This window comes from Onishia taeanensis, from assembly GCF_003268885.1.
GTDB lineage: Bacteria > Pseudomonadota > Gammaproteobacteria > Pseudomonadales > Halomonadaceae > Onishia > Onishia taeanensis_A.
Window position 1 is genome coordinate 1 of the sequence record NZ_QLSX01000002.1, and the last position, 115,343, is coordinate 115,343.

The following is a 115,343-nucleotide window of genomic DNA, read 5'->3' on the forward strand; positions in this document are numbered from 1 at the left end:
CTGAAGCACCAGGGTGCGCAGCTGACTGGCCAGCGAATGACGGATGCGCAGCGGGTGGCGTCGATCGACCAGGTTGTCCTCCAGCGCCTCGATCACGCCGCTGTTATCGAGGGCTTCACGCAGCAGCAAGGCACCGCTGTCGCTGGTAGCACGCTCGCCGCTGAGCTGGACGTTGACGGAGCCGTTGCAGGACGGCGACCAGGTCGTTAGGGTTTCACCCATGGCGGTTGGTCCTCCTGAATCAGGTTCTGCCAGGAACTTTCTGATTTATCAGCAGGATACCAACCGCCATCTTCATTTTCAGGGCTGCCCGGTGAATATCAGGGGGTGATGCCAGCCAGGCGGTCGTCACGACGACGCCATACGGGATCTTGTGTAGTAGCTGGTTTATTTTCACGTGGAAAAGCGGCCTTAAATTCCGTTTTCAATGTAAAAAATAAACCAAAACGGTTTATCTTCAAGCACATAATCGCCATGAAAGAACTGTTGGTGATGATTGTCAGCGACTTGGATCGAATGAATAACGGCTAGAACTACTAGAAGCTTCAACTTGGCAAGGTAAGGCCGTCATGAGCACTTAGACAGAGTGCACAGACGTCAATTTATCCACATGGCCTTGAAGGAAGGGCCAGACGAACAGGGTGTGGATAAGTGCAACTAGGAACAACGGGGAAGGGAATACAATCAAACGTAACGGCTTGATGTTGGTGGGCCCAGTCAGACTCGAACTGACGACCAAGGGATTATGAGTCCCCTGCTCTAACCAACTGAGCTATAGGCCCTTATCAACGCGGGCGTATGATAGCGAATCCCGCCGGACGAGACCAGCGGGATTCGCTCTACATTAGCTCATTGCAAGGATGGTGAAGGGCGCTTCGCAGGCGTGGCGCTCGTCCCGCTCGTCGACGCTGCCAAGCTCCAGGTTGCGGTCGTTGTCGTAGGCGACGAACAGGCGGTCGTGGTCCAACACGGCCAGGCCTTCGGCCTTGTGCTCGAATTCCAGCGGCAGGTTTTCCGGGTTGGTTACCAGTTCGGGCGCGCGGCGGGCGCGGAAGTCCTCAAGGCTCATCTGCCACAGGTAGCCGCCGATATGCTCTTCGCCATCCACTTCGTTTTCGAAGCTGGTCAGCAGATAGAGCCTGGCGTGGTAGGGGTCGTACTCGAGGCTCGAGAGACCACACTCGAAGCGCACGCCATCGACACTGTCCGGGTCGAAGGCGTAGAACTCACGCATCTCGTCGAGGAACTCGAGGTTACCGTTCGCGGTGATCTGATAATGGGCGCCGATCACCCGGCTGACGTACTCGAAGTCGTCGTGGGCCTGGCCCTGCTCGCGCACGCCAAACAGCAGCAGGCCGTCGCCCCGCTCGCCGGGAATCGCGGCCAGCCCCTCGATCTTGTAGTAAGGAAAGCCGATGGCGCCGTTGAGCTTGCCGCGCAGCTCTAGCGAGCCTTCGACGCCGTCGCGGGGGTCGGGGTCGACCACCTGCACCTCGTCGGGCTTGCCGAGCGGCCAGATCAGCAGGTGGTTGTAGTCGTTGAGGGCGTGACTGTCGGCGTCAAGCCGGTCGAAGCCGGTGGTGGCCAACACATGGCGGCCATCGGCGCTCAGGGCGAAGTCTTCGTACTTCACGGCCTGCTTGATCAGTGGCTGGGTGTAGTAGACAAGCTGGCTGTCATCCGGCCCGGCATCGGTCATCGGCAGGGCGAAGCAGGCCGAGCGCTCCTCGCCAGGAATCGGCTTGTCGCTGGCCATCAAGAGCCGCTCGCCGTCGAAGGCCACCGCCGAGACTTCGGCGTTGACCAGCTCGCCCTTGGCATCGCGCAGGCCGGCGGGGAAGCAATGAATAGTGCCTTGTTGCAGGATACTGGCGCGGGTCATCGCGATGTCCTTTGCAGTGGATTACTCTCAATACCATCACGCTAACACGCCTGCCGGGAGACACCGCCAGTGTTCACACGAGCTTCACATTCCCACCGCCGCGGCCTCTCGGCGGCCGCCGGCGGGCTGTCTCTGCTCGCCTCTCTTGCCCTCGCCGCCCTGCCCGCCCAGGCGGCCTGGCAGCTGGACCCCGCCCGCTCGGCGCTCGAGGCGACGGTGATCGAGATCACGCCCTCGGGCCCGGTGCCGCACCAGCACCGGGTACGAGAGCTCTCGGGCAGCATCGGTGACGATGGCACCCTGCGCCTGCCGCTGCGCCTGAGCCAGACCGATATACCGCAACGGCTGGGCGGCCTGCCGGTGTGGCTCAAGGGCATGGCCGAGCTGCCGCTGGCCACCCTGGTCACCCGGCTGCCGCCGGAGCGGCTAAACAATCTGGCGGTGGGTGATTCCCTCACCGAGACGCTGACCTTCCAGGTCGACGCCGAAGGCGTGAATCAGCAGGAGCCCCTGGCGCTGCGCTTCACCCGCGAGAGCGAATCCCGCGTGCGGATCGCCACCGCCGAGCGGGTCGCGGTGGATGGCCGCGAGCTGATGGCCAACCCTACCCTGCGCACCGTGATCCTGCTGCTCGGCTACGAGCAGATCGGCGATGAGGTGCCGGTCACCCTGGACGCGACCCTGATCGAGCGCTGAGGCGCCTTGGGCTGCTAGAAGGCCTACCAGCAGGCCAGCGAACAGGCCGGCGAGTTGTCCGGAACGCGATAAGGCGAGCCGGCCTACTGCCCGGCTGACAACCCGTCTGCCGGCCGCTCGATGCGGTAATCCTTTCTTTTCTTTACAAAACATCACGATTTTCCGGTTCAGAACCGGCGCGTCGCTGCGTCTTAATGAATGCAAATTGCAAATGATGCTTATTCGCATTCAATAGACAGCCATGCGAGGTGTTGGATGACACACAAGGATCGTGCCGCGGTTGCGGTGCCCGGGCGAGACCAGCTGTTGGCGGCGCGCCATGCATCGGCCTATCGCCAGCAGATGATGGCCTGCGTCGAACGCGTGCAGCACCGCCTGGAAAACGTCGCGCGCCCCTTCGATGGGGTTCGCCCGCAGGAGCTGGCGCCCACGTTCGCCGACATCGACCTGGATGAACACCTCGGCGCCCTGGAACCGACCCTGGATGAGCTGGAGAGGGTCTATCTGGATCATGCCGTCTACTTTCATCACCCGCGCTACGTGGCGCACCTCAACTGCCCGCTGGTGATGCCGGGAGTGCTCGCCGAGGCGATCCTGGCGCCGATCAATTCCTCGCTGGACACCTTCGACCAGAGCGCCGGGGGCACTTTCATCGAACAGGCGCTGATCGACTGGACGGCCAAGCGGCTGGGGCTTGGCGAGCGCGCCGACGGCATCTTCACCAGCGGCGGCACCCAGTCGAACCTGATGGCGCTGATGCTGGCTCGGGATCACCACGGCGCCCGCCTGGATGACCATGGCGGCAACAAGCTTTGCGGGTTGCCCACCGAGGCGCACCGCTATCGCATCCTCGGCTCCGAGGTCAGCCACTTCAGCCTCAAGAAATCCGCCGCGATTCTGGGGCTTGGCTATCAGGCGGTAATGCCGGTGGCCTGCGACGAGGATTTCCGCATGGACCCGGCAGCGCTGTCCGCGCGTCTCGCCGAGTGTCGTGATCAAGGGCTGATTCCCATCGCCGTGGTGGCCACCGCCGGCACCACCGACTTCGGCAGCATCGACCCGCTGCCCCAAATCGGCAGGATCGCCCGCGCCCACGGCTGCTGGTTCCATGTCGATGCCGCCTACGGTGGTGGCCTGATCACCTCAAAGCGCCACGCCCATCGTCTGATCGGTACCGAGCTCGCCGACTCGGTGACTATCGATTACCACAAGACCTTCTTCCAGCCGGTCAGCTGCAGCGCCTTCCTGGTCAACGAGGCCGATCACCTGGGCCACGTCACCCACTACGCCGACTACCTGAACCCGGAGCACCAGGCCCGTGCCGGCACGCCGGATCAGGTCAACAAAAGCCTGCAGACCACCCGGCGCTTCGATGCTCTCAAGCTGTGGCTGACCCTGCGCCTGATGGGGGCGGATGCCCTCGGCGAGCTGTTCGATCAAGTCATCGACCTGGCGCAGGCCGCCTACCGGCGCATGGCCGAGCGGGCAGAGTTCGAGGTGCTGCTCGACCCGCCGCTGAGCACGCTGGTGTTTCGCTATCGCCCGGATATTGCCGCGAACGAGCCCGCGCTGGACGAGGACACCCTGGAGGCCATGAACCGCCATATCCGCGCGGCGCTGTCCCGCGACGGTGAGGCAGTGGTCGCTGCGACCAAGGTTGCCGGGCGCCACTACCTGAAGTTCACGCTGCTGAATCCGGACACCCGGCTCGAAGACATCGAGGCGATTCTCGCCCGCATTTGCCACCACGGCGATGCCTGGCGGGCACGGGAGCCAGGCGGCGCCGCACAGGTCGCGACGGCCTCAGCGCCAAAGGCCGCCAAAGCGCTGCCCTAATCGACACGCCGGCACGGCACGCCATTCGCTTACTGACTCGCGTGCCCGGCCCATGGCCGCGGCGCGCGCCAACCCCGATTCGAGAGCCCCATGAACGACGATTCCTTGAACGACGATTCCATGAACGACAACCGCCAGCCCCTCCACACCCATAACGAGCGGGTACATGACTTCATTGCCATCGGCCTTGGTCCCTTCAACCTGGGGCTGGCGTGCCTGACCGAGCCACTTGATGACCTGGATGGCCTATTCCTCGAACGCCGCGGCGGCTTCGACTGGCACCCGGGCATGATGTTGGAAGACGCTCACCTGCAGACGCCCTTCCTCGCCGATCTGGTGACCCTGGCCGACCCGACCAGCCGCTTCAGCGTGCTCAACTACCTGAAGCAGACCGGTCGGCTTTATCCCTTCTATATTCGCGAGAACTTCTTCCTGCTGCGCCGCGAATACAACCAGTACTGCCAGTGGGCCGCCGCACAGCTCGACAGCATTCGCTTTCACTGCGAGGTCGAGCGGGCCGAGTACGACGCGGCCGCCGGGCACTATCGGCTTGACTGCCGCGACACCCGCAGCGGCCAGGCGATCACCCACCGTGCCAGACGCCTGGTGCTGGGCACCGGCCCGGTGCCCCATGTGCCGAGCTGCTGCGAGGCACTTTCGCCCGCCGCGGTGCACAGCGGCGACTACCTGAGCCGCAAGGCCGAGCTGCAGGCCGGCGACAGCATCACCGTCGTCGGCAGCGGCCAGAGCGCGGCGGAGATCTATCACGACCTGCTCAAGGAAATCGATGCCCACGGCTATCGTCTCGACTGGCTGACCCGCTCGCCGCGCTTCTTCCCGCTGGAGTACGGCAAGCTGACCCTCGAGATGACGTCCCCCGAGTACATCGACTACTTCCACGCCCTGCCCGAGACCACCCGCGACGCCCTGATGCAGGAGCAGAAGGGGCTCTACAAGGGCATCAACCTGGAGCTGATCAATGCCATCCACGAGACCCTCTATACCAAGAGCCTGGCCGGGCCTCCCGCCACCGGGCTGCTGACCAACGCGCGCCTGGACGACGCCCGCCACGATGGCGAGCGCTACCGGCTGACTCTCACCCACACCGAGCAGCAGCGCCGTTTCAGCCACCGCACCCAGGGCCTGGTGCTGGCCACCGGCTATCGCTATCGGCTGCCTGACTTCCTCGCGCCCATCGCCGACCGCCTGGCCTTCGATGCGAAGGGCCGCTTCGCGGTGAGCCGCCGCTATGCCGTCGACCCGTCAGGGGACGAGGTCTTCGTGCAGAACGCCGAGCTGCACACCCATGGCCTGGCGAGCCCGGACCTGGGTATGGCCTGCTACCGCAATGCCACGATCATCGCCGAGATGACCGGCCGCGAGCCTTACCCGATCGAGGAGCGCATCGCCTTTCAGCGCTTCGGGGTGCCGCTGGAAAGCCTCGAGCCCGCTGAGCTCAAGCACCCTGACCCGACGACACAACAGGCCCCGGCATAAACACGTGCCGCTGATGGGTGTGGGCCTTTTATTGCCCGCCCCACCGGCCCTCATCGGCCATTGCAGCCCTAACCGGCTTTTCTATCGCTGCTGCTTCTCGTACCACAAGGACACGACACCCCAATGGACGCCACCACCTCACATCCGCTCTGCGCCGCCGCCACCACTAACCAAGCCACCACCAATACCCAAGCCACCACCACTACCCAAGCTATCGCCGCGCTAAAGGCCCTGGCCCCAGGCTTCCGCCGCCATGTTCAGACGCTCGGTGACTTTCGCCTGCGACCGCTGGACCCAACGGCCGACCTGCCCTCGGTGCAGGCCTGGGTCAGCCAGCCCCGGGCGCGCTTCTGGGGCATGCAGGATCAAGGCCCGCAGCAGACCGAGACCTTCTACGCCGAGATGCAGGCAAGCAACCACGCCAGCGCCTTTCTCGGCCTGTTCGAGGGCGAGCCTGCCTTCCTGGTCGAGGCCTACGACCCGGCGCATGACCCGCTAGGCGAGCACTACCCGATCGCAGAGGGCGATGTCGGCATGCACTTTCTCGTCGCCCCCACCGACACCCCGCGCGCCGGTTTCAGCACCGCGGTGATCGAGACCATCATGGCCTTCCTGTTCGAGGCAGAGTCCACGCGCCGTGTGGTGGTGGAACCCGATGTCGAGAATGCCAATATCCACCCGCTGAATCGCCGCGTGGGGGTCGAGTACCAGAGCGAGATATTCCTTGCCGACAAGACCGCGCGGCTGGGCTTCTGCACCCGGGAAGGCTTCGCCGCGGCCCTGGCTAACACCTCGCCGCGCCAGGCGCAGGCGCTCTCCGGCTATCCTGAACGGGCCGCCGACCACCTGACGCCTGCGCGCTGGGCCATCGCCAACCGCTGGCTGGTGCGCAAGGCGATCGCCGAGTTCAGCCACGAGCAGCTGCTCGCGCCGATTCCCCAGACCGCGGCCACGGATGAGCGCGGCGCGGCAGGCTATGTGCTCACGGCTCCTGAAAGCGAGAGCGTCTATCGCTTCACGGCCCGGCGCCTGGCGCTGGATCACTGGGCGATCGACCAGGACACGCTGACCCGCGAGGTCCATGGCCGCCAGGCACCGCTGGACGCCGCGCAGTTCATCCTCGAGTTCGCCACTGTGCTGGGGCTTGGCGAGGCCATGCTGCCGCTGTATCTCGAGGAGCTCGCCAGCACGCTTTCCGCCTTCGCCTACAAGCTCGACCCCGCCCGCCCCGATGCGAAGGCGCTTGCCCAGGCCGACTTCCAGACCCTGGAAGCGGCGATGAACGAGGGCCACCCGGTGTTCATCGCCAACAGCGGCCGCCAGGGCTTCGATGCCATCGATCACCGGGCCTACGCGCCCGAGGCGGCGGCCCCGGCGCAGCTGATCTGGCTCGCCGTGGCGCGGGAGCGGGCCTGCTTCACGAGCCTGCCGACGCTGTCCTATGGCAGCCTGCTCGAGGAGGAGCTCGGCGCCGGTCAGGTAGCCGAGTTCCACCGCCGCCTGAGCGCGCAGGGTCTCGATCCCGAAGCCTACCTGCTGATGCCGGCGCATCCCTGGCAGTGGTTTCACAAGCTCGCCACCGGCTTCGCGGCCGACGTGGCCGAGCGGCGCATCGTCTGCCTCGGCTATGGCGCGGACCGCTACCAGGCGCAGCAGTCGATCCGCACCTGGTTCAACCAGAGCCGCCCGGAGCGGCGCTACGTCAAGACGGCGCTGTCGATCGTCAACATGGGCTTCATGCGCGGGCTGTCGCCGCACTACATGCAGAGCACACCGGCCATCAACGCCTGGCTCCAGGACCTGGTCGATGATGATCCCTACCTCGGGGCCTGTGGCTTCGATGTGCTGCGCGAGGAAGCCGCCATCGGCTATCGCCGCGACGACCTGGAGGCCGCCTTCGACAAGCACAGCGCCCACAAGAAGATGCTCGCCTGCCTGTGGCGCGAAAGCCCGGTGACACGCCTCGCGACTGGCCAGCGTCTGACCACCATGGCCGCTCTGCTGCATGTCGATGCCAAGGGCCGGGCGCTGCTACCCGAGCTGATCGCGGGGTCAGGACTTTCTGCCGAGGCTTGGCTGGACCGCTACCTGAACGCCTACTTCAAGCCACTGCTGCACGCCTTCTTCGCCCATGACCTGGTGTTCATGCCCCATGGCGAAAACCTGATCCTGATCCTCGAGGACCAGGCACCGGTGGGCGCGCTGATGAAGGACATCGCCGAGGAAATCGCGGTGATGGACCCGGCGGCCAGGGAATGACTGCCCGACGACGTGAAGCGCATCGCAGTCGAGGTGCCCGAGCCGCTCAAGGTGCTGTCGATCTTCACCGACGTCTTCGACTGCCTGCTGCGCTTCATGGCGGCGATTCTCGATAACGCCGGCACCCTTACCGAGCAGCGCTTCTGGGCCCGGGTCGCCGCCGCGGTGCTCGACTATCAGCGCCAGCACCCGCAATTCAGTGACAAGTTCGCCCGCCATGATCTCTTCGCGCCGCGCTTTCGCCGCTCATGCCTGAACCGGCTGCAGCTGAGAAATCATCAGCAGATGGTCGATCTGGCCGACCCGGCGGGGGCGCTGCAGTTCTCAGGCGAGCTCGACAACCCCATCGCCGCTTTCGCTCCCGAGCACCGGGCTTTGACTGATACTCAGCCACAAGCAAAGGCTCAGGAACGCGCTAGTACCGCCCACGATGAGGCCAGCGCATGAGCGCGGCCGCCTCTCCTCACCCGCTTCCCGTCACTCGACTCCCCGCGGCCAGGCCGCGGGGATGGATCGCCGTGTCTGCGCCGAACAGCACGACCAGACCGTCTCCACCGGCCAGCCCCACAAGGCCAGCGGCGCCCTTGAGTGACCACCAGCTGGAGGCGCTCTATCGGCGTCATGCCGGGGCCCTGCGTCAGTACATGGCCCGTCGGCTCGACGATGCAGGTCATGCCGAAGACCTGTGCCAGGACCTGTATCTGCGGCTGCGAGAAGCCCCACCCGATGCGGGGCTTCGCGATCCCCGTGCCTATCTGTTTCGCATGGCAAAGCACCGCCTGATCGATCACTGGCGGCGCCAGAACAGCGCCCCTGAATGGTGTTCTCTGAACCCCGACGATCCGATGCTGGCCTGTCCCCACGCCTGTCCCGAGCATTCGGGTCATCGTGCCGGCTGCGTCAGGGAGCTCGACGAGATCATGGTCCGCTTACCCGAACGTGAGCGACGGGCACTGGCCTGGCATCGGCTGGAAGGCCTGACTCAGGCCGAAATCGGCCGACGGCTGGGCGTGTCCGAACGCATGGCCGGCCGCTACATCGCCAAGGCCCTGACCCGCTGCAAGACACTGATGCTCAACCGCATTTGATAATGATTTTCGTTTAATCTAGTATTTCCCGAATCGCTGGCCCCGCTGATGAGACGACCGCCATGCCTCTGCTGCTCGATGCGCTCTACACTGGTCCAATGGAGGGCCTGACGCCGCCCAAGGTCGGGCCGATACAAGCCCCGGCGCTGCCGATGCGTGACCTGCTGACGCCCGAGCGATTCGAGGCCGAGCTTGTGCGCTTCAGGGCAGGCTATGGCTATCAGTCGGAGCAAGGGGATCGTCGCGCCCTGGTGTCACTTTGGTCGAAATGGCACTTCGGGGCCCTGCTCGCCCCCTACCTGGCCGCCAACCTGCTGCTCGAGCGGGACCTGCCGGTGGGCCTCGATGAGATGGGGGTATGGCTAACGGCCGAGGGGCGCACCGAGCGCCTGCAGCTTGCCCACGCCGGTCGCCCACTGACCTCACTGGATGGCTTTACGCGCTTCTCGACCCTGATCGATGATCACCTGACGCCGCTGATCGGTCGGCTGGCGGCCTTGTCCGGGGCCTCTGCGAAGGTCTTCTGGAGCAATGCCGGCAACACCTTGGAACACTTCCTGAATGCAGTAGAAGCGCATCCAATGGCGACCCCAGGCATCGCCGAGGAAGGCCACCGCCTGCTTGCCAGCCGCACCACCGCCAACGGCCGGCGCAACCCGCTGTACCAGCCGGTACGCTACTTCCAGCCTGAGTGCCAAGGCGAGGCGGACGCTTCTGCCACCCAACGCGTGCGCCGGCTTTGCTGCCTGCGCTACTTGCTGCCCGAGCTTGGCTACTGCGGCAACTGCCCGTTATCGAACAGGGCAACCGGTTAGCCACATGGCCACCACCATCAGCGCAACGCTGCCACGCCAGCTCTCGGCCGGCGATCTTGAACGGCTCGGCGCCCGCTGCGGCATCGCCTACCGCTTCCCGGCCCTTGCCGATCACGAAAAGGCCGCCCAGACCCCGATTCTGCGCGGTCGCGTCGATGAGCTTGAGCTGCGCCGCGGCATCTTCCTGACCCGCTCGGACCTGACGGTGCTCGAGCCCTACGCCTCCAGCTCACTGGCCGCCGCGCCGCTGTTCATCACCGTAATACTGGACGGCAAGGTCCGACTGCGCCTGGGCGAGGAGAGCCTGTGGCTGTCGCCGGGCCAAGCCCTGTGCTCGCGTTTCGATGATCGCCAGGCGCTGGAGGCCTGGCAGGATGCCGGCCAGCGCCTGCGCACCTTGAACCTGGCCTTTCGGACCGATGCCCTCGCCGCGCTCACCCACCAATACCCCACGCTCAAGGCCCTGGAAGAGGGCCCGCCCGCCCTGCGCCGGCAAACACTGCCGAGGCACCTGCTCGAGACCCTTGAGGAAGCGCTGGCGTCAGACGGCGACTGCGGCGATCCGCGACTGCTGCTCGATGCGTTGATGCTGCAACTACTGGCCCGGATGCTGGCCAGCGTGAATGAGGCGACGTCCGACGACACTTATCACCCGCCCACCGCCGCAATCCCCAGCCTCTCCAACGGCGAGCGCGACCGCCTCGCACGAGTGCGTCAGGCCCTCGATACACATCCCGAAGCTGACCACCGGCTGGCCGAGCTGGCTCGCCTGGCGGCGATGAGCCAAAGCAGCCTGCGCGCCAAGTTCGCCACCGCCCATGGCCAGTCGGTGTTCGCCTATCTGCGCCGGCGCCGCCTGGCGAAGGCCGCCGAGCTACTCAGACAGGGCATGGATGTACAGCAGACGGCCCACGCCGTGGGCTACGGCCACGCCAGCAACTTCACCACGGCCTTCCGCCGCCACTTCGGTATGAGTCCTCGCGCGTACCGCAACGCCACCTGATCCCATCTTTCACAAGCCGCCTGCCCCGTTATCCAAAAAGCCGCCTGAGACAAGTCTTTGTAACGCAGGTTCATCGCTTGGGCGCTTTGCACAGGTGTTCTGGCACTGGGCAAAGCAGTGCTGGCGTTTCGCATACATCAGCCGGGGCATGAAATGGAATAATTCTCATTACCGAAAGAGAGTTGATCTCCTATCCAAGGAAAGACTGCCCATGACTGCTCGACATCCCCTCACCCTCGCCGTTGCGCTAGCCAGCGCCGCCGTTCTGTCCCCGGCCTGGGCGCAAGACGCTGCTTCATCCGGTAATACCAGCACTCTCGACACGCTTACCGTCACCAGCGCCGCCACCAAGACCGAGACGCCGTTCAACGAAACGCCCCAGGCGACCACACGAGTCGAACGCGATGAGTGGGAAGAAAAAGGCGCAGAGTCAGTGCAGCGGGCCCTCAACTATTCGGCCGGTGCCTACACCAACCAGGTCGGTGCCTCCAACCGCTATGACTACATCGTGCTGCGCGGCTTCTCGGATGGCAGCCTGAGCAACACCTTCCTCGATGGCCTGAAGCTGATGGGCGATGCCAACTCCTACAGCTCGCTGGTCATCGACCCGTACTTCCTCGAGAGCATCGAGGTGGTCAAGGGCCCGGCCTCGGTGCTCTATGGCCGCGCCTCCCCGGGCGGCCTGGTATCGCTGACCAGCAAGCGTCCAGAGTTCGAGCAGTCGGGTCAGGTCCGCCTCGGTGTCGGCAACAACGCCCAGCGCAGCGCCGCCTTCGATCTGACCGGGCCGCTGGATGACGAACGCCGCGTGGCCTACCGCGTGACTGGCCTGGCTGAGCGCGCCGACACCCAGTTCGGCCCGGTCGAGGACAAGCGTTACGCCTTCGCACCCCAGCTGACCTGGGACATGACAGATGACACCAGCCTGACGCTGCATGCCTATCTGCAGAAGGACCCAGAAGGCGGCTATCACTCAGGCGTTCCTTATGAAGGCGCCGTCGAGCGCCATAATGGCCGCAAAATCGACAACACCTTCTTCGATGGCGAAGAGGACTACGACACATTCGAACGCACTCAGCGCCTGGTCGGCTACGACCTCGAGCATCGCTTCAACGATGCCTGGACGGCACGTCAGAAGCTGCTCTATCTCAACACCGACGTGACCCTCAATCAGGTCTACGGCTTCGGCTGGGCCAACGATACCGAGCTCAAGCGCTACTACTCCGGCGGCGAGGAGTCCATGCAGGCCTGGACCGTCGACAACCAGCTCGAGGCGCAACTGAGCACCGGCAGCGTGGACCATACCCTGCTGTTCGGCGCCGACTATCAGCGCCGCGAGAACGAGGTCAGCTGGCCTTCAGGCGCTTTCCCGAACATCGATGCCTTTGACCCCGAGTATGGCGCCGAGCCGACGGCGATGTACGCGGCTACCGAAGAGCAACACGATATCCACCAGACCGGGGTCTATGCTCAGGACCAGCTGGCACTGGGCAGGTGGCGTCTCTCGCTGGGCGGTCGCTACGACTGGGTCGACATCAAGAACACCAACGAAGGCACCGGCAGCTCAAGCGAGCTGAACGATACCCAGTTCAGCGGTCGCGCCGGCGCGCTCTACCTGTTCGACAACGGCCTGGCACCCTATGTCAGCTACTCCACGGCCTTCACACCGACCAGCTTCGTCGACGCCAACGGCGACCTGCTCGAGCCGATGGAAGGCGAGCAGATCGAGACCGGGCTGAAATACCAGCCAAACGGCACTCAGGATCGCTATAGCCTGTCGCTGTTCCACATCGAGCAGAATAACGTCGCCACCAAGGAGCAGCCCAACGATCCTTACCGTGCGATCGGCGAGATCGAGTCGGAAGGCGTTGAGCTGGAAGCCCGCACCCAACTGACCGACAACCTGCGTCTGCAGGCCAGCTACAGCTTCACGGATATCACCTACGCCAAGAGCGACGACAGCAGCGAAGAAGGCAACCGCGCCATCTATGCGCCACGCCATATGGCGTCCGTGTGGGGCTCCTATGCAGTCAGAGATGGGGCCCTGGCAGGCGTCGGCGCCGGCCTTGGCGTTCGCTACAACGCCGACATCCAGGCAGACCGCGCCAACACCGAACAGGTCCCGGACTACACGCTGGTCGATGCCGGCCTTAGCTATGACTTCGGCCAGCTCGGCATGAACGGCGTCACCGGGCGGCTCAACGTCAACAACCTGCTCGACAAGGAGTACGTGGCGTCCTGCAACTCGTTGCAGTACTGCTACTTCGGCGCCGAGCGCAGCGTGAAGGCCACCGTCAGCTACGATTTCTGATCCAACCTCGCCTCACCCCGGCTGCCTGACAGCCTAACGCCTGCCGATGCCCCAAGGGGTGTCGGCAGGCGTCGTTGCGATGAAAGATATTACGAACAAGAATGATTTGCTTTAATATCCAACCACAACACTCACCTTTGGACCCGTCATGTTTGATGTCAGCGCCGCCACCTTCGAGGTCAATGACACGCCCTTGCTGCACCCCACCGATCTTGCTCTGGCTCCCGGCCAGGTGGTGGGGCTGATCGGCCACAACGGTTCCGGTAAGTCGACCCTGCTCAAGCTGCTGGCTCGCCAGCAGGCGCCGAGCGGAGGCGAGATTCGCCTCGACGGCACGCCGCTAGGCGAATGGAAAAGCCGTGCCTTCGCCCGTCGAGTGGCCTACCTGCCGCAGCAGCTGCCGCCCGCCGATGACCTCACCGGCCGCGAACTGGTGGGCTTCGGGCGCTACCCCTGGCAGGGCCTGCTCGGCCGGCCCGGCCGCGAAGACAAGGCGCAGGTCGCGCGCGCCATGAGCCTGACCGGCACCCAGGCCTTCGCCGATCGCATGGTCGACACCCTGTCAGGCGGCGAGCGCCAGCGGATCTGGCTGGCCATGCTGCTGGCTCAGGGCAGCCAGTACCTGATGCTCGACGAGCCGCTGGCGGCGCTGGACATCGCCCACCAGATAGAGGTGCTGGAGCTGGTGCGCCGGCTGTGCCAAGAGCTAGGACTTGGGGTCGTCATCGTGCTGCATGACATCAATCTCGCCGCCCGCTACTGCGACCGACTAGTAGCGCTGCACGCTGGGCGCCTGCTGGCCGAGGGCACACCGGACGCCATCATGACCGGCGACACCCTCAAGGCCATCTACGGCATCCCCATGCACGTCATCTCACACCCAAGCGGTGAGCATCGCGTCGCCGTCGCTCACTAACCGCAGGACTCTCCATGTTTCATCCAAGCCGCCTGCTTGCCGGGCTCATCGGGCCACTGGCCCTGCTGTTCGCCTTCGCCCTTGTGCCGACAGCGGCGACAGCGGCCCCAACGCGCCTGGCCACCCTCGACTGGACCCTCGCTGAGACCCTCATCGCCCTGGATCATCCGCCGGTGGCGGCCGCTCAGGTCGATGCCTATCACGCTTGGGTGCGTGAGCCCGCGATGCCCAGCTCGGTCAGTGACCTCGGATTGCGCACCCAGCCCAATCTCGAACTGCTGGCGAGCATCGATCCCGACCGCATCCTGATCTCACCGATGTTTGCCAACCTGGTGCCCCGGCTCGAACGTATCGCCCCTGTGGACACCCTGGCGCTGTACAGCCCCGGTCGCGACACCTGGGCCGAGCTGTGCGAATTGACGCGCTCGGTGGCCGCTCTGATCGACCGCCCCCAGGCGGCTACGCGGCTGATCGAGGCAACGGAGAGAGCGCTCGATGCCCAGAAGTCACGGCTGGATGATGACGCTCCGCCACTATTGATCGTGCAATTCATGGATGCCCGCCACGTGCGGGTGTTCGGTGACAATGGCCTTTATCAGGCGGTCCTCGAACGCCTGGGGCTGACCAATGCCTGGACCGGCAACACCAACGCCTGGGGCTTCTCGCTGGCGCCCCTCGAAGCGCTGGTGGGTATCGATGCCCGACTGGTAGTCGTAAAACCCTACCCGGCCGGCGTACGCGCATCGCTTGCCGACAGCGGCCTTTGGCAGGAGCTCGTGCAGCGCCAGGGAGCCCCTTTGATGCTGGAGCCCGTGTGGAGCTTCGGCGCCCTGCCTTCTGCCCGACGCTTCGCCGACCTGCTGGTGACCGCCATGGAGAATGCCGATGCCCGCTGAGTCTTTGTCTCGTCCGCCTCTATCACGGCTTCGCTTGACACCCGGCCACGCCTGCCTGCTGCTTGGCCTGCTGGCAGTCACGCTTTCCGTCATGCACCTGCAGGCAAGCGCAGGCCTGACAGACGGTCTGCTGGCCCTGTTCAGCGTGCCGGACGTCAGTGCGGAAAGCCTGGTGCTGCACGTCGCCTGGTGGCCTCGCCTCGCCATGGCGCTATTGGCCGGTGGCGGCCTGGCGCTGGCCGGGGTGCTGATGCAGCAGGTGCTCAGGAATCCTCTCGCCGCCCCCACCACCCTGGGCGTCACCAGCGGCGCTAACCTGGCGCTGATGGCCACGAGTCTGATGGCTCCAGGCCTGTTGGCGCTGGGTCGCGAATGGGTGGCCCTGGCCGGAGGCGGCCTTGCCATGTGCCTGGTCTTCCTGCTGGCCTGGCGGCGCGGCCTGTCGCCGATCGTGGTGGTACTTGCCGGCCTGGTGATCAACCTCTATCTGGGGGCACTGGGCATGGTGTTGCTGCTTTTCCATCAGGAGGCTCTCAAGGGACTGCTGATCTGGGGTGCCGGGTCGCTTGCACAGAATGGCTGGCAGGACGCCGCCTTTCTGGCCCCGCGCCTGGCACTGGGCGCCGTGTTGGCCGCCTGGCTACTGCGTCCGCTGGCCCTGCTGGAACTGGACGAAGCCGGTGCCCGAAGCCTCGGCATCTCGCTCAAGCATCTGCGCCTGGCGGGGCTTGGCCTGGCGGTCTTCATCACCGGTTGCGTGGTCAGCGTGGTGGGCATCATTGGCTTCATCGGCCTGGCCGCACCCAATATCGTGCGCCTGGCCGGTGCCCGCCGGCTGGGGCCCAGGCTCGTCTGGTCGACGCTGCTCGGCGCGCTACTGCTGGCCGTTACCGATCTGCTGCTACAGCGCTTCTCTGGGATACTACCCACCATGATTCCCACCGGGGCCTTCACCGCTGCGCTGGGCGCACCGCTACTGCTGTGGCTGATTCCACGTCTTCGCTTCGGCGGCAACGCGCCGCCTCGAGAGGCCCGGGCGGTCGGGAGCCGTCATCCGGCCCCTCGCCGACTCGCCACCAAGCTTGCCGTAGCGCTTGCCGCGCTGGCCGTCATCGCGCTGCTGGCCGGCCAGGGCGCTGACGACTGGCAATGGGCCTCGATCGGCGATGGAGAGCTGCTGCAGTGGCGGCTGCCACGGCTGTTGGCCGCCGCCGGCAGCGGCGTGATGCTGGCCATTGCCGGCACGCTGATTCAGCGCCTCACCGCCAACCCGATGGCCAGCCCCGAGATCCTCGGCATCAGCGGTGGCAGCGCCATCGCCCTGATCGGGGCGATATTTCTCTTGCCGGCACCGAGCAACCTGACGCTGGTTGGCATTGGCGTGCTGGGGGCTCTGGTCTCGCTGGCGATACTGGTGCTGGTCAACCGCAAAAGCGGCTTCCAGCCCCAACGGCTGCTGCTTACCGGGGTGGCAATCACCGCGCTGTTCGAGGCGATCAAATCCTTGGTGCTGGCCGGTGGCGACCCTCGAGGCCAGCAAATCATCGCCTGGCTCTCAGGCTCTACCTACTATGTCGACATGACCAGCGCCCTGACGGTAACCGGCGCCGCCCTGCTGCTGGCGCTGGCCGCTGCACCGCTTACCCGCTGGCTGGATATTCTGCCGCTGGGGGCGCCCTCTGCCGCGGCGCTCGGCCTACCGGTGGTCCGGGCCCGGTTCGCCCTGCTGGCGCTGGTCGCCCTGCTGACTGCCACCGCCACGCTGGTGGTCGGGCCGCTCTCGTTTGTCGGCCTGCTGGCGCCCCACATGGCACGGCTGATGGGCTTTAGCCGCGCCGGCGCACACCTTGCCGGCGCGGCCCTCACCGGTGCGCTGCTGATGGTGCTGGCCGACTGGCTGGGCCGGCAGCTGCTGTTCCCGCAGGAAATTCCCGCTGGCCTGGTCGCCTCGCTGCTGGGCGGTGCCTACTTCATGTGGGGGCTTGGGCGCCGCTGACGTTGACGCCATGCCGCCCCCGGGCCAGCCAGACCGGCCAGGCCAGGGCGGCGATGCACGACAAGGCCATCGAAAAGACCTCGCCCCGCCATCAATAAAATCCCGTCCCGCCATCAAAAAGACCGCGCCCGGCATTGCGCCAGACGCGGTCAATGAAGATATCTTCGCAAGGGTTGGTTCAGAAACGGTAGTTCAGGCTGCCGATTACGCTGCGCGACTCGCCGTAGTAGCACCAGTAATTACAGCTAGCGACGTACTCCTTGTCGGTCACGTTGTTGACGTTAACCTGCGCCCGCCAACTGTCGGCGAAGTCGTAGCTGGCCATGGCATCCACCAGGGTATAGTCCGGCACGGTGATCTGCTTGTAGATGCTCTCGCCGACATAGCGCACGCCGCCGCCTAGCTTGAGCCCCGCCATGGCGCCTTCCTGGAAGCGGTAATCCAGCCAGGCCGATGCCTGGTGGCGCGGAATCAAAGTCTTGCGCTCGTCGCCTTCACTCTCGGCATCCGTATAAGTATAAGCGGTGGTGAGCTGCAGCTGGTCGGTGAGGTAGCCAACGCTTTCGAGCTCTAGGCCCCGGGAGCGCTGCTCGCCTACCTGCTCCTGACGCCCACCGCCCGTAGTGACCAGGCTGTTGCGCTGCTCGAGGTCGAAGACCGCTGCGGTGAAATACCCATCCCAACTGCGGGGCGCCACCTTGACGCCGGCTTCCCACTGCTCACCTTCAAGAGGCTCGTAGAGTCGCCCATTGCTATCGGCGCTAGCTTGCGGCTCGAACGACTCGGTGTAGCTGAGGTAAGGATTGATGCCATGATCGCCTAGATACATCACCCCACCGGACCAGGAGATCTGGTCATCATCGGCACGCTGGGTAGTGCCGTCGGTGCGGTTGACGTTGTCGGTTTTCGCCTGGTCGTAGCGCACGCTTCCCAACAGCACCCAGCGGTCGTCGATACGCAGCTGATCCTGCAAATACAGGCCGGTCTGTCGTTTGTCGATCTCACGCTCGGTCAGCTGATCGTCGCCCACCGGCGTGTAATTGCCATACTGGGGGTCGAAGATGTCGATGGGATCGCCGAAGCCGGATATATCGGCCTCCTGACCGTCCAGGCCGAGATCCTGATAGCCAAGGCCGACCATCAGGGTATTTTCGGTACGGTCACCATACCAGGTACCGACCAAGCGGTTGTCCAGCATCCAGCTCTCGATATCGCCATCGCGATACACCAGCCCGCGGTATGCCTTGCGATCGCTGCCAGACTGACGCGCTAAAATGTAGGTGCTGCGTAGCGTCAGATCCAGATGGCTGTAGCGCAGGTTCTGTTCGAAGCGCCAGGTGTCGTTCAGTTGATGACGCAACTCATAGCCTAGAGAGGCCTGGGTACGCTCGTTGGTGTCGTAGTCCGGCTCACCGTAGCTGGTCTGAGGGTCGACCTTGCCAAAGGGCGTGTCCTCGACGGAGCCATAGGTCAGTTTGAAAGGGTTGGTGGGGATAGCATCGTCTTTCTGGACACTGGCCAGGAAGGTAAGACTGGTATCGTCGTTGACATCCACCTCGAGACTCGGTGCGAAGTAATAGCGCTCGTTCTCGGTATTGTCGAGATCGCCATCGCGCTGCTTGGCCATGCCGACCATGCGATAGCGGACATCGCCACTCTCGGTCAGCGGGCCGGAGGTATCGATGCCCAACTGGCGATGATGCCGATTGCCGACCTGGAGATTGACTTCGCCCCGCCGCTCGGCGGTCGGTCGTTTGCTGACGGCATTGACCAGGCCACCGGCCGGCGCCTCGCCGTAGAGAATCGACGCCGGCCCCTTGAATACATCGACGCTCTGCAGGCCATAAGGCTCGGGCAACCACTGATAGTAACCGGTCCGATAAATCCGCAGGCCGTCCTGGTAGGTGGCCTGATCGAAGCCCCGCACCTTGAACCAGTCGGTGTCGTTGTCGGCGCCATAATGGCCGGACAGCACGCCCGAACGGTAGCGGAAGGCCTCGTCAAGACGCTGGACATTGCGCTCGTCGAGCTCTTCGCGCCCTACCGTGGATACCGCCCGCGGTGTCTCGATCGTCGGGGCGTTGACCTTCAGCGCGGTGGCGGTGATGACCAGAGGATCGGCCTCGGTGCTGGCGGCCTGTTCGTCCTGAGCCATCGCCAGCTGTGGCGCACAGAGCAGGGATAACGTCAGACCATAGCGAACGGCGACGGTCAGTGGCGATAGCGGCAGGTCGTGTTGCGAGTCGTGAAGAGGTGAGTGCATGGATCTTGCCTTGATAGTGGGAGGCGGGATGTATCAGGGGATGTCGGGTGCGAAACACCACGAAAATAAATGATAATTTTTTTCATTTAGATTAACAATACCAATCCCCTGATGCCGCTCAATCCTCCGCTTGATCCAATCTCGCCACCGCATCGCGACTGACTCGCTCCCGCTGGTCGCCGGTCAGCTCGCTCAGTTGGCCGCCGTGCATCTCCAATAGCCGATCGGCATGGTCGAAGTAGTGGTCGTCGTGGCTGATGGCAAACACCGTCTTGCCCATCGCCTTCAACTGGGGCAGTAAATCGCGATAGAAGACCCGGCGAAACTGCGGGTCCTGGTCGGCAGCCCACTCGTCCAGCAGCAGCAGGTCGCGCTCCTCGGCGATCGCCATCAGCAGTGCCAGCCGCTTGCGCTGCCCCTGGGAGAGCTCGGGGTTGGTCACTCTCTGCCCCTCGAACACCAGCTTGTCACGCATCGCCAGATAGTCGAGCCACACCTCGACGAGCGCCGGATCGGCCTGGTCCCCCTCGGGGCCGACCAGGTCGGTGAACTGATGAAAGTCGGTAAAAACCGCGGAAAAGCGCTGTCGATAGGCCGGCCTCAGGGCATCGTTCAGCGGCTTACCGTCCAGCAGCAGATCCCCCTCCTGGGGCTGATAGAGGCCCGTCAGCAGCTTGGCCAGGGTCGACTTGCCGCTGCCATTGCCGCCGATCAAAAACACCAGCTCGCCGCGCCTCAGGGTCAGGTCCAGGGGGCCAACCCGGAAGCCTGGGAGGGCGTTGCTGCCGGTATAGGTAAAGGTCACGCCGCGCAGCGTCAGGGTTCGCCAGTCTGCCGGCGCCGGCTCGACCACCGCGAAATCCGCTTTTGGTTCGGCCAGCTCCAGCGCCGCGATCTTGTCGAAAGCCACCTGAGCGCTCAACAGCGTTGGCAACGCCCCCACCGCCTGAATCAGCGGCGTGCGCAGGAAAAGCAGCGTCAGCGAATAAGTCGCGGCCACCGTGGTACTTGCCCAGCCCAAGCCATTGGCCAGATAAAACACCACGCCAATGGCCCCAAGCATCATGATGTTCGACCAGTTAACGGCGCTTAAATGGTAGGTATCAGCACGGATGATATGGCCACGATAGGCGCGCGCGTCCTCGCTATAGCGCCCATCGAAGAGGCGCTGTGCCCGGCTGCGGTTGAGCGCCAGCTCCTTGCACCCCTGGATGACCGCCTCGTAGTCCCGGTAAAGCCTGTCCTCGCTTTCACGCACCTTGGCCAGATGGCGATATACGCGCGCCACCAGCCAGGAACCGCCGGCAATCGTGACCGCCAGCCACACGGCCGTGACCAACAACAGGCTGGGCGACAGCCAGCCCAGATAGGCCGCCGAACCAACGGTCAGCACGACGCCCTGCACCAGCTCGGGCAAGCGCACGAACGCGATGGTGACATTACGCACATCGCTGGACAGGCTCGCCAGCAGCTCAGCGCTGCCCAGCCGCTCGAGCCGCTCAACATCGGTGTCCAGAATCTGCTTGACCAGACGGCCTCGCAGTCCATAGACGAAATGGTGCCCAAGCGTGGTCAACGCCATCTGAGACGCCAGGGTCACCACCAGCAGCGCAACGATAACCCCGAGAAAGGCGGGCAATACATTGGTGGGGTCACCCACCGCCTCGATCAGCCGACGGTTGATAAAGGCAATGGCGCCAATGCCCAACCCAGCGCTGGCCAGGCTAAGCAACATGACGGCAAGAAAGTGCCAGCGATAGTGGCGAAAGATAACGCGAAGCAGTTCCACGGTGGGTCCTTGTCCTGGGTCGGTGGGCCTTCGATCCCGGCGATGACGATGCCACTGACACGAAAATGAAAAGCATTATTAATTGCATTTGCATTTTACCGAAACCTCGCGCCGTCACAATGCTATCGCCCGCTGCCAGCATGACGTCGTTCCCATCGTCTGCTGTCTGCTTCGGGCCCCGACCTCGGCGATACAGGCCCTCGCCAGGCGTAAAGCCCCGGTGATGAAAAAGACGCCCCGGGCACGGCGAAGCGTGGCAAGCCCCATGTAGCGCAAGCGTCACCCCCTTGAAATTCCCTCAACGCCCTCAAGGTATGTGGGTATGGCGCAGCATCCGGCCATGGGAAAAGGATTCTCAATCAGGAGTACTTCTTCATGACAGCACGGAAACCGCTCAGCACTAATCGCCAAGGCAATCGCCAAGACAATCGCAAAGGCAATCTGAAAAGCGCCCTGTTCGGCGCCATGCTCATCGGTGGCATGAGCGTCGCGGGCTCCGCCCTCGCCGCCCCTCAGGGACTTTATTCTGCTAATGAACTCAACGATGCCGACGTCGTTCTGAAGGCGACCCCCAGCCAACACGTCGGCGAAGTCGACGATATCCTGCTCGATGACGACATGAGGGTGCGCGCCCTGGTCATCGAGACCGACGATCAGTTTGGCCTGGCTGAAAAGGCCTATGTGATCAATACCGGTGACTTCACCGTAGAAACGCTCAACGGCGATCGTCTCGATCAGGTCAGCTATGTCGTGCATCTCGACATGACGAGTGACGAAATCAGCCAGCAGCCGGAATACACCAGCACCTGGTGGGCACAGACCAAGGAGGCCACGAGCAAGGCCTGGGCCAACACCAAGGAAGGCGCCAGCAGCGCCTGGGAAACCACCAAGTCCGCGACCGCCGATGCACTGACCAGTGCCGGTAACGCCCTCGAATCGGCCGGCGAGAAGGCTCAGCAGGCCGTCGATAGCAATCAGTAAGCCTCTCCTGAGCTGGCTTGATGCCGGCTCCAGGGCATAGCCCTAAAAAACACGCGGCCCGGTCATCGACCGGGCCGCGCTGTGTCTGGCGGCAGCTTCTTGCACCGCTACTCGGAACGCGACCAATGTCTAAGCGAGGGCGTCACAAAAATCGTTGCGCGAAATGTCAGACATTAATATATTTACGTCAGATATTTTGGAGTTCGCCGTGACCGTATCCTCGCCACCATCACAGCCGTCTCAGCTATCTCGACTTCCGCAGCCGCTCGTGGCCGGGGGCGCCAACGCGCTGGCCACCGTGCTGGCGCATGCCATTCTGTCGGGGCAGTGGGCCAGCGGTGACGCCTTTCCCCGTGAGCTGGACCTTTGCAAGCACTTCTCGGCCAGCCGCAACCGCGTGCGCAACGCCCTGGCCGCCCTCAGCGGCAGCGGGCTGATCGCGCGCACCGCCGGTCGCGGCACCGTGGTCCGCGACATCGCCGAGTGGCATCTGCTCGACCCGCAGATGAGCGAATGGATGGCGGGACTCGAGTCGCCGCATCCGCAGCTGGTGCGCGAGGTCTTCGCCTTCAGGCTCTCCGCCGAGCCCTTCGTCGCGGAACTCGCCGCGCTTGCGGCTACGGCCCAGGATTTGGCGCGCATCGAGACCGCCTTCGACGGCATGTGTGACACCGCCGACGATCCATCCCGCCGCGAGGAGCATATCGAGCACGACGTCGCCTTCCATGACGCCATCTACCGCGCCAGCCACAACCTGGTCTGGCGGCAGATGGGCCTGTTGCTGCGGCCATCGATCGTCACGCTGATCCAGCACTCCCAGCATCAGGCGGCATCGCTTGACGACAGCCTGGCGCTCCATCGCCGAGTGCTCGAGGCCATCCGCCTGCGGCAGCCCGACGCGGCCCGCGAGGCCACTGAGCAGGTGCTGGCCCGCACCGCCGACGATCTGGGCGTCGACGACGGCGGCCGCCAGCTCAGACGTCCGGCCACGCGCTCCGACGATGAAGCCTTGGCGCATGGATAAACGTTTGCCGACGAATACTCCCTTACGCCGTCCGCTTCTGCGCTACACCCGACACCAAGACCGGACGATGGACCGACACTTCGCCCACCTAAAGGATGCATCGCATGAAAATCACCCGACTCAAGACCTGGCAGGTACCGCCGCGCTGGCTGTTTCTCAAGATCGAAACCGATGAAGGCTGCTATGGCTGGGGCGAACCAGTGGTCGAAGGGCGTGCCGCCACCGTAGAGGCTGCCGTCCACGAGCTGTCCGACTACCTGATCGGCCAGGACCCGCGCCACATCGAGCATCTGTGGAACGTCATGTACCGGGCCGGTTTCTATCGCGGCGGCCCGATTTTGATGTCGGCCATCGCCGGCATCGACCAGGCGCTGTGGGACCTCAAGGGCCGTGAGCTGGGCGTGCCAGTGCACCAGCTGCTGGGCGGCCCGGTGCGCGACAAGATGCGCATGTACGCCTGGACCGGCGGCGACCGCCCAAGCGACGTCGGCACGGGCGCCCGCGCCCTGGTCGATCAGGGCTTCACCGCCTTCAAGATGAACGGCACGCCGGAAATGCAGATCGTCGATTCCCACAAGAAGATCGACGACGCCGTGGCCCGTGTCGCCGAGGCCCGCGAGGCGGTGGGCCCGGATGTCGGCATCGGCATCGACTTCCATGGCCGCGTGCACCGGCCAATGGCCAGGGCACTGATGCGCGAGCTCGAGCAGTTCCACCCGATGTTCATCGAGGAGCCGGTCGCCCCCGAGCACCTGCCGGCCCTCAAGCACATCGCCGAAGGCATCGCCACGCCGATCGCCACCGGCGAGCGCCTGCACACTCGCTTCCAGTTCCGCGACCTGCTGGCCGATGGCATGGTCGACATCATCCAGCCGGATATTTCCCACTGCGGCGGCATCAGCGAGGGGCTGAAGATCGCCACCCTGGCCTCCGCCTACGATGTGGCACTGGCCCCGCACTGCCCGCTCGGGCCGCTGACGCTGGCCGCCTCGCTGCAGTTGGATGCCGTCTGTCACAACGCCTTCATCCAGGAACAGAGCATGGGCATCCACTACAACAAGGACAACGACGTGCTCGACTACCTGGTCGACAAGTCGGCCCTCGAGATCAAGGACGGCTTCTGCGCCATCCCTCAGGGGCCGGGGCTGGGCGTCGAGATCGACGAGGCCTTCGTCGAGGAGCGTGCCAAGATCGGCCATCGCTGGCGCAACCCGGTGTGGCAGCACGAGGACGGCTCGGTCGCCGAATGGTAAACGACTAGCCCCGCAGCACTTCCCGATGATGCAGGCGCCCTCACAGGGGGTGCCCAGGAATGGAGAACACCACGATGTCCGCTGATCATGCCGCTCCCCTCGCCGACCGCCTTTCCTGGATCGCTGTCGACTGGGGCTCCAGCAACCTGCGCGCCTGGGCCTTGGACGACGCGGGCACGATCATCGCCGACGCCAGCAGCCCACGCGGCATGCTGGGGCTCGCCCCGGATGAGTTCGAGGGCGTTCTGCTCGAGACGATCAGCGACTGGCTGGCGTCGATGGCACGCGACGAGGTCATCGAGGTGCTGGTGTGCGGCATGGCCGGTGCTCGCCAGGGCTGGGTAGAAGCGGCCTATCTGCCGCTGGCCGATGATAGCGATGCCCTCGCCGAGCTGGGCAGTCGCTTGACGCCAGTACCCACCCGGGACCCGCGTTTACAGGTGCGGATCGTGCCAGGCCTGTGTCAGCGCCCGAGCGTCGAGGCGACACAGCATCTCAATGCAGAAGGTTTCGATGTGATGCGCGGCGAGGAAACCCAGCTCGCCGGGCTGATGAATCGTCACCCGGCATTCGATGGCGCCGTCTGCCTGCCGGGCACTCATGCCAAATGGGCTCGGCTCGAGAACGGGCGCATCACCGGCTTCACGACCTTCATGAGCGGCGAGCTCTTCAAGCTGCTGGGCCAGAACTCTGTGCTCAAACACTCACTGGCAAAGGATGAGGGTGCCGGGAACCTAAGCGACGAAGACCAGCGGACGGCCTACCTGGACGGCATCGATACCGCCATGGCGGCCCCGGAACGCCTCAGCGCCGAGCTGTTTGGCATCCGCGCCCGGGACCTGCTCGACAGTCGACTGCCCGCCGGCGAGGCCCGTGGCACTCGCTTGAGCGCACGCCTGTCAGGCCTGGTGCTGGGTCTGGAACTTGCTGGCGCCACGGCAAACCTGGCACCTGGCAGCCCTGTGGTGCTGATCGGCGATACAGCGCTGTGCCAGCGTTACCGGCTTGCGCTTGAGCACCGAGGCTTCTCGGTCGGGATCGAGGCCAATGCCGACATGATCCTGGCCGGTCTCGGGCGTATCCATCAAGCAAGCCTGGCCGCCAGCGGCTGAATAAGCCCCACCCCATGATACGTCACCGATGACCCAGAAAGCGCGTCGCGGCTGCCCAAACGAGCCGCGTCACGCGAATCACATCACGCTATACAAATCGTGCAACGTAAGGAAAGTCCATGAGCCTGCCACTGGTCGCCATTCTGCGCGGTGTTACCCCCGCCGAAATCATCGATATCGCCGAGTCCATCATCGCCGCAGGCATCACGCGTATCGAGATCCCTCTCAATTCGCCCCAGCCCCTCGAAAGCGTGGAGAAGCTGGCGCGCCACTGCGCCGAGCATCATGGCGACCGCATTCTTGTCGGGGCCGGCACCGTGCTGACGCATGAGCAAGTTCGCGACGTGCATGCCGCGGGGGGCCGGCTGGTCGTCTCGCCCAACTGCAACGTCGAGGTGATTCGCGAAAGTCGCCGGCTGGAGATGGTCTCCATGCCCGGCATCGTCACCCCATCCGAGGCGTTTGCAGCGCTTGAAGCCGGCGCCTCCGGGCTCAAGCTATTCCCCGCCACTCAGGTCGGCATCGCCAACATGAAGGCCATGCAGACCGTGCTGCCTGTGGGCACCGAACTCTATGCCGTCGGCGGCATCGGCACCGACAACTTCGCTCAGTGGCGTGCGGCTGGTGTGCATGGAGCGGGGCTTGGCACCGCCATTTACACGCCGGGACTGAGCGCCGAACAGGTCGGCGAACGAGCCCGCGCACTGGTCGCCGCCTGGCAAGCGGCCGACTGATTCACTCAGCCAACCTGGCGCACCTCGCACCTGGACTCGCACTAGACAAGGAGCCCCCACATGAGTGATGTCCCGACACTGTCATCTCCCTGCCTCGGTGATGCAAGAGTCTGCGTCGCTAGCGGCTGCGAGCTTGGCGAAGGACCGGGCTGGGACGCCGAGCGCGGCGAGCTTCGCTGGCTGAATATCCTGGCCGGCGAGCTGCACCGCGCCGGGCCCGCTGGGCTCGATCACCGTGTCAGCCCGCTCGACCGGCGAACCTCTTACGCGGCGCTGACTCATGACGGCGACTACCTACTGGTCGCGGAAAACCGCTTGTCGCGCTTCGACCCGCAAACCGGCGAGAGCGCCGCCTTCCTGCCCTTCGAGGACGACAATCCCGTCACCCGCAGCAATGATGCCCGGGTTGATACGCATGGCAGCCTGTGGCTATCCACCATGGGCCTTGGTGCCGAGAAAGGCGCTGGCAGCCTCTATCGCCTGCATCGCGGCGAGCTCACCTGTCTGCGTCAGGGGCTCACCATCCCCAATGCGTTGTGCTTCTCGGCGGATGGCAAATACGCCTACTTCAGCGATACCGCGACCGGCTGGGTGATGCGCTGGGCGCTGGATGCCGAGGGCTTCCCTGAGCGCAACCGCGATGGCGCCTTCATCGAGCCCGAGCCCTGGGCCGACCTGCGTCAGTCTGGCGGTGGACCGGATGGCGCGGTGATGGATGCCGAGGGCTGCATGTGGATCGCCCTCTGGGGGGCCGGCCGCGTGGCCAGGCTCGACCAGAACGGAGAGGAAATCGCCCATGTCGCGCTACCGGCAAGCCAGCCTTCCTGTCCCGTCTTCGGCGGTCACGACCTCACCAGCCTCTATGTGACCACGGCCCGCGAGGGCATGGCCGACCCACAGCCCCATGACGGCGCCCTCTTCGTCATCGATCTTCCCGGCTGCCAAGGTGCTGCCGAGCCCGCCCTGCGCCTGGTTTAAGGCCGAGGGCTGAGGCCCGACCACCCGCTAATCAAGCCGGGTTTTAACGCAGCATTACCGGGCGCAGGCAGTTTTGACGCAAAGACTAAAGTTGCATGGCTGTGGACAAAATCATGACAATGCACTGATATCTTCCACCGCCGACAAGGATTGCCGATGTTTGCCCAACTCTTCGCCGTGATGGCCCCTGTATTGATCGGTGCCGGTCTCGGCTTTACTTGGGTCAGGCTCGGCCACGACTTCCCGGTCCCCTTCGTCACCAAGCTGGTCTTCAACATTGGGACGCCGGCGCTGATTCTGGCCTCGCTGGCAGGTGCCGAAGTCGATGCCCAGAGTTTCACCATGACCATGCTCGGCACGCTGTTAGTGCTTGCCGTCATGGCCCTGGCGACCTTTCTGGTGGCCCCGCTGCTCGACAAGCCCTGGCAGGTGATGCTGGCGCCGATGATGTACCCCAACACCGGTAACATGGGCCTGCCTGTGGTGCTCTACGCGTTCGGCCAGTCGGCCTTCGCTTTCGCGATTGCGGTGATGGTCACGGTATCGCTGGTGCAGTTCACCTTCGGCATTGCCATGTCGAGCCGCAGCGGCCGCCCGCTGCGCACCCTGGCCCGCACTCCCGCCCTCTATGCGATCGCCGTCGCACTGACCCTGCTGCTCACCGAAACCGAGCTGCCGCTGTGGCTCGACAACACCCTGGAGCTGATCTCGGGCTTCACCGTGCCGCTGATGCTGATCACCCTGGGTGTATCGCTGGCCAATATCCGCGCCAGGAACCTCTCCGCTGGCGTCGGCTTCAGCGTGATACGCATCCCGCTCGCCGCCCTGTTGGCCTTCATCGTCGGACACCTGCTCGGCCTGCCGCCGCTCGCACAGAGCATTCTGGTCGTGCAGATGAGCATGCCCGTCGCGGTGTTCAACTATCTGTTCGCCCAACGCTCGGGCCGAGAGCCTGAATACGTGGCGAGCCTGGTGTTCTGCTCGACGCTGCTGGCCTTTATCTATCTGCCAATGCTGCTGGCCTTTCTGCTTTAGTAGCATCATGCCGAGGGCTGCAGCCGATGAGGCCTAACGAGGCGCATGCATCCCGGCAATATGCACTCTTCAACAAATGGACATGGTTCGGTCATCATCACTGCGGACAGTGGCTGTTCCCGGCATTCGCCCCGAGCAACGACCCAGGAGCCTGTCCATGTCCACGCGTCTATTCCATTTACTCCGTCGCCACCCCCTTGCAGGCAACGGCCGCTCAACGAGTGAACCTCACCCTGAGCCGGCAGTAAAAGCAGCGTCGGCTTCGCCCTTTAACCTAAGCCGCCGTCAGTTGCTCTCGCGAAGCCTGCAAGGCGCAGGGGCCGGACTGCTTGCGACTAGCGGCCTGCTCGGCGCACCGGCGATCGTCATGGCCGAAGGCCGTCGCCCGGGCATGCCCTCCGGCGTGATGAGCGGCGATGTCACGGCCGACCGGGCCATGCTGTGGAGCCAGACGGATCGTCCATCACGCATGATGATCGAACTGGCCGATAACCCTGAGATGCGCGGCGCTTTCGCCGTGCGCGGCCCGACCGCCTTGCCCACTGATGATCTGACGGCGCGCCTAGACTTGGCCGGCATCGGCCGCCATGCCAACACAGGGGGTGAAGTCTTCTACCGCGTCCGCTTTGCCGATCTAAGCGACCATCGTGCCATCAGCGAGCCGCTGGATGGGCGCTTGGTGCTGCCACCCAGTGCGCAGAAGCCGCGGGCGCTGCGTTTCGTCTGGTCCGGCGATACCGTGGGGCAGGGCTGGGGGATCAACCCGGATTTCGGCGGCCTGCGCCTGTACGACACCATGCGACGGGTGCAGCCGGATTTCTTCCTCCACTCCGGCGACACCATTTATGCCGATGGCCCACTGCAGGAGAGTGTGACCGAACATGACGGCAGTATATGGCGCAACATCGTCACCCCGGCCAAGTCCAAGGTCGCCGAGACCCTCGACGAATACCGTGGTCAGTACGCCTATAACCTGATGGACGACAACCTGCGCCGCTTCAATGCCGAGGTACCGATGTTCGCCCAGTGGGATGACCACGAGACGCTGAACAACTGGTACCCAGGAGAGATTCTCGACGACGCGCGCTATGCCGAGAAAAACGTCGACGTGCTGTCGGCCAATGCCCGCCAGGCCTTCCTCGAGTACATGCCGCTGCGCACCTCTCTTGCAGCACCGGAGCGCATTTATCGCAAGTTCAGCTTCGGGCCGAGCCTGGAGATGTTCATGCTCGACATGCGCAGCTTCCGGGGGCCCAACTCCGCCAACCGCCAGTCACAGCAAGGGCCAGAGACCGACTTTCTCGGCCGCGATCAGCTGACCTGGCTAAAGCAGTCCCTCAAGGCCAGCAATGCCACCTGGAAAGTGATCGCCTCTGATATGCCGTTGGGCATCATGGTGCGCGATGGGGATAACTTCGAGAACTCGTCGAACGGCGTCGGTCCGGTGCTGGGCCGGGAGCAAGATATCGCCGAACTGCTCAAGTACGTACGTGACGAAGGCATCGAGAACCTGGTGTGGCTAACCGCCGATGTGCACTACACCGCAGCGCACCACTACTCGCCGCAGCGCGCCGTGTTCAAGGAATTCACGCCGTTCTGGGAGTTCGTCAGCGGCCCGATTCATGCCGGCACCTATGGGCCGGGCGAGCTAGACAACACCTTTGGTCTCACGCTCGAGTTCGTGAAAGCGCCGCCGGAAGGTCGCGCTAACATGTCTCCCCGAGAAGGCTTCCAGTTCTTCGGTCAGGTAGATCTCGACCCACAGAGCGAGGCGCTTACCGTCACGCTCAAGGATATCCAGGGCGAGGCGCTCTATTCCAAGGTACTGATGCCGGCTTGATCGCTGGCTAGAGCGACCAGCCAGACAGCAAGAGGCCGCGCCTGGGCGCGGCCTCTCCTCTTACTGAACCGATGTTCCGGCTTTTGCACCAGGCGCTGACCCGGCTGCCGCTACCTTGCGCTCCAAGGTGTTGCCGTTATTCTATGAACCTAGGACGCTAAAAGCCGGTTTCGAGATACGTACTCCTTAACATCAGGGATTCCCGTCAAGTTTCGTTGATAACCGCCCTTCTCCGGCGCCGAGCTCAAGCGCCGTCAGGCATAACGGCTTAGTGGCGCAGCGTTGTTTTGATATCCCACAAAAAACGCAGAAAGGCCGACTCATGTGTGGTTGCATGGTGAGTAAGCTCCCAATTCTGCTCATAAAAAATGACATTGACCGCCAGCCCTTCCGATGCGCAAAAACTGGTCAAAAAACGCCAAAAAAACTTATCAATCAACAACTTATTGATATTCACAGCAACTTTACGCATTTCCAGCGTGGGCGCGAATCATGGTATTTTCTGATTCATTCACTCTTTTTGCCGACATTAAAACCACTCAAACAGACGGGAAAACGTAATGAAAGTGTTTATCATCGGGGCGGGCATCATGGGGACCACCTTTGCGACGCTGGCCAAAGAGATCGCTCCCGAGCTGGAAATCACCATCATAGAAAGGCTGGAACGTGCCGGAGCCGGCAACTCCTCCGCGTTCTGGAACGCAGGCACCGGCCATGAGGCGAACTGTGAGCTCAACTACACGCCAGTGGATGGAGAGGTCATTGCCGTTGAGAAAGCACTGAAAATCCACGCGCAGTTCAATGTTGCCAAGCAGTTCTGGGCGTACCTGATCAAGAAAGGCGTCATCAAAGACCCGAAAAGCTTCATTAACCAGACCAAGCATTGCACGATCGTTGCCGAACCATCGATCGAAGAACTGAAGCTTCGATTCCGCGAGATGTCCGCCCACCACTTCTTCGAAAACATGCAGTTTTCGGACGACTTTGACCAGATCAAAAGCTGGATTCCCTACACCATGGAAGGGCGTTCGCGGGATGAAAAAATGGCCGCGACCGTCATTGAAACCGGAACCGACGTCAACTTTGGCGCCTTGACGGAGCAGATGGCCGCTCACGCAGAGAATGATCTGGGTGTGAACATCGAATACGGCACTCATGTAAAACGCGTCCATAAAAGCCCATCGGGCCAATGGATAATTGAAACCGAAAATAAAGAGGGGGCTACTCAGCACCGGGCAGATGTGCTGTTTGTCGGTGCCGGTGGTGGTGCTTTCCCATTACTCAAGAAAAGTCACCTGCCGTTCCGGAGTCGATACGCCGGCTTCCCCGTTGGCGGCCGCTTTCTAAAGGCGTCGATCAGCCCAGAAGAGGCAGAGAATTATCACGCCAAGACCTATGGTAAAGCCAAAGTGGGCGCCCCCCCCATGTCCGTGCCGCACCTGGATTTGCGGGTGGTCAATGGTCAGCACTATCTATTATTCGGGCCATTCGCCTCGTTCAATCCTGTGCTCGAGAGAGGCCGGGGCGTATTCGACTACATCAAGGCGATCCGTCTGCATGATATTCCCAATCTGCTAGACGTCGCGCTTGAGAACTTTCCCCTGGTCAAATATCTGGTCTCAGAAACCTTTACGGGCAAAAAAAGCATGCTGGCACAGCTGGAAGCATTTGCGCCCGGCCTGAGCACAAAATTCGACTGGGAACCCATCCATGCTGGCCAGCGCGTTCAGATCATCAAGGATGGGGACCTGCAGATGGGTACCGAGATTGTCGTGTCTGAGGACAAGACCTACGGCACCTTGTTGGGGGCGTCACCGGGCGCATCGGTCTCCCCTGAAGTCATGTTGAGGTGCCTGGAGCAACTCATTCCGTCGATTTTCACCAAAGGCGATGGCGACAAACGCAAGCAGGAGATCTTTCCGGAAGACAGCCTGGAAACCCTGATCCACGATGCCGACCGCTACCGTGAAATCCGAGATTCGGTGAATGAAGCACTGGGAATCGTAACGTCAGTAGACTAGCGCAAGATTGCATATACCTTCTGTCCAATCAGGGGAGACCCTGAAACGCTTCGGCCAGACAGTAAGAGGCCGCGCCTGAGCGCGGCCTCTTGCCTAACAGATATCCCGGCTTTTATATCAGGCGCTGGCGATCATTCGCCGGCAGCCGACAGATAAGCCGTGCTGCCCTGACGCTTGACCCATACCGGATTGCTCCAGGCTTGGTCGCCATCGGCGTCCTCGACTTCCAGGGCAATCCAGCCGTCGATCTCGCCATCCAGCGGGAACGCCAGACTGGCCTCCTTGCCGTCGAGCTTACGGGTGGCGATGACCTCACCACCGCGGCCGACCAGGCGTGCCTCGGCCAGACCGTCCACCGCCGCGACATCGATATGCCAGGTGGCCGACTCGTCACCTGCCAGGCGCAAGGTATCGCCGAACAGCGCGTTCTGCGGATATAGCAGCGGACCCTGGGTCGCATAGCCGTGACCGTCCTTGAGGGCGCGAGCAAAAGCACGCGGCGACAGCTCGCCGGGAACTCGCGCCATCATGCGAATGCGGCCGGTCAGGTCGTTCCAGGCGTCATGGGTATCGGTACCGGCGGTAAAGTAGATCGCCGTACCGTCATCCCACAGCGCATGAGCGGTCTCGAGGGTCTTGGCGTTATCGACCTCGGCGTTGAGCTCGAGCAGGTCGAAGTTCGGCGTAAAGCCTCCCGGCACCTTGTCGTTGGAAAGATTGTTCAGGTAGCCATAGTCGTTGTACGGATGGTTCATGGGAATCACCTCGGCGCCCAGGCGACGGGCATCCTGGATGATCTCCTGCACCTCGTCGGTGCCCGGATCGACCATCAACTCACCGCCCAGGGCAATGGGGAAGGGATTCATGTGGCCCCAGGACGGCGATATTTCGATCGACGGAATGAAGGGCACGCCGCGGCTATCGGAGAGCGCCTGGAAGCGCTGGTGATTGGCCGTCGAGTCATGGTCGCTGACGAAGGTCAGATCTAGGTCGGTAGCGAGCTGGGCGCTGACTACCGTCTCGGGGGGTGTGGTGCCCTCGAGCACGTTGGCATGGTGGTGCAAGTCGGCGCCATACCAGCCACGGTCGTTGGGCTCGGCCAGGCGATCGATCTCGATGGTACGCGACACCTGCTCACCGGAATCAAGGCTCACGTCGAGGGTCTCGCCCTCGGCCGTGAAGCCCGCACCGGCGTTCACGGCCAGGCGGTACTCGCCCAGCGCCAGCGACAGCTCGGCACTGCCGGCCGGGTCCAGCGAGGTGAAGAAGGTCTGCTTGCCGAGGAACTCCACCGGCGGCTGCTGGCCCTCGAGGATGGTCAGGCGGGCATCCCGTGCCACACCGCTGCCGGTCTCGACGATATCCAACTTCAGGGTGCCCGGGCCCTTTAGCCCCTCGAAGGTCAAGGTCTGCTCGCCGTCGGCGGTCACGCTGATATCGCGGGGCTCGCTGTTGGCATGGCCAAGCCCGGTGGCATAGACCTGGTAGTCACCCGTCGGCAGGTCCATCGCGAACTGGCCGTCTTCAGCCAGGGTCCAGGCATAGGGGTGGCCCTGCTTCTCGACCATCACCAGGCCATCCTGCGGGGCCTCTCCGTCATCGTTGCTCAGGGTGCCGCTGATCCGGCCAGCGTCCTGATCCTTGCGTTCGATCTCGTTGGCCACCACTGGCGCCAAATCGCCTGTAGGCACCACCTGCAGCGCACCTTTGAAGGTGCGGCTTTCGCCCGGCGCCAGACTATGCTCAAGGTACATGTCCTGGCCTTCATAGTTGACGCGGTCGAAATACGGCGCATGCAGCGCGATCACCCAATCCCGGTCATAGGCGACCATGCGATCGGTCAGCGCCTCGTCGGCGACGGTTTCCTTGGCATCGCCAAGGCCCGGCACGCCAAACAGGAAGCCGGTGTCTGGCCACAGGGTGAAGCCGGAACGGATGGCCGTCAGGGCTTCGTCGCCGGCGTTCTCGAGCTCGGTCTCAAGCTCGATGCGGTCGCTGCCGGCCTCGAGCGTGTAGGTGGTGATCACCCAGGCATCGCCCCAGTTACGGCGCACCTGGACCACGGCTCTCTCGGGGCTGTCCTCTAGAACCGTGACCTCCTTCTCGCTGTTCGGCCAGGCCGACCAGTTGTTGGGAATGAAGTCAGCAAAGGCGACGCGATCCAGATCCAACTCACCGTCCTTGACCGCCGCCAAATCCACGAGGGTGCCGCGAGGCACACCCCAAGGCGGGCGGGACTCTACCGCCAGGGCAAAGGCCAGATGTTCGTTGGCGATGGTCAGGTCTTCGTCGGCGGTGGCCTCCCCGTCAGGAATCGAGGTAGCGCCCCGGGTCAGGCTGACGTCGGCCTGGGCGGGACCAGCAAGTCCAAGCGCCAGTCCTGCCGCCAGCCAAGTGCGTCGCGAATGCATCGTCATGGGCATGATCCTTTATTATTCCACAGCGTTATCGAATTCAAGGCAGAGGATTATCATCTATTTTATTTGATCATTCAAATTACCTGATGAGCGCCAGGTTCAACGCGGCATTTGAGCTATTCGGCGCCTATCAAGCATAGGCTGTCGCGCCAATAGCGGAGAGGCCTGCTAGGGTGAAAAAGCTCATACCGAGGAAGGGAGTTCTGCCCATGCAACGACCGATATGGCACGCCGCCTACTCGCGACTATCGACGCGGCTACCCGCAACGCTGCTGGCAGCCGCCTTACTGTCATCGCTATCGACCCAGGGGGCGACGACCATCGCCGAGGAACTGCCCGGCACCCCGCATACGCTCCGACTCGAGCACTTGGCCGAAGGCCTCGAGCGCCCCTGGTCGCTGGCCTTTTTGCCCGATGGCCGTTTTCTGGTCAGTGAGCGACCGGGGCGGTTGGCACTGATCGAGCCCGACGGCACCATCACGCACATCGAGGGGCTACCTCGCGTGGTTGCCCGCGGCCAGGGTGGGCTCTTGGATTTGGCCCTGTACCCGGACTTCGGAAATAGCGTCAACGGCAACGACGGCGAGCATGACTGGCTCTACTTCAGCTACGCCAAGGCCGGCCCCGATGGCAGCGGCACCGCAGTTGCCCGGGCGCGATTGGCCCTGGATGCCCCCGGCGGCCCTCGACTCGAGGGCGTAGAGACGATGTTTGCGCAAAACCGTTTCTCGATGCCTAACCACCACTACAGTGGGCGCCTGGCCTGGCTTGCCGATACCACGCTGCTGTTGAGCATCGGCGACCGGGGCCAGGGCGAACGGGCACAGGACGGCGCCGATCATGCCGGCAGCGTGCTGCGACTGACACCAACCGGCGAGGCGCCTGCCGACAACCCTTTCGTCGATGAGCCGGGAATGGCCGCCGAACTCTATAGCCAGGGCAATCGCAATATCCAGGGCATGACGGTGACGAGCAACGGCACCGTGTGGACAAGCGAGCATGGGCCGCGTACCGGCGATGAGATCAACCGCATCGAGGCGGGGGTGAACTACGGCTGGCCGGAGGTGACGCTGGGGCGGGACTATGCGACCAACCTGCCGATTGGTCGCGATCATGCACCGGGCATGCGCGACCCCGCCTATGTGTTCGACGGGCGCTATGCCCCATCGGGACTCGCCTGGGTGGATAGCCCGCAATTTCCGGGCTGGCAAGGGGACCTGCTGGCAGGGGGCCTTAGCAGCGAAACGCTGACGCGGCTGACGATCGACAACGGCAAGGTGTCTCGCGCCGAGGTGCTGCTCGACGGCCAGATCGGACGCATCCGCGACGTGCGCCAGGGGCCGGACGGGCTGATCTACCTGCTCAATGACCAACCCAATGGCGGGCTTTTCCGCCTGCTGCCTGACACACCCTGAAAGCCCGACCTGAAGGCACCGACCGAGCATTCCGGTGCCAGGCATTCAGTCGTGGGGTAGCGGCAGCCCACCTCAGAAGTCGACGACGACGTTGCCGGTGGGCTTGCTGCAACAGGAGAGAATATAGCCCTCGGCGACGTCCTCGTCGGTGATGCCGCCGTTGTGGTCCATCTCGACCTGCCCTGAGCTAAGCGGCACCCGGCAGGTACCGCAGATGCCCATGCCGCAGGCCTTGGGAATATGCAGGCCAAGCTTGGCGGCAGCCGCATGCACCGTTTCGCCGGGCTGCACTCGCACGCTCTTGCCGGTGGCGCTGAACTCGACGCTGTACATGTCGGCGACGTCGAGCTCTTCGGCCTGCGCCTCGGCCTGCTCGGCCAGTTCCAGCACATCTTCCTGAACGTCCAGCGGCGTGGCGCCGAAGGACTCCTCATGATAGCGGCTCATGTCGAAGCCGTTGTCGCGCAGGATACGCTTGACCGCGTTCATGTAAGGAGTGGGGCCGCAGCAGAAGATCTCACGCTCCATGAAATCCGGCGCCATCAGCTCGAGCATTTCTTGGCTCAGGTAACCGCGAAAGCCCGCCCAGGCCTCGCAGAGTTCGTCGCTGCGCTCACAGACGATATGCAACTTGAATTCGGGAATCCGCGAGAAGATGTGCGCCAACTCGCGGTGGAAGATGATGTCCTTCGGCGAGCGGGCACTGTGCACGAAGGCCAGGTCCACCGAGGCATTGGTATCAAACAGCCAGCGGGTCATCGACATCAGCGGCGTGATTCCGACCCCACCGGAGAGCATCAGCACCTTGTCGGCGGCATGATCGATGATATTGAAGTTACCAACCGGCCCATGCACCGCCAGCTCATCGCCGGCCTTCAGGTTGTCGTGTAACCAGTTGGAGACTACGCCACCCGGCAGCCTCTTGACGCTGATCGAGAAGCTGTAGGGCACCGAGGGGGAGCTCGAGATGGTGTAAGAACGCATCACCTGCTCGCCGTCGATCTCGAGCTCCAGGGTCACGAACTGTCCCGGCTTGAAGAAGTACAGCACCGGCTGCTCGGCCATGAAACAGAAGGTGCGCACGTCCCAGGTCTCCTGGATGACCTTCACGCAGCGCACCTGATGGCGCCCGTTGACCCACGTCTGCGTGGTTACCGGATTGAGAAAGTCTGACATCATAATGGTTTCTCGCTTGGACGTGCCGACAGGCGCCTCGATGGTGCCCCATGCATGAGGATATGAGGCCGTGAAGCCTTGGCTGAATTTTGCGCTACCACCAGGCTTGCCAACTTGTCTGCCGGCGACCCCGACATATCCATGGCATCCAACCGGCATACCGCTGACGGCAGTTCCCGTCGCCCTCGCATCACCAGGTGTCGCCAATGGGATGCCAGGGCTTGTAGTGGCGCCCGGAGATGGTGGTCGATCGCATGATAGGCGAGGATGCCCTTTGGATAAGCACCATCGAGACCCACGCCAGCAAAGGCCCTAGTCAATGAACACGACCGATACTGAACTGCTGAACCTGCTGATCAAGGATGGGCGCATGTCCTATGCCGATATCGCTCGCCAGTTGGGCATCTCCCGAGCGCACGCCCGCACTCGGGTTAACGCCCTGGTCGAGGAAGGTGTCATCGAGCAGTTCACCGCAGTGGTCAATCCAGAGAAGCTCGGCAAGGCCATCTCTACCTTCGTGGACCTGAGGGTGGCGCCCGCCGCGCTTCAGCAGGTGGCAGACGAGCTGTCTGCCTGCCCCGAAGTGGTCAGCCTCTATATCATGAGTGACCTGCAGAGCCTGCATATCCATACCCTGACCGACACCTACACCAGCTTCGATGCCTTCGTCCGCGAGCGTATCTTCAACCGCCCCGAGATCCTCTCGGTGGACTGCAAGAGCCTGATGTCACGGGTCAAGAACCGCCGCGGCGGCGCGCGACTCTAGCGCTTTTCGAGACGCTCCGGCCCTCCACCACTGGGCGCTTTCCCGCCTTACCGGCTTTTTTCAGCGTGCGCCCCCTGCCTATCTCGATCACCGCACATAAAGGGTGCAAGCGCCTCACAAGGGTGCCGACCTTACTTTTGCTATCTATCGCCCCCTTAGAGACAGCCGTTTGACGGATCGCCGCGTTAACGGTGCATACAAATGATCGCTTAACCGCCTAAATCTTACCTTTGTTAACTCTGAGGCGTGGTCGATTGACCCGAAATCGGCCGCCGCCGTCATCATCGAGCGAATCGACAAGCCAATATCTTACAAGATTATCTATCTGATATTTATTGATTAATCCAGAATGACAGCCGACTGGCACATGGCTTGCTGACAACTCCCGTAGAGGATTTACATTCGTCAATCTTCTTTCGCCTCATCGGGAGTTACCATCATGAGCTTCAATCGCCGCAAGTTCCTGAGCACCGCTCTGGTCTCATCCACCGCTGGCCTGGTAATGGGCGCCCCTGCCGTCGTCCGCGCCCAATCCAACCAGACCGTTCAATGGCGAATGACCAACGCCTATGGCCCTGGTTCGCCCTTCTATGTCGAAGGCCCGGGTAGCCCCACCGACTTCTGCAAGAAGGTGGAGGAGATGTCGGGCGGCCGTATGAAAATTCAGCACTTCGCCGCCGGCGAGCTGGTGCCGGCACTGGAAGGCTTCAACGCCGTGTCGGCCGGCATGGTCGAGATGAACGCCGGCAACGCCTACTTCTGGTCCGGTAGCCTGCCCGCCGCCCAGTTCTTCACCACCGTGCCCTTCGGCATGAACACCCAGGGCATGAACGCCTGGCTATATCATGGCGGCGGCCTGGAACTGTGGCACGAGCTCTACGCCAAGGTCGGACTGGTGGCCTTCCCAATGGGCAATACCGGTGTACAGATGAGTGGCTGGTTCCGCGAACCGCTGGAAAGCGTCGAGGACCTGAACGGCCTGAAGATGCGCATCCCGGGGCTCGGCGGCAAGGTCTACAGCGAGCTTGGTGTGGCCGTGCGACTGCTGCCCGGCGGCGAGATCTTCCCAGCCCTGGAGCGAGGCGTCATCGACGCCGCCGAATTCGTCGGGCCTTATCAGGACCGTCGCCTGGGCCTGCAGAAGGCCGCCAAGTACTACTACACCACCGGCTGGAGCGAGCCCACCAACGCCACCGAGCTGATGATCAACAAGCAGGCCTGGGAGGCGCTGCCCTCCGACCTGCAGGCGATCGTCAAGACTGCAGCCATGGCCTGCAACATCGAGAGTCAGGCCTGGTGCGAGTCGGTCAACGCCGAAGCCCTGAACGATCTGGTGGAAAACGAGGGCGTGATCGCCCAGCCGCTGCCCGGCGACATCATCAGCCGGCTGCGCGAAGTCACCGCCGATACCTTATCCGACATGGCGGCGGCGGATGCCGACACCCAGAAGGTCTATGACTCCTTCATGGGCTTTCGTGCCAAGCATCGCGAGTGGGAAGCCATCAGTGAGAAAGCCTTCCTCGACCTGCCGAGCTGATTCTGACTGCATTTCTGACCGGAGGTCTATCCATGGCGTCGCTCATCGAAACCATCGAGCACGGCATCGGCATCCTCGGCGGCTTTGCCCGACTCTGCCTGCTGGCACTGGTCGGGCTGGTCGCCACCGATGTGCTGCTGCGCTACTTCTTTTCCATCAGCCCGGTGGGGCTGCAGGAACTGGAGTGGCACCTGCTCTCACCGATTGCCCTGCTGGGAATTTCCTACGCGCTCAAACACCGCGCCGACGTGCGGGTGGACGTGATCTACGACCGCCTTCCCGACGGCGGCAAGCAGCTGATCGACCTGATCAGCGGCATGTTGACCGTAGTGATCGCGCTGGCGATCGTCTGGCTGTCCTGGCCCTATGTGATGCAATCCTTTCAGTTGGGAGAAGGCTCACCGGACCCGGGCGGACTGCCCTACCGCTATCTGCTCAAGGCCTTCATTCCCCTGGGCTTCGCGGCTCTGGCGCTGCAGGGGCTTGCCGATCTGCTGCGAGCGGCACTGGCCCTGAGCGGCGCCCCGGTGCCGGCCTCGCCAACCGCCCCGGATCAGCCCAGCGCCTGATTAAGGCAGATCCTGAAGACGGTCACGACCGACGTTGCGGACCAAAACCAGGCACCGCCTGCGGGCGCAACGGCCAGGCGGCCGGCTGCCCCGCCCTCCTTGTCGCCGAGCTCACTCGGCCCCGTTTCTCTGTGGAGTATGTTTGCAATGGCAAATGAATGGCTACTGATCGGCATGATCGGCAGCTTCCTGGCCATGATGCTGATTGGCATCCCTGTGGCCATTTCGCTGGCCGTGTCCGGCTTCGTTGCTGGCCTGCTGGGCTTCGGGCCGATGCTCTTCGGCCTGCTGCCCCAGCGCCTCTACGGTGTGGTGTCCAACTACACCCTGATGGCCATACCGCTGTTCGTGTTCATGGGCGTGATGCTCGAGAAGTCCCGGGTCGCCGAGGCCATGCTCGATACCATCGGCTACGCCATGGGGCGCCTCAACGGCGGCATGGGGATCGCCATCGTGCTGGTCGGGGTGCTGATGGGGGCCTCCACCGGCATCGTCGGCGCTACCGTCGTGACCGTGGGCATGCTGACCCTGCCGACCCTGCTTCGCCGGGGCTATGCGCCGAGCGTGGCCTGCGGAGCGATCTGCGCCTCAGGCACCCTGGGCCAGATCATCCCGCCGAGCCTGGTGCTGATTCTCTTGTCGCAGATCGTCGGTGAATCGGTGGGCGCACTGTTCGCGGCTGCCTTCATCCCGGGCCTGGTGATCGCGCTGACCTACATGCTGTATCTCGCCGTCCTCGGCTGGGTGCGGCCGGACTGGGTACCGGCGGTTCCCGCTGCCGAACGCGCCACCATCTCCCGGCGCCAGCTCTATCGCGACCTGATGGCCACGGTACTACCGCCGCTGGGGCTGGTGGTGGCCGTGCTCGGCTCCATCGTCGGCGGCGTGGCAGCCCCTACCGAGGCTGCCGCCATGGGAGCCCTGGGCAGCCTGCTGATCGCGCTGCTGGGCCGCAAGCTGAACCTCGCCACCCTCAAGGCGACCCTGCACGGCACCTTGACCATCACTGCCATGGTCTACTTCATTCTGCTGTTCGCGCAGGTATTCTCACTATCTTTCCGCGGGCTCGGCGGTGAGCAGATGGTGCACGACCTGTTCAACATGCTCCCCGGCGGCGAAATCGGGGCGCTGCTGTTCCTGATGCTGATTCTGTTCGTGCTGGGCTTCTTCCTGGAATGGATCGAGATTTCCTACATCGCCCTGCCGATGTTCCTGCCGGTATTCATCGGTTATGGCACCGATATGGTGTGGCTGGCGATTCTGGTGGCCATGAACCTGCAGATGTCTTTCTTGACCCCGCCCTTCGGCTGGGCGCTGTTCTTCCTCAAGGGGGTGGCGCCGCCGGAGGTCTCGACACGCGATATCTACGTGGGGGTTGTGCCTTTCGTCGGGCTGCAAGTCCTTGCCGTTGCGCTGGTATTCTTGTTCCCAGGCATTGCTACCTGGCTACCCCAGGCAATCGGCTGGTAGCCGTCATCCATCAGCGCGGGGCGCCGTGGCTACCCGCGTCATGACACATCGATAATCACTGAATTAGGAAACCACGCCATGGAACTGCTGGATTCGTCATCGCTGACCGGGATCCTTGGACTGATCGCGGCCCTGCTCGCGACAGGTGCCGTTGCCGGGATAATGGCCGGCCTGCTCGGGGTCGGCGGTGGCATCGTCATCGTGCCGGTGCTCTTCCATCTGTTCAGCCTGCTGGGCGTCGACGAAGGAGTGCGCATGCATCTGGCGGTAGGCACCTCGCTTGCCACTATCATCCCCACCTCGATCATGTCGGCCCGCGCCCACCGCCAGAAGGGCAGCCTCGATGCCAGCGTGATCAAGCGCTTGATCCCCGGCGTGGTGGTCGGCGTGCTGCTGGGCGGCATCGCCAGTCAATTCCTGAGCGGCGAGGCGCTGACTGGCCTCTTTGCCACCATCGCCCTGCTGGTCGCCGCCAACATGTTCCGTCGCAACACCCGCATCATTCGTGACGGCATGCCCGGTCCCCTGGGCAGTAGCCTGATCGGCGCAGTGATCGGCGGCATCTCGACGCTGATGGGCATCGGTGGCGGTACCCTGAGCGTGCCGACCCTGAGTGCGCTCAACACGCCGATCCGTGTCGCGGTGGGCACCGGCGCCGCGCTGGGCCTGGTGATCAGCATTCCTGGCACCCTGAGCTTCATGTTCAGCGGCCTGGGCGCGCCCGACCGGTTGCCGGGCTCGATCGGCTACGTCAATCTGCTGGGCTTCGCGGCCATCGTCCCGATGACCATGCTCTGTGCCCCCCTGGGGGCCAGGCTCGCCCACGCCATTGATCCGGCCCTGCTCAAGCGGCTGTTCGCTGTCTTCCTGCTCGCCACTGCGGTGCGCATGTATATCGACCTTTTCTCCTGAGGCGTCCCATGCAACACACCACCCGTGCTTATGGCGGCATGACCGTCGCCCCCCACCACCTGGCGGCCCAGGCCGGCCGCGACATCCTCCGCGAGGGCGGCAACGCCGTCGAGGCGATGGTCGCCATGGCGTCGACCATCGCCGTTGCCTACCCCCATATGAACGGTATCGGTGGCGACGGCTTCTGGTTGATTCATGAACCCGGCAAACCGCCGCTGGCCATCGATGCCAGTGGCCCGGCGGCAGGCCTTGCCACCCGCACCTTCTACGCCGAGCAGGGCTACGACGCGGCGCAAGGCATACCCACTCGCGGGCCGCTCGCCGCGCTGACCGTGGCCGGCACCCTGGGTGGCTGGCAGGTGGCGCTCGATCAGGCCGCTGCCTGGGGCCCCACCCTGCCGCTGTCACGCCTGCTCGAGGCGGCCATCGGCCATGGTCGGGAAGGCGTCGCGGTGAGCGACAGCCAAACCGCGCTCACCGCCAAGCATCTGGCGGCCCTCGGGGCGGCGCCAGGCTTCGCCGAGACGTATCTCGACGCCGGCCAGGCACCCGCCACCGGCTCTCGGCTGCGTCAGTCACGGCTTGCCGACACCCTCGAGCACCTGACCCGCGCCGGGCTCGACGACGCCTACCGAGGTGAGCTCGCCGCCAGCATGGCCGCAGATCTCGAGGCGCTGGGCAGCCCGCTGCGCCGCGATGATTTCAATCGCTATCATGCCCAGGCCGTTACCCCACTCGAAGTCAGGCTCAAGGATGCCCGTGTCTTCAATCTGCCGCCGCCCACGCAAGGCCTGGCCACGCTGATGACGCTGGGCGTCTTCGAGCGCCTGGGCATCAACGAGGGCGAAGGCTTTGCCCATCTGCACGGTCTGGTAGAAGCCACCAAGCGAGCCTTCATGGCCCGCGACACCACGGTTACCGACCCCGGCCGGCTGCCCAAAGATCCGGCGAGCTGGCTCACGCCCGAGGCCCTGGATCGGGAAGCCGCACAGATCAAGGCGCAGCGCGCCCTGCCCTGGCCCTACGAACCCGCCGAAGGCGATACCATCTGGATGGCCGCCGCCGATCATCAGGGGCGGATGGTCAGCTTCATCCAAAGCGTCTATTGGGAGTTCGGCAGCGGCATAGTCCTGCCGCAAAGCGGGGTGATGTGGCAGAACCGCGGCATCAGCTTTTCGCTGGACCCGCAGGCACTACAGACGCTGGAGCCCTATCGCCAGCCCTTCCATACCCTGAACCCGTCGCTTGCTCGCTTCGACGACGGCCGGGTGATGAGCTTCGGTACCATGGGCGGCGAGGGCCAGCCCCAGACTCAGGCAGCCATCTACAGCCGCTATGCCCACTTCGGTGAGGACCTGCAACAGGCGATCAGCGCCCCGCGCTGGCTGCTGGGCCGCACTTGGGGTGAAGCCAGCACCGGGCTCAAGCTCGAGAACCGCTTCCCGGCACCACTGGTAGAGGCGCTCAAGGCCGCTGGCCACGACGTCACGGTACTGAACGAGGCGTTCAGCGACACCATGGGGCACGCTGGTGCTATCGTTCGCCACCCCGACGGTCTACTGGAAGGTGCCCACGACCCGCGCAGCGACGGTGGCGCAGCCTCGCTATAAGCGCCGGCAGCGGGTGCCTGAAAAGCAGCCACCCGCTAGCCTGTTCAACGACAAGGGCCCGCTCAGGACGAGCGTGGCAGTTCGAATGCCGGCAGCAGGTGGGCTTCGATCGCCCGGCGCACCGAGGGCAACATCACATCGGTGTGTGACATCAGTTCCGAGACCGTATACTCGAGGTCGGGTACATCGGTCTCGAGGTACTTGCGACGGGCCATCCGCGCGCAGGTTTCCGGACAGGCGCCCTCAGGAATCAGCACGCCAAGCCCCACCAGTTTGTTACGGAAATCATCCCCATCGATCAGATCGACGATCATCATGGCGGTTTCCTCCAGTCTCATGTCGTGTCGTTGTTATCAACCCATCCCTGCTACCGCTTGGTCGCCGACTCAAGGCGTCGCTAGCGGTTCCTCAACCGACGCCCCAGTTGGTGCCTCGGCCGCTGTCAGCCGACAGGCAGCGTACTTGAACTCGGGAATCTTGCCGAACGGGTCCAGCGCCGGGTTGGTCAGCATATTGGCGGCGGCCTCGGCGTAGCAGAAAGGCATGAAGACCATGCCTTCGGCCATCAACGGATCGACCCGCACCTTCAAGGTGATGCTGCCTCGCCGAGTGGCGATCTGCATCCACTCGCCGGCTTCGAGACCAAGGCGGCGCAGCTCGCCGGGGGCGACACTAGCTGCCGCTTCAGGCTCGAGGGCATCGAGCACGAGGGAGCGCCGGGTCATCGAACCGGTATGCCAGTGTTCCAGCTGGCGGCCGGTGGTCAGCACCGTCGGGTAGTCACGGTCGATCTGCTCATCCGGCGGCAGCGGCAGCGTCGGCGAGAAACGAGCCCGGCCCGAGGCCGTCGGGAAGGCATCGCCGAATACCACGTCCGCCCCCGGGGCATCGTCCGCCGGGCAGGGATAAGTGACCGAAGCCTCCCGCTCCAGCCGTTCCCAGGAGATGTGGTCGAGTGATGCCATGCCTTCTTTCATCTCGGCGAAGACCTCGCGGGGATGCGCGTAGTCCCAGGGCAGCCCGAAGCGCTTGGCGATCTCCTGAATGATCCACCAGTCGGGCCGGGCATCGCCGGGCAGCGGAACGGCCTGACGGCCCAGCTGCACCTGGCGGTTGGTGTTGGTCACGCTGCCGTCCTTCTCCGGCCAGGCGGAAGCCGGCAGGATGACGTCGGCGAACTGAGCGGTCTCGGTGACGAACAGATCCTGTACAACGAGATGCTCGAGCTTGCCCAGCGCCGCGCGCGCATGGTCGAGGTCCGGGTCGGACATCGCCGGGTTCTCACCCTGGATGTACATGCCCTTGATGGTGCCCGCGGCGATGGCGTCCATGATCTCGACGACGGTGAGACCCGGCTGATCGTCTAGGTCGGTGTTCCACAGTTCCTCGAAGGCGGCCCGCACCTGGGCGTCGCCCACTGGCTGATAGTCGGGCAGCACCATCGGAATCAGGCCGGCGTCCGAGGCGCCCTGGACGTTGTTCTGGCCACGTAGCGGATGCAGACCGGTGCCCGGCCGGCCGGTATGGCCACAGGCCAGGGCCAGCGAGATCAGACAGCGCGCGTTGTCGGTGCCATGCACATGCTGGGAGATCCCCATGCCCCAGAAGATCATCGCTCGCTCGGCGGTGGCGTACTCCCGCGCCACGGCGCGAATCTCGTCGGCGGGCACGCCGCAGCTCTCGGCCATGGCCTCCGGCGTCAGGTGGCGAACGTGTTCCTTGAGCGCTTCGAAGCCCTCGGTATGCTCGCGAATGTAGTCCGCGTCATAGAGCTCTTCGCTGACAATCACGTTGAGCATGGCATTGAACAGCGAGACGTCGCTGCCCGGCGTGAAACGCAGGGTTTGATGCGCATAGGCGCCCAACGCCTGGCCCTTGGGATCGAGAATGATGATCTTGGTGCCGCGCTTGGCCGCCTGCTTGAAGAAGGTCGCGGCCACCGGATGGTTCACGGCCGGGTTGCAGCCGGTGAGGATCACCACATCGGCCTCGGCGGCCTGCATGAACGACGCCGTCACGGCGCCTGAGCCGATGCATTCCATCAGCGCCGCGACAGAGCTTGCATGACACAGACGGGTGCAGTGATCGACGTGGTTGGAACCAAAGCCGGTGCGTACCAGCTTCTGGAACAGCCAGGCCTCTTCATTGGAACACTTGGCGCTGCCGAAGCCGGCCAGAGAGTTGGGGCCGTGGTCGGCCTTGAGGCCCTTGAGGCCTTCAGCGGCAACCTCGAGCGCCTCATCCCAGCTGGCCTCGCGGAAATGGCTGCTCGGGTCAGCCGGATCGAAGCTGGGATCGACGCCCTTGGGCGCGCCGGGCTTGCGGATCAGCGGGCGCGTCAGCCGCGAGGCGTGACGCGGATAGTCGAACCCGAAGCGGCCCTTGACGCACAGCCGGTTATGGTTGGACGGCCCATCGCGGCCTTCGACGAAGAGGATTTCTTCGTCCTTGATGTGATAGGTCAACTGACAGCCAACGCCACAGTAGGGGCACACCGAATCGACTTGGCTATCGGCGGCCGCCGAATCGCCACGGCCCGCCTCGTCGATCAAGGTGGCCGGCATCAGCGCACCGGTCGGACAGGCCTGGACGCATTCGCCGCAGGCCACGCAGGTGCTATCGCCCATGGGGTCGTCGAAGTCGAAGACGATCTTCGCGGCCGCTCCTCGGTTCGCCAAGCCGATGACGTCATTGACCTGGACCTCGCGACAGGCACGCACGCAGAGGTTGCACTCGATGCAGGCATCGAGGTTGACGTTCATGGCACTGTGCGACGCATCGTGATTGCGAGCGCCGTCCTGCCCTACCGCACGCGACTCTACATAACGGGCTTCGACATGATGCACGGTGGGCGCCTCGCGCTCCTCGCGCCGGGGTAGCCAAGCGCGCACGGCAGTGGCATCGACGGCCAGGGCATCAGCCATGTCCCAGAAATGGCTCGAGCGGTCGGGACCGGCGTCGCGGTCCGGCTGGTCGACGGCGAGCAGCTCCAATACGCCTTCACGGGCGATGCGAGCCCGCTCGGAGCCGGCACTATGCACCACCATGCCGGGCCGGGCCTCGCGCAGGCAACTGGCGGCCAGCGCCCGCTCGCCCTCGATCTCGACCATGCAGGCGCGGCAGTTGCCATCGGCGCGATAGCCGGCGGCATCCTTGAAGCACAGGTGGGGAATCGTCTCGCCGGCCCGCTTGGCCACCTGCCACAGGCTTTCGCCGCAATAGGCGGTCACCTCGGTGCCATCGAGGATCAGAGTAAAGGCGTCGGCTGCGGTCTGCGTCTGGTTCTGGCTCTGGTTATGAGTCATCTTCGCTCTCCTGGCCTCAGCCCTTGATGATGATCTGCTGGGCCGCGAGCGGCTCACGGAAGTCCTTGAGCAAACCAAGGACGGGATTGGGCGCGGCCTGGCCGAGCCCGCAAATCGAGGCGTCCATCATCACCGTCGCCAGGCGCTGCAGTGCCTCGGCATCCCAGGCCTCGCGCTCGAGCAGCGTCAGCATCTTTTCGGTGCCGACCCGGCAAGGGGTGCACTGGCCGCAGGACTCGTCGGCGAAGAAGGCCAGTAGGTTGGTGGCCACCGCCCGCAGGTCATCCTGATCCGAGAGCACCACCACCGCCGCAGAGCCAATAAAGCAGCCTTCGGCCTGCAGGGTGTCGAAGTCCAGGGGAATGTCCGCCTTGCTTGCCGGCAGGATACCGCCGGAGGCGCCACCGGGCAGGTAACCGGCCAGGGTGTGGCCCTCCTGCATGCCGTTGCAATACTCCTCGATCAGCTCGGCAAGGGTAATGCCCGCCGGGGCCAGATGGACGCCCGGGCGCTTGACCCGCCCGGACACCGAGAAGCTGCGCAGTCCCTTGCGTCCATGGCGCCCATGACCGGCGAACCAGTCGGCACCGCGCTGGTGGATAAGCGGAATCCAGTAAACGGTCTCGACGTTGTTGACCAGGGTCGGACGATCGAACAGGCCTCGCTGCGCGACGAAGGGCGGGCGATGGCGGGGCTTGCCCGGCTTGCCCTCCAGCGACTCGATCATCGCCGACTCCTCACCACAGATATAGGCCCCGGCGCCGCGCCGCATCACCACATAGCCGGGCTCGACGAGTCCGGCGGCCTCGAGTTCAGCAATCGCCTCGTGCAGTACCCGATGCAGGCCCGGGTATTCGTCGCGCAGATAGATGTAGAGCGCGCTGGCCTCGACCGCCCAGGCACTGATCAGCGCCCCTTCGAGGAAACGGTGCGGAGCATTCTCCAGGTAGTGGCGATCCTTGAAGGTACCGGGCTCACCCTCGTCGGCGTTGATCGCACAGTAGCGCGGTCCCGCTTCCTGGCGCACGAAGTACCATTTCTTGAAGGTCGGGAAGCCCGCACCGCCGAGCCCGCGCAGGTTGGCGCGCTCGAGCTCTTCCGTCAGCGCCTCGACGGTCACCGCACCGGCACGGCACTGGGTAAGCAGTTCATAGCCGCCTTCGCACCGGTAATCTTCGAGCCGCTGCCAGTCGAGCGTTTCGGGGTGGAAATGGCCGGTGTCGATCACCGCTTCGACCGCCTCCTGGGTCGCATGATTGACGTGACGATGACCCACTTCGACCACCGGCGCCATCTCGCAGCGGCCCATGCAGGGCGCGCGCAGCACGCGGACCTCTTCCGGATCCGCGCCGGCCGTAAGCGCCTGCTTCAAGGCATCGGCGCCGGCCAGCTGACAAGACAGGGAGTCGCAGACCCGCACCGTCACCGCCGGGGGTGGCGCTTGATCGTCGTGGATCACATCGAAGTGGGCATAGAAGGTGGCGGTTTCATAAACGGCCGCCATCGGCAGGTTCATGTAGGCCGCCAGAGCGCGCAGCATAGGTAGCGCCAGGTGGCCGTGGGCGTCCTGGAGCACATGCAGGTGCTCGATGAGGAGGTCGCGACGGGCAAGCTCGGGGTGCTTGCGCTCATCGCCGAGGCGCTCGCGGAGCGCTATCAGGAGGTCGGTCTCAAGCTCGCGGCCGCGGGGCTGACCGCGAAAACGGCGAGTGGGCGTCAGGGTCTGAACGGTCATGGCGGGCTCGTTATTGTGATGATCGCGCTCTTGCATATGGCGCTTTGCTGCCATGGTGGCACCGGCCACAAACGCCGACAATAACCACATTCACGCTTGAGAGCACTTAGCTATGTGCGTGTCGCTCTCGGCTACGTGGATCCCGGCAACGAAATACGAATACCTCCATTCCGGTTGCTCTTCTAACGCCACGCCCTACGACACGTCCAGCCAACTGCACAGCCACATGCAGCGCGGCCAGGCCTGTCACGGCCAGAAAGCTAGACAGCGTGGCACGCATCGACATGGCCCTCGATCATCACTTTACCCGCTTATTGCCTTGCGACCATCGGGCGATTGCGTCCGTTTGCAGCCTAGCTAATCTTGAGTCGCGTATCGTCATTCCGGCAGCCGGCCTTGCCTTCTGTCCTGTGGCGGTCCCGGTCCCTCTTCACTTTTTGCCCTTCGAGTTCTGCCTCAGCGTTGACAGGGCAGTTGATGCCGGAGGATGAGCCGGCACTGGCAATTCGCCTGGCAAATCCTCACACTAGCGGTGTCTTTCAGGACAACAGATCGTGACGTAGAGGTACAGCAACTAACAAAACCCTCATGGAGTCTCGAATATGTTCAAGAAAATTATGGTCCCCGTGGACCTGGCACATACAGAACTCTTGAAGCCCTCTCTCGATCTTGCGGCAGATATCGCCAAGCTGTATCAGGCCGATACCTGCTACATCAGCGTAACGGCCAACACGCCAAGTTCGCTGGCCAAGACGCCTGAAGAGTATGCGCAAAAGCTCGAGGCATTCGCCAAGGAGCAGGGCCAATTGCATGGCCAAAAGGTCAGCTCCAAGGTCATTACCTCTCCCGACCCGGTTGCCGACATGGATGACGCCATCCTGCAGGCTATCGATGACACGGACGCAGATCTGGTCATCATGACCACGCATCTGCCTAGGCGGCTGGACATCGTCATGCCGTCCAACGGCAGCAAGGTCGCCTCTCATACCGACGTATCCGTGTTCCTGGTCCGGCATAGCGACTGACGGCCTACACAAGAAGACACCCTTTCGTTTCACCAGACGGAGACTTCCCTGTGGAAAAAAACTCCCCAAACGCTAACAGTGACAAGGACGCCCCTGTCTCTGATGGCGTGCCAGCGCCGGAAGGACCGGCGAACCTGATCGATACCGATTACGTGATCGGTCAGGATAACGTCACCACGCGCAAGTTCGGCCTGGATGTCGACCTGCATGGCAAGGTGTTCACCATCTCGTCATTGTTGGTTCTGTTTTTCGTCTTCATCACCTTGGCCCTTCAGGATGAAGTCGAGCCGATCTTCAATGCGATCTTCTCGTTCCTGACCGGCAACCTCTCCTGGTTCTTCCTGCTGGCGGCTAATATCTTCGTGATTCTGGCCGTGGCCCTGATCTTCACGCCCATGGGCAAGGTCAGGATCGGTGGTGCGCACGCCAAGCCAGACTTCAGCTATCTGGGCTGGTTCGCGATGCTATTCGCCGCCGGCATGGGTATCGGCCTGATGTTCTACGGTGTCTCGGAGCCCCTGACCCACTTCGGTACCGCTCTTGGCGGCACCAGCATGGAGAATGGCGTCAGGACCGACTGGGCACCGCTGGGCGCCGCTGCTGGCAATCAGGATGCCGCCATGTCACTGGCCATGGCAGCCACCATTTTCCACTGGGGCCTGCACCCCTGGGGCATCTACGCGGTCGTGGCCTTGGCACTGGCGCTGTTCTCCTTCAACAAGGGCCTGCCGCTGACCATGCGCTCGATCTTCTACCCGGTTCTGGGTGAGCGGATCTGGGGCTGGCCGGGGCATTTGATCGATATCCTGGCCGTTTTTGCCACCCTGTTCGGTCTGGCAACCTCGTTGGGCCTGGGTGCCTCACAGGCAGCTGCGGGTCTCAGCTATCTGTTCGATATTCCCAACAACAACGTGACCATGGTACTGCTGATCATTGGCATCAGCGCAGTGGCACTGCTGTCGGTCCTTGCCGGCGTCGACAAGGGCGTGCAGCGCCTTTCCCAGCTCAACATGGTGCTGGCCTTCCTGCTGCTGGCGTTCGTGATTGCCGTCGGCCCGACCCTTGCGATCGCCACCGGCTTCTTCAAGAACCTGGGCTCCTACCTGGCGGACTTGCCCGCCCTGTCCATGCCCTTCGGACGTGAAGATGCCAACTTCAGTCAGGGTTGGACCGCCTTCTACTGGGCCTGGTGGATCTCCTGGTCACCGTTCGTGGGTATGTTCATCGCCCGCGTCAGCCGTGGCCGCACCGTACGTGAGTTCCTGATTGCCGTGCTGCTGGTACCCACGCTGGTATCGGTACTGTGGATGACCGCCTTCGGCACCACCGCCATCGATCAGGTGATTAACGACAACTTCCAGGGCGTCAAGGACGCAGCCCTCGAGCTGCAGCTGTTCGTGATGCTGGGCCAACTGCCGCTGACGCAGATCACCTCCTTCGTGGGTATCGTGTTGGTGATGGTGTTCTTCATCACCTCCTCGGACTCCGGCTCGCTGGTCATCGACTCCATTACCGCCGGCGGTAAGGTCGATGCACCCAAGCCCCAGCGCATGTTCTGGGCCATCATCGAGGGCGTGATCGCCATCGCGCTACTGCTGGGTGGCGGCCTGACGGCCCTCCAGACGGCGGTTATCACCACCGGCCTGCCGTTCACGCTGGTACTGCTGGTGGCCTGCTACGCCATCGTCAAGGGGCTGCTCTCCGAACCCCGGAGCTAAGCCATCTGTCATCCGGCCTTGGCCGGATGACGCTATGCACAAAAACGCCACAGGCGGTCCTTCGGATCGTCTGTGGCGTTTTGTTTGGATCATACTAATCGTCGGCTGTTGCCGCCGATGATAGGCAAGTCAGCGTTGCAGACTATCGAGCGGCGCCGCTGCCCGACAGCGAGCCCTTACTCCACTAGCCTTCCCCATCGGCATTTGCCCTGAGCCCCGCGGCATCTCTAGCCCAATAGGTTCTTCTGATAAAGCATTTATTAACTTAGCTTTTTTGCGGCCAAGGGCCGCAAAAAGCCAAGCGTTGAAGAGCCACTGGAAATTCGGTGAGCATATGCCCAGACTATGAGGCGCTTACAGCGACACCAAGGAACTACAACCACTTATAAACCGCTGGAGTCACCAAGATGCTCGATAAGATCATGGTCCCCGTGGATCTCGCCCACCTCGATGTCAGTGAGCCATCACTGCGGGGTCGTTGACCCGCCGCCGCACGACGAGGCAGAGGGCAGTGGGATAGCGTCACCGCCGACACGCCCAGATTCGTGGCGCACACCCCGGAAGCGTTCGCTCAGCAGCGTGAAGCCTTCGCGAAGACGCGGGCCAGACTCCACGGCCAGTCGGCCCCTACACCAGCGTTAGCCCCAATCAAGCACTGATCTTGACGATGCCGGCTGAATGGCGCCCCGCATCAAGGCATCGTTCTTTACTGCTGCGTCCGGTGGCTGGCGCGTGGCCGAATCGAGACAAACCACTTACCGAAAATCGCAAGGGAGACGTCTAGTGTCTAAACAACCCAACGACGGCAAACCCAAGGCGCCGGAAAATGGCGGTACCGAGGGAATACCGGCGCCAGAGGGCCCGGCTAACCTGATCGATACTGACTATGTGATCGGCCAGGACAACATCACCGCCTCCCCCCTGGGAATCGATGTAGATCTGCACGGCAAGGTCTTCCTCTTCTCCTCCCTGGTGATTCTGCTATTCGTGATCGCGACAATGGCCCTCCAGGACCAGATGGAACCGATCTTCAACAGTATGTTCAGTTTCCTTACCACGAAACTGAGCTGGGTCTTCCTGCTGGGGGCCAACGTTTTCGTTATTCTAGCGGTCGTGCTGATATTCACGCCGCTCGCCAAAGTGCGCATCGGTGGGGCGGATGCCAAGCCCGAATTCGGCTATCTGGGCTGGTTTGCGATGCTATTTGCTGCCGGTATGGGCATCGGCCTGATGTTCTATGGCGTATCTGAGCCGTTGACGCACTTCGGCACTGCTATGGGCGGCATCAGCGTCGAAGACGGCATTCGTACCGACTGGGCACCGCTTGGCGCTGCCGCGGGTGACCAGGCCGGTGCCATCGACCTGAGCATGGCGGCCACCATCTTCCATTGGGGCCTGCATCCTTGGGGCGCCTATGCGATTGTGGGTCTCTCGCTGGCCATATTTGCCTATAACAAGGGCTTGCCCCTGACCATGCGCTCGATCTTCTACCCGATCCTGGGTGAGCGCATTTGGGGCTGGCCGGGCCATGTGATCGACATCCTGGCCGTCTTCGCCACCCTGTTCGGCCTGACCACCTCACTCGGCCTTGGGGCCACTCAGGCGTCTGCGGGTCTCCACTACCTGTTCGACGTCCCCGATACCAACACCACACTGATTCTGCTGATCATGGGCATCACCGCGGTCGCCCTAGGTTCGATTCTGCTGGGGGTGGACAAGGGCGTACAGCGTCTCTCCCAGATCAACATGATGCTGGCCTTCTTGCTGCTGGTCTTCGTGATCGCCGTCGGGCCGACACTCATGATCGCCACCGGCATATTCGATAATCTGCTGGGCTATGTGCAGAACCTGCCGGCGCTATCGATGCCCTTCGGCCGCGAAGATGCCAACTTCAGCCAAGGCTGGACCGCCTTTTACTGGGCATGGTGGATTGCCTGGTCGCCGTTCGTCGGCATGTTCATCGCCCGCGTTAGCCGCGGTCGTACCGTGCGGGAATTCCTGATCTCCGTCCTGCTGGTGCCGTCACTGGCCTCGGTAGTGTGGATGACCGCCTTCGGCACCACCGCCATCGATCAGGTGGTGAACCAAGGCATCACCAATGTGCAGGATGCCGCTCTGGAACTGCAGCTGTTTACGATGCTTGAGTACCTGCCGCTGACACAGATCACCTCCTTCATCGGTATCGTGCTGGTCATCGTGTTCTTCGTGACATCCTCCGACTCCGGCTCGCTGGTGATCGACTCCATCACCGCTGGCGGCAAAGTTGATGCGCCGAAGCCACAGCGCATTTTCTGGGCGCTGATCGAAGGTGCTCTCGCCATCGCGCTGTTGCTTGGCGGCGGGCTGAACGCCCTTCAGACGGCTGCCCTGACCACCGGCCTGCCGTTTACTATCGTACTGCTGGTAGGCTGCTATGGAATCGTCAAGGGCTTGATGTCCGAGCCACGAAGCCACTAAGGCGGTGTCATCAGGCGACAAACCTGAAGACGATTAAGCAGAAGCACCAAGGGCGGCCTATTTAGGCCGCCCTTGATCGTTTTGGGTCACCGAATATCGTCCGACCGCTCACCCGCTCAGTGCCAGAGTTGATGAAGCGGCGTTTCGGGATCGAAGTGCGTCGCCAACTGAGCCTGAAAAAGCTCGGCGGTCGCCAGGGCATCGACCAGTGCATGGTGCCCCTGATAGGCCGGCAAGCCATAGCGCAGCCGGCTGTCATGCAGGCGTATCGAGGCCGGCGGCCGGCCCATCCAACGCTTGAAGCGCGCCCACCACGACTGGCGATGCAGCCTGGCCTCCAGCGACATGGTATCGATCACCGGGAAGCGCACGCCCTCTCCGCGACGCGACTTCACGCTCTCATCCAGGAAGGGCCGTTCGATATGCCGGTAGTGCACCACCACCAGGTGTCCAGCCAGGGCGTCGAGCAACTCATCCAGAATCTCATCCAGGTCCGGCGCCTCGGCGATTTCCGAGTGGGTGATGCGGTGAAAGGTGATCGAGCGCTTGCTCAGCGGGCGCCGTGGCTTGACCACCCAGTAACGGCGCTTGGGCAAGAAGATACGCTGCTGAGTGAAGGGAACCAGGCCGATGCTGACAATGGAATGACGCCTTGACTCGAGACCGGTGGTCTCCATGTCCAGCGCTACCAGCGGCACCTGCCCGATCGGCATGTTCGGATCGAGATCATAGGCGGCGAAGAAGCGCCGGAGGGCAGGATCACTGACCTGGCTGGCCCGGCTGGCGAGATACTCGGGCCAGGCATGCTGGTCGACCTTGGCGTGACGAAACGGCAACTTGGACATAGACCTTCGCGACGTTGGTTAACCCCTAGGGCAAGGGGTAGCGGAACTTCAAGAACTTCTGGGCATTGCTCAACACCTGGAAAGCATCCTTGAGGTTGTGCCGCTCGGTATCAGAGACGTTTTCAGGCTCGATATTATTGTCAGGTTCTCGCTCTTCCTCGATATCGATGACCTGGTGGCGAATACGCACGATGGAGATGAACTCCATGGCGTAACGGATGCGTTCGCTGGAACGTCCTACCAGCAGTTGGGTCTGGGCAATGGCATCGAGCCGGTCGAAGGAGTTCTGGGCCCGAGACCCACAGGCCAGCGCATGGACGCGAATCAGATCGACCATCGGCGCCGTCCCACGGCGCTTCAGGTTGATCGAGTTATTCTGCTTGCCGTCCTTTTCCATCACGAAGGTACGGAAAAACCCGAGCGGTGGCGTGCGATTGAGGGCATTGCGCGCCATGGCTGCCAGAAAGCGCGGGCTCTTCGAGGCCTTATCGGCGACCAAGTCCTGAAGCTGCTCGACGAAGTCCTCCTCGCCATAGACATGATCCAGATCGAAGAAGATCGAACTATGCAGCAGACGCTCGGGGTTGGGATCATCGATCCAGTCGTTGAAGTACTTCTTCCAGACCCGCAGCGGCTGCCGCCAGCGCTGGTTGGTGGCCATGATATCGCCCTTGCAGTAGGTATAACCGCAAGCATCCAGCCCGTCGCTGATTCTCTGCGCCAGGGTCAGGAAGTACTCATCATGCTGCTCGGGGTCAAAGCTGTCATCAATGACCAGGGCGTTATCCTGATCGGTCACGATGGCCTGCTCGTTGCGCGCCATCGACCCCATCACCATGAAGCAGTACGGGACCGGCGGTGGACCCAGTTCCTCCTCGGCCAGCTCAATCAGTCGCCGGGTGAAGCTACGGCCGATGGTCGACAGGGCGCTGCCCACCATCTGCGAGCTCGCGCCGTCGGCGACCAGGCCGACGAAGGTGCGCCGCACGTCGGCCCCCAGCCGCGCCAGGCCCTTGTGGCTGGTCTGATTGAAGATATTGTTGACCAGATACAGGCTGCTGTTGGTCTCGTAGCGGATGATATCCGAGAGATGCAGCATCCCGACCGGACGGCGACGATGCAGCACCGGCAGGTGGTGGATGTTGTTGCGCAGCATGCATAGCATCGCTTCATGCACCGACTCGTCGGACTGGATAGCGATCAGATGAGGGCTCACCACCTCGGATACCGCAGTGGCGGCATCAAGCCCGGCGGCCAACACTCGGGTACGCAGATCCTGGTCGGTGAGAATGCCCAGCGTGTGCCACTGTTTGCCATCAGCCAGCACGAAGGACCGCGCTGAGGCCTCGTCCTCGGCTCTCAGCACCAGCACCGAAGACACGTTCTGCTCGCACATCTTCGCGGCCGCCGCCTGGATGGTGGAATCAGCCTCGATCATCACCGGCAGGCGCGAGACCAACTTTCGCACCCGGGTCGTCATCATGGTGTTGTCGTGGTGCTGATGGTCCACCGTCGTCTCGAGGCGCGGGCGGCCTACCTCGACGAAGTCGGCAAACATCTCATCGGCATCGCAGAGACGACGGAACAGCTCACCGGGGATAAAATAGACCAGAGTGTCTTCGATCGCCTTGACCGGGAAGCGAACCTGCTGATTCCTGAGCAGGTCGAAGTAGCCAAAGATATCGCCCTCGCCGAAGCGATTGAACAACTCCCCGTTGCGCCGATAGACCTCCACGGCGCCGCTGCGGATATAGTAAAGATCCTGCGTCGGCTGGCCGTCCTCACAGATCATGGTGCCGGCGCGGAAATACGTGACCTCTACGGCACCGGCCACCTCGTCGAGCAGATCGTCGCTGAGCGTATCGAAGGGCGGATTGCCCGCGATGTGCTGGCGAATTTCCAACAGTTCCACTTCCATGCTCACCGCCTCGCCTTGGGTGTCTAGTCGGGTCTCTAGAATGTAAGGAGAATTTGAATCAGTTCGTCCTGCATCAGGATGCCTTGAGGGCTCAAGTCTCCAACGCCCGCCAGGAACTGTAAAGAGCTACCCCGCGAGGAAACACTCAGGCATGAAAAAGGCCACCCGAAGGTGGCCTCTTTCATGACGCGACCGGCTCAAACATGACCGGGTACAAGCATCATTCGGCTTGCGGTTCGACCATGGCCTGGACCCGCTTCATCAGCTCAGGATCCTGCTGAATGGCCTGGCCGATGGCATTGAAGGTGCCAACCTCGAGACCACTATCCTCGACGATGCTGACCATATCCTTGTTGGCCTCCATGCGAACTTCCTGCTTGGCGGCCTCGTCCTTGGCGTTCTGCAGGCGCTCGGTGTACTCACGAGAAACGCTGGCGATTTCCTTGGAGGCGTCGGCGAACTTCTGAAGCGTCTCGTCGGAGAAGTCAGTGGCCGGTGCGGCCGCCTGGGCTTGTGCAGCCTCGGAAGAAGCGGCGTCTTCTTGCGCCATGGCAGGCGCGGACATTATACCGGCGCTCAGCAGCGCAGCCGTAAACAGGGCAGTCAGGCGTTGCATCTAAAAAATACCTCCAAGGGAAATACAGTGTATGTAACTAGTATGGGACGACACAGAGCCGCTGACGTTCAACTGTGCCATGTAAAAAATTGCAACGACAGGGGCTGTCGCACCGGATTTCGACCACAACAGGGCTGGGTGCAATGCTCGGACCTTAGCGCTATGGGCCGCCAGGCAGACGCCTGGCGGCCTTTGTCGGGCGGCTTACTTAACCAAAGCCCTTAACCAAAGCCCTTAGCCATAGGCCAGGCCAGGCAACCAGGTCACCAGTGCCGGGAAGAGGATGACCAGCAGCAGACCCAGCGCCTGGATGCCCAGGAACGGGAAGGACGCCCTGAATATCTGGCCCATGGTGATATGCGGCGGACACACGCCCTTGATGTAGAACAGCGCGTAGCCAAACGGTGGACTCAGGAAAGACATCTGCATGTTGACCAGATAGATGACGCCGAACCACAGCGAGACATCGGCCGGGTCCACCCCGGGCAGCCCGAAGACGCCATCGAAGTTCAGGCCCTGGATCAACGGCACGAAGATCGGCACCGCCAGCAGCAGAATACCGACCCAGTCGAGGAACATGCCCAGCGCCACCAGCAGCACCATCATCAGAGCCAGGACCGCATAGGGACCGAGGCCGGCGCCGGAGATCAACTCCTGCACGAACTGCTGGCCGCCCTGAAGGATGTAGAAGCCGACGAAGATGCTGGCGCCGAAGATGATCCACATCACCATCGCCGATGCGACCAGCGTCGTCATGCAGGCAGCATGCAGGTTCGGCCAGGTCAGGCGACGGTGCATGGCAGCCACAACCAGGGCGCCGAAGGTGCCGATGCCGGCCGCTTCCACTGGGGTGGCGATACCGGTGAAGATAATGCCGAGCACCAGGACCACCAGAATGATCGGCGCCAGCATATTGCGCAGCAGACGCAACTTCTCCTTCATGTCGACCCGTTCCTCGACCGGCATCGGCGGCGCCATCTTGATGTTCAGCGTGCCGCGCAGCCAGCAGTAGAAGCCGTACATGAAGGCCAGCATCAGGCCGGGAATCAGCGAGCCGAGGTAGAGCTCACCCACCGACTGCTGGGCGATGACGCCATAGATGATCGCGAGTATCGACGGTGGGATCAGGATGCCCAGGGTCCCGCCGGCCATGATCGAGCCGATGGCGATCTCAGGGTCGTAGTTGCGCTTGAGCATCGCCGGCAGAGCGATCAGGCCCATGGTCACCACCGCAGCCCCAATCACGCCCACCATGGCGGCCAGCAGGGTCGAGGCGATGACGGTAGCGATGGCCAGGCCGGCCTTGAGACCGCCCATCCACTTGTAGACGACGTCGAACAGCTCCTCGATGATCCCGGCCTTCTCCAGGACCGAGGCCATGAAGATGAACAGCGGAATGGCCGACAGCTGGTAGTTGGTCATCATCGGGAAGATGCGCGACGGCATCAGGTTCAGCATGGCCTGATCGCCGACCAGGTAGAGAAAGACCACCCCCAGGCCACCGGTAACGAAGGCCAGCGGAAGGCCCGCCACCAGCACCACCATCAAGGCGCCGAACATCACCAGCGTCAGACCACCGATACCGACCGAGCCCAGGCTGTGCTCGATGCTGAACGGGAGACTCTCATAATCGGTGACCGCGACGTTGACCATCTCGAACAGGGTCCAGGCGCCTAGCACAACGGCGATGACCAGCAGCACGCGGGCGAAGGTCCGGCTGCCCTCATGCAGGCGCCAATGATGGCAGCATGCCTGGATGTCACGAATCAGTTGGCCAAAGCCCTGCAGCAGCAGCAGCAGCGCGCCGAAGAAGAGCATGAACTTCACCGGATAGAACTGAATGGCCCATTCGGTAAAGGACGTCTCGTTGGCATAGCTCGAGCCGAAGAAAAGCTCATCGCTCACCGACTGGGAGAAGAACGTCCAGCCGGTCACCATCAGCGCGATGGTGAAGATGAAGAAAAACACCGACGTCAGTACGTCCAGCGCCGCCCTGTTCACCGGTTTGGCACGCTGATAGAGGATATCGACGCGCACATGTCCACCCTCGCGCAGGGCGAAGGCGCCGGCGACCAGGTACTGCATGCCGAACATCAGCGTCATCGACTCGTGGACCCAGTTGGTCGGCGAGTTGAAGGCATAGCGCAACAGCACTTCATAAGCGAAGGCGAAGGGAGCAACCAGTGCCCAATAGGCCACGTAGCGACCGGAAAACCCGGAAATCCGGTCGACGATGGTGGTGAACAGGTTACCGGGGGGCTTGTAGCCGACCTCGGCTTCACCGCTGCTGGGCAACTCGCCAGTGTCTCCGCCATCAACGCTGGCACCGCGGCGGAAGCTGCGATCGACGAAGAACATTACTATCAGCGGCAACAGCAGCAGCACCGCCCAGTAGAGCCAGTGCGGCAGTACAAAATTGATCTCAAGATTCATGGGTACTCCTCCGCGATACCATCAGCTCCCGGCGATGGCAACGGAACATTGAGTCTAGGGGATGCGGGATAGGCAGTGATCACGCCCTATTGCCGGGAGCTGCAGCCCGTAGGCCACAGCCCCCGACAGAGGGGCAGGCAGACTTACAGGTTGAGTTCGTAGTCCTTGATGTCTTCCGGGGTGATCAGTGCCACCGCCGGGTCCATCATGGTATCCAGGTGCGCCTTGAACAGGCGTGCCGCATCCTGGTCCTTGTTGGCCCACTTGAACCACAGCGGGAGAGCCACTTCACGGAACCGTGACGCATCTTCCTCGGTCAGGTGGATGATCTCGACGCCCTTCTCCTTGTACTTCGGCCAGGCCTCGGCGTTGGCCTTCTGGATCGCTGCATAATGCTCGCGGGAGTATGCCGCCACCAGGTCGTGCATCAGGTCCTGAGTCTTGGTCGACATGCGCTCGAACACACGACGGTTGACCGCGATGTCCATCAGGTCGACGGCCTGATGCAGGCAGGGCGTGGAGGGCGGCCCCATGATGATGTAGTCGGCGACCTGCCAGAACCCCAGCTCATAGTTGACCGCTGCCCCCACATAGTCGGCAGCGTCGATGGTGCCTTTCTCCAGCGCCGGGTAGACCTCAGAGCCCGGCAGCAGAGTGGTACGGGCGCCCGCAGCGGCGAAGGTCTCGGCAACGATGCCGCCCGGCATACGCAGCTTGACCCCTTTGAAGTCGTCGAAGCTGCGCAGCGGCTTCTTGGAATGGATCAGGTTCATGTCATGGTGGACATAGCCAAGCAGTTCGAGCCCCTGTTTGCGATACAGGTCCTTGGCGAGTCCGAAGCCGCCATAGGCGCCGAACATGATGTCCCACTGGTGGGGCATCGACAGGCCCATCGGATAGGCGGTCAGGAACACGCCGGCGGGCATCTTGCCGGGCCAGTAAACGGTGAACCAGTTCTGGCCATCCAGCACGCCGTTGCGCACTGCATCGGCTACCTCGAAGTCGCCGGCCACCGCACCCGCCGGAAACGGCTCGATGGTGACTTCACCGCCGGTCTCCTCGGCCACGCGCTTACACCATGTTTCGAAGATGCTGTAGCCTGTGGTGCCCGGCTGCCAGGAAGACTGCATACGGATTCGAATGCTCTCCTGGGCCTGGGCGTTGCCGATCCAGGGGGCCGCCACCGCGGCCGCGGAGCCTAGTGCGGCGGTCTTGAGGAAGCTGCGGCGACTGGCCGGCGCCTTGGTAAGCGTGTCGGTCGATGAAGCGACATCGGTGATCAAGCGAGAGGGATGCTTGTCATCTTGCATGGCATGAACTCCTGGGATGGCATCTCGTATCGGGAGGACGAGATGAGACTTTTTTTGTTCTCCCCGTCGGGGACGGGACTCGCATATCGGCAGATTCAGCACACCTGAGCCACTGATACCGCCGTCGTTCATTCACGACTACAAACTAGCGAAAAACGCCGGTCGCGCCAGACCCTCCCAAAGCAGTACATCAACGCTAACAGTCGAAAAAATTGGTCTTACCATCGCGCCAGGCATTGCCAGCAAAGGGTTTTGGAAATATTTTCCGGTTAATGCCAATCGATGATTTCGCGGCCTTTTACGACCAAAGAACGACGGCAAAAGGGTTTCCGCGACCTGCCATACGTCGATATCTGGCCGCCAGAGACCAGAAACGCCACCCTCTGCATCGCGCAAAACGCCATGAGGGTGATAAAAAAGGTAGGAATGTGAGGTGGGAGATATCGGCCGCACTTAAAGCTTCAGCGAGAGAGGCCGATATATAGCGCAGCAGTGAACCGTGCTGAAAGAGTTGCCGAAAAGGGACTTGACCACATCCTTTTGGATACTGCCTCCTGTGTTGCTATACGCCGAATAATGCCGAAATGGATGACAACATGGCGCGATGTGCTAGACATGCCCACTCCTGTGGCCGCTGTGATGGGCCCCTGCCCTTCGACTTCACGATGGCGTTCCAGCCAATCGTCGATCTTGAGGCGGGTCGCATTCACTCCTACGAGGCCCTGGTTCGCGGCCTTCAGGGGGAGTCGGCGGGTAGCGTAATCGGCCAGGTCTGCGACGACCTCTTGTATCGCTTCGACCAGGCGTGCCGGGTCAAGGCCATCGAGCTGGCCAGTCGGCTGGATATGCGCGAGCCGCTCTCGATCAACTTCATGCCCAATGCTGTTTACGAGCCGGAAGCCTGCATTCAGGCAACGCTGGAGGTCTGCAAGCGAGTGGGATGGCCTACCGAGCGCATCAACTTCGAGATCACCGAGACCGAACTGGTGCAGGACCGCCAGCACCTGCGCAGCATCATCGATGCCTACCGGGCGATGGGGTTCACCACGGCGCTGGACGACTTCGGCAACGGCTATGCCAACCTCGACCTGCTCACCGACCTGCGTCCGGACACCCTCAAGCTCGACCGGGAACTGGTACGGAACTGCGACCAGGACCGCCGCCGTCAGGCACTGGTGCGGGCGGTGCTTGGGCTCGCCAGCGAACTTGAAATCCAGTTGGTGGCCGAGGGCATCGAACGTGAAGAGGAAGCGCTATGGCTTCGCGATCACGGGATCTACCTGCAGCAGGGCTTCTTCTTCGCGCGCCCCGCATTGGAAGCGTTGAGCCCGGGGCTCTCAAGCTCTCTCAAGGCCTTGCGGGGGAAGGCCTTGAATGCCTGACGGCCATTCCGTGGCCGGCATCTGGGCTCGTGATGGCGACAGAATGCCGGCGACGTGATGGAGGTCTACGAGCCTTGCTCAGCACAACTAACTCAGCACAACTAACTCAGCACAACGCCCAAACTAGCGGGTAAACACCACCGTGCGGCGCTTATTCAGGAAGACGCGTCGTTCCACGTGGTAGGACACGGCCCGAGCCAGCGTCAGACACTCGACGTCGCGGCCCTTGGCCACCAGATCCTCGGGATAGTCGGCATGGCTGACCGGATCGACCCCCTGGGTGATGATCGGCCCTTCGTCGAGATCGTCGTTGATATAGTGAGCGGTGGCCCCGACCAGCTTGACGCCCTTTTCATAGGCCTGATGGTAGGGCTTGGCTCCCTTGAACCCGGGCAGCAGTGAGTGGTGGATGTTGATCGCCCGACCGCTGAGCTTCTTGCACATCTCACTGGATAGTACCTGCATGTAGCGGGCGAGTATTACCAGTTCGGCGCCGGTGTCCTGCACCACCTGCCATACCTGGGCTTCCTGTTCGGCCTTGGTCTCTGGCGTGATCGGAAAGTGGTAATACGGCAGGTCATGCCAGGCGGCCAGCGGTTCGAGATCCGGATGGTTGGAAACCACCGCACGGATGTCGATGGACAGCTGGCCGGTACGATAGCGATACAGCAGGTCATTCAGGCAATGGTCGGCCTTGGACACCATGATCACCACCGGCAGCCGCGCGCCGGGGGCGGTCAGCTCGAAGGCCATATCGAACTCCCCGGCCCGCGCAGCGAAGTCGGCTTGAAAAGCCCCGGCGTCAAACTCGGCGTCCATGGGGCGGAACTCGGTTCGAATGAAGAACCGCTCGGCATGGCGGTCGTCAAAGGACTGCTGCTCGGTGATGTAGCAGCGGCTCTCCTTGAGAAGGCGGGTCACCACGTCCACGGTACCCAGGCGACTGGGACACTGGGCGGTGAGGACCCAAGTCCCGTCGCTCTTATCGATACTACGATTCATGTGGCTCATGGGATGTCTCCAGACAAAGCAGGCCGGGACGAACCCGGCCTGGAAAAGCAGTCGAGAAGGAAGCTGGCTCAGCGCTCGACGCCGATGCCGAACTCCTCACCAGCGTCGAGCAGCCAACGATAGGTGTAATCGGCGAAGCTACGACGCACCACCAACTCCCAGCGCTCCTCAGAAGGACGACGCAGAATCACCGTGGCCTTGGCAAATACCGTGGTAACCCCCTTGCCTACCGGGAAATGACGCGGATGCACGTCATAGGCCACCGACTTCATTAACACCTCGCGAGCCGCCTCGCCCTCGAGCTCCAGCAGGGTCTGGCCGCCGCTGACGTTGCTGATGGCGAAATGGGCATCACCCAGCGCCTCGCGCAGACGACGCTCGACGTCGAACTCCTCGCCGCCCGGCACGATCAGCAGCCACTCGTCCGGGGACATCCACTGAATCGAGCGCTCACCGGCCTCGTCCTGGACTAGACCCAGGGGTTCGCCGGGTAGGCCCATGCCGAGCACTTCGCGCAGCGCCTCGTCGAGGACGATGGCGCCACCACGCAGCGTCAGCTGCCCCAGAAAGGCACGCTCGCGCAGCGTTACCGTGGTGTCGGCCTTGGCCTTCGGTGCACCCGAGCGATGCATGCTGTAAGCCAGCGGCGACTCGACGGCGATCTCGCTTGCATGTTCAACGCCGGGGCGCGAATCGAACTGTTGTGCGTTAGACATTCTGACGCTCTCCCTTGGGATCGAGGAAGATGGGGCTGACGATTTCGGCCTCGTGGACCTTGCCGTCGGCCATGGGCAGATAGACGGTCTCGCCCATCCTCTGGTGGCCGCCCTTTACCACGGCCAGGGCGAAGCCTGATGCCAGGGTCGGGCTGTAGTAGCTGGAGGTCACGTGACCCTTCATCGGCATCGGAATCGAGTGGTTGGGGTCAAACACGATCTGCGCGCCTTCTTCCAGCACCACCGAAGGATCCTTGGGCTTGAGGCCCACCATTTGCTTACGGTCGGTGCGCTTGGTGTCAGGACGCGTGAGTGCCCGCTTGCCGATCCAGGAATTAGGTTTGTCGTAGCCAATCGCCCAGTGCATGCCCAGGTCTTCCGGGGTCACCGAGCCGTCGGTGTCCTGACCGGCGATGATGAAGCCCTTCTCGGCACGCAGCACGTGCATGGTTTCGGTGCCGTAAGGCGTCAGGCCATACTTGTCGCCGTGGGCGAACAGCTTTTTCCAGACGTGCATCGCGTAGTTGGCCTGGACGTTGATCTCGTAAGCCAGCTCTCCCGTAAAGGAAATGCGGAAGACACGCGCCGGCACGCCAGCCACCTGACCTTCACGCCAGTCCATGAACTTGAAGCTTTCCTTGTCGAGATCGATGTCGGTGAGCTCGGCCATCAGCTTGCGCGCTTCAGGTCCCGTGACGGTCATGGTCGCCCAGTGATCGGTCACGGAGGTGAAGTAGACGTCCAGCTCCGGCCACTCGGTCTGGTGCCAAATCTCGAGCCATTCCAACACGGTGGCGGCGCCGCCGGTGCTGGTGGTCATCAAGAAGTGGTTTTCTGCCAAGCAACTGGTGGTGCCGTCATCGAACACCATGCCGTCGTCTTTGCACATCAAACCATAGCGAACGCGGCCCGGCGCCAGCTTGGCCCACTTGTTGGTGTAGACGCGACCCAGGAACTCACGCGCATCCGGGCCCTGGATGTCGATCTTGCCAAGCGTCGAGGCATCAAGAATCCCGACCTTCTCGCGCACTGCGCTGCACTCACGGGCAACCGCCTCATGCATGGTCTCAAGGCGCTCGCCGTTCTCTGCGCGGCGCTTTTGTGGAAAGTACCAGGGACGCTTCCACTGGCCCACGTCCTCGAACTCGGCGCCATTCTCGACATGCCACTGGTGCATGGCGGTATAGCGTTCGGGATCGAACAACTCGCCGCAGTGACGACCGACGATCGCGCCAAAGCTGACCGGCGTGTAATTGGGACGGAACACCGTCGTACCGACCTCGGGAATCGTGCGTCCCAGGCAGCGTGCAGCGATGGCCATGCCGTTGATATTGCCAAGCTTGCCCTGATCGGTGCCGAAGCCCATCGCGGTATAGCGCTTGACGTGCTCGATGGACTCGAAGCCCTCGCGGGTCGCAAGCTCAATCGCCGCTGCCGAGACATCGTTCTGCATATCGACGAACTGCTTGGGTCCGCGCAGGGTCGACTTCAGATGCGGCACTTGATAGAGCGCCACTGCAGCGCCTTCCCGCCGGTCATCGACCTTGGGCAGACTCGCGCCTTGGCTCTCGAAACCACAGGCCTCGCCCGCGTCGCTGCCGGCTTTGAAGCCGTCTGCGATCACCTGACCGAGCGCATAGACACCGTGTGCAGCACCGGTAGGCGTCATGCCTTTCACCGGTGACGGCACGAAGCCCAGAAGCTCTTCATTCCAGGTCGGCCGGCTGCCGGTATGAGACGCCAAATGCACCACCGGGCTGAAACCACCGGAACTCGCGATGGTGTCGCAGGCAAGCTCTTCGACCGGCCCTGAGACCTTGAAGCCCTCGATATCGATCTCCGCCACCTTGGCCGCGGCGACGCGCTTATCGCCGCGTGCTTCGATCACGGCGCTACCGGCAATGATCTGAATGCCCTTGGCACGCGCCTGTTCGACCAGTTCACCGTCCGGGCTCTGGCGAGCGTCGGCAATCGCCACCACTTCGCGGCCGGCCTCGGCCCAGTCAAGCGCCGAGCGATAACCATCGTCATTGCTGGTAGAGAGCACCAGACGATTGCCCGGCGCCACGCCATAACGGCGGATATAGGTCGACACCGCTCCGGCCAGCATGTTGCCGGGCACGTCATTGCCGGCATAGACCAGCGGACGCTCATGGGCGCCGCTCGCCAGGACGACCTGGCCGGCACGCACCCGGTGCATGCGCGAACGGACCTGGCGACGACCACCAGCACGCGGTGCGAGATCCGCCAGGTGCTCGGTGCAGCGCTCATGCAGCGTCACGAAGTTATGGTCGTGATAGCCGTTAGCGGTGGTGCGCGGCATCAGGGTCACTTGCTCGAGCTCGGACAGCTCCTTGAGCACTTTCTCGACCCAGGTGGTAGCCGGAGCACCGTCGATGCTTTCGCGGGACGACAGCAGCGATCCACCCATTTCTTCCTGCTCATCGACCAGGATCACGCGGGCACCGGCACGACCGGCTGCCAGCGCGGCAGACAGGCCTGCCGGGCCCGCGCCCACCACCAGCACGTCACAGTGCTGGTGACGATGGTCATAGATGTCGGGGTCATTCTCGGTGGGGCTGCGACCCAGACCCGCGGCCTTGCGAATGTACTTCTCATAGGTCAGCCACATGGAGGCCGGCGCCATGAAGGTCTTGTAGTAGAAGCCCGGCGGCATGAACTGGCCACCCAGCTTGCCGACCAGGCCCATCAGGTCGCGCTGAACGTTGGGCCAGCCGTTAGTGCTGCGAGCCGAGAGGTCTTGATAGAGCGCTTGCTGCGTGGCCCGCACATTGGGGACCTGACCCGCTTCGGTGCCGCCCAACTGGACGATGCCATTCGGCTCTTCGGCACCGGCGGCAACGATGCCGCGGGGGCGCGAGTACTTGAAGCTGCGATTGACGATATCGACACCGTTGGCCAGCAGCGCAGAGGCAAGCGTATCGCCGGGATGGCCCTGGTAGCGCTGGCCATTGAAGGTGAAGGTCAGCTGTCGTGAGCGGTCAACGCGACCGCCGGTCTTGAGTCGGTTCGGCTGGCTCATGCCCGGACTCCTTCTTCATGCTTGACCTGAGACGCATTGCGCTCGTTATCGGCTGCTGCAGCGGCTTGCTGGGCCACATAGTTCTCAGCGGTGATCGACGGCTGCTCGCCCATCTTGTAGACCTCGAGGATCTCGTAACTCACGGTGTGGCGCGTGATATTGAAGAACTTGCGGCATCCCACCGCGTGTACCCACAGCTCATGGTGGACACCACGCGGGTTGTCGCGGAAGAACAGATAATCACCCCATTCATCGTCGCTGGTTGACTCCGGGTCCGCCGGGCGGGCGATATGCGCCTGGCCCTTCGGGTGAAATTCCTCTTCCTCGCGGTGCTCACCGCAGTAGGGACAGAAGATATAGAACATGGCAGGTCTCCTCTGCGGTGGATCAGTGGGCGACGCCGGCAGCGCCGTGCTCGTCGATCAACGCGCCGGTATTGAAACGGTCGATGGAGAAGGGCTTGGCGATCGGGTGCATCTCGCCCTTGGCGAGACTGGCCGCGAATACGTGCCCCGAGCCCGGCGTCGCCTTGAAGCCCCCGGTGCCCCAGCCGCAGTTGAAGTACAGTCCCTTGACCTTGGTCTTCGAGAGGATCGGGCAGGCATCGGGACAGGTATCGACGATACCGCCCCACTGACGGTTCATGCGCACCCGCGAGAAGATCGGGAACATCTCGACGATCGCCTGCAGGGTGTGCTCCACGGTCGGGTAGCTGCCGCGCTGCCCATAGCCGTTGTAGCCGTCGATGCCGGCACCGATCACCAGGTCGCCCTTGTCGGACTGGCTGATATAGCCGTGAACGTGGTTCGACATCACCACGGTATCGAGGACCGGCTTGATCGGTTCGGAGACCAGCGCCTGAAGCGGGTGTGATTCCAGTGGCAGCTTGATGCCGGCCATCTTCGCCATCACCCCGGAGTTGCCGGCAGTGACGCAGCCGACGGTCTTGGCTTCGATGTCACCGCGATTGGTGTGCACCCCGTAGACTTGGCCATCGCGAATCTTGAAGCCGGTGACCTCGGTGTTCTGTAAAAGATCGACCCCCAGGGCATCGGCGGCGCGCGCATAGCCCCAGGCCACCGCGTCATGGCGGGCCACGCCAGCGCGCGGCTGCCAGGAGGCCCCCATCACCGGATAGCGAGCATTCTTGGAGCAGTCCATGATCGGCACCAACTCCTGCACGCCCTTGGCGTCAAGCACCTCGCCATCGATGCCGTTGAGGCGGTTGGCGTTGACCCGACGCTGGATGTCACGCATGTCTTGCAGGGTGTGGCCCACGTTCAACACGCCACGCTGGGAGAACATCACGTTGTAGTTGATGTCCTGGGAAAGCCCCTCCCACAGTTTCATGGCGTGCTCATAGAGCGCCGCCGACTCGTCCCACAGGTAGTTGGAACGCACGATGGTGGTGTTGCGGGCAGTATTTCCGCCCCCCAGCCAGCCTTTCTCGATCACCGCGACGTTGGTGATGCCGTGCTCCTTGGCCAGGTAGTAGGCAGTGGCCAGGCCATGGCCACCGCCGCCGACGATGATGACGTCATACGCTTTCTTGGGCGTGGGGTTTCGCCACTGGCGCTGCCAGTTCTCGTGGTGGCTCAGCGCGTGCTTGACCAACCCGAAGCCTGAATATCGTTGCATGGAATCTTCTCCTCGAAGGGGCCCCGCCGCTAAAGCGGCGGGAATCGGGCTCACGCGTAAGCCGTCTCGGCAGCGTCGACGGCTTGGCCATAGACCGGGTGGCGAGCGCACAGCTCGGCCACCTTGCCACGAACCTCGGACTCGGCCTCGGTGGTATCGCCACCTTCGGCCAGGGTGTCGAGCAGGTCGCAAATCCAACCGGCCAAGGCCTCGCAGTCGGCCTGGTCGAAGCCACGGGTGGTCACCGCCGGGGTGCCAATGCGCAGGCCCGAGGTCACGAAGGGACTCTGGGGGTCATTGGGCACGGCGTTCTTATTGACCGTGATGTGGGCGCGGCCCAGAGCGGCATCCGCATCCTTGCCGGTCACCCCCTGCTTGATCAGCGACACCAGGAAGAGATGGTCGTCGGTGCCGCCGGAGACCACGTCGAAGCCGCGCTCGACGAAGACCTTGGCCATGGCCCGAGCGTTGTCGATCACCTCCGCCTGGTAGCGCACGAAGTCCTGGCTCATGGCCTCGCGGAAGGCCACCGCCTTGGCAGCGATGACGTGCATCAGCGGGCCGCCCTGCTGGCCCGGGAACACCGCGCCGTTGAGCTTCTTGTAGAGCGTCTCGTCACCGCTGGCGGAGAGGATCAGGCCACCACGCGGACCGCGCAGGGTCTTGTGGGTGGTAGTGGTCACCACATGGGCATGCGGCAGCGGGCTCGGGTAGTGGCCAGCGGCCACCAGGCCGGCGACATGGGCCATGTCGACCATCAGCCAGGCACCCACGGCGTCGGCGATGTTGCGGAAACGACGCCAGTTGATCACCCGGGAGTAGGCCGAGAAGCCGGCGATGATCAGTTTGGGCTGATGCTCGTGGGCGAGACGCTCTACCTCGTCGTAATCGATCTCGCCAGTGTCCGGGTTCAAGCCGTACTGGACGGCGTTGTAGTACTTACCGGAGAAGTTCGGCGCCGCACCATGGGTCAGGTGCCCACCGTGGGCCAGACTCATGCCCAGCACGGTGTCGCCAGGCGATACCAGAGCCATGAAAGCCGCCGCATTGGCCTGAGCGCCGGAATGGGGCTGGACGTTGGCATAGTTGGCACTGAACAGCGCGCAGGCACGCTCGATGGCCAGACGCTCGACCACGTCGACGTGCTCGCAGCCGCCATAGTAGCGCTTGCCAGGGTAGCCCTCGGCGTATTTGTTGGTCAGCTGGCTCCCCTGGGCCTCCATGACCTGCGGACTCGCGTAGTTCTCCGAGGCGATCAGCTCGATATGGGCTTCCTGGCGAACCACTTCATCGGCAATGGCGGCGGCGATTTGGGGATCGGTCGTTGTAAGGTTATTGGCGTTCATCTCGTCACCCTGGGGATTGGCTTCACAACGTTAAAAAAAAGGAGAACGCGCGGTATTCTGGAAACGACACCGACATCGTCGCGACAGACAAGCTGCCTGATCGCCGGCCCGTCCTGGGCACTGCGCTCTCACTCTGGCTGTCATTGATAGCCAATCACGTGCCCGAAAGATTGAACGTTTGCGACATCTTTCCCATGATGTTCGCGACATAAGCCAGCAACTACATGTTTATAAACATTTTTTACTTTTCGGCATACTTGTATATTTCTCGGCATGCGCGCATAAAAAAAGCCGACGCCCAGGCGTCGGCTCGTTGCCCTTCGACCTCGTTGCCTAAGGGGTCGTCGTCCGCGACTCGATATGCAGGAAGAAGGGATCAACCACGGCTCCATTACCCTCTCCTGCCGCCTTGCGCGCGGCCGACGGCGTGACACCAAAAGCCTCACGGAAGTGCCGCGAGAAGTGGGCGGTATCGGAGAAGCCGCAGCGTTCGCCGATATCGGTGACGCTCTTCGCCGTGTAGTGCAGCAGCCAAAGGCCGTAGCGCAGGCGCAGATCCCGGGCGAACTTGCGGGGGCCAACGCCCAGCGCCTCACGGAAGCGCCGCTCCAGGTTGCGGCGCGAGGTACCGAGCCGCTCGGCCAGGGCATCCACGCCAAGCGGCTCGCCGAGGTGCTGCTCGAGGATGGCAATGGCGCGACGTACCAGCTGGTCGTCAACCTTGTCGAAGACCACCGGCTGGGGCTGGGGATGTTCGCCGCGACGAGCCTCGTCAATGAGCATGATATGCAGGCTCTTCATGGCCCAGGCCTTGCCCAGGTGACGCTCCACCAGGTAGGCGGCCAGATCAGCGGAGGCGACGCCCCCGGCACAGGTAAGCAGGTGCCCGTCATCGATGAACAGGCGGTCGGCGACCGGCTCGATGTCGGGAAATCGCCTCGTCAGGTCGCCATAGTGATACCAACTGACGCAACAGCGCCGGCCGTTCATCAGCCCGGCCTGGATCAGCGCGAAGACGCCAGTGCAGACCCCCACTAGAGGTACACCCGCCTTGGCCGTGCGTTGCAGGTAGGCAATCGCCGTCTCATCAATGACGTCATGCTCGTCCTGGACACCACCGATGACCACGATGTAGTGGAACTCCGCCGGATCGCGAAAGGCCGTGCAGGGAGTGACGGCCGCCCCGCAGCTGGAGATGGCATCTTGCCCGGCGCTGGTCATGAAAACCCAGTGGCAGCGCAACTGGCGGCTGCGATCACCCTCGTCGGCGGCCAAACGCAGGCAATCTACGAAGGCCGCGAAGGGCAGCATGGTGAATCGGCGCAACAGGACGAAGCCGACGGACAGCGGCTCGCCCTCGTGGGAAGGACTCATGGGACCAGTGCTCTTCACTATCGGTGGCGTTGAGATCAGTGTCCGGCAGCCTGAGCCGAGACGCAAAGCCTCCGGTGCGACGATCCGCATGACCTCTGGATCATACCGACCACCCGAGGAAGCGATGCGCCCCTGGCTAGTGGGCTGGGTCTAAGGTGGTCTGGGTCCAGGCACTGGCGATCAACGCAACTCTTTCGAGGCAGTAGCTAGCCGATGACTTACGGCCTGCGCTGTGGGCGGTCCATCCGGCTCGAGACCGCCCGCTAGCAAGGGGCTCGATGGCGGCCATCATCAGTACTCCACCACCACGTCGCCCAGCGGCTTGCTGCAACAGGAGAGAATGTAACCCTCGGCGACGTCCTCGTCAGTGATGCCGCCGTTGTGGTCCATCTCGACCTCACCAGTACTGAGCGGCACCCGGCAGGTGCCGCAGATGCCCATGCCGCAGGCCTTGGGAATGTGCAGCCCCAGCTTGGCGGCGGCCGAGTGGACCGTCTCGCCGGGCTGAATACGCACGCTCTTGCCAGTAGCGCTGAACTCGACGCTGATCATATCGGCGGCATCGAGCTCCTCGGCCTCGGCTTCGGCCATCTCGACGTTCTCAATCACATCTTCCTGGACGTCCAGCGGCGTAGCACCGAATGACTCCTCATGGTAGTGACTCATGTCGAAGCCGTTTTCCTGCAGCAAGTGCTTCACCGCATTCATGTAGGGCGTCGGGCCGCAGCAGAAGATCTCGCGATCCATGAAGTCCGGAGCCATCAGCTCGAGCATCGGCTGACTCAGGTAGCCACGGAAGCCTGCCCAGGCGTCGCCAAGCTCATCGCTGCGCTCGCAGACGATATGCAGTTTGAACTCGGGTATCCGCGAGAAAATATGCTCGAGCTCACGATGATAGATGACGTCACGAGGTGTGCGGGAACTATGCACAAACTGCAGGTCCACGGCGGCATTGGTGTCAAACAGCCAGCGCACCATGGACATCAGAGGGGTGATGCCCACGCCGCCAGATAGCATCAGCACCTTTTCCGCCGGATAGTCGATGATGTTGAAGTTTCCGACCGGGCCGTGCACCGCCAGTTCGTCATTGACCTTGAGGTTGTCATGCAACCAGTTGGAGACGACGCCCCCTGGCATGCGCTTGACGGTGATGGAGAAACTGTAGGGAACCGACGGTGAACTCGAGATGGTGTAAGAACGCATGACGGGCTGATCATCGATCTCAAGCTCCAGGGTCACGAACTGTCCCGGCTTGAAGAAGAACATCACCGGCTGCTCGGCCATGAAGCAGAATGTTCGAGTATCCCAGGTTTCCTGGATCACCTTGACGCAGCGTACCGCATGGCGGCCGTTGGTCCAGGTCTGGGTAGTGACTGGGTTGAGAAAGGACATCGTCATTGTTGTGTCGCCTAGGCTGCAGCATGAAGGCCTCCGACCGCGGTGCCACCGCCTGCCGTTGCACGAATTCTGCGCAGCGCCGACAAACTCGACTTGCCTGTCTACGACATGGGCATGCTCATGACATCCAGGCCCACCCATTTTCGTTTTGCCCCGCGTCGTCGTCGCATCACATCACGTCGTCGGCAGACAACCGCCCCCCGCAGCACTGATCCACACTCGCTTCAGCCCGCAACAGCCGGCCCGGCCCCTATTCCTAACAATTTCAAAGCCGCCTCAGCGGCCCTGCAAGAGGATGTATAGTCATGGATCCTAGGTTCCCCGCTCGTCTGGACGATCCCCTGGCCCCGGCCCGCGAGGCTGCCGTAGAGATGCTGCAGCAGCGACGCCCACAATTCTCGCTGCCGCAACCGTTCTACAACGACGAGCGACTGTTTCAACTGGACATGCAGGAAATCTTCGAGAAGGAATGGCTCTTTGCGGGCATGACCTGCGAAATTCCCAGCAAGGGTAACTACATGACCCTTGAAGTCGGCGATAACCCGGTCGTGATCGTGCGCGGCAACAACGGTGAAGTGCACGCCTTCCACAACGTCTGCCGTCACCGTGGCTCACGCCTGTGCGTCACCAACAAGGGCAAGGTGGCAAAGCTGGTCTGTCCCTATCATCAGTGGACCTACGAGCTGGATGGCCGCCTGCTGTTCGCCGGCAGCGACATGGGCAAGGACTTTGATCTCGCGTCCCACGGCCTGAAGCCGGTTCACGTTCGCACCGGCGGCGGTTACATCTTCGTCAGCCTGGCCGACGAGGCGCCAGAGATCGACGGGTTCCTCGAGAGTCTCGATCACTACTTGGCTCCCTACGACATAGAAAACCTCAAGGTCGCCGCGGAATCCAACATCATCGAAGAGTGCAATTGGAAGCTGGTGATCGAGAACAACCGCGAGTGCTACCACTGCAATGGCGCGCACCCGGAACTGCTCAACTCCCTGCAAGAGTTCGACGACACCGACGACCCTCGCGCCACACCGGCTTACAAGGACCTGGTCGCGCGCAAGCAGGCCGACTGGGACGCCCAGGGCGTGCCTTACAAGCTCACCCGACTCGGTCGTCGTAACCGCTTGACCCGCACGCCGCTGCTCAATGGTGTGGAATCAATGACCATGAACGGCAAGCGGGCCAGCAAGAAGCTGATGGGTAATCTGCAGAGCGCCGACCTGGGATCGCTGCGCATCCTGCACCTGCCCAACTCCTGGAATCACTTCATGGGGGATCACGCTGTCGTTTTCCGCGTCCTGCCACTGGGCCCGCAGAAAACCCTCGTCACCACCAAATGGCTGGTACACAAGGATGCCGCAGAAGGCGTCGACTACGATCCGGCCGAGATGCGTCGCGTATGGGATGCCACCAACGATCAGGACCGCAGACTCGCCGAAGAGAACCAGCGCGGCATCAACTCCAAGAGCTATGAGCCGGGCCCCTACTCAGAGACGTTCGAGTTTGGTGTGATCGACTTTGTCGATTGGTACAGCGAGCGCATGCTCGAGAACCTGGACCATAGCGCACCTCACCTGCACCTGGCCCAGAACTAAGCTTCCGCCTTTTCCACGCACGTCCTCACAAAGGCCCCACCACAAGCGGGGCCTTTGCATTGCAACGTCAGTTGGCAGCGAACTGTCCGTCAACAACGACATCCTGGTGCATTCCCTGCACTAAGCTGCCAGCACCAGAGCCGCTGGGCCGAAGATCTTGTCCGCTCAGAGGCACGACCTACAAAAGACGACGGCGCCCCGCGGGCCGCCGTCGTTGATCTAGCCAGCTAACGCGTTCAGGCCGGCACGCTGCCATGCGGGTCGATGACGAATTTCTTCGCTGCGCCGCCATCGAAGTCAGCGTAGCCCTTGGGCGCCTCGTCCAGCGTGATCATCTGAACATTGATCGCATCTGCGATGTTGACCTTGCCGAACAGGATCGCCTGCATCAGTGGGCGGTGATACTTCATCACCGGGCACTGGCCGGTGTGGAAACTATGCGACTTGGCCCAACCAAGGCCGAAGCGCATGCTCAAGGCGCCCTGCTTGGCCGCCTCGTCTTCGGCACCCGGATCCTCGGTGACGTACAGGCCCGGAATGCCGATTTCACCGCCGGCACGCGTCAGTGACATGGCCGAGTTAAGCACGGTAGCCGGGGCTTCCTTGCCGTGGTTGCAGCCACAGGCATGAGCCTCGAAGCCGACACAGTCGACGAAGGCATCGACTTCACGCTCTCCCAGAATGACTTCGACCTTGTCGGCCATGTCGCCATCCTGGGTCAGGTCGATCGTCTCGCAGCCAAAGCTGCGTGCCTGGGCCAGGCGATCCTCGATCATGTCGCCGACGATGACGCATGCCGCACCCAGCAGCTGGGCAGACACGGCCGCCGCAAGGCCGACCGGACCTGCACCGGCGATGTAGACGGTAGAGCCGGGCCCAACACCCGCGGTCACGCAACCGTGAAAGCCGGTCGGGAAGATATCGGACAGCAGGGTCAGGTCCTTGATCTTATCCATCGCCTGGTCGGCGTCCGGGAACTTCAGCAGGTTGAAGTCGGCATAGGGGACCATGACGTATTCGGTCTGGCCACCGACCCAACCGCCCATGTCGACGTAGCCATAGGCCGCGCCCGGACGTGCCGGATTGACGTTCAGGCAGATGCCGGTCTTGCCCGATTTGCAGTTACGACAGCGGCCACAGGCAATGTTGAACGGGACCGAGACAAGGTCGCCCTGATTGATGAATTCAACGTCCCGTCCGCACTCGACCACGATGCCGGTGATCTCGTGACCCAGCACCAGGCCCGGCTCGGCGGTGGTGCGGCCCCGCACCATATGCTGGTCACTGCCGCAGATATTGGTGGTAACGACCTTGAGGATAACGCCGTGCTCGCACTTGCGATTGCCAAGAGCAAGCTCCGGGTAGGCGATGGATTCGACGGCGACTTCACCCGGGCCTTTATAGACGACTCCGCGGTTGGCTGCACTCATGGCTGGCTTCCTTCAACGTTATTTTTGATTGAGGCGGCGATACCGCCGCTACTCGACGATAGCCCCTTCACTCGGCCGGAATGTTCCCAGCGAGTCACCGCCATGCCTATTCGAGACATCTTCGCCGCCGAAGTGGCAATGCCATATCCCGAGGTCGTTTTCGCGACAGCTCTCCCTGCGGGTCCTGCCAAGAATGTTCGCCGTCGCCGCTAGGCGATGTGACAACAACAATAGAGGACCTCGCATGACGCATGACGACGACCCCATCCTGACCCCCGGGCAGGACAACAAGCAGATACTTGGGCTGGATTTCCACAACCCTGTCTTTCCGGTTTCTGCCCTGGCCATCCTGGCCTTTATTCTCTATGCCTTGATCTACCCTGATCAGTCCAACAGCCAAATGACAGCGGCCCGTGGCTTTGCCATCGAGCACTTCGACTGGCTATTCATGATCGCCGGCAATGTCTTCGTGATCCTGTGCCTGGCGCTGATCGTCTTGCCCTTAGGGCGTATCCGCCTGGGTGGCCCATCTGCTCGTCCCGAGCATTCCACGATCTCCTGGTTCAGTATGCTGTTCGCCGCGGGCATGGGCATCGGCCTGATGTTCTGGAGCGTGGCCGAACCGGTGGCCTACTACACCGACTGGTATGGCACACCGCTGAACGCCGCCCCGGGCACCCCGGAAGGCGCCAGTGCAGCCATCGGCGCCACCATGTTCCACTGGGGCCTACATCCTTGGGCGATCTATGCGGTGGTCGGCCTGTCGCTGGCTTTCTTCGCCTACAACCGGGGACTGCCACTGACCCTGCGCTCGGCCTTCACCCCCTTGTTGGGCCAACATGTACGTGGATGGGTCGGCCACGTGATCGACATTGTCGCGGTGCTGTCGACCATCTTCGGCCTGGCCACCTCGCTGGGCTTCGGCGCGACCCAAGCCGCTGGCGGCCTTAACTACCTGTTCGACGTACCCAACACGCTAGGGACTCAGCTCGCCATCATCGTCGGTGTCACCACCGTGGCGCTGTACTCGGTGTGGCGCGGGATCGACGGCGGGGTGAAGCTGTTCTCCAACATCAACATGGTAATCGCCCTGGTACTTCTGCTATTCGTGGTCTTCACCGGTTCCACGCTGCTGTTCGTCAACGGCCTGTGGGACACCAGCGTGGCCTACCTGACGCATATCCTGCCGCTGTCCAACTGGATCGGTCGCGAGGACCAGACCTGGTTCCACGGCTGGACGGTGTTCTACTGGGCTTGGTGGATCTCCTGGTCACCCTTCGTCGGCATGTTCATCGCCAGGGTCTCTCGGGGACGCACCGTGCGCGAGTTCCTGATGGCGGTGCTGCTGGTGCCGACACTGGTCACCATCGTTTGGATGACCGCCTTTGGCGGCAACGCTCTTGCCCAGTCAGCGAATGGCGTCGGTGAATTGGCCAACGGCATCGGCGAGGTCTCGCTGGCGATGTTCCAGATGCTCGAGCAGCTGCCGCTGACGACCCTCACCTCGACCATGGCCATCATTCTGGTACTGGTGTTCTTCATCACCTCGTCCGACTCCGGGTCGCTGGTGATCGACAGCATCACCGCCGGGGGCAAAATCGATGCCCCTCGCAGCCAGCGGGTCTTCTGGGCCACCCTGGAGGGTGTAATCGCCGGCATCCTGCTCTACGGCGGTGGTGACAAGGCCCTGGGCGCCCTTCAGGCCGGCGCCGTGACCACCGGCCTTCCCTTTACCTTCATCCTGCTGGTGATGTGCGTGGGCTTGGTCAAGAGCCTGAGGGAAGAGCATCGCAGCCTGTCGCGAGCTGCCACCGCCTGACCTTCGTCTCGCCCAGTGACATGCTGCCCCCGGCCGGTGCCGGGGGCAGCGTCGTTTTCACCACCGTCCCGCCGTGCGACGCCTGTATGTCAGGGAAAATTCATCCGGGACTCGACCTCAAAGGCTCGACTGGGCATGGTAGTAACCACGGCGCCGAGCGCAGCCTTGGTTAGCCGCCGTACACGTCGGACGCAGCTAGCTGCTGAATACTCATCCTCATGATCACCGACACCAAGGAGGTATCCCCAATGTCGTCCTTTTGCACCCGCCTGTGCATGACAGGCCTGCTGTCGCTTCTGGCCCTGGCCCCCAACGCTTTCGCCCAGCAAACGACATCTGGCCAAGCCCCCGCCGATATCACCACCGAGCAATTCAATGACTGGCAGGTGGTCTGTCCTAGCGACAGCAGCCAGGGCAACTGCACCATGAACCAGGTGATCAGTAATGCGGATAGCAGCCAGCCCTTGATGCGCGTCGTGGTCGCTTACCCGCCGCAGCTCGAGGGCAGCCCAGCGATGACCTTTCTGACGCCGCTAGGCGTGCGCCTCGCTCCCGGCCTGCAGTTGAGTGCGGGAAGCGCCCAGCCCGCCAAGTTCCCCTACCAGGTGTGCCTGGAACAGGGGTGTCGCGCCGACCTGCCACTGGAACCGGCGATGTTCCAGGCGCTGCGCTCCGGCAGCAACGCGACGCTGAGCCTGGTCGGCCCACGCGGTAACCGCATGGACCTGGATATTTCCCTGATGGGCTTCACCGATGCCAGCCAGCGCATCGCCCCCTGACGGTTAACTCCCTGTCATCAACGATAAGCACCGGCAACAAGCACCCAAGCAAAAAACCCCGGCACAAAAGGCCGGGGCTTTTTGTTGTCGGGGCTTTGACTCAGTGGCACCTTAACCAAACGACGCTACAGGATGGGACCAGCGCCCGTTCACGCGGCGAACGCGGCACCGGCGGCCGAGTGTCGTCTGCCAGTGCCCATCGCATGAGGTGTCTGCCTAGCGCAGCACACCTTCTTCCTTCAGCAGCTTGAAGACCGCCTCGGCGCCCTGCTCGGCGGTGACGTCGGTAAGCACCTGTCCCCCACCCCCTTCGGCCTTGGCAGCGGCGGCCTTGAAGCGGTCGCGGGCCGAAGCGGCCTTGACGATCTTCAAGCGCTTGGGCCGCTTGCGCGCTGGCTTGAAATGCCACTCAGCCATATCGACGTCGACCGCCACCGGTGCCTCGCTCACCTCCAGTCGACCCCGCTGCGCGGGGCCGAAGGCGCTCTGGCGCGGCGCCGGTGCGGCGGCATCGACGGTCACGATAGCCGGCAGGCGTACCTTGAGCCGCCGTCGCTGGCCTCGCGGCAGCGCCTGCAGCACCGTGGCGACACCCTCGGAGACGCCTTCCACGGCCGCCAGGCCACTGACCAACGGCCAACCCAGGCGTTCGGCCAGCAAGTAAGGCAGCAGACCCGAACCCTCGCCCTGCTCGGCCCGCTCGCCGGTTATCACCAACTGCGGCGGTGCCGCATTCAGGGCGTCGGCCAAGGCAGGAAGTACATCGCTGTTCTCGGGCTGCTCGATCAGGGTCAGGGCATCGAAGCCCATTCCCAGGTAGCCGCGCAGCGCTGCCTCGTTGCCTTCATCCAGCCTGCCGGCATGGAGCAATCCGATCTCGGCAGCGGGCAAGGTACGCGCCAATTCCACCCCACGAGCATCCTGGTCGGCGCGCCGGCTACGGCCGGTTAGCGGATGGCGCCCCACGGAGACCAGCACGGTCACCGCGAGCCCCTCTTTTTCGTGAGTCTCAGGCCGCATTGCGCTTCTCCTCCCTTGCCTGCTCCACCAAGGCGACCAGGGCCTCGAGCACCTTCGCCGAGTCGCCGATGACCGCCAGATCGGCCCGCTTGATCATATCGCAGCCGGGATCCATGTTGATGGCCACCACCTTGTCGCAGCTCTGTATGCCCTGGAGATGCTGAATAGCCCCGCTGATGCCCACCGCCACGTAGACGCGAGCGGTGACCCAGGTGCCGGTGGCGCCGACCTGGCGGTTGCGGGCCATGAAGCCGTCATCCACCGCCACGCGGGAAGCCCCTTCGGTGGCTCCCAGCACCTCGGCGGCATGATGGAAACCGTCCCAGTCACGCACGCCGTTACCGGCAGAGAGAATAAACTCGGCCTCGGACAGCGCCACACCCGCCGGATCCACCGCCACTTGGCCAAGATCCTCGATGCGCGAAAGTTGGGCGGGCAGCGCCTGGGGCAGCGTCAGCTCACTGGCCGCATGGCGAGTCTCGCTGATCGGCTCGGCACACTCGGCCAGCGCCAGCGCGAAGCGCGGTAGCGGTCGCTGAATGTCCAGGGTGCCGGCTGCCCCACGAGCGGTACAGCTCCAGCCGAGATCGGCCTCGGCGTTGGCCTCTATCTGCCACACGCCTGTGGCCGGGCGCTCGCCAAGGCGTGCCGCCAGGCGGCGCCCCAGGTCGGCACCGCCGAGTTTGGAATCCGGTATCAGCCAGTGGCGTGGGGTCCAGGCTTCCTCCACGGCGACCAGGGCGCCGAGCCGGGCCTCGGGGACGAAGCCTTCGACATCGGGACCCTCAAGGTGCAGCAGGCGGTCGATGCCCGCCTCTTCGAAGCCGTCTTCCTTATGCTCACCGAAGATGACGGCCAACACCGCGCCGGGCGTCGCCGGATCGGCATCGGCCAGCTGACGGGCCAGGCCCAACAGATCTCGGTCATGCCCGGTCAGGCGCCCGCCGACCATATCCGGCACCACCGCCACCAGGAAGGCCGGCGACTCGATCTCGACCAGCAGCTTGCTCTGGGCGGCCGCCTTGGCGGCCCGGCCGCCACCAGCGCCCTGCTGGACGCCGCTGCGATCGATACGCTTGAGGCCATTGGGGCCCATGAAACCCACGACATGAGGATTCCTGCGCACCAGGCCATGGGGCCCGACCCACTCGCTGGCACCCCCTTGGCCGGCACTTCTGCCAAGTTCAGCCAGCGCCTCCAGATGCTGCGGATGCAGCCGGTTACGGGCAATCCATTCCTTGCGGGGGTCTCGACGTAAGATCTCGCTCATCACAGCACCTCCGCGGCCTGAGACTCTTGTGTCTGGGAGCGGTCGCCGGTGCTCGCCGGTGTCGCTATCAGCGCATCGGCCACGAGCTCAGCGATATCGCGGACCTCGGCGCTAGCGTCAACCACACCTTCGAGCATGGCAGTACACTGCGGGCAACCCACCGCCACCAGCTCGGCACCCGTCTCGCGGACGTCGCCCATGCGCATGTCGGGAATACGCTGCTTGCCGGGAATGTCGGTGATCGGCGCTCCACCGCCACCACCGCAGCAGCGCGAGCGGAACCCGGAGCGTTCCATCTCGGCGACCTCGATACCCAGCGCGCGCAGCACGTTGCGCGGCGCTTCGAACTCGCCGTTATAGCGGCCGAGATAGCAGGGATCGTGATAGGTCACGCTACCGCCCTTCCAGGGCTTGAAGTGCAGACGACCGGCATCGTAAAGCTCGGCGATATAGGTGCTGTGGTGACGCACCTCGTACTGGGCCGGCATTCCGGGGGTCCCCAGCTCGCCGTACTCGTTGCCGAGCACGTGGAAGCTGTGCGGGTCGCAGGTGACGATGCGCTGGAAGCGGTACTTCGACAGGGTGGCGATGTTGCGCTTCGCCAGACTCTGGAAGGTCGCTTCGTCGCCCAGGCGGCGGGCCACATCGCCGCTATCACGCTCCTCGTTGCCGAGTACCGCGAAGTCGACGTCGGCGGCGCGCAGCACCTTGACCAAGGCGCGCAAGGTGCGCTGGTTGCGCATGTCGTAGGCGCCGTCACCCAACCACAGCAGCACGTCGGCCTGCTGACGATCCCGCATCAGCGGCAGCTCCAGGTCGGCGGCCCAGTGCATCCGCGCGCCGGGATCGAAGCCGCCGGGATTGTCGGTGGCGATCAGGTTATCGAGCACCTCGGCCCCCTTGTTGGGGGTATTGCCGTGCTCCAGCGTCAGGAAGCGGCGCATGTCGACGATGGCATCGACATGCTCGATCATCATCGGGCACTCCTCGACGCAGGCGCGGCAGGTGGTGCACGACCACAGCGTCTCGGCATCCACCAGGGCCTGGCCCTGACGCGCCACGATGGGGCCATCGGGACTGCCCCGATGCTCACCCACAGGCTTGCCCCCAAGCCCTTCTGAAGGGTGAGGGCTGCCGGCATAGTGGGCGTCGCTGCCGCCGGCCATGCCGACCACCATGTCCTGAATCAGTTTCTTGGGGTTGAGCGGCTGGCCGGCGGCGAAGGCAGGACACACGGCCTCGCAGCGACCGCACTGCACGCAGGCATCGAAGCCGAGCAGCTGATTCCAGGTGAAATCGCTGGGCGTCTCCACACCGAGCGGGGCGTCATGATCATCGAGGTTCAGCGCCTTGAGACCGGTGGATCGATTGCCCTCGCCCCCTTTCGTGGAAAACCGTTCGGCGCGGCGATGGAAGGCCAGATGCAGGGCCCCGGCGAAGGCATGCTTCATCGGCCCGCCCCAGGTCATGCCGAAGACCACCTCGCCCAGGCCCCAGACCAGCACGGCACTCAACAACAGCGCCAGGACCCAGCTACCGAAATCCTCTGGTAGAAGCCCCACACTGGGCAGGGTGATAGCGAAGGTGCTCATTGAGAAGGCCATCAGACTCTTGGGCAGACGCATCCACGGGCCCTTGGAGAGCCGGGCCGGCGGATTACGGCGGCGGCGAGCCACGAAGCAGCTGCCAACGAACATGGTGGCACTGGCGGCGAGCAGCAACCAGCCGAGCACGCCTTCGGCCAGGCCAAGCCCGTGCACCAGCACCATCAGCACGGCCGCGGCAACGAAGCCGCCGGCGGTGGCCACGTGCGTGTTGGACATCACCTTGTCGCGGGCGACCACGTGGTGAAGGTCCACCAGATAGCGCCGCGGCATGGCGGCGAGCCCCTTGAGCAGGTCGACCGGGGCGGAGCGTCCCTGGCGCCACAGGCGTATACGCCGCCAGGCGCCAATCACCGCCAGCGCCAGGGAAGCGGCGATCAGGATCGGCAGGAGGGTATCGAGCATCTCGGCTCACCTCGCAATCTTGGAATTGTTGGGCGGCCCGGCCATCGCAGACCGGGCCGCTGAGGGCGTCAAATGCTGCTCGGCGCGGGCTTAAAAGTCCTTGCAGAGACGCAGCGCATCGTAGATCGCCGCATGGGTGTTACGCGGCGCGGTGCAGTCACCGAGGCGGAACAGCAGCGGTTCATCACCCTCCTCGCTCAAGCAAGGCTGCGGCTTGATGGCGTAAAGGGCCTCGAGATCCACCTGCCCCTTGTTGCGGGACCGATCCTTGAGCGCGTAGTAGAGCGCCTCGTCGGGGCGTACGCCGTTTTCGACCACGACCTGGTCGACCACGCGCTCCTCCTGGGTGCCGGTGTACTCGTTCTCGAGCACCGCGACCAGCGAATCGCCCTCCCGGTAAACCTTGTGGAGCATCATGTCGGAGGTCATGATCACCTCCTTCTTATAGAGGCTGCGGTAATAGGTCGGGAAGGTCGTACCGCCTACCGCCGCACCGGGCTTGATATCATCGGTGACGATCTCGACCTTGGCCCCTTTATCGGCCAGGTAATCCGCCGCCGACATGCCCGAAAACTCGCACAGCGCATCGTAAATCAGCACGTTCTTGCCCGGCTCGACCTTGCCGTTGAGGATATCCCAGGTGCTGACCACCAGGCTCTCCTCGGCGTTTTCCGAATAGCCCCACTCCTCGTGCTGCTCGAGGTAGGGCCGACCACCCGTGGCCAGCACCACGATGTCCGGACGCAAATCGAGGATAGTCGCCTCGTCGGCACGCGTGCCCAGACGCTGGTCGACCTTGAGGCGGTCCAATTCGAGCTGGAACCAGCGCGTGATGCCGGCAATCTGGTCGCGCTGGGGGGCCTTGGAGGCGATGGTGATCTGCCCGCCCAGCTGGTCTGACGCCTCGAACAGGGTCACCTCGTGGCCCCGCTCGGCGGCCACACGAGCCGCCTCCATGCCACCGGGACCACCGCCGACCACCACGACCTTGCGCTTCTTGCCTTCGGTCTGCTCGATGATGTGCGGCAGGCCCATGTACTCGCGGGAGGTCGCGGCGTTCTGGATGCACAGCACGTCCAGGCCCTGGTACTGGCGGTCGATGCAGTAGTTGGCGCCCACGCATTGCTTGATCTGGTCGACCTGGTCCATCTTGATCTTGGCGATCAGGTGCGGATCGGCGATATGGGCTCGGGTCATGCCGACCAGGTCTACATAACCGCCCTCGAGGATACGCTCGGCCTGGTTGGGATCCTTGATGTTCTGGGCGTGGATGACCGGCGCCTTGACCACTTCCTTGACGCCCGCTGCCAGGTGCAGGAAGGGCTCCGGCGGATAGGCCATGTTGGGGATGACGTTGGCCAGGGTGTCGTGCGTATCGCAGCCCGACCCCACCACGCCGAAGAAGTCCACCTTGCCGGTGGCATCGTAGTAGGCGGCGATCTGCTTCATGTCCTCATGAGACAGGCCGTCCGGATGGAACTCGTCACCGCAGATACGCATGCCCACCACGAAGTCGTCGCCGACTTCGGCGCGCACGGCCTTGAGCACTTCCATACCGAAGCGCATGCGGTTCTCGAAGCTGCCACCCCACTGGTCGGTCCGCTTGTTGACCCGCGGGCTCCAGAACTGGTCGATCAGGTGCTGGTGCACGGCGGACAGCTCGACGCCATCGAGGCCGCCTTCCTTCGCCCGGCGCGCGGCCTGGGCGAAGTCGCCGATGATGCGCCAGATCTCCTCCTCCTCGATGGTCTTGCAGGTCGAGCGGTGAACAGGCTCGCGAATACCGGAGGGCGAGACCAGGGTCGGCCAGTCGAAGCCGTCCCAGCGGGAGCGGCGCCCCATATGGGTAATCTGGATCATGATCTTACCGCCGTGTTTGTGCACCGCGTCGGCGAGATTCTGAAAGTGTGGGATGATCCGGTCGGTGGACAGGTTCACCGAACTCCACCAGCCCTGGGGGCTGTCGATGGAGACCACAGAGGAGCCGCCGCAGATGCACAGCCCGCAGCCGCCCTTGGCCTTTTCCTCGTAGTACTTGACGTAGCGGTCGGTGGTCATGCCGCCATCGGTGGCATGCACCTCGGCGTGGGCGGTGCTGACCACGCGGTTACGGATGGTCAGGTTGCCGATCTGGATCGGCTGGAAGATCGCGTCGAATGCCATGGAAAAACCTCCTCAGCCCTGCGGATTGTCGTCGAGAGTGTCGAGCGGACGGGTCACGAAGATCCCGACGTCGCAGCCTTCCTCGGCGCCGCTCTGCGTTTGTTCGGCGACGGTGCGCAAGTCGCTTCCACGCGCGGCAAGAATCTGATCCATGGCACCGGCGAACCAGCCGGTGAACATGTATTCGATCTTCCGGCCGACCTTGCCCATCTGGTAGACGAAGGCGCTGTGCTCAAGGCGCACGCGGCAGGTGCCGGCGTCGAGGTCGATGGCATCAACGATGAAGAGTCCCCAGCCGCGCTGGGAGAGGCGCTTCATGTAGTGTTCGAAGACGTCCACACCCTTGAGACCGTGGCACTCGGCCTCTTTCTCGCACCAGTGCCAGGCGCTCTTGTAGCCGGCCGCGTAGAGAATCTCGGCATACTTCTCCGCGCCCAGCGCCTCTTCCACGGCGATGTGGTTGTTGATGAAGAAGTGACGCGGCACATACAGCATGGGCAGGGCGTCGGTGGTCCAGACACCGGTGTCGGCATCCACTTCAATGGGCAGTTCGGGGGCCATCTTGGTCACGGTGGGCTCGCTTACGTTGTTGTTGGTCTCGAATCTATTGGATGGCGGCGCCGTTCAGGCGCCCCACACGTCCTTGAGGGTGCGTACCCAGTTCTCGCCCATGATCTTGCACACCTGATGCTCACTCATGCCGCGCCGCAACAGCGCCTCGGTGAGGTTCGGAAACTCGCCGATGGTGCGGATCCCTTCGGGATTGATGATCTTGCCAAAGCGTGTCAGCCGACGGGCATAGCCCTTGTCGTGAGTCAGCCACTCGAAGAAGTCATGACCGTGGCCCTGTGTGAAGTCGGTGCCGATGCCGATGGCATCTTCGCCCACGATGTTCATCACGTACTCGATGGCCTCGACATAGTCGTCGACGGTGGCGTCGACGCCGGCACGCAGGAAGGGGGTAAACATGGTCACGCCGACGAAGCCGCCGTGCTCGGCGATGAAGCGCAGTTCGGCGTCGGACTTGTTGCGCGGATGCTCCTTGAGCCCCGACGGCAAGCAGTGCGAGTAGCAGACCGGCTTTTCGGAGGCCTCGATGACCTCGCGGGAGGTGGTTTCGCCAACGTGAGAGAGATCGCACATGATGCCGACCCGGTTCATCTCGGCGACCACCTCGTGACCGAAGCCGGACAGGCCGCCGTCACGCTCATAGCAGCCGGTACCCACCAGGTTCTGGGTGTTGTAGCACATCTGCACAATGCCCACGCCGAGCTGCTTGAAGATCTCGATATAGCCAAGCTGGTCCTCGAAGGCATGGGCGTTCTGAAAACCGTAGATGACGCCGGTCTTGCCCTCTTGCTTGGCCCTGGCGATGTCGGCGGTGGTGCGCACCGGAAGCACCAGATCCGAGCACTCGGCCATCAGGGCATTGGACTTGACGATGTTATCGACGGTGGCCTGGAAGCCTTCCCAAACGGACACGGTGCAGTTGGCCGCGGTGAGGCCCCCCTTGCGCATGTCCTCGAACAGCTCACGGTTCCATTTGGCGATAACGAGACCATCGATGACGATGGCGTCCTGATGCAGCTCTTGGGGGGTCATGACGAGGCTCCGGAATAATGCGTGAACTTGCCGGCAGCATATCCCCCGGCACACCGGGTTCGGCGCCTGGAAGCGACCGAGAAAATTCCAAAAGCGTCATGGCCGTCGCGATCGCGACATGGCAGGAAATCGGCGTCGGCTTAGAGCCGATCGAGGTAGGCGGAACCGCCAAGATTGCGCATCTGACCACGAATCCAGGCGCTGCGGCGCTGGGTATGGGGGCCTGGGCGCGAGGCGCTCCACTCGCGGGGGTTGGGCAGGATCGCCGCCAGGCGGCTGGCCTGGTCGACGTTTAAGCGTGCGGCGCTAACGCCGAAGTAGTGCTGGGCGGCGGCCTCCAGACCGAAGACCCCCCGATCCCACTCGACGATATTGAGATAGACCTCAAGGATGCGCTGCTTGGGCCACAGCGTCTCGATGAGCAGGGTAAACCAAGCCTCCAGGCCCTTGCGGAGCCAGTTGCGGCCGGTCCACAGGAAGAGGTTCTTGGCGGTCTGCTGACTGATGGTGCTGGCGCCACGCAGCCCACCCCCGTTGAGGCTGGACTCGATGGCCTGGCGGATCTGATGGAAATCGAAACCGTGATGCTCGGGAAAACGCTGATCTTCGGCGGCTATCACCGCGACCTTGGCGTTATCTGAGAGCTCTGCCCAGGGACGCCATTGCTGGTCGATATCGATCGACTCTCCGCTGGCCCAGGACTCCAGCTTGCGCTCGACCATCACCATGGAGCCGAACACCGGCACCACCCGGAACATCAACACCAGCAGGACCGACAATCCAACCCAGCCCACCAACGCAAACCCCAGGACTCGCGCTGTGCGACGCACCCACCTCGGCATCAGACCTCACTCATGATTTTAGGCGCACGCTGGCATAAGTGGGCTCGCCCTGAGCCTGGGCCAAAGCGCCCATGGCCGCCGACAGCGGCTCAAGAGACCGCTCCTCGTAGGTAGCCGACTGCAGCAGGGCCGCCGGCTCCTTACCCAGGGTCACCGGCAACATCTCTACGCTATTCTTCTCCAGGCGCTCGTCCCGAGGCGGGATGCCGAAGTATTCCCGGTAGCATTTGGAGAAGTGCGGAGTGGAGACAAAGCCACAGGCCGACGCCACCTCGATGATCGACATCGGTGTCTGCTTGAGCAGCTGACGGGCCCGCGTCAGGCGCAGCTTGAGATAGTAGCGCGAGGGTGAGCAGTGAAGGTTCTTCTGGAAAAGACGCTCGAGCTGACGGCGTGACACATCCACGTAGTTGGCCAGCTCATCAAGGGTGATCGGCTCCTCGAGGTTGGCCTCCATCAGCGCCACGATCTCCAAGAGCTTCGGCTGGGTGGTGCCCAACACATGCTTGAGCGGCACCCGCTGCAGATCCTGCTCATTGCGGACCCGGTCATAGATGAACATCTCGGAAATACCCGCCGCCAGTTCGCGACCATGGTCGCGGCCGATCAGGGTCAGCATCATGTCCATGGGGGCAGTGCCGCCAGAGGAGGTAGCACGGTCGCGGTCGATAGAGAACAAGCGCGTGGAGAGCGCGACCTTGGGGAAGGCCTCTTGCATGGCCGCCAAGCACTCCCAGTGGGTGCTGGTCTCGTAGCCGTCGAGCAGACCGGCCTTGGCCAGCGCCCAGCTGCCCGTACACACCGCCGCCAGGCGCCGCGACAGCCGCGCCTGAGCTTGCAGCCAGCTCAGGTGCTCGCGCTTTACCGCCCGCTGAGGACCCACCCCACCGCATACGATAACCGTATCCAGCGTCAGCGCCGTATGAGTGGCAACGTCGGGCGTAACACATAGACCGTCACTGGCTTTCACCGACGCTCCGTCAAGGCTCATGGTGTACCATCGATAAAGCTCACGCCCGGCAAGCTGATTAGCCATACGCAACGGCTCGATGGCAGAGGCCAGCGAGATCAGGGTGAAATTGTCCAGCAACAAAAAGCCGATCGCCTGAGAGGTAGCGGCTGTGCGTGAGGCCTCGGGAGCGGTTGTCATTTCGATACTCCGGCGCTTGTGTCTTAGACCCTATTCGTCTTGTCGTTGCTCTTATGAACCAGGGCGTCGGGCATGCCGGCAGTCAGCAAAATGTCGTTTTCAGGCATGCTCACTATAAATGTACCCCGCATGTCGTTTTTTGGCATGGCAAATTTGCCTATCGCACTGCCATTCCCGGTGCATTGCGATAATCACGTCGCTCATGGCTATACGAATGCCGCCTGCCAACATCTCACTTGCGAACAAGCCACGCCGCCTCGGTGACAGCGTGGCCCGGAGGGGCACAATCAACGCTTACGGTGCAGCCGTTCGGCGTGGTAGCGCAGGTGATCCTCGATGAAGGTGGCGATGAAGAAGTAGCTGTGGTCGTAACCGGCATGCCGACGCAGAGTCAGCGGGTGATCACGTTTTTCACATGCCGCCTCCAACCGCTCGGGCATCAGCTGTTCCTCGAGGAAATTGTCGGCTTCGCCCTGATCGATGAACAGCGGCTGGCGCGAGGCGCCCTTGGCTACCAGCTCGCAGGCGTCGTACTGGGTCCAGGCACGGGTGTCCTCGCCCAGATAGTGGGTGAAGGCCTTCTGCCCCCAAGGGCTCTCGATCGGATTGACCACCGGCGCGAACGCCGACACCGCGGCATACTGCCCGGGCCGACGCAGCGCCAACACCAGGGCCCCGTGGCCGCCCATGGAGTGCCCACTGATCGACTCGCGGCCGTTGACCGGGAAGTGCTGACGCACCACCGACGGCAGTTCCTCGGCCACGTAGTCGTACATGCGATAGTGCTTGGCCCAGGGCTCCTGGGTAGCGTTCACATAGAAGCCGGCGCCGCTGCCGAAGTCGTAGCTATCGTGCTCACCGGGCAGATCCAGCCCCCTGGGGCTGGTATCCGGGCAGACGATGGCGATCCCCAACTCGGCGGCGAGACGCTGAGCGCCTGCCTTCTGCATGAAGTTCTCGTCGTTGCAGGTCAGCCCCGACAGCCACCACATCAGCGGCACCCGCTCGCTTTCGGCCTGAGGCGGCAGGTAGATGGAAAACACCATCTCGCAGTCCAGCGCCCGCGCGTGATGCTTGTAGCGCTTGAGCCAGCCGCCGAAGCTCTTGGTAGCCGATACCAGTTCCAGGGATTCAGACATGCTCATGAGTGCGTCTCCTTCGCTCAGTAATGCAGTACGCTGCGAATGCTCTTGCCGGCATGCAGCAGTTCGAAGGCCTCATTGATCTTCTCGAACGGCATGTCCTGGGTGATGAACTCGTCGATCTTCAGCTCACCCTTCATGTAGCGGTCGACATAGCCCGGCAGCTCGGTGCGGCCCTTGACGCCGCCGAACGCGGAGCCTTTCCAGACTCGACCGGTGACCAGCTGGAACGGCCGGGTGGAGATCTCTTCGCCGGCACCGGCGACGCCGATGATGATCGACTCGCCCCACCCCTTGTGGCAGCACTCCAGTGCCGAGCGCATGACGTTGACGTTGCCGATGCACTCGAAGGAGTAGTCGACGCCGCCGTCGGTCAGCTCGACGATGACCTGCTGGATGGAATCGCTGTAGTCCTTCGGGTTGATGAACTCGGTGGCGCCGAACTGGCGGGCCAGCTCGAACTTGTCCGGGTTGATGTCGATGGCGATGATGCGGCTGGCCTTGGCCATCTGCGCGCCCTGGATGACCGCAAGGCCGATGGCACCGAGGCCGAACACGGCGATGGTGGAACCCGGCTCGACCTTGGCGGTGTTCATGACCGCGCCGATACCGGTAGTCACGCCGCAGCCGAGCAGGCAGATCTTGTCCAGCGGGGCTTCCTTGGACACCTTGGCCAACGAGACCTCGGGCACCACGGTGTACTCGGAGAAGGTCGAGCAGCCCATGTAATGATGCAGGGACTTGCCGTCCACGGAGAAGCGCGAGGTGCCATCCGGCATCAGGCCCTTGCCCTGGGTGGCACGCACCGCACTGCACAGGTTGGTCTTGCCGGAGAGGCAGAACTTGCACTTGCCGCACTCGGCCGTATAGAGCGGAATGACGTGATCGCCCGGCACCAGGCCAGTCACGCCCTCACCGACTTCCTCGACGATGCCCGCGCCTTCATGGCCGAGCACCGACGGGAACAGACCTTCCGGGTCAGCGCCGGACAGCGTGTAGGCATCGGTGTGGCAGACACTGGTGGCGACCATGCGTACCAGCACCTCGCCGGCCTTTGGACCCTCGACGTCGATTTCGGTGAGTTCCAGCGGCTTGCCGGCTTCCAGTGCGATAGCGGCACGAGATTTCATGGCGACTCCTGACAGTAGGATGTAGGAACATTCATCGGCCGGGCAGGAAAGAGCTGCCCAACAAAACTGAAACCAGTCTAGGCGAGAGCGGCTGTCACGATAAACTGGCTGAACCACACAAGATTATTGTCACTCAGCAAAGATCAGGGAGCGCCGTTTACCAAATGCAACGCTGGGATCGTATCGAAGCTTTCGTCGAGGTGGTTCGCCTGGGCAGTTTTTCCGCCGCCGCACGGGCACTCAAGGTCTCGACCTCGCACGTCAGCCGGCTGGTCGGCCAGCTCGAGAATCAGCTTGGCACCACCCTGCTCTACCGTACCACGCGGCAACTGCACCTGACCGACGCGGGCACCCTCTACTTCGAGCATTGCCGCCATCTGTTCGACGGCTTCCAGGAAGCCGAGGCGGCGGTCCACGACTTTCACTCCCGCCCCAAGGGCGTGCTCAAGCTGACCTCATCGACCACCTTCGGCGAGCGCTTCATCGCCCCGCTGGTCAACGATTTCCAGCGCCAGCATCCCCAACTCGAGGTGAACATGCACTTCACCAATCGCCGGGTCGAGCTGATCGATGAGGGCTATGACGTGGCGATTCGCATGGGCGTGCTCAAGGACTCGACGCTGATCGCCAGGCGCCTGTGCGAGCGCCGCGAGTACGTGGTCGGCTCGCGGGGTTACTTTGCCCAAGTCTCGAGACCCCATTCGCTGGCTGAGCTCGCCAATCACTCCTGCCTGCTCGGCTCCCGGGACCAATGGCTATTCGAAGTCGACGGCATGCGCCGCGAAGTCCGCGTCGGCGGCCGCTGGCAGGCCAATTCGGGACCTGCCCTGCTCGATGCCAGCCTCAAGGGCCTGGGACTCGCCCAACTGCCGGACTACTACGTCGAGGAGCACCTCGCCAGCGGCGAGCTGGTGTCGGTGCTCGACCACTTTCGCCATAGCGACACTGCGGTGTGGGCGGTCTATCCACGTCATCGTCATCTCTCGCCCAAGGTGCGCCAGTTTGTCGACTATATGGTCGCGCATATCCATGAAGTACTGCCGGTTAGACGCTGAGCAGACCTGAGCGAGAAAAAACCACGGGAAAAGACAAAAAAAGGGCACCCTACCGGGCGCCCAAAGGGTTGATCGGCGACGGGCAAGGCCCGCCGGCATCAGCATTCGATGGCGTTGACGGCGAGGCCGCCGCGGGAAGTTTCTTTGTACTTGTCCTGCATGTCGCGGCCGGTATCCCGCATGGTGCGGATCGCCTTGTCCAGCGAGATGAAGTGCTCGCCGTCGCCGCGCAGGGCCATCTGGGCGGCATTGATGGCCTTCACCGAGGCGATGGCATTGCGCTCGATGCAGGGCACCTGCACCAGCCCGCCTACCGGATCGCAGGTCAGGCCCAGGTTGTGCTCAAGCCCGATCTCGGCGGCGTTTTCCACCTGGCCGATGCTGCCGCCCATGACCTCGGCAAGCCCCGCGGCGGCCATCGCACAGGCCGAGCCGACCTCGCCCTGACAGCCCACCTCAGCGCCGGAAATCGAGGCGTTCTTCTTGCACAGGATGCCCACGGCGCCGGCGGCCAGCAGGAAGTCGACCACATCTCGTTCGCAGGCGCCGGGCTGGAACTTCATGTAGTAGTGGAGAACGGCCGGAATGATGCCCGCCGCCCCGTTGGTGGGCGCAGTGACCATGCGCCCGCCGGCGGCGTTTTCCTCGTTGACCGCCAGGGCAAAGACGTTGACCCAGTCCATCGCCGAGAAGGTCGAGGTGATCAGGCTGTGACTGCCCTCCATGGCCACCAGGCGACGATGAAGCGAGGCCGCCCGCCGCTTGACGTTGAGCCCGCCGGGCAGCACGCCTTCGTTGGCGAAGCCGGTCTCCACGCAATCGCACATGGCTTGCCAGATCGTCCATAGACCGTCGCGGATATCCTGCTCACTGCGCCATGCCTTCTCGTTCTCCAGCATCAGCTCCGAGATACGCAGGTCGTGCATGCGGCATAGCGCCAGCAGCTCGCCGGCACTATTGAAGTCATAGGGCAGCGGCGTGGTATCGGTATCCAGCGCGCCGTCCTGGGCCTGCGCCTCGTCGATCACGAAACCGCCGCCCACCGAGTAGTAGGTGTTCTCGTAAAGTGGCTCGCTGTGACCGTGAGCGATCAATCGCATGGCGTTCGGATGGTGTGGCAGGCACTCATCATGAAGCTGCATGTCTCGGGCCCAAAGGAAAGGAATCGCCAGCCGGTTGTCGAGCAGCAGGCTATCGGATTCCAGCAGCTCCTCGATGCAGGGGGCGATGAGGGTCGGGTCGATGCGATCCGGCCGTTCTCCCATCAGGCCCATGATCACCGCTCGGTCGGTGCCGTGACCGATGCCGGTGGCCGACAGTGAGCCATAAAGGCGCACCTCGACGCGGGCTACCCGTTCCAGCAGATCCCGGGTCCGCAGCTCTTCGACGAAATCATGCGCGGCACGCATCGGGCCCACGGTGTGGGAGCTCGACGGCCCGATACCGATCTTGAACAGGTCGAAGACGCTGATGGACATAAATAACCTCGTATCGTATAAGCATGGCGCGAGGCCGGCGTGACATTGGCATCAATTTGGCTAAAGGCAGTTTTCCGGCACGGCCAGTTAAAACTATAGTGGTCCCGAGCACTGGCCGATACAATCCAGAAATACTTGCCACGACTTTAGAATAACTAAACCATGAGCCGCTCCCTCAATTCGCAGACCCATGCCTGGCTGAAGGTCTTCGCGGTCAGCGCCCGTCACCTGTCTTTCACCCGCGCCGCCGAGGAACTGCATGTCACCACCGGCGCGGTGAGTCAGCAGATCAAGCAGCTCGAAGAGCGGCTCGGCTTCAAGCTGTTCCGCCGCCTGCCGCGACGCCTCGAACTCACCGACGAGGGCCGACGGCTGTCACTGGTGGTCGACGACGCCTATCAGGCAGTGGGGCTCGAGGTCCGCCGACTGCGAAGCGGCGTGATGAGCGGCATCTTAAGGCTGCGTTCGGTGCCCTCCTTCCTCGCCAAGTGGCTGATGCCGCGATTGCCACGACTGCAGGCTCGTTTCCCCGACATCGAGCTTCAGGTGGTCGCCGAGGACAGCAATATCTCGCTGCGCGAGGGCGACTTCGATCTGGCGCTGGATCTCAACGACGGCCAGTACCCCGGGCTCGCCATCACCCCGCTGATGGACGAGGTGATCTTCCCGGTCTGTGCCCCGGGACTGTTACGAGGCAAGCCACCGCTTCGCCAGCCGGAGGATCTGGCCTGGTATCCGCTGCTGCACGACGTTACCGCCTGGCGCGGCAGCAGCGACTATGCGGAATGGGAGCATTTCCTGCGCGAGATAGACGCCCCCCACGTCAGCGTGCGGCGGGGCTACACCTTCAACCGCAACCAGCTGACCATGGACGCGGCGATCTCCGGCATGGGAGTCGCCATCGCCCGCCAGACCCTGATCACCAACGAATTGAAGACCGGCGCGCTGATCGCGCCCTTCTCACAGCGGGTGGCAACCGGCAAGCGCTACGGCATCGCTCATGTCCCCGGAGCGCTAGATGATCGGCGGGTAAAAGCGGTACACGACTGGCTGGTCGAGGAGGCCACCCGCACGTCGTCGCGCTCATAGTCGTTGCGCGCATGAGTCGTTAAGTCGGTAAGAAGCGCCCATAAAAAAACGCCCGCAAGCCATGCTTGCGGGCGTTTTCATGTACAGCCGTTGCTCTGGTCTGGCCGCCCGAACGGCGGCCAGCGAGGCTCCGACGACTCAACTATTCGTCGAGGAAGGAGCGCAGCGACTCGGAGCGCGACGGGTGGCGCAGCTTGCGCAGCGCCTTGGCCTCGATCTGACGGATACGCTCACGGGTGACATCGAACTGCTTGCCGACTTCCTCGAGGGTGTGGTCGGTGTTCATGTCGATGCCGAAACGCATGCGCAGCACCTTGGCCTCGCGAGCGGTCAGGCCGCCGAGCACGTTGCGAGTGGCCTCGATCAGGCCCTCGCCGGTAGCCAGATCGATGGGCAGCAGCATGGTGCCGTCCTCGATGAAGTCACCCAGGTGCGAATCGTCATCGTCACCGATAGGCGTCTCCATGGAGATCGGTTCCTTGGCGATCTTGAGCACCTTGCGAACCTTGTCCTCGGGCATCTCGAGACGCTCACCAAGCTCTTCCGGCGTCGGCTCGCGGCCCATCTCCTGCAGCATCTGCCGCGATACGCGGTTGAGCTTGTTGATGGTCTCGATCATGTGCACCGGAATACGGATGGTGCGCGCCTGGTCAGCGATCGAACGGGTGATCGCCTGACGAATCCACCAGGTGGCGTAGGTCGAGAACTTGTAACCGCGACGGTATTCGAACTTGTCGACCGCCTTCATCAGGCCGATGTTGCCTTCCTGGATCAGGTCGAGGAACTGCAGGCCACGGTTGGTGTACTTCTTGGCGATCGAGATCACCAGGCGCAGGTTGGCCTCGACCATTTCCTTCTTGGCCCGGCGTGCCTTGGCCTCACCGATCGACAGGCGGCGATTGACCTCTTTCAGCTCCGGCACCTGAAGCTGAACCATGTCTTCTTCGAAGGCGATCTTGCGCTGGGCGCGGGCGACGTCGCCACGGAACGGCTCGAGACGATCCTTGAAGCGCGCATTGGCCTCGAAGAATTCATCCAGCCATTCGCTGCGCGACTCATTGCCCGGGAAGGACTTGATGAAGGTCTTGCGCGGCACCTTACCCTTCTTGACGAAGAGCTGCAGGATTGTCTTCTCCTGATTGCGGACCTGCTCGACGCTGATCCGCACCTGACCGACCAGGCGCTCGAAGTGCTTGGGCACCAGCTTGATCGGCGAGAACAGCTCGGCGAGACGGGCCTGCTCGGCATTGGCCTGCTTGGAGCCACGGCCGTGAGCATCGATCGCAGCCTGAGCGGCGGCGTTCTGCTCGCGAATCTGCTCGAAGCGCGCCTTGGCCTCCTCGGGATCGGGACCGCTGGTGGTCTCCTCTTCCTCGGCGTCCTCATCATCCTCGTCGCCTTCGCCGTCGGCGGACTCGCTCACTGGCTCCTCGACGACTTCAGCCTCGGCGACGCCGGGAATGCCCTCGTCGGGATCGATGAAGCCGGAAAACAGGTCGGACAGGCGACCGGGCGCCTCTTCGTCCTGCGTACCGTCGTAGACCTCGAGGACCGACTCGACCGCACCCGGCAGGTACGCCAGTGCCGACATCACCTCACGAGTGCCTTCCTCGATACGCTTGGCGATCTTGATCTCGCCTTCACGGGTCAGCAGTTCGACGGTGCCCATCTCGCGCATGTACATGCGCACGGGGTCGGTGGTGCGGCCGACATCGCTTTCCACTGCCGCCAATGCCGCCACTGCCTCTTCGGCAGCGTGCTCATCGGTGGACTGGTCCGACATCATCAAAGTGTCTTCATCGGGGGCTTCTTCAACGACATTGATACCCATGTCGTTGATCATGCCGATGATGTCTTCCACTTGATCCGGGTCGGCGATATCCTCAGGAAGGTGGTCGTTGACCTCGGCATAGGTCAGGTAACCCTGTTCCTTGCCGCGCGCGATCAACTCCTTCAGACGTGACTGCTGCTGCGCATTTCCAGCCATAGAAACCCTATCTCGACGAAGAAGAATGAAGCACCCGAACGTTCAGGCATGAAAAAACCATAAAGCCGATCAGTATAGCGGTAAGATGGGCTATTCCGCCAGTATTGCGTTTGCGGTGCCGTTCAGGTGTGTTAGGTTGTTTGGTTGTGCTCGGGAAGGAGCCTTGCGATACACCCTTAGATGGTGCTGATACGCAACAATTCAACCCCGCCCCAAAATTGTGTCGACGCCCGTCAGCGATTGAGCGACATCAGCAACTCCATCAGGCGCTGCTTCTCTTCCCGCGACAGCCGCTGCCCGCCCTTTTCCTTGGCCAACAAGGCCGCGTATTCGCTCTCCGGCGTCTGACGCGACTGGGCACGACAAAAGTGCTCCACCAGGCCATCCAGTTCGGTTGCCCGCGCCGCCGGCGGCATCAATAGCTCCCGCCGCGCCAGTTGCGCCAGACGCTCACCCTCCTGAGTGCCGTGAAAGTGCGCCAGCAGCACTTGCACACTGCGATAGCGCCCGGCTCGCAGCAGCTTGACCAGCTCCTTGAGCAGCGCCCCATCGGCATCCCCCTCGGGGCACCAGTCCAGCGATTCGGGCAGCCGGTCGACCAGGGTCGGCTCATGCACCAGGAGCTGCAGCGCGCGAGCGATCAGACTCATGGCGCCGCTGCGCTTTGGAGCAAAAGGCGCACCCCCTCGAGCCGCCCGCTCATCAGGACCGCCCCAAGCCTCGGCGGGCATATCGTCCTCCGCTTCAGGACCAAAGGGCTCTGCCGGTGCCTTGGCGGCCAGCAGCGCCGTAAAGCGCGCCTGATCCACGCCGGTGCGCGAGGACAGCTCGCTGAGCATCAGCGACTTAAGCACGCCCTCCGGCAACTGCTCGATGGCCTTGAGCACCTGACTGGCATAGCGCTCACGGTCCTCGACGCCTGCCAGGTCGCGTCCGCGGCCGGCCTGCTCGAACAGAAACTCCGATAGCGGGCTTGCGCAGGTCACCCGATCCTTAAAGGCGTCGGGGCCTTCCCGTCGCACCAGGCTATCCGGATCCTCGCCCTCGGGCAGGAACAGGAAGCGGGCCTGACGGCCGTCGATCATCAGCGGCAACACATTGGCCAGCGCCCGGCTGGCTGCCTGGCGTCCGGCCTGGTCGCCGTCAAAGCAGAACACCACCTCGCCGACCATGCGGAACAGCCGCGTCAGATGTTCCTCGCTGGTCGAGGTACCAAGCGTCGCCACCGCGTTGCGAATGCCGAACTGGGCAAGCGCTACCACGTCCATGTAGCCTTCGACGATCAACACTCGCTCAAGGTTGCGATTCGCCTGACGCGCCTCATAGAGACCGTAGAGCTCGCGGCCCTTGTGAAACACCGGGCTTTCCGGCGAGTTCAGGTACTTGGGCTTGGCATCGCCGAGCACCCGACCACCAAAGGCAATGGTACGCCCCTTGAAATCGCGGATCGGGAACACGACCCGGTCACGAAAGCGGTCATAAGTGCGGCCGCTATCCTCACGGTGAACCAGCAGGCCATACTCGACCTGCACCGCCTCCGAGACGCCCTGGCTGGAAAGATGACGCTTGAGCGCCTCCCAGTCATCGGGGGCATAGCCGATGGCGAACTCTGCCTGCACCTCGGGCGACAGGTCGCGCCGCTCCAGATAGCCCCTGGCCTGCTCGGCCTCGGGCATCTTCAGCCGCTCGCGAAAGAAGCTTGCCGCCAGCTCTAAAAGATTGACGCCTTCCTTGCGCTTCTGTTCCCGAGCCTGAGCGCGAGGATCGTCGGCACCTTCCCGAGGCACCTCGATACCCTGGCGCGCCGCCAACTGTTCGACGGCCTCGGGAAAGCGCAGGTTGTCGTACTCCATCAGGAAGCGTAGCGCGTTGCCGTGCGCCCCGCAGCCGAAGCAGTGATAGAACTGCTTGTCCTGGCTGACGGTGAACGAGGGCGACTTTTCCTGATGGAAGGGGCATAGCCCCGCATGGTTGCGCCCATTCTTCTTGAGCGTCACCCGCTCGCCGACGACCTCGACCACATCCACACGGGCGAGCAGGTCATCGATGAAGCGTTGCGGGATCTGGCCCATGGCCATCGCGAGTCATCCTGGAAAAACGACGATAAGTGCCCGCTTCGGGACATCCCGAAGCGACCACTAGAAAAACAAACGGCCACCGTATGGCGGCCGCTTGGCATCCCTCTAGGACGGCATGGCCGCCCTTAGTACGGATTAATACAGCCGTTCGAAACGCTTGCGCTCGCGCTGGAGCTTCTTGGCGTGACGCTTGACGGCGGCAGCTGCCTTGCGCTTGCGCTCGGCGGTCGGCTTCTCGTAGTGCTCGCGACGACGCACTTCGGACAGAACACCGGCTTTTTCGCAGGAACGCTTGAAGCGACGCAGCGCGACGTCGAACGGCTCGTTATCACGTACTTTGACAGAAGGCATTAAGCACTCACCTACCTTGGAATCATGAGTTCGGTTTGAACGCACGCCTCGAGTCTCTTCGCATCGCTTGAAACATAACGTCCAAGCCGCCTTGGGGCGACACAGGGAATCATGAGGAAGAAGCGAAATGCAGGGTGGAACCCGGGCGCACGACCCAGTCATACAGCGCACAGTATTCTAGTCGTGGCCAGACGACATTGCAAACCTTGACGTCCAACCGGTGCCCGATGCCGCACAAAGCACGTATAATGAGCGGTTTACTGTTAGCCAGATACCATGAGCCTGGGGCCTTACCATGCGCGTATTAGGGATCGAAACATCCTGCGACGAGACCGGCGTTGCCCTCTTTGACACCGAGCGCGGCCTGATCGCCGACGCTCTCTACAGTCAGATCGCCATGCATGCCGATTACGGCGGCGTAGTGCCAGAGCTCGCCTCCCGCGACCACACCCGCAAACTGCTGCCGCTGATCGAGGAGGTCCTCGACAGTGCCGGCGTAACGCGCGCTGAACTCGACGGCATCGCCTATACCGCAGGCCCTGGCCTGGTCGGCGCTCTGATGGTCGGCGCCTCTACCGCCCATGGCCTGGCCCGTGCGCTGAATATCCCGGTGCTCGGCGTGCACCATATGGAGGGCCACCTGCTGGCCCCCATGCTCGAGGATGAGTCGCCGGCGTTTCCCTTCGTTGCCCTGCTGGTGTCGGGTGGTCACACCCAGCTGGTCGAGGTGCGCGGACTCGGCGACTATAAACTGCTGGGTGAATCAGTGGACGACGCCGCCGGCGAAGCCTTCGACAAGGCCGCCAAGATGCTGGGCCTTGAGTACCCTGGCGGCCCCAACGTGGCACGCCTGGCCGAACAGGGCGACCCGACGCGCTTTCGCTTTCCGCGCCCGATGACCGACCGGCCGGGGCTCGACTTCAGCTTCTCCGGGCTCAAGACTCACACCCTGACCGCGATCCGCTCACTCAAGGAAGCCGACAAACTCGATGACCAGGCCCGCGCCGATGTCGCCCGAGCCTTCGAGGAAGCCGTGGTCGATACGCTGGTGATCAAGTGCCGGCGCGCCCTGGATGCCACCGGCTTGAAGCGCCTGGTGGTGGCGGGTGGCGTCAGCGCCAATACCCGGCTTCGCGAGCGTCTGGCCGTGGAAACCGACAAGCGGGGCGCCAAGGCCTTCTATCCCCGCGGGCGTTTCTGCACCGACAACGGCGCCATGATCGCGTATGTGGGAGCTCAACGGCTCTTGGCCGGCGAGCGGGACGACAGCGCCATGCGGGCGGTGCCTCGCTGGCCGCTGGACCAGTTGACCCCAGCCGGGCACTGATCACGGCTCACAGCCATGATCGCGCTCTCTAAGATTCCAGCGCTCAACGGCTACTGGCCGGCGAGCGGGACGACAGCGCCATGCGGGCGGTGCCTCGCTGGCCGCTGGATCAGTTGACCCCAGCCGGGCACTGATCACGGCTCACAACCATGATCGCGCTCTCTAAGATTCCAGCGCTCAACGGCTACTGGCCGGCGAGCGGGACGACAGCGCCATGCGGGCGGTGCCTCGCTGGCCGCTGGATCAGTTGACGCCTGCGGGATCCGCCTCGGCCTGATCGATGCGACACGCGCCTACTCTTCCTTGCGGGTACTATCCGCCGATAGCGCCTGTTCCCCGCCACGCCCCAGGCGCTGGATATTCCACACGTGACGCACCAGCACCAGCAGCGCGAAGACAACGATCACACCGCCATACTCTGGCGCCAGCCAGAGGCTGACCAGCGGTGCGAGAGTCGCACTGGCCAGCGACGCCACCGAGGCGGTGCGCACCCGCCAGGCGAGTAGGACCCAGCAGGCGGCACTGACCAACGCCACCCCAGGCGCCAGCACCAGCAGCACCCCGAAGGCGCTGGCCACCGCCTTGCCGCCGCGAAAGCGGTGCCAAGGCGGATAGCTGTGGCCCAGCAGCACCGCAAGCCCCACCATGCCCTGCGCCCAGGGTGAAAGCCCCAGCGCCTGGGCGGCGAACAGCACCGGCATGCCCTTGGCGGCATCAAGCGCAAGGGTCGCCAGCGCCAGACGCACGCCATAGAGGCGCAGCACATTGGAAAACCCTGGGTTGCGCGAGCCGGCCAGGCGCGGGTCGCGCAACCCGGCCAGCCGACACACTGCCAGCGCGCCAAGGGCGCTGCCGCTAAGATAGCCCAGCGCCAGCAGCGACCCCAACGCAAGGGCCAGATGACTTGGCGACATGAGGGTCCTCCTGAAGGTCACGGCGGCCAGTCATGATTCTGCCCGCGGACTCACGTACAATCGAGCGCCGGCAATTCTTACAGACCGACAGGTGGGGGATGCATTGATGGATTGCGTGCTGATCGAGGCGCTCGAAGTGGACACCGTGATCGGAGTCTACGACTGGGAGCGCGACATACTCCAGCGCCTGGTCCTCGACCTGGAACTGGCCACCGACATCCGCCCCGCCGCGGCCGATGACGACATCACCAAGACGCTTGACTATGCAGCCATCAGCGAGCGCGTCGCCGCCTTCGCCGGCGAGCATGACTTCGCCCTGGTGGAAACCTTTGCCGAGCGCCTGGCCGCCACCCTGCGCGAGGAATTCGGCATCGCCTGGCTTGCCCTCACGGTGCGCAAGCCAGGTGCCGTGGCAAGCGCCAGCGCCGTCGGCGTGCGCATCACCCGGGGCGAGCCGTCATGAGCCGCGTCACGGTTAGTATCGGCAGCAACATCGAGCGCGAGCAGCATGTTCGGGTCTGCCTCGACGCCCTTCAAGCCTCTTTCGGCGAGCTTGCCGTGTCGCGGGTCTTCGAGAGCGAGCCGGTGGGGTTCGAAGACGGGCGCAACTTCTACAACCTGGTGGCGGCCTTTGACAGCGACGCCTCGGTGGGCGAGCTGCAGGCCTGGTGCAAGCGCCTGGAATTCGCCAATGGCCGGGTAAAGAACAGCGCCAAGTTCAGCCCCCGCACCCTCGACATCGACCTGCTGACAGTGGGCGCACTCACCGGCGAGCACGACGGCGTCGAACTGCCTCGCGATGAGATCACCGAGCATGCCTTCGTCCTCAAGCCGCTGGCCGAACTACTGCCCGAGGCCACCCATCCGCTCAGTGGCGAGCGCTATGACCGCCTGTGGCAAGCCTTCGATGCCGGCGATCAGCGGCTGTGGCCGGTGGACTTCTGCTGGCAACAGCAGTGGATCTCCCGCGCCGACGTGTCGAAAAACGTCTGACGACGCGCCCGGTCACGCTGCTGGCGTTTAAGGGCAGGTGTCTGCGAGTGCGCAGCCCTCTTCCATGGGCGCTACTTTCGTTCTCTTGATCGACACCCCTCGCCCCCGCCTGCCCCATCGCTCGAGAGCGAAGGTGGTGTTGATTGATATAGCCCCCAAGACCTGTATCGCAGCCAGTCTCTCAGCTAGCGTCCGCCAGTACCTCGGCGATCGCCGCCTGGCGCCGCCGGTCGAGTTCTTCGCCCAGCGCCTTGCCCTTGAAGCCTTCCGCGAGCAACTCCTTGGGCGCAATCGCCTGCGCTGCCTGATAGGCAGCATCCAGCAGCCGGGCGAGCCCGGGTTCGTCCAGCGCCAACAAGGCCAACTGGGGAGCCAGGCGCTCGTCACGCCGCCAGACATCGATGCCGTCATACCAGTCAAGCACCTGGCGGGCGGTGAGCGGCGCGACCTCACTATCCAGACGCAGGGCTCGGGTACGCGCGGCCTGACGCGCCAGGTCGGCGTAGGCCTTGGGCAACTTGAGACGCTCGGCCAGCGCGGCCCGGGCGTCGCCGTCGAGGTGCTCGAGAAGCCGCGCCCAGCGCCAGCGGCGCCGCTCACCTATCTCGCTGTCAGCCGCACCTTCGGCATCGGTCTTCCCATCAGCCTGTGGCGCCGGCAGGCAATGCAGCCGGTCCAGGGCGGCGGCCAGGGCGACACGATCTTCGGTCAACTCGGGCATCAGCACTTCAAGTGCCCCGCAATCATCTAGCGCCGTGAAATAGGCCTCGGGGGATGGCTCCCCCAGCGCCTTTTCGGTTTCGGTCCAGACCCGTTCGGCGACCAGGTGGCCAAGCTCGCCGCTATCGGCGAGCTCGCGCATCAGTGCCAGCGTATCCGAGGCGATAGCAAAGCCGAGCCCCCGATAACGGGCCAGGAAGCGTGAGGTGCGCAGCACCCGCAGCGGGTCCTCGACGAAGGCCGGGGAGACATGGCGCAGCTGTCTGGCGGCGAGATCCCGCTGGCCGTGGTAAGGATCGGTCAGGGTGCCGTCGGCCGACTCGGCCATGGCGTTGATGGTCAGGTCGCGTCGGGCCAGATCATCCTCGAGGCTAACCTCGGGGCTCGCATGCACCACGAAGCCGGTATAGCCGTGACCGCGCTTGCGCTCGGTGCGTGCCAGAGCGTACTCCTCGTGGGTCACGGGATGCAGGAAGACCGGAAAGTCGCGACCCACCGGGGTAAAACCGCGCCGAGTCATGTCCTCGACGCTTGCGCCCACCACCACCCAATCATGGTCATAGACCGGCCAGCCTAGGCGCGCATCGCGCACTGCACCGCCCACGCAGTAGACCTCGAGACCGTCAAGGAAACGATCGTCGCTCATGCCGGTGCCGTGGCCACGCGGGTGGGATGCTGGGCGGCCCAGTCGGTAAAGCCGCCGTCCAGGCTGTAGACCCGGGAATAGCCCTGGCCGGCGAGCCAGGTCGCCGCCTGCTGGCTGGAGTGGCCGTGATAGCAGACCACCACCAGCGGCGCTTCCTTGGGCGTCTCGTCGAGCAGTGCACCGACGCTTGTGTTGTCCAGGTGACGGCTCGCCGGGATATGGCCGCGGGCAAAGCTCATCGGATCACGGATATCGACCAGCGTCAGCGGCTCCCCCTCGTCCAGCCAGGCTTTCAGGGTGGGAATATCCAGGTGCTCGAAGGGCGTCGCGCTCATGGTAGCTCCATGGGTAAAGAGGATAAAACAGCAAGAAGCGAAAGAAGGACGCGGGGCGATCAGCCCCGTGAAAGGCTCGGTTGACGGGTCCGCTTGCCGGTGGTGAGATCCAGCGCGGTCAGGCTGCCGCCCCACACGCATCCGGTGTCCAATGCCTCGGCGCGCACCTGGCTGCCGGGGGTCGCCCCTTCCAGCGCCGCCCAGTGGCCGAAAAGGATATGCGGATCGTCCTCGCGGGCATAGCTGAACCAGGGGGCGAAGCCATCCGGCGCCGAGTCGAGCCCCTCCTTGGCCGAGAAGTCGAGATGCCCGTCGGGATCGACGAAGCGCATGCGCGTGAAGGCGTTGACGATGAAGCGCGCGCGCTCGATGCCGTCGAGATCATCCTGCCAGCGGTGGGGGCGATTGCCGTACATCCGTTCGAGGAAGTCGCCGGCGTCAGCGGCGAGCCGCGCCTCGACCTCTCCGGCAAGCGCCTGGGCCTTGGCGGCCGACCATTCGGGCAGCAGACCGGCATGGCACATCACCGTGTCGCCGTCCTCGCGTGGCTCGCGCACCATCAGCGGCTGTTGCTGCAGCCAGTCGAGCAATGCCTCGCGATCCGACGCCTCGAGAATCGGCGCCAGGGTGTCGGAGCGCTTGGTCGATGCACCACCGCGAGCGACCGCCAGCAGATGCAGGTCATGATTGCCGAGCACCACCTGTGCCGAATCACCCAGAGCGATCACCTCGCGCAGGCAGTCCAGCGAGCCTGGCCCACGATTGACCAGATCGCCGGCCAACCATAGTCGATCGCGGCCCGGCGCGAAGTCGAGCCGCTCAAGCAGCGCCACGAACTCCCGGTGGCAGCCCTGCAGATCGCCGATCGCATAGGTGGTCATGACATCTCCTGATGACGTAGCGGGTGAAACGGGTGATAACGCGGTGCCCTGACGTGACCGGGTGGCGGCTCAAGCCCCGATATGGCAGCACCGGAAGCCGGTATGGCGCCGACATCGCCCGGCATGACGCATAGGACAAGGCACTGCCCGTGCCGACCCAGACTTGCAGTCGCGCCGGCCGCGGTCAATGCACCTGATGGGGACCGGCCAGACGGAAGGGGGCGATGGGCACCTCGATGTGCTGCTGGGTAGCGGCATCGACACAGGTATAGTCACCTTCCATCACGCCCACCGGCCCATCCAGCACCGCGCGGCTGGTATAGGAAAAGGTCTGGCCGGGGCCGATCATGGGCTGCTTGCCGACCACGCCCTTGCCACGCACTTCCTGCACCTTGCCGCTGCTCTGGGTAATTTTCCAATGCCGCGCCAGCAGCTGCACGCTGTGAGACGAGTGGTTGTGCACGGTGACGGTGTAGCTGAACACGTAGCGGGACTCGGCCTCATCGGACTCCTCGGCGCGAAAGGCCGGCTCGACATCGACGGAGAGCGCCGCCATCGTCGCCTCGCGGTGGCTGTCAGTCATGCGACCTCCTCGGCCAGGTGGTCGGCAATGCGAACGAACTCCTCGACGGAGAGCGTCTGCGGGCGTCGGGTCGAATCGATGCCCAGCGCTTCCAGGGCCTCGGCGGACACGCGCCCCTTGAGGTTGTTGCGCAGGGTCTTGCGGCGCTGGCCAAAGGCCTCGCGGACCAGATCGAACAGCAGGGCCGGATCCTTGGCCGGATGCGGCAAGGTCTCATGGGGTGCCAGCCGCACGATGGCCGATTCGACCTTGGGCTGCGGCACGAAGGCCTCCGGCGGCACCACGAACAGCGACTCGACCTGGCAATGGTACTGTGCCAGCACCGACAGCCGTCCCCAGTGGGTGCTGCCGGGCTCGGCGGCCAGGCGCTCGACCACTTCCTTCTGCAGCATGAAGTGCATGTCGGCGATCGCCCCGGTGGTCTCGAGCAGATGCACGATCAGCGGCGTGGAGATGTTGTAGGGCAGGTTACCCACCACCCGCAGCGCCGGGCCGTCGCCACGCAGGGCGGCGAAGTCGAAGGCCAGGGCATCGCCCTCGTGAATCACGAAATCAGGGTATTGGAAGAACTGCACACGCAGGCCGGGGATCAGATCGCGGTCGAGCTCGATCACCTCCAGGGCGCCGCCGGCAGCGTCGATCAGCGGCTCGGTCAGCGCTCCCTGGCCGGGGCCGATCTCGACCAGGCGCTCGCCGGCACGGGGGTCGATGGCCCGCACGATGCGCGAGATGATGCCCGTATCGCGCAGGAAGTTTTGGCCGAAGCGCTTGCGGGCCCGATGCATGGGTGGGCGTGAAGACATGCGATGGATGATCCTTTGGTTCTGACAGGGGTTAGAGCTTACCGACAGCTAGCCCGACACCGATCTGCGATGGCGGCTAAGCACGCTTGCGGGAATAAACGCACGGTCGAGGCCGGCTAGGACAGGGTGTCGCACGCGGCCATTTCAGCCGCCAGGTTCATGGCGACGCGCAGGCTGCCAGTGTCGGCGACGCCGCGACCGGCAAGATCCAGAGCCGTACCGTGATCCACCGAGGTGCGCACCAGCGGCAAGCCCAGGGTGATGTTGGCGGCGCGCCCGAAGCCTGCGTACTTGAGCACAGCGAGTCCCTGGTCATGATACATCGCCAGCACCGCATCGGCGTCATCGAGATGTCGCGGGGTGAAGAGGGTATCGGCGGGATAGGGACCACGCACGTCGAGCCCTTCGGTTGCCAGGCGCTCAAGCGTTGGGGTAATGGTCTCGAGTTCCTCGCGCCCCAGATGACCGTCCTCGCCGGCATGGGGATTCAACCCACAGACCTTGAGGCGCGGTGCGGCGAGGCCAAAATAGCGCTTCAGGTCGGCATCGAGGATGCGCAGCACTCGACTCAGCCCCTCGGCGGTGATGGCATCGGCTACCTCGCGCAGCGGCAGATGCGTCGTGGCCAGTGCCACCCGCAGGGCGCAGCGCGCCGGACCATCGAGCTGGCCGTGGAGCGCCTGGTCGGTGGCGAGCATCATTACCACTTCCTCGACCCCGCAGGCATCGCGCAGGTACTCGGTATGGCCGGTGAAGCCGGCCTGGCCGCCGTCGATGATCACGCCCTTGTGCAAGGGCGCGGTGACCATGCCCTGAGCCCGGCCCTCACGACAGGCGGCGATGGCCAGGTCCAACGTTTCGAGTACATAGGCGCCGTTAGCGGGATCGAGTTCGCCGGCACGACACGGCGCCTTGAGGGCCACCGGCCACACCGGCAGCACGCCGGAGCATGGCGCCGGCGGCGACTCGCCCGGCGCCAGCACCCGCACCGTCACGCCCAGCCCCAGCTGTTGCGCCCGCGCCTCGAGCAGCGAAGGGTCCCCCACCGCCACGATGGTGAAATCCGGAGCGGCGCCAGGGTCTGCATCAGGCGCCACACCTGCGATGCCCTCGGCGGCCAGCATCAGCGCCAGTTCCGGGCCGATGCCGGCGGGTTCGCCGGTGGTCAGCGCCAGTACCGGCGGGTTCATGATGCGCTGGACTCATTCAGGCGATTGTCGATGTAGGCGCCGGCGCGAATCTCCTGCAGCCAGACCTCCATCTCGTCATTGGCCTTGCGCTGAAAGAGGGTCTGGCGGACCTGGTCGCGCTGGGTCAGGTTGCGGCCCTGGCCGCCTTCGCGGTCGGCGAGCTTGACCAGGTGGAAGCCGCTGGGGCTTCTGATCGGCGCAGAGACCTCACCCACATCCAGCGACGGCACTGCGTCGGTGAAGATGCTGGGTATCTCGGCACCCGCGCGCCAGCCCAGATCACCGCCGTTGAGCGCCTGGCCACCATCGGACTCGGCGGCCGCCAGACTGGCAAAGTCGGCGCCGTTCTCAAGCTGGCGACGCAAGCCCTCAATCTTGGCGCGGGCATCGTCGATCTGCGCCTGGCTGGGCGACTGGGGCAGTGCGATCATGATGTGCGACAGGCGATAGCGCACGTCGTCGTTGGCGCCCTGCTGCTCCAGATAGCGATCCACCTCGCGCTCGCTGACGGTGACCCGGCTAGCGACCCGGCGCTGCTGAAGCTGGCGCATCAAGAGCTCGCGGCGCACGTCCTCGCGCACTGCAGCCAGCGTCAGGCCATCGGCCTCGAGGCTATCGGCGAACTGCTCGAGGCTCATGCCGTTGTTCTCGGCGATGCCACGCACCGTGCGATTAAGCTCGGTGTCGTCGACGCTCAGGTTGGCATCACGGGCCATCTGCAGCTGGACTTCCTCGACGATCATACGATCCAGCACCTGCTGCTCGAGAGCCGCATTGCTTGGCGGTGTGACGCCGCGCTTGGACAGCTGGTCACGTGCCCGGGCGACTCGGCTCTCGAGCTCGCTGTACATGATCGCGCCCTCGTTGACGACTGCCACGATGTGATCGAGCGGCTTTAACTGCTGGGCCGTTGCCGTCAGCGGGGCCACGCCCAAGGGCAGGGCCATCATCAGGGCCATGGCCAGCGGGGCGATCAGTCGACTGCGCATATATACCTCATTGACTCGTCTCGTGTGTCGATGCCTTCGCGCCGGGGCGCTCAAAAGGCGGTGGAGCGATAGCCGGGAATGGCCCGCTCGAAGTAACTGTCGGCTTCCTGGCCCACTCCGCCGAGGCCCTTGAAGATGAAGCGCAGGAAGATGCCGCGATCGGTGTAGTCGTCGGCGGTGGTATTGGCGGTGTCGTTGTCCTCGACCCAGTCACGCCATACCAGCTGCAGACCATAGCAGCAGTCGTTCCACTGCACACCCGCCAGGCGCTCCAGGGAGCGGCCGTTGGTGTTGTCATACAGGTAGCGGCCGATCAGGTCGACTTGTTTACTGGCTCGCAGGGCGAAGGAGACATCGAACTCTTCGCGGTTGTAGCCGAGCCGATCCTCGGGGTCGTCGGCAGAGGGGTCGAAGCCCTGCAGCTCCCAGCGATACCCGAGGTTCAGTACATGGCCGCGGGGATCCCGGTAGGCCAGGTCGACCCCGTTGCGCTCGGTCACTTGCCGCTCGGTGTCATAGAGCCAGGCGTAGCGGGTGCTCCAGTAATCGCTGATCTGCCAGTCGATATTCGTCACCAGCGGCGTACGGTCCCGGGTCGCGCGATACCAGGCCGCGTAATTGGTGTCGCGATCCGGGAGCGTATCCGGGTCGCCGTTCATGTCGATACTGCGATCTTCGAAGTAGAACCCCTGGCCGACACCGATATCGAGGCGCTGGCGGCCACTGTCATCCTCGAGGAACCGGGAACTGAGGCCGGCCGATAGGCGGTTAAGATCGCCCACCCGGTCCACACCGGAGAAGCGATACGGCGACCACAGCTGCCCCCAGGAGAAGGCCTGCTCGTTGGTATCGAAATCTGGAAACGCCTGCTGATCCTCGGCCGGCACATAGGCATAGTTGAGGCGCGGCTCCAGGGTCTGTCGGTAGCCATCACCGAAGGCCGAAAGATCACGCTCGAAGACCAGGCCGCTATCCAGCGAGCTGACCGGCACGGTCCGCGAAAGCGTGGTGTCACGATCGGTATTCAGGTTGCCGTAGTCGAGCTCATAGGCGGTGTGCAGCAGCTCGACCTTGGGCTCCAGAAAGCCCCAGCTGGGATCGCCGCGCCAACCAAGCGCCGGCGCCAAATGCACACGGCTACCGGTCGCGGCCTCGCGCAACGGCACTTGCTGCTCGATGACATCACGCCAGAAGTAAGTCGCATTGGAGCGCCACTGCTGATAGAAGCCACTGTCCTGATCCCAGCGGGCATTGGCGGTCAGGCTCGGCAGGCGGTAGAACGGCTTGTCACGCTCGGCCAGCGGGTAGTCGAGCCGCTGATACCCCTGGGCGCGGGCTTCGAGCTGCCAGGTCTTTCCGCTGTAGTCGAACAGCGCCAGTCGCGGCAGGTAGGCGGTATCGGATTCGCCGAAATCGCGTCCGAAATCATCGAAGTAGCGCCCATCGCTGGCTGCACCGTAAGCGAGCTGGTAGTCCAGCCGTGGGCTCAGACGGCCCTGATGGCGATAGTCCAGGTACCAGCGATCCTCACCGCTGAAGGCATCCGGCGGATCGTTGGGGTTGGAGGAGGTCTTGCCCTGATCATTGGCAAGATAGGCGCCCTCGATCGTGCCGGCATAGCCCTGTTGTGAATGGTCATCCTGCAAATAGCGGAACTCGCCGCCCAGCAGGAAGCCACGATCGCTGATGAAGCGCGGCGTCAGGGTCGCGTCATAATTCGGCGCCAGGTTGAAGTAATAGGGCTGGGAATAGTCGAGGCCATCGCCCGAGGCACTGATCACCGGCCACAGGAAGCCACTCTGGCGTCGATCATCGATCGGGAAGCGCACCCAAGGCCAGTAGAAGACCGGCACATCCTGGACCTCGAGGCGAGCATGAGTCGCGGTCCCGTACCCCTTCTCGCGATCCAGCATGATGTCGTTGCCTACCAGTCGCCACGCCTGACTACCCGGCTCACAGGTGGTGAAACTGGCGTCGGTGAGCTGATAGCGGCCGTCTTCGAGACGGGCCAGCCGCTGGGCGTCGCCGCGCAGGCGAGCCTCATGGGCCACATAGTGCGCGCCATCGACCGACGCCGCATCGCTTTGCAGTGCCACTTCGGCGGCGTCGCCGCGCACCAGCAGCCCCTGATCGCGCAGAGCCAGCGGCCCCGTCACCTGGGCACGCTCGCGTGCAGGACCCACGCGCACCGCAGGGGCCTCGACCTGGCTGTTACCGCGGCGCAGCAGTACCTCGCCGGCCAGACTCACCGAGCCGTCTTCGCCATAGCGGGCCCGATCCGAGGAGGAACGGATATCGCCGGGGGTGTCGGCGGCCGGAAGCCGATATGCCGGCATCACGTAGTGGCCGCGGCACAGCGCATCCGACGGCGCATCATCGCCCCAGGGTTGCCAGTCGAGCTGTTCCGCTGGCAGGGGCGCCGGAGGCGCTGCCAGGGCATTGCCGCCGGCGACGGCGGTGAGACCGGCCAGGGCAGTCCAGTAGAGTCGCTTGCCCATCTTCCTCGCTGTCCTTGACGGGTGAAATCGGTATTATACAGGCCGAATCTCGGCTGTCTGCCACCGCTCGGCCGGCGCCGCTGCTGTCTGTCGATGATCCGGCCACTGGCGAACACGGATTTCAGCATGCGTTGCGCCCGGGTGAGCGTCAACAACAACGCCGCGACACGCATCACCACAGGAGAGCCCATGACCTCGGCAGACCCCGCGCGCCTTGGCCCCCTCACCGCCTGGGCGGCCGAGCAATACGGCCTGGCCCCCGACGCGCTAAGGCTGACCCTCGCCGCCGGCGACGCCAGCTTTCGCCGCTATTATCGTCTGACGCTGCCTGACGGTGCCACCCGCATCCTGATGGACGCCCCGCCGGCGCAAGAAGACAGCCGGCCTTTTCTTGCCATCGCCACCGACTGGCTGGCCGCCGGGCTACCGGTACCGCGAGTGCATCACGCGGATCTGGACATGGGCTTCCTGGCACTCGATGACCTGGGCGACACCCCACTGCAGAATAGCTTCACTTCACGCAAGGCCACTCTCGACGGCTTCGATAAGGCCATCACCCTGATCCATGAGCTCCAGGCCAAGGCCCCTAAGGATGCCCTGCCGATCTATGATGCAGCGCTGCTCACTCGCGAGCTCGAGCTGTTTCCCGAATGGTGCCTGGATGGCCTGCTGGGCATCGCTTCGCCGCCCGGCTGGACGACGCTGGTCACCCAACTGGTAGACAGCGCCCTGGAGCAGCCGCGCTTCGTCGTGCACCGGGACTTCGATGCCATGAACCTGATGCTCGAAGACGACGCCCTGGTGCTGATCGACTTCCAGGACGCCGTGGCCGGCCCGCTGACCTATGACTTCATCTCGCTGACCCGCGGGCGCTATCGGCGCTTCGACGCCACGACCCTCCACCACTGGCAGGCGGCCTTTCGCGAGAGTGCCATCGTCGACGGCCGCCTCGACCCGGCCATCGACGCCGAACGCTTCCACTTCTGGTGCGATGCCATGGCGGCCCAGCGCAGCCTCAAGGTGCTCGGCATCTTCTGTCGCCTGACCCTGCGCGACGGCAAGGCTGGCTACCTCGCGCGCCTGCCCCACTTTCTTGCACATCTGGATGACAGCCTGGCTCCCTGGCCCGCCTTCGTCGACTTGCGCCACTGGCTTCATTCAACCTTCACCCCGGCACTCGAGGAAGCCCTGGCGTCGCGCAGCATCGAGGCACCGGCCAGTGAGGTGATGACTCAGGAGGCGACGGCATGAAGGCGATGATCCTGGCGGCGGGACTTGGCAAGCGCATGCGTCCGCTGACCGACAGCTGCCCCAAACCGCTGCTGCCGGTAGCCGGCAAACCGCTGATCGTTCACCACCTCGAGCGCCTGGCCGCCGCCGGCATTACCGATGTGGTGATCAACGTCAGTTACCGGGCCGAACAGATCATCGAGGCGCTGGGCGACGGTGCGGCCCATGGCGTCAGCATCGCCTGGAGCCGGGAAGACAGCCCGCTAGAGACCGGCGGCGGCATACAGAAGGCGCTGCCGCTGCTCGGCGAAGCGCCCTTCCTGCTGATCAACGGCGACGTCTGGTGCGCGCCGGATCTCACAAGACTGCCTACGCTTGATGGGGATCTCGCCCACCTGTGGCTGGTCGACAACCCCGACCAGCACCCGGACGGCGACTTCCACCTGGATGCCGCGGGTCGAGTAGATGCCAGCGGCGCGCCGCGCCTGACCTTCGCCGGCCTCAGCTTGATCGACCCAGCGCTATTGGCCAACCAGGCACCCGGCGCCTTCGCCCTGGCGCCTCTGCTGCGGGACGCCATGGCCGCGGGGCGGGTGGCGGGCCACCACCATCACGGCGCCTGGGTCGATGTCGGCACGCCTGAGCGTCTAGCCGAACTGGATACCCGGCTGCGTGCCATGGCAGAGTAAGCGCCTCGTTTTTTCTTGTGTAGCGCTAAACGTAGCGCCAAACGCCTCGTTGGGCGCCAAGGAACTCGCGTCACCCTTTGAGTGACGTGTTCATCCCCTCTTTATTGATGCCAGACGGAGAAGTTGCCTCATGAAAGCCAGCGTCAAGTGGACCGACGGCCGTCAGTTCGTCGCCGAATCGGGTAGCGGCCACAGCGTGGTTATCGATGGCCCCCCCGACCACGGCGGCCGCGACACCGGCCCCCGCCCCATGGAGATGATGCTGATGGGGCTCGGCGCCTGCACGTCCTTCGACGTGCTGCAGATTCTTGAGAAGTCGCGCGCCCCAATCAGCGACTGCGTAGCCAGCGTCGAGGCCGAACGCGCCGACAGCGTGCCCAGCGTCTTCACCAAGATCCATGTGCATTTCACGGTTACCGGTAAAGGCCTCAAGGAGAAGCAGGTCGAGCGGGCGGTGGCGCTATCGGCAGAAAAATACTGCAGCGCCTCCATCATGCTCACCAACGGCGGCGTCGAAGTGACACACTCCGTCACTATCGTAGAAGAGTGACCCGTTAGAAAACTCCCCGGAGCGGGTGCGCCCGTACCCCGGGGTGTGCATAATACCCGCCTTTCATGCAGCCCCGGCCTAGTCCGACAGGCATACCACGCACTCAAGCACCTGAGGGAGGCTCGGACGTGAGCAACAATCTCCGACTCCACGGCTTCAACAACCTGACCAGTTCGTTGAGCTTCAACATCTACGACATCTGCTACGCCAAGACCGAAGAGCAGCGTCGGGCTTACATCGATTACATCGATGAGCTCTACAACGCCGAACGGCTGACGCAGATCCTCAAGGATGTCACCAACATCATCGGCGCCCATGTGCTCAATATCTCGCGTCAGGACTACGAGCCCCACGGTGCCAGCGTGACCATCCTGATCGCCGAGCACGAGCTCGAGGACCCTGCGCCGGAGCAGACGGAGCCTGGCCCGGGCCCGCTACCGCAAACCGTGGTCGGTCATCTGGACAAGAGTCACGTCACGGTACACAGCTACCCGGAATCCCACCCGGACAACGGCATCAGCACCTTCCGCCTGGACATCGACGTCTCGACCTGCGGCATGATTAGCCCCCTCAAGGCACTGAACTACCTGATCCACAGCTTCGATTCCGACATCGTCACCATGGACTACCGGGTGCGCGGTTTCACCCGCGACGTCGACGGCAAGAAGCTGTTCATCGACCACGACATTACCTCGATCCAGGACTACCTGGCCGAGGACACCAAGAACGCCTATCAGATGGTCGACGTCAACGTCTATCAGGAAAACATGTTCCACACCAAGATGTTGCTGAAGGACTTCGAACTCGACAACTATTTGTTCGGCACCTCGCGTCGTGACCTCACCTTCGAGGAAGCCCGCAACATCGAGAGTCGCCTGCGCAAGGAGATGCTCGAAATCTTCTACTCGCGCAATATGGACTGAGCCGCCGCTCGTCCGGGTTCTGCCCTAACGACAACACCCCGCCGGAGCTCCCGGCGGGGTGTTGTCGTATCTGGAAGAAGGAAGAAGGAAGAAGGAAGAAGGAAGAACAAGGCTCGGCGTGACTCAGTTGCCAAGCAAGCCCCCGACCTAGAGCCGGTAAACGCTGGTGGTCATCAGCTTGGACATCAGCCGCATGCCGGCCTTGACCGGCGCCGGGAACTCCGCGCCGCCGGCTTCCAGGGCCCAGCGTTCGTGGTGGGCCTCGTCCTCGCGCATTTTCTCGAGCACCGCCCGGGAGCGGCGATCGCCCGACGGCAATGCCTCGAGGTGCTCGTCGAGATGGTCGCCGACCTGCTCCTCGGTGGCGGCGACGAAGCCCAGGCTGACCCGGTCGCCCACGGCGCCGGCCACCGCACCGAGACCGAAGGATGCCCCGTAGAAAAGCGGGTTGAGCAGGCTGGTGCGACCATCGAGTTCCTCGAGGCGGGCATCGCACCAGGCCAGGTGGTCGATCTCTTCCTGAGCGGCCTGCTCCATCTGGCTGCGGATGTCAGCCAGCTTGGCGGTCAGCCCCTGCCCCTGATAAAGCGCCTGTGCGCAGACCTCGCCGGTGTGGTTGATGCGCATCAACCCCACGGCGTGAGCGCGCTCGGCTTCATCTAGCTCGCCGTCCTGAACGCCGGCGGACGGGCTAGGCCGCGACGGCTGGGCGGCATGCG

The 115,343-nt window shown here is 63.5% G+C and carries 89 protein-coding genes, 1 tRNA gene and 1 pseudogene (1 of these 91 running past the window's edge); 43 read left to right on the top strand and 48 right to left on the bottom strand.

What is annotated here, in order from left to right:
* From BCL93_RS02800 to BCL93_RS02810, 3 genes are all read right to left on the bottom strand, one after another.
* On the bottom strand, positions 1-222 hold a 222-nt coding region (locus tag BCL93_RS02800), incomplete at its 3' end, for a transposase (protein WP_181463019.1).
* A gap of 483 nt (positions 223-705) precedes the next feature.
* A tRNA-Ile gene (locus BCL93_RS02805) sits at positions 706-782 on the bottom strand.
* 62 nt (positions 783-844) lie between these two features.
* Positions 845-1,882 carry a hypothetical protein gene (locus BCL93_RS02810; protein WP_112053616.1) on the bottom strand — a complete coding sequence of 346 codons (1,038 nt, stop codon included), beginning with the start codon at positions 1,880-1,882 and terminating at the stop codon, positions 845-847.
* Positions 1,883-1,951: 69 nt separating this feature from the next.
* Between BCL93_RS02810 and BCL93_RS02815 the strand changes: the two genes are divergently transcribed.
* From BCL93_RS02815 to fhuB, 11 genes and pseudogenes are all read left to right on the top strand, one after another.
* Entirely contained in the window at positions 1,952-2,578 is a 627-nt protein-coding gene (locus BCL93_RS02815; RefSeq protein WP_309251210.1) for a hypothetical protein, read from the top strand.
* Between the two features lie 255 nt (positions 2,579-2,833).
* Positions 2,834-4,414 (top strand): pyridoxal phosphate-dependent decarboxylase family protein, encoded by a 1,581-nt coding sequence (locus BCL93_RS02820; protein ID WP_112053617.1) that lies wholly within the window; start codon positions 2,834-2,836, stop codon positions 4,412-4,414.
* Positions 4,415-4,504: 90 nt separating this feature from the next.
* A complete protein-coding gene (locus tag BCL93_RS02825; RefSeq protein ID WP_309251211.1) occupies positions 4,505-5,911 on the top strand; it encodes a lysine N(6)-hydroxylase/L-ornithine N(5)-oxygenase family protein in 1,407 nt (468 codons plus the stop codon).
* Between the two features lie 123 nt (positions 5,912-6,034).
* Positions 6,035-8,617: pseudogene (locus BCL93_RS02830) on the top strand (GNAT family N-acetyltransferase).
* A gap of 137 nt (positions 8,618-8,754) precedes the next feature.
* Entirely contained in the window at positions 8,755-9,258 is a 504-nt protein-coding gene (locus BCL93_RS02835) for an RNA polymerase sigma factor (RefSeq protein ID WP_112053618.1), read from the top strand.
* Between the two features lie 62 nt (positions 9,259-9,320).
* Positions 9,321-10,073, top strand: a complete 753-nt coding sequence (fhuF, locus tag BCL93_RS02840; RefSeq protein WP_112053619.1) for a siderophore-iron reductase FhuF — start codon at positions 9,321-9,323, stop codon at positions 10,071-10,073.
* Between the two features lie 4 nt (positions 10,074-10,077).
* Positions 10,078-11,076 (top strand): helix-turn-helix transcriptional regulator, encoded by a 999-nt coding sequence (locus BCL93_RS02845; RefSeq protein WP_112053620.1) that lies wholly within the window; start codon positions 10,078-10,080, stop codon positions 11,074-11,076.
* A 211-nt stretch (positions 11,077-11,287) separates the two neighbouring features.
* Complete coding sequence (locus BCL93_RS02850) at positions 11,288-13,387, top strand: TonB-dependent siderophore receptor (protein ID WP_112053621.1); 2,100 nt, start codon at positions 11,288-11,290, stop codon at positions 13,385-13,387.
* A 148-nt stretch (positions 13,388-13,535) separates the two neighbouring features.
* A complete protein-coding gene (locus BCL93_RS02855; RefSeq protein ID WP_112053622.1) occupies positions 13,536-14,303 on the top strand; it encodes an ABC transporter ATP-binding protein in 768 nt (255 codons plus the stop codon).
* Between the two features lie 14 nt (positions 14,304-14,317).
* A complete protein-coding gene (locus BCL93_RS02860; protein WP_112053623.1) occupies positions 14,318-15,199 on the top strand; it encodes an iron-siderophore ABC transporter substrate-binding protein in 882 nt (293 codons plus the stop codon).
* Positions 15,189-17,195, top strand: a complete 2,007-nt coding sequence (fhuB, locus tag BCL93_RS02865) for a Fe(3+)-hydroxamate ABC transporter permease FhuB (RefSeq protein WP_112053624.1) — start codon at positions 15,189-15,191, stop codon at positions 17,193-17,195. The genes BCL93_RS02860 and fhuB overlap by 11 nt, the downstream gene beginning before the upstream one ends.
* A 178-nt stretch (positions 17,196-17,373) precedes the next feature.
* On the opposite strand, the gene BCL93_RS02870 is transcribed toward fhuB, so the two are convergent.
* Positions 17,374-19,458: a TonB-dependent siderophore receptor gene (locus BCL93_RS02870; protein WP_112053625.1), complete on the bottom strand. Its 2,085-nt coding sequence runs from the start codon at positions 19,456-19,458 to the stop codon at positions 17,374-17,376.
* Positions 19,459-19,576: 118 nt separating this feature from the next.
* Positions 19,577-21,247, bottom strand: coding sequence for a multidrug ABC transporter permease/ATP-binding protein (locus BCL93_RS02875; protein ID WP_112053626.1), 1,671 nt, complete (start codon positions 21,245-21,247; stop codon positions 19,577-19,579).
* A gap of 375 nt (positions 21,248-21,622) precedes the next feature.
* Between BCL93_RS02875 and BCL93_RS02880 the strand changes: the two genes are divergently transcribed.
* The 9 genes from BCL93_RS02880 to BCL93_RS02925 all read left to right on the top strand — a co-directional run bounded on the left by BCL93_RS02880 (position 21,623) and on the right by BCL93_RS02925 (position 32,225).
* Positions 21,623-22,228 carry a PRC-barrel domain containing protein gene (locus BCL93_RS02880; protein ID WP_258395940.1) on the top strand — a complete coding sequence of 202 codons (606 nt, stop codon included), beginning with the start codon at positions 21,623-21,625 and terminating at the stop codon, positions 22,226-22,228.
* Between the two features lie 208 nt (positions 22,229-22,436).
* On the top strand, positions 22,437-23,252 hold the full coding sequence (locus BCL93_RS02885; protein WP_258395941.1) for a FadR/GntR family transcriptional regulator: 816 nt from the start codon (positions 22,437-22,439) through the stop codon (positions 23,250-23,252).
* A 104-nt stretch (positions 23,253-23,356) separates the two neighbouring features.
* Positions 23,357-24,505 (top strand): galactonate dehydratase, encoded by a 1,149-nt coding sequence (dgoD, locus tag BCL93_RS02890; RefSeq protein ID WP_112053628.1) that lies wholly within the window; start codon positions 23,357-23,359, stop codon positions 24,503-24,505.
* A 74-nt stretch (positions 24,506-24,579) separates the two neighbouring features.
* Entirely contained in the window at positions 24,580-25,617 is a 1,038-nt protein-coding gene (locus BCL93_RS02895; RefSeq protein ID WP_112053629.1) for a 2-dehydro-3-deoxygalactonokinase, read from the top strand.
* Positions 25,618-25,736: 119 nt separating this feature from the next.
* Entirely contained in the window at positions 25,737-26,351 is a 615-nt protein-coding gene (locus BCL93_RS02900) for a 2-dehydro-3-deoxy-6-phosphogalactonate aldolase (protein ID WP_112053630.1), read from the top strand.
* A 60-nt stretch (positions 26,352-26,411) separates the two neighbouring features.
* Complete coding sequence (locus BCL93_RS02905; RefSeq protein WP_112053631.1) at positions 26,412-27,329, top strand: SMP-30/gluconolactonase/LRE family protein; 918 nt, start codon at positions 26,412-26,414, stop codon at positions 27,327-27,329.
* Positions 27,330-27,485: 156 nt separating this feature from the next.
* Positions 27,486-28,364, top strand: coding sequence for an AEC family transporter (locus BCL93_RS02910; RefSeq protein WP_112053632.1), 879 nt, complete (start codon positions 27,486-27,488; stop codon positions 28,362-28,364).
* A gap of 157 nt (positions 28,365-28,521) precedes the next feature.
* Positions 28,522-30,204 (top strand): alkaline phosphatase D family protein, encoded by a 1,683-nt coding sequence (locus tag BCL93_RS02915; protein ID WP_112053633.1) that lies wholly within the window; start codon positions 28,522-28,524, stop codon positions 30,202-30,204.
* Between the two features lie 560 nt (positions 30,205-30,764).
* On the top strand, positions 30,765-32,225 hold the full coding sequence (locus BCL93_RS02925) for a malate:quinone oxidoreductase (RefSeq protein ID WP_112053635.1): 1,461 nt from the start codon (positions 30,765-30,767) through the stop codon (positions 32,223-32,225).
* A 131-nt stretch (positions 32,226-32,356) separates the two neighbouring features.
* Here BCL93_RS02925 and BCL93_RS02930 read toward each other — a convergent pair whose 3' ends face one another.
* Positions 32,357-34,642: a CehA/McbA family metallohydrolase gene (locus tag BCL93_RS02930; protein WP_112053636.1), complete on the bottom strand. Its 2,286-nt coding sequence runs from the start codon at positions 34,640-34,642 to the stop codon at positions 32,357-32,359.
* Between the two features lie 209 nt (positions 34,643-34,851).
* Here BCL93_RS02930 and BCL93_RS02935 point away from each other — a divergent pair, with 209 nt between their 5' ends.
* Entirely contained in the window at positions 34,852-36,057 is a 1,206-nt protein-coding gene (locus BCL93_RS02935; RefSeq protein WP_112053637.1) for a PQQ-dependent sugar dehydrogenase, read from the top strand.
* A 72-nt stretch (positions 36,058-36,129) separates the two neighbouring features.
* Here BCL93_RS02935 and BCL93_RS02940 read toward each other — a convergent pair whose 3' ends face one another.
* Complete coding sequence (locus BCL93_RS02940; protein ID WP_112053638.1) at positions 36,130-37,236, bottom strand: hybrid-cluster NAD(P)-dependent oxidoreductase; 1,107 nt, start codon at positions 37,234-37,236, stop codon at positions 36,130-36,132.
* Between the two features lie 316 nt (positions 37,237-37,552).
* Between BCL93_RS02940 and BCL93_RS02945 the strand changes: the two genes are divergently transcribed.
* The 6 genes from BCL93_RS02945 to BCL93_RS02970 all read left to right on the top strand — a co-directional run bounded on the left by BCL93_RS02945 (position 37,553) and on the right by BCL93_RS02970 (position 44,097).
* Entirely contained in the window at positions 37,553-37,999 is a 447-nt protein-coding gene (locus BCL93_RS02945; protein ID WP_112053639.1) for an Lrp/AsnC family transcriptional regulator, read from the top strand.
* A gap of 439 nt (positions 38,000-38,438) precedes the next feature.
* Entirely contained in the window at positions 38,439-39,536 is a 1,098-nt protein-coding gene (locus tag BCL93_RS02950) for a TRAP transporter substrate-binding protein (RefSeq protein ID WP_112053640.1), read from the top strand.
* A 32-nt stretch (positions 39,537-39,568) separates the two neighbouring features.
* Complete coding sequence (locus BCL93_RS02955; RefSeq protein WP_112053641.1) at positions 39,569-40,105, top strand: TRAP transporter small permease subunit; 537 nt, start codon at positions 39,569-39,571, stop codon at positions 40,103-40,105.
* A 147-nt stretch (positions 40,106-40,252) separates the two neighbouring features.
* Positions 40,253-41,575 carry a TRAP transporter large permease gene (locus BCL93_RS02960; protein ID WP_112053642.1) on the top strand — a complete coding sequence of 441 codons (1,323 nt, stop codon included), beginning with the start codon at positions 40,253-40,255 and terminating at the stop codon, positions 41,573-41,575.
* A 78-nt stretch (positions 41,576-41,653) separates the two neighbouring features.
* Positions 41,654-42,487 (top strand): sulfite exporter TauE/SafE family protein, encoded by an 834-nt coding sequence (locus BCL93_RS02965; RefSeq protein WP_112053643.1) that lies wholly within the window; start codon positions 41,654-41,656, stop codon positions 42,485-42,487.
* Positions 42,488-42,495: 8 nt separating this feature from the next.
* Positions 42,496-44,097 (top strand): gamma-glutamyltransferase family protein, encoded by a 1,602-nt coding sequence (locus tag BCL93_RS02970; protein WP_112053644.1) that lies wholly within the window; start codon positions 42,496-42,498, stop codon positions 44,095-44,097.
* 62 nt (positions 44,098-44,159) lie between these two features.
* Here BCL93_RS02970 and BCL93_RS02975 read toward each other — a convergent pair whose 3' ends face one another.
* The 3 genes from BCL93_RS02975 to BCL93_RS02985 form a co-directional block, all read right to left on the bottom strand.
* Entirely contained in the window at positions 44,160-44,414 is a 255-nt protein-coding gene (locus tag BCL93_RS02975; protein WP_112053645.1) for a hypothetical protein, read from the bottom strand.
* Between the two features lie 69 nt (positions 44,415-44,483).
* Positions 44,484-47,402 carry a formate dehydrogenase subunit alpha gene (fdhF, locus tag BCL93_RS02980; RefSeq protein WP_112053646.1) on the bottom strand — a complete coding sequence of 973 codons (2,919 nt, stop codon included), beginning with the start codon at positions 47,400-47,402 and terminating at the stop codon, positions 44,484-44,486.
* Positions 47,403-47,418: 16 nt separating this feature from the next.
* Complete coding sequence (locus BCL93_RS02985) at positions 47,419-49,137, bottom strand: NAD(P)H-dependent oxidoreductase subunit E (RefSeq protein ID WP_112053968.1); 1,719 nt, start codon at positions 49,135-49,137, stop codon at positions 47,419-47,421.
* Positions 49,138-49,739: 602 nt separating this feature from the next.
* Between BCL93_RS02985 and BCL93_RS02990 the strand changes: the two genes are divergently transcribed.
* The 3 genes from BCL93_RS02990 (at position 49,740) to BCL93_RS03000 (ending at position 54,337) form a co-directional block, all read left to right on the top strand.
* Positions 49,740-50,162, top strand: a complete 423-nt coding sequence (locus BCL93_RS02990; RefSeq protein WP_112053647.1) for a universal stress protein — start codon at positions 49,740-49,742, stop codon at positions 50,160-50,162.
* A 50-nt stretch (positions 50,163-50,212) separates the two neighbouring features.
* Positions 50,213-51,880 carry a BCCT family transporter gene (locus BCL93_RS02995; RefSeq protein ID WP_112053648.1) on the top strand — a complete coding sequence of 556 codons (1,668 nt, stop codon included), beginning with the start codon at positions 50,213-50,215 and terminating at the stop codon, positions 51,878-51,880.
* Positions 51,881-52,663: 783 nt separating this feature from the next.
* The gene (locus BCL93_RS03000) at positions 52,664-54,337 is read left to right on the top strand and encodes a BCCT family transporter (protein WP_258395942.1); all 1,674 of its coding nucleotides are present in this window, start codon (positions 52,664-52,666) and stop codon (positions 54,335-54,337) included.
* A 116-nt stretch (positions 54,338-54,453) separates the two neighbouring features.
* Here the strand turns inward: BCL93_RS03000 and BCL93_RS03005 are convergent, their stop codons facing one another.
* From BCL93_RS03005 to dctP, 5 genes are all read right to left on the bottom strand, one after another.
* A complete protein-coding gene (locus BCL93_RS03005; RefSeq protein WP_112053650.1) occupies positions 54,454-55,182 on the bottom strand; it encodes a 3'-5' exonuclease in 729 nt (242 codons plus the stop codon).
* A gap of 25 nt (positions 55,183-55,207) precedes the next feature.
* Complete coding sequence (locus BCL93_RS03010; protein WP_112053651.1) at positions 55,208-57,100, bottom strand: DUF294 nucleotidyltransferase-like domain-containing protein; 1,893 nt, start codon at positions 57,098-57,100, stop codon at positions 55,208-55,210.
* 220 nt (positions 57,101-57,320) lie between these two features.
* A complete protein-coding gene (locus BCL93_RS03015; protein WP_112053652.1) occupies positions 57,321-57,716 on the bottom strand; it encodes a DUF4168 domain-containing protein in 396 nt (131 codons plus the stop codon).
* Between the two features lie 234 nt (positions 57,717-57,950).
* On the bottom strand, positions 57,951-60,149 hold the full coding sequence (locus BCL93_RS03020) for a TRAP transporter large permease subunit (RefSeq protein ID WP_112053653.1): 2,199 nt from the start codon (positions 60,147-60,149) through the stop codon (positions 57,951-57,953).
* Positions 60,150-60,292: 143 nt separating this feature from the next.
* Complete coding sequence (dctP, locus tag BCL93_RS03025) at positions 60,293-61,459, bottom strand: TRAP transporter substrate-binding protein DctP (protein ID WP_112053654.1); 1,167 nt, start codon at positions 61,457-61,459, stop codon at positions 60,293-60,295.
* 596 nt (positions 61,460-62,055) lie between these two features.
* Here dctP and BCL93_RS03030 point away from each other — a divergent pair.
* The gene (locus tag BCL93_RS03030) at positions 62,056-62,841 is read left to right on the top strand and encodes an EAL domain-containing protein (protein WP_112053655.1); all 786 of its coding nucleotides are present in this window, start codon (positions 62,056-62,058) and stop codon (positions 62,839-62,841) included.
* Positions 62,842-62,964: 123 nt separating this feature from the next.
* On the opposite strand, the gene purU is transcribed toward BCL93_RS03030, so the two are convergent.
* The 8 genes from purU to BCL93_RS03070 all read right to left on the bottom strand — a co-directional run bounded on the left by purU (position 62,965) and on the right by BCL93_RS03070 (position 73,367).
* The gene (purU, locus tag BCL93_RS03035) at positions 62,965-63,843 is read right to left on the bottom strand and encodes a formyltetrahydrofolate deformylase (RefSeq protein ID WP_112053969.1); all 879 of its coding nucleotides are present in this window, start codon (positions 63,841-63,843) and stop codon (positions 62,965-62,967) included.
* Between the two features lie 77 nt (positions 63,844-63,920).
* The gene (locus BCL93_RS03040; protein ID WP_112053656.1) at positions 63,921-64,568 is read right to left on the bottom strand and encodes a sarcosine oxidase subunit gamma; all 648 of its coding nucleotides are present in this window, start codon (positions 64,566-64,568) and stop codon (positions 63,921-63,923) included.
* The gene (locus BCL93_RS03045; protein WP_112053657.1) at positions 64,561-67,611 is read right to left on the bottom strand and encodes a sarcosine oxidase subunit alpha; all 3,051 of its coding nucleotides are present in this window, start codon (positions 67,609-67,611) and stop codon (positions 64,561-64,563) included. Before BCL93_RS03045 ends, BCL93_RS03040 begins: the two co-directional genes overlap by 8 nt.
* A complete protein-coding gene (locus BCL93_RS03050; protein ID WP_112053658.1) occupies positions 67,608-67,976 on the bottom strand; it encodes a sarcosine oxidase subunit delta in 369 nt (122 codons plus the stop codon). The genes BCL93_RS03045 and BCL93_RS03050 overlap by 4 nt, the downstream gene beginning before the upstream one ends.
* A gap of 22 nt (positions 67,977-67,998) precedes the next feature.
* Entirely contained in the window at positions 67,999-69,249 is a 1,251-nt protein-coding gene (locus BCL93_RS03055) for a sarcosine oxidase subunit beta family protein (protein WP_112053659.1), read from the bottom strand.
* 50 nt (positions 69,250-69,299) lie between these two features.
* Entirely contained in the window at positions 69,300-70,595 is a 1,296-nt protein-coding gene (glyA, locus tag BCL93_RS03060) for a serine hydroxymethyltransferase (protein ID WP_112053660.1), read from the bottom strand.
* Between the two features lie 333 nt (positions 70,596-70,928).
* Positions 70,929-71,969: a GlxA family transcriptional regulator gene (locus tag BCL93_RS03065; RefSeq protein ID WP_112053661.1), complete on the bottom strand. Its 1,041-nt coding sequence runs from the start codon at positions 71,967-71,969 to the stop codon at positions 70,929-70,931.
* 291 nt (positions 71,970-72,260) lie between these two features.
* Positions 72,261-73,367: a hybrid-cluster NAD(P)-dependent oxidoreductase gene (locus tag BCL93_RS03070; RefSeq protein WP_112053662.1), complete on the bottom strand. Its 1,107-nt coding sequence runs from the start codon at positions 73,365-73,367 to the stop codon at positions 72,261-72,263.
* A gap of 305 nt (positions 73,368-73,672) precedes the next feature.
* Between BCL93_RS03070 and BCL93_RS03075 the strand changes: the two genes are divergently transcribed.
* Complete coding sequence (locus tag BCL93_RS03075; protein ID WP_112053663.1) at positions 73,673-74,959, top strand: aromatic ring-hydroxylating oxygenase subunit alpha; 1,287 nt, start codon at positions 73,673-73,675, stop codon at positions 74,957-74,959.
* A gap of 236 nt (positions 74,960-75,195) precedes the next feature.
* Here BCL93_RS03075 and fdhA read toward each other — a convergent pair whose 3' ends face one another.
* On the bottom strand, positions 75,196-76,389 hold the full coding sequence (gene fdhA, locus BCL93_RS03080) for a formaldehyde dehydrogenase, glutathione-independent (RefSeq protein ID WP_112053664.1): 1,194 nt from the start codon (positions 76,387-76,389) through the stop codon (positions 75,196-75,198).
* Positions 76,390-76,633: 244 nt separating this feature from the next.
* On the opposite strand from fdhA, the gene BCL93_RS03085 reads away from it, so the two are divergent.
* The gene (locus tag BCL93_RS03085) at positions 76,634-78,208 is read left to right on the top strand and encodes a BCCT family transporter (RefSeq protein WP_112053665.1); all 1,575 of its coding nucleotides are present in this window, start codon (positions 76,634-76,636) and stop codon (positions 78,206-78,208) included.
* A gap of 248 nt (positions 78,209-78,456) precedes the next feature.
* Positions 78,457-78,987 (top strand): invasion associated locus B family protein, encoded by a 531-nt coding sequence (locus tag BCL93_RS03090; RefSeq protein ID WP_112053666.1) that lies wholly within the window; start codon positions 78,457-78,459, stop codon positions 78,985-78,987.
* Positions 78,988-79,203: 216 nt separating this feature from the next.
* Here the strand turns inward: BCL93_RS03090 and BCL93_RS03095 are convergent, their stop codons facing one another.
* The 10 genes from BCL93_RS03095 to BCL93_RS03140 all read right to left on the bottom strand — a co-directional run bounded on the left by BCL93_RS03095 (position 79,204) and on the right by BCL93_RS03140 (position 91,315).
* The gene (locus BCL93_RS03095; protein ID WP_112053667.1) at positions 79,204-80,007 is read right to left on the bottom strand and encodes an electron transfer flavoprotein subunit beta; all 804 of its coding nucleotides are present in this window, start codon (positions 80,005-80,007) and stop codon (positions 79,204-79,206) included.
* Positions 79,997-81,277, bottom strand: coding sequence for an electron transfer flavoprotein subunit alpha/FixB family protein (locus BCL93_RS03100; RefSeq protein ID WP_112053668.1), 1,281 nt, complete (start codon positions 81,275-81,277; stop codon positions 79,997-79,999). The genes BCL93_RS03095 and BCL93_RS03100 overlap by 11 nt, the downstream gene beginning before the upstream one ends.
* A complete protein-coding gene (locus tag BCL93_RS03105; protein WP_112053669.1) occupies positions 81,277-83,286 on the bottom strand; it encodes a (Fe-S)-binding protein in 2,010 nt (669 codons plus the stop codon). The genes BCL93_RS03100 and BCL93_RS03105 overlap by 1 nt, the downstream gene beginning before the upstream one ends.
* A 90-nt stretch (positions 83,287-83,376) precedes the next feature.
* Positions 83,377-85,449, bottom strand: coding sequence for a dimethylglycine demethylation protein DgcA (dgcA, locus tag BCL93_RS03110; protein WP_112053670.1), 2,073 nt, complete (start codon positions 85,447-85,449; stop codon positions 83,377-83,379).
* A gap of 12 nt (positions 85,450-85,461) precedes the next feature.
* On the bottom strand, positions 85,462-86,019 hold the full coding sequence (locus BCL93_RS03115) for a DUF5943 domain-containing protein (RefSeq protein WP_112053671.1): 558 nt from the start codon (positions 86,017-86,019) through the stop codon (positions 85,462-85,464).
* A gap of 54 nt (positions 86,020-86,073) precedes the next feature.
* Entirely contained in the window at positions 86,074-87,051 is a 978-nt protein-coding gene (locus BCL93_RS03120; RefSeq protein ID WP_112053672.1) for a dipeptidase, read from the bottom strand.
* A gap of 140 nt (positions 87,052-87,191) precedes the next feature.
* The gene (gene mtgA / locus BCL93_RS03125; RefSeq protein WP_112053673.1) at positions 87,192-87,893 is read right to left on the bottom strand and encodes a monofunctional biosynthetic peptidoglycan transglycosylase; all 702 of its coding nucleotides are present in this window, start codon (positions 87,891-87,893) and stop codon (positions 87,192-87,194) included.
* A 10-nt stretch (positions 87,894-87,903) separates the two neighbouring features.
* Positions 87,904-89,043 carry a GlxA family transcriptional regulator gene (locus BCL93_RS03130; RefSeq protein ID WP_112053674.1) on the bottom strand — a complete coding sequence of 380 codons (1,140 nt, stop codon included), beginning with the start codon at positions 89,041-89,043 and terminating at the stop codon, positions 87,904-87,906.
* A gap of 287 nt (positions 89,044-89,330) precedes the next feature.
* Complete coding sequence (fghA, locus tag BCL93_RS03135) at positions 89,331-90,188, bottom strand: S-formylglutathione hydrolase (protein ID WP_112053675.1); 858 nt, start codon at positions 90,186-90,188, stop codon at positions 89,331-89,333.
* Between the two features lie 17 nt (positions 90,189-90,205).
* The gene (locus BCL93_RS03140; RefSeq protein WP_112053676.1) at positions 90,206-91,315 is read right to left on the bottom strand and encodes an S-(hydroxymethyl)glutathione dehydrogenase/class III alcohol dehydrogenase; all 1,110 of its coding nucleotides are present in this window, start codon (positions 91,313-91,315) and stop codon (positions 90,206-90,208) included.
* 164 nt (positions 91,316-91,479) lie between these two features.
* Between BCL93_RS03140 and BCL93_RS03145 the strand changes: the two genes are divergently transcribed.
* Positions 91,480-92,370 (top strand): LysR family transcriptional regulator, encoded by an 891-nt coding sequence (locus BCL93_RS03145; RefSeq protein WP_112053677.1) that lies wholly within the window; start codon positions 91,480-91,482, stop codon positions 92,368-92,370.
* A gap of 98 nt (positions 92,371-92,468) precedes the next feature.
* Here the strand turns inward: BCL93_RS03145 and BCL93_RS03150 are convergent, their stop codons facing one another.
* A complete protein-coding gene (locus BCL93_RS03150) occupies positions 92,469-93,848 on the bottom strand; it encodes an L-serine ammonia-lyase (RefSeq protein ID WP_112053678.1) in 1,380 nt (459 codons plus the stop codon).
* Positions 93,849-94,010: 162 nt separating this feature from the next.
* On the opposite strand from BCL93_RS03150, the gene BCL93_RS03155 reads away from it, so the two are divergent.
* Positions 94,011-94,937 (top strand): LysR substrate-binding domain-containing protein, encoded by a 927-nt coding sequence (locus BCL93_RS03155; protein WP_112053679.1) that lies wholly within the window; start codon positions 94,011-94,013, stop codon positions 94,935-94,937.
* A gap of 142 nt (positions 94,938-95,079) precedes the next feature.
* Here the strand turns inward: BCL93_RS03155 and rpoD are convergent, their stop codons facing one another.
* The 3 genes from rpoD to rpsU all read right to left on the bottom strand — a co-directional run bounded on the left by rpoD (position 95,080) and on the right by rpsU (position 99,353).
* A complete protein-coding gene (gene rpoD / locus BCL93_RS03160; RefSeq protein ID WP_112053680.1) occupies positions 95,080-96,924 on the bottom strand; it encodes an RNA polymerase sigma factor RpoD in 1,845 nt (614 codons plus the stop codon).
* Positions 96,925-97,157: 233 nt separating this feature from the next.
* Positions 97,158-99,002, bottom strand: a complete 1,845-nt coding sequence (gene dnaG / locus BCL93_RS03165; RefSeq protein ID WP_258395945.1) for a DNA primase — start codon at positions 99,000-99,002, stop codon at positions 97,158-97,160.
* Positions 99,003-99,137: 135 nt separating this feature from the next.
* A complete protein-coding gene (gene rpsU / locus BCL93_RS03170) occupies positions 99,138-99,353 on the bottom strand; it encodes a 30S ribosomal protein S21 (protein ID WP_016416934.1) in 216 nt (71 codons plus the stop codon).
* A gap of 295 nt (positions 99,354-99,648) precedes the next feature.
* On the opposite strand from rpsU, the gene tsaD reads away from it, so the two are divergent.
* Positions 99,649-100,680 (top strand): tRNA (adenosine(37)-N6)-threonylcarbamoyltransferase complex transferase subunit TsaD, encoded by a 1,032-nt coding sequence (tsaD, locus tag BCL93_RS03175; RefSeq protein WP_112053681.1) that lies wholly within the window; start codon positions 99,649-99,651, stop codon positions 100,678-100,680.
* Positions 100,681-100,973: 293 nt separating this feature from the next.
* Here the strand turns inward: tsaD and plsY are convergent, their stop codons facing one another.
* A complete protein-coding gene (gene plsY / locus BCL93_RS03180) occupies positions 100,974-101,594 on the bottom strand; it encodes a glycerol-3-phosphate 1-O-acyltransferase PlsY (RefSeq protein WP_112053682.1) in 621 nt (206 codons plus the stop codon).
* Positions 101,595-101,700: 106 nt separating this feature from the next.
* Here plsY and folB point away from each other — a divergent pair, with 106 nt between their 5' ends.
* The gene (gene folB / locus BCL93_RS03185) at positions 101,701-102,057 is read left to right on the top strand and encodes a dihydroneopterin aldolase (RefSeq protein WP_112053683.1); all 357 of its coding nucleotides are present in this window, start codon (positions 101,701-101,703) and stop codon (positions 102,055-102,057) included.
* The gene (gene folK, locus BCL93_RS03190) at positions 102,054-102,587 is read left to right on the top strand and encodes a 2-amino-4-hydroxy-6-hydroxymethyldihydropteridine diphosphokinase (protein ID WP_112053684.1); all 534 of its coding nucleotides are present in this window, start codon (positions 102,054-102,056) and stop codon (positions 102,585-102,587) included. The genes folB and folK overlap by 4 nt, the downstream gene beginning before the upstream one ends.
* Positions 102,588-102,768: 181 nt before the next feature.
* On the opposite strand, the gene BCL93_RS03195 is transcribed toward folK, so the two are convergent.
* From BCL93_RS03195 to BCL93_RS03230, 8 genes are all read right to left on the bottom strand, one after another.
* On the bottom strand, positions 102,769-103,953 hold the full coding sequence (locus BCL93_RS03195) for a polynucleotide adenylyltransferase (protein WP_112053685.1): 1,185 nt from the start codon (positions 103,951-103,953) through the stop codon (positions 102,769-102,771).
* On the bottom strand, positions 103,950-104,288 hold the full coding sequence (gene glpE, locus BCL93_RS03200; protein ID WP_112053686.1) for a thiosulfate sulfurtransferase GlpE: 339 nt from the start codon (positions 104,286-104,288) through the stop codon (positions 103,950-103,952). The genes BCL93_RS03195 and glpE overlap by 4 nt, the downstream gene beginning before the upstream one ends.
* 59 nt (positions 104,289-104,347) lie before the next feature.
* Positions 104,348-105,169, bottom strand: a complete 822-nt coding sequence (locus tag BCL93_RS03205; protein ID WP_112053687.1) for a symmetrical bis(5'-nucleosyl)-tetraphosphatase — start codon at positions 105,167-105,169, stop codon at positions 104,348-104,350.
* Between the two features lie 184 nt (positions 105,170-105,353).
* Positions 105,354-105,752: a Co2+/Mg2+ efflux protein ApaG gene (gene apaG, locus BCL93_RS03210; protein WP_369700293.1), complete on the bottom strand. Its 399-nt coding sequence runs from the start codon at positions 105,750-105,752 to the stop codon at positions 105,354-105,356.
* Positions 105,749-106,555 carry a 16S rRNA (adenine(1518)-N(6)/adenine(1519)-N(6))-dimethyltransferase RsmA gene (gene rsmA, locus BCL93_RS03215; RefSeq protein ID WP_112053688.1) on the bottom strand — a complete coding sequence of 269 codons (807 nt, stop codon included), beginning with the start codon at positions 106,553-106,555 and terminating at the stop codon, positions 105,749-105,751. The genes apaG and rsmA overlap by 4 nt, the downstream gene beginning before the upstream one ends.
* Before the next feature lie 116 nt (positions 106,556-106,671).
* Complete coding sequence (gene pdxA, locus BCL93_RS03220) at positions 106,672-107,745, bottom strand: 4-hydroxythreonine-4-phosphate dehydrogenase PdxA (RefSeq protein WP_112053689.1); 1,074 nt, start codon at positions 107,743-107,745, stop codon at positions 106,672-106,674.
* A complete protein-coding gene (locus BCL93_RS03225; RefSeq protein WP_112053690.1) occupies positions 107,742-108,734 on the bottom strand; it encodes a peptidylprolyl isomerase in 993 nt (330 codons plus the stop codon). Before BCL93_RS03225 ends, pdxA begins: the two co-directional genes overlap by 4 nt.
* 50 nt (positions 108,735-108,784) lie before the next feature.
* Positions 108,785-111,232: an LPS-assembly protein LptD gene (locus BCL93_RS03230; RefSeq protein WP_112053691.1), complete on the bottom strand. Its 2,448-nt coding sequence runs from the start codon at positions 111,230-111,232 to the stop codon at positions 108,785-108,787.
* Between the two features lie 189 nt (positions 111,233-111,421).
* Here BCL93_RS03230 and BCL93_RS03235 point away from each other — a divergent pair, with 189 nt between their 5' ends.
* From BCL93_RS03235 to speD, 4 genes are all read left to right on the top strand, one after another.
* Entirely contained in the window at positions 111,422-112,483 is a 1,062-nt protein-coding gene (locus BCL93_RS03235; RefSeq protein WP_112053692.1) for an aminoglycoside phosphotransferase family protein, read from the top strand.
* Positions 112,480-113,151, top strand: a complete 672-nt coding sequence (gene murU, locus BCL93_RS03240; RefSeq protein WP_112053693.1) for an N-acetylmuramate alpha-1-phosphate uridylyltransferase MurU — start codon at positions 112,480-112,482, stop codon at positions 113,149-113,151. Before BCL93_RS03235 ends, murU begins: the two co-directional genes overlap by 4 nt.
* A gap of 130 nt (positions 113,152-113,281) precedes the next feature.
* On the top strand, positions 113,282-113,701 hold the full coding sequence (locus BCL93_RS03245) for an OsmC family protein (RefSeq protein WP_112053694.1): 420 nt from the start codon (positions 113,282-113,284) through the stop codon (positions 113,699-113,701).
* Between the two features lie 128 nt (positions 113,702-113,829).
* On the top strand, positions 113,830-114,624 hold the full coding sequence (speD, locus tag BCL93_RS03250; RefSeq protein ID WP_112053695.1) for an adenosylmethionine decarboxylase: 795 nt from the start codon (positions 113,830-113,832) through the stop codon (positions 114,622-114,624).
* A 147-nt stretch (positions 114,625-114,771) separates the two neighbouring features.
* Here the strand turns inward: speD and coq7 are convergent, their stop codons facing one another.
* Positions 114,772-115,343, bottom strand: the 3' portion of a protein-coding gene (coq7, locus tag BCL93_RS03255; protein ID WP_112053696.1) for a 2-polyprenyl-3-methyl-6-methoxy-1,4-benzoquinone monooxygenase. Its footprint extends 70 nt past the window's final position; the window shows 572 of its 642 coding nt (coding positions 71-642); its start codon lies off the right edge, out of view — the gene reads right to left on this strand; its stop codon occupies positions 114,772-114,774.

Bases quoted from the DNA above. Each gene is read 5' to 3' on its own strand.
- BCL93_RS02810 (WP_112053616.1), bottom strand. From the start codon at position 1,882: ATGACCCGCGCCAGTATCCTGCAACAAGGCACTATTCATTGCTTCCCC.
- BCL93_RS02820 (WP_112053617.1), top strand. From the start codon at position 2,834: ATGACACACAAGGATCGTGCCGCGGTTGCGGTGCCCGGGCGAGACCAG.
- BCL93_RS02825 (WP_309251211.1), top strand. From the start codon at position 4,505: ATGAACGACGATTCCTTGAACGACGATTCCATGAACGACAACCGCCAG.
- fhuF (WP_112053619.1), top strand. From the start codon at position 9,321: ATGCCTCTGCTGCTCGATGCGCTCTACACTGGTCCAATGGAGGGCCTG.
- BCL93_RS02845 (WP_112053620.1), top strand. From the start codon at position 10,078: ATGGCCACCACCATCAGCGCAACGCTGCCACGCCAGCTCTCGGCCGGC.
- BCL93_RS02850 (WP_112053621.1), top strand. From the start codon at position 11,288: ATGACTGCTCGACATCCCCTCACCCTCGCCGTTGCGCTAGCCAGCGCC.
- BCL93_RS02855 (WP_112053622.1), top strand. From the start codon at position 13,536: ATGTTTGATGTCAGCGCCGCCACCTTCGAGGTCAATGACACGCCCTTG.
- BCL93_RS02860 (WP_112053623.1), top strand. From the start codon at position 14,318: ATGTTTCATCCAAGCCGCCTGCTTGCCGGGCTCATCGGGCCACTGGCC.
- fhuB (WP_112053624.1), top strand. From the start codon at position 15,189: ATGCCCGCTGAGTCTTTGTCTCGTCCGCCTCTATCACGGCTTCGCTTG.
- BCL93_RS02870 (WP_112053625.1), bottom strand. From the start codon at position 19,458: ATGCACTCACCTCTTCACGACTCGCAACACGACCTGCCGCTATCGCCA.
- BCL93_RS02880 (WP_258395940.1), top strand. From the start codon at position 21,623: ATGACAGCACGGAAACCGCTCAGCACTAATCGCCAAGGCAATCGCCAA.
- dgoD (WP_112053628.1), top strand. From the start codon at position 23,357: ATGAAAATCACCCGACTCAAGACCTGGCAGGTACCGCCGCGCTGGCTG.
- BCL93_RS02895 (WP_112053629.1), top strand. From the start codon at position 24,580: ATGTCCGCTGATCATGCCGCTCCCCTCGCCGACCGCCTTTCCTGGATC.
- BCL93_RS02900 (WP_112053630.1), top strand. From the start codon at position 25,737: ATGAGCCTGCCACTGGTCGCCATTCTGCGCGGTGTTACCCCCGCCGAA.
- BCL93_RS02905 (WP_112053631.1), top strand. From the start codon at position 26,412: ATGAGTGATGTCCCGACACTGTCATCTCCCTGCCTCGGTGATGCAAGA.
- BCL93_RS02910 (WP_112053632.1), top strand. From the start codon at position 27,486: ATGTTTGCCCAACTCTTCGCCGTGATGGCCCCTGTATTGATCGGTGCC.
- BCL93_RS02915 (WP_112053633.1), top strand. From the start codon at position 28,522: ATGTCCACGCGTCTATTCCATTTACTCCGTCGCCACCCCCTTGCAGGC.
- BCL93_RS02925 (WP_112053635.1), top strand. From the start codon at position 30,765: ATGAAAGTGTTTATCATCGGGGCGGGCATCATGGGGACCACCTTTGCG.
- BCL93_RS02930 (WP_112053636.1), bottom strand. From the start codon at position 34,642: ATGACGATGCATTCGCGACGCACTTGGCTGGCGGCAGGACTGGCGCTT.
- BCL93_RS02935 (WP_112053637.1), top strand. From the start codon at position 34,852: ATGCAACGACCGATATGGCACGCCGCCTACTCGCGACTATCGACGCGG.
- BCL93_RS02940 (WP_112053638.1), bottom strand. From the start codon at position 37,236: ATGATGTCAGACTTTCTCAATCCGGTAACCACGCAGACGTGGGTCAAC.
- BCL93_RS02945 (WP_112053639.1), top strand. From the start codon at position 37,553: ATGAACACGACCGATACTGAACTGCTGAACCTGCTGATCAAGGATGGG.
- BCL93_RS02950 (WP_112053640.1), top strand. From the start codon at position 38,439: ATGAGCTTCAATCGCCGCAAGTTCCTGAGCACCGCTCTGGTCTCATCC.
- BCL93_RS02955 (WP_112053641.1), top strand. From the start codon at position 39,569: ATGGCGTCGCTCATCGAAACCATCGAGCACGGCATCGGCATCCTCGGC.
- BCL93_RS02960 (WP_112053642.1), top strand. From the start codon at position 40,253: ATGGCAAATGAATGGCTACTGATCGGCATGATCGGCAGCTTCCTGGCC.
- BCL93_RS02965 (WP_112053643.1), top strand. From the start codon at position 41,654: ATGGAACTGCTGGATTCGTCATCGCTGACCGGGATCCTTGGACTGATC.
- BCL93_RS02970 (WP_112053644.1), top strand. From the start codon at position 42,496: ATGCAACACACCACCCGTGCTTATGGCGGCATGACCGTCGCCCCCCAC.
- BCL93_RS02975 (WP_112053645.1), bottom strand. From the start codon at position 44,414: ATGATGATCGTCGATCTGATCGATGGGGATGATTTCCGTAACAAACTG.
- fdhF (WP_112053646.1), bottom strand. From the start codon at position 47,402: ATGACTCATAACCAGAGCCAGAACCAGACGCAGACCGCAGCCGACGCC.
- BCL93_RS02985 (WP_112053968.1), bottom strand. From the start codon at position 49,137: ATGACCGTTCAGACCCTGACGCCCACTCGCCGTTTTCGCGGTCAGCCC.
- BCL93_RS02990 (WP_112053647.1), top strand. From the start codon at position 49,740: ATGTTCAAGAAAATTATGGTCCCCGTGGACCTGGCACATACAGAACTC.
- BCL93_RS03005 (WP_112053650.1), bottom strand. From the start codon at position 55,182: ATGTCCAAGTTGCCGTTTCGTCACGCCAAGGTCGACCAGCATGCCTGG.
- BCL93_RS03010 (WP_112053651.1), bottom strand. From the start codon at position 57,100: ATGGAAGTGGAACTGTTGGAAATTCGCCAGCACATCGCGGGCAATCCG.
- BCL93_RS03015 (WP_112053652.1), bottom strand. From the start codon at position 57,716: ATGCAACGCCTGACTGCCCTGTTTACGGCTGCGCTGCTGAGCGCCGGT.
- BCL93_RS03020 (WP_112053653.1), bottom strand. From the start codon at position 60,149: ATGAATCTTGAGATCAATTTTGTACTGCCGCACTGGCTCTACTGGGCG.
- dctP (WP_112053654.1), bottom strand. From the start codon at position 61,459: ATGCAAGATGACAAGCATCCCTCTCGCTTGATCACCGATGTCGCTTCA.
- BCL93_RS03030 (WP_112053655.1), top strand. From the start codon at position 62,056: ATGGCGCGATGTGCTAGACATGCCCACTCCTGTGGCCGCTGTGATGGG.
- purU (WP_112053969.1), bottom strand. From the start codon at position 63,843: ATGAATCGTAGTATCGATAAGAGCGACGGGACTTGGGTCCTCACCGCC.
- BCL93_RS03040 (WP_112053656.1), bottom strand. From the start codon at position 64,568: ATGTCTAACGCACAACAGTTCGATTCGCGCCCCGGCGTTGAACATGCA.
- BCL93_RS03045 (WP_112053657.1), bottom strand. From the start codon at position 67,611: ATGAGCCAGCCGAACCGACTCAAGACCGGCGGTCGCGTTGACCGCTCA.
- BCL93_RS03050 (WP_112053658.1), bottom strand. From the start codon at position 67,976: ATGTTCTATATCTTCTGTCCCTACTGCGGTGAGCACCGCGAGGAAGAG.
- BCL93_RS03055 (WP_112053659.1), bottom strand. From the start codon at position 69,249: ATGCAACGATATTCAGGCTTCGGGTTGGTCAAGCACGCGCTGAGCCAC.
- glyA (WP_112053660.1), bottom strand. From the start codon at position 70,595: ATGAACGCCAATAACCTTACAACGACCGATCCCCAAATCGCCGCCGCC.
- BCL93_RS03065 (WP_112053661.1), bottom strand. From the start codon at position 71,969: ATGAGTCCTTCCCACGAGGGCGAGCCGCTGTCCGTCGGCTTCGTCCTG.
- BCL93_RS03070 (WP_112053662.1), bottom strand. From the start codon at position 73,367: ATGACGATGTCCTTTCTCAACCCAGTCACTACCCAGACCTGGACCAAC.
- BCL93_RS03075 (WP_112053663.1), top strand. From the start codon at position 73,673: ATGGATCCTAGGTTCCCCGCTCGTCTGGACGATCCCCTGGCCCCGGCC.
- fdhA (WP_112053664.1), bottom strand. From the start codon at position 76,389: ATGAGTGCAGCCAACCGCGGAGTCGTCTATAAAGGCCCGGGTGAAGTC.
- BCL93_RS03085 (WP_112053665.1), top strand. From the start codon at position 76,634: ATGACGCATGACGACGACCCCATCCTGACCCCCGGGCAGGACAACAAG.
- BCL93_RS03090 (WP_112053666.1), top strand. From the start codon at position 78,457: ATGTCGTCCTTTTGCACCCGCCTGTGCATGACAGGCCTGCTGTCGCTT.
- BCL93_RS03095 (WP_112053667.1), bottom strand. From the start codon at position 80,007: ATGCGGCCTGAGACTCACGAAAAAGAGGGGCTCGCGGTGACCGTGCTG.
- BCL93_RS03100 (WP_112053668.1), bottom strand. From the start codon at position 81,277: ATGAGCGAGATCTTACGTCGAGACCCCCGCAAGGAATGGATTGCCCGT.
- BCL93_RS03105 (WP_112053669.1), bottom strand. From the start codon at position 83,286: ATGCTCGATACCCTCCTGCCGATCCTGATCGCCGCTTCCCTGGCGCTG.
- dgcA (WP_112053670.1), bottom strand. From the start codon at position 85,449: ATGGCATTCGACGCGATCTTCCAGCCGATCCAGATCGGCAACCTGACC.
- BCL93_RS03120 (WP_112053672.1), bottom strand. From the start codon at position 87,051: ATGACCCCCCAAGAGCTGCATCAGGACGCCATCGTCATCGATGGTCTC.
- mtgA (WP_112053673.1), bottom strand. From the start codon at position 87,893: ATGCCGAGGTGGGTGCGTCGCACAGCGCGAGTCCTGGGGTTTGCGTTG.
- BCL93_RS03130 (WP_112053674.1), bottom strand. From the start codon at position 89,043: ATGACAACCGCTCCCGAGGCCTCACGCACAGCCGCTACCTCTCAGGCG.
- fghA (WP_112053675.1), bottom strand. From the start codon at position 90,188: ATGAGCATGTCTGAATCCCTGGAACTGGTATCGGCTACCAAGAGCTTC.
- BCL93_RS03140 (WP_112053676.1), bottom strand. From the start codon at position 91,315: ATGAAATCTCGTGCCGCTATCGCACTGGAAGCCGGCAAGCCGCTGGAA.
- BCL93_RS03145 (WP_112053677.1), top strand. From the start codon at position 91,480: ATGCAACGCTGGGATCGTATCGAAGCTTTCGTCGAGGTGGTTCGCCTG.
- BCL93_RS03150 (WP_112053678.1), bottom strand. From the start codon at position 93,848: ATGTCCATCAGCGTCTTCGACCTGTTCAAGATCGGTATCGGGCCGTCG.
- BCL93_RS03155 (WP_112053679.1), top strand. From the start codon at position 94,011: ATGAGCCGCTCCCTCAATTCGCAGACCCATGCCTGGCTGAAGGTCTTC.
- rpoD (WP_112053680.1), bottom strand. From the start codon at position 96,924: ATGGCTGGAAATGCGCAGCAGCAGTCACGTCTGAAGGAGTTGATCGCG.
- dnaG (WP_258395945.1), bottom strand. From the start codon at position 99,002: ATGGCCATGGGCCAGATCCCGCAACGCTTCATCGATGACCTGCTCGCC.
- rpsU (WP_016416934.1), bottom strand. From the start codon at position 99,353: ATGCCTTCTGTCAAAGTACGTGATAACGAGCCGTTCGACGTCGCGCTG.
- tsaD (WP_112053681.1), top strand. From the start codon at position 99,649: ATGCGCGTATTAGGGATCGAAACATCCTGCGACGAGACCGGCGTTGCC.
- plsY (WP_112053682.1), bottom strand. From the start codon at position 101,594: ATGTCGCCAAGTCATCTGGCCCTTGCGTTGGGGTCGCTGCTGGCGCTG.
- folB (WP_112053683.1), top strand. From the start codon at position 101,701: ATGGATTGCGTGCTGATCGAGGCGCTCGAAGTGGACACCGTGATCGGA.
- folK (WP_112053684.1), top strand. From the start codon at position 102,054: ATGAGCCGCGTCACGGTTAGTATCGGCAGCAACATCGAGCGCGAGCAG.
- BCL93_RS03195 (WP_112053685.1), bottom strand. From the start codon at position 103,953: ATGAGCGACGATCGTTTCCTTGACGGTCTCGAGGTCTACTGCGTGGGC.
- glpE (WP_112053686.1), bottom strand. From the start codon at position 104,288: ATGAGCGCGACGCCCTTCGAGCACCTGGATATTCCCACCCTGAAAGCC.
- BCL93_RS03205 (WP_112053687.1), bottom strand. From the start codon at position 105,169: ATGACCACCTATGCGATCGGCGATCTGCAGGGCTGCCACCGGGAGTTC.
- apaG (WP_369700293.1), bottom strand. From the start codon at position 105,752: ATGACTGACAGCCACCGCGAGGCGACGATGGCGGCGCTCTCCGTCGAT.
- rsmA (WP_112053688.1), bottom strand. From the start codon at position 106,555: ATGTCTTCACGCCCACCCATGCATCGGGCCCGCAAGCGCTTCGGCCAA.
- pdxA (WP_112053689.1), bottom strand. From the start codon at position 107,745: ATGAACCCGCCGGTACTGGCGCTGACCACCGGCGAACCCGCCGGCATC.
- BCL93_RS03225 (WP_112053690.1), bottom strand. From the start codon at position 108,734: ATGCGCAGTCGACTGATCGCCCCGCTGGCCATGGCCCTGATGATGGCC.
- BCL93_RS03230 (WP_112053691.1), bottom strand. From the start codon at position 111,232: ATGGGCAAGCGACTCTACTGGACTGCCCTGGCCGGTCTCACCGCCGTC.
- BCL93_RS03235 (WP_112053692.1), top strand. From the start codon at position 111,422: ATGACCTCGGCAGACCCCGCGCGCCTTGGCCCCCTCACCGCCTGGGCG.
- murU (WP_112053693.1), top strand. From the start codon at position 112,480: ATGAAGGCGATGATCCTGGCGGCGGGACTTGGCAAGCGCATGCGTCCG.
- BCL93_RS03245 (WP_112053694.1), top strand. From the start codon at position 113,282: ATGAAAGCCAGCGTCAAGTGGACCGACGGCCGTCAGTTCGTCGCCGAA.